Genomic DNA, 83,625 nt, shown 5'->3' with positions numbered 1-83,625 from the left:
TGGTGTAAAATTCTAAATAATATGCATGGCAATTCTCATCCTTTTTGGGTGGGAAATCGAAAAAACAGTTTAAGAAATTGTTATGAAAAACACGTACATCGACCTGCTACAAGGTGCAGGAGATAACTACAACACTTACATCGATCTGTCGCAAGGGTGCAGGAGATCAATAAGACATTAAAAAAGCAACTTATATGCTTTTTGTTTTTATGAGCTTTTACTCCTCAAAAGCTGCTTTTTAAAACAAAAAAAACAACCTTGGACAGGGTTGTTTTTTAATAATTCGTATACTGGTTTAGCTTAAAGAATCAGTCTGCAAGCTTTACTTTTCTTTAATAGCTTTATCTATATTACCAGCCAGGTACATGTGGTCACTGGCAGAATTTTTTCGCAATACATTTGTCATTAAACACACCATATATTTTGTACCATCGGTGTGCTCTATAATCGCCACAGAGTTCATGTAATTAGATACATTTCCTTTATACTTGCCGCACTCTTCCCCTTTAGAGCGGTCACACTTATACAAGCTTCCGGATTTAAAATAAACTGCTGCTTCCCTTAATTGTGGTGCTTGTGCATACCGTATCCGCCTGTCGGTCATGTACATTAACCTCTTGATCTCTAAGCTAGAATTTTCGTCTATAATCTTTCCTTGCTCTAGTTGTAGCATCCATTTCATCACTCCCAAAGGAGATCCTATGCTCCCACCCTTATCCCCTACATACTGGTTGGCCCCTTTGGTAAAAAAACTACCCAAACGCCATTCATCAGCAGTTATTCCTAAATCCCTAAGCGGCAGGTTAACTACATCATTGCCCAAATCGGTTAGCTCTTTTTTTGGGGTTTCTTTAAAATACGCATCTGCTTCCTCTTGTGTTAATAAAGGGTATTTGTCTTTAAAAGCAGCCATTAGCATGGCTTCTCTCCATACTACACTTGCTGCTCCGTTATTGCTTACCGATAATGTATGGTCTATCCACTCGTATAGTGTAAAAACATCACTGGCTACAACTTGTCGTTTTTGGAGCTTATTGGTTTCGATATTAAAAACAGGAACGGTATGCTCGTCTGTCAATGCCCAATTGCCCGCTTTTACAGATTTGTTTTTTAACAGTTCTACCCGTTTGTCCCAGGAATCGGGATATATTTTTTGTAATTGCGCAAATAATGCGGTAGCCACGGCTAGTTTGCCCACACTGCCCGGTTGGTATCCCTTGGTTTCGTTTTGTTGTGCGTATCGCAAAGAATCTGCACAAGTAATATCCAAAATGGTTACCGAATAGCTTTTATCTAACCTGGGAAACAGGGCATTTATTTTTTTCTGAAGCCCTGGGTCTTCTACCAAAATGTTTTTGGTACTATCTTGTTTTCGTAAAAGCAGATGTAATGTAATATCGTTTATAGATTTAAAAGCTCCCGGGGGGAGTCCTGCATCGGGAAGATCCCCGGCAACAGAAAGTTGTAATCTTTTTAACCTTTTGATACCAGTAGACGCATATCCATCTATAGGATAATGATTGGGTATGGTAAATGCTGTACAAATAAAAACGATAGTTATTAATACGATTAATTTAGTTTTCATTTTTTATAGTGGTGTTGAAAGTAATATTTCTTTTTTAGTGTTAATTTTTGGGGTTATAGATTCCAGATATTCAGATCCCAATGCTTTTTTGTTTTCTACAAAAGGACGAATCTGAAAAAGCCACAGCTTGTTTTCTTTAAAACCTAGCTCTACATCATACGCTCCTTTGTAATTGGATGCTGTTTTTTTGGCCAGGGTTTTTCGTATATCGGATGCCAGACTTTTAATTTGATCTATATTATTTGCATTAAGTATAGCTCTTTCAAAAGTTGCTACTTTTTTTCCTGTGCCTCCTGTAGCCGGCAATGTATTGTGATATGCCTCGCGCGCAGGAGAAATTAGCTCATAATCCCCATTTTCTTTAATCACATAAGATTCTGCTGCCTGACCATCTACCGCTCCGCCTGCTCCCCTGCTAAATGCAATGGTTAAGTCCTGTTCATTGCCCGAGGATATACCTTTGGTAATAAGTACCCCGGAGTACTCTACATCTACCGTTGGTATAACCAATATAGACGGAAAAACATTTTCGGGGTTCAGCAAATATTTTTGCCTCCACTTAAAACTGCGTTCTATATATGGGGATGCCCACACATCTTTGATTCCTTGAATAATTTTATCTTTTTCTAAGGTGTTAAAAATAGTAAGGTTTAATCCTGCCCCTGTAAAGTCTTTAAGGTCCTCCATATTAGTATCGCTTCGCAAAAAAACAGGAACACTACCAATAGGTTTGCCAAAAACAGAGGTAAACGAGTGTGTTATTTCTGTTACAAATCCTGGTTTTAACGGCATTGTTTTAATGGCAGCCCTTAGGGTTTCTAATTGCCCTAACTGAAACTTTTCAATTTCATGTTCTGCTATGCCCTGCCCTCTTTTTTTATCTGCTTCTATAAACATGTTTGTTAAAAACTGCCAGTATGAGATGGTTTGACCTGGCATGGTTTGGCTCATGTGTTCTCTAAATATCCCAAAAGGGATCACAAAACCTTCTACCACATTATCGGGGAACATTTCTTTTAGTTGCCCTAAGTTTGCTGCTTTTGGCCCGCAAAGTTTCCCCGAGTCTTTTGCATTTACATCTCTTAGGTTTACAATGTTTTTTTGATCTAACCGAATATCTTGCACCGGTACTTCTATTTTATCTTCTTTACGAACTTTTTTTGCAAAAAGGGCTTTTTCTTCTGCACTCATCGCAAGTTCTTCTTTTATGAACACTGTTCCTTTGTTAGATACTGCATAAAATACCTTTTTACCCTGGTATGCTTTTAGCTCTTCTAGGTTTTCATTGGATAATGCCGCGTTTGGAATCCCCAGGTTACGGGCCAACAACTGTACGTGCGATACCAGGTTACCTTCTGCCACTGTGGCAATACCTGCTACGGGTTTTAAGTCTGAAGGAGCCCGCTCGAAAACATAAATTTTATCTGCGGTTACCTCTATTTCTTCAGGAGGACCACTGTGAACTACCAGTTCCCCAAAAGCATACCCCGGGTTTAACCCCCGTATGGTACTCTGGTTGGTAACCGATAATACTTTATTGTTCAAAGAGGATTCTTTAGCAATAAAACTTCCCAGTTCCCCCACAGATTTTCCTAATTGCAAAGCTATCGAGGATCGAATCCTGTCGTCTATAAAACTATATGCTTTAGGCTCAAAACCTGTATAAATTTGTACAACATCATGATATTCAGATTTTACCATTGCAGAGCTCCACTCTACTACGCTCCTAGCGCTTTCCAACTTTTTTGTTAATTCGCTTATAGATAATTGATCTTGTTTTTCTAATGCAAGCAATGGTTCTATTTTTTGCCATTCCCATAGCTCTATACTACCGTTTCCTGCACTAGCCATAGCCAGTGCATTTATTTTATCTAACTGCTCCCCTACTGTATAGGGTGTCCATAATGCTGCTTGTTTATAAATAAAGTTTTCCAGTTCATTTGCTATATCTAACAATAATAACCTTTGAAAAGCTTTTTTTTCGTTAACTATTTCTTGTCTAATAGCAATTAACATCTTTGCACTTTCTGCGGTAAGCGTTGCAGGTATATCTTTATCTGCGTTATTCTTTACAAAAGTTGTAAGCTTATTGGTTAAGGAAGCGTTTGCAGACAAGGCGTTTATCTTTTTGTTAAGGCTTTTTAAATGGATTGGTTTGTGAAATTTTTGCAGGGTAAGTATCAACTCATCGATCTTTATGGATATATCCTTGTTGATTTTTGTACTGTTTTCTTTTTTAAACTGTATTGTTTTTTCGATATCGGTAATTTCCGGATTGCTATGTATTTTTACGCGCAAATCCATAAATTTTGGATATAGGTCTGAAATCACTTTGGATTGCACACGCATTAATTGCGAAACATTATCATCGCCTTTGTGCGGGATATCTTTTAACGATTGTAATACCAGATAATATTTTTTTTCTAAAACATTATCCTTAGCCAGCAGCCATTTATAAAATTTAATGCCCCAAGCTTCTTCATCTTCAATTTGTATGGCCCCCCTGTAAAACTGTCCTTTTTGATTTATCCAACCATCGTCTATACGGGCCAAATATTTGCCCAACTGGTATTGCTTTAAACGCGAATGGTTTTTAGGTTCATCCCAAAAATCATTCTTATCGGTATACGATAAAATTTGCCCAAGAAAAATATGGTTGCTTTTTGCCAAAGCTTCTACCTCCTCTTTATATGTAGCATGTTGCACTCCTCCTATAGAATCGGGACAAGGATCTTTTGGTTGCCTAACAGTACCATTATCACAAAACCACCGAATACTTTTATAGGGCCCTCTGGCATCATTTTTATATTTTTCGATCTGATCCTTTATTGTCTCATTACTTAATACTGGTTGAGAATATCCACAAAACTGTACCAATAAGCATATTACCACAAAAAGAGATACTTTTTTTTTCATTTCCTTACTTTTAAAATCAATATTTATGACACCCTATCTTTTTTAAAGTCACAAAAAATTCTTGATAGCTATTTGAGGGCTAAAAGAAGTAATCCAAAATCCTTTGTGCAAAAAAAATATCTCAAAAAAGTTTATATCCTTTTTTTAATAAAAATGTGACTTATATACTTTTATGTGTCCAAGTAATAAATTCAAAAAATTAATGAACACACATTTTAAGGTTGAACCTTTATCTTTTAAAACCATAAATGAACTACCCAATAGCTGGACAACCAAAGATTACTCAAACCTATTAGAGGTTTTGGATTATGGGGACACTGCCAACATAATGAAAGAAGAGCTAAAAGATCTATGCCTGATATCACTATCTGACAATCTTCCGGAAGATGCTGCTCAAATAATTTTGAAATATATTTTTAAGGATAAATTAAATCGGGGGCAATTAGATAATTTATCTCATGAAATGCAAGAAGAAAAAATGTGGGAAGAGTATGCAGACTTGTCTATGCACGAAAACTTTTTTAATGCAACGCAAATACTTTATGAAGCATTTAATGGAAAATTTCCCCATCCTGAGGCTGTAAATTTTAAAGTTAGAATAACTTCTGACACCTTTGGTCTTGAATTATTCAAACATAACCCGGAAGCTTTATTAATAAAAATATTAACAAAAGGAATGCCCGATAACACTTTAATAAAACGGTTGTTTAAAGACCAATTGATAAAAGGTAGTTTTAAGGAAGCAAAAGATATTTTATGGCAACTAAAAATGGAAGAAGTAAAAGAAAAATCCCTTGTTTTTGACATAATTACTTCTTTATACTGGTTTAAAGATTTTAAATATTCAAGTCCTTTTGAAGCAATTATTAATAACGAAATTTTAATTGTACAAAAATAAAAGAACAGAATAATACTATTAAATTTAGTATAAAAAACAATTCATGTTTTTTTGGTTCACAAAAAGTTGTAAGAAATGAAAAAAAAGAATAAAAAAAGAAAATCATATAAAAATTACTCTGATGTTGTACCAATAGCAGAAGTAAAAAAGCGTTTCAAACATATAACCCCAAGATCTTCTCCTAATAACCAAACCAACATAAGTATTCAAAATAAAAATGAAATGTTTTATGGATTTAAAGAATTTATAGAAGATCATAAATTAATTATATCGTTTGTAGGACTAACTTTAATTCTTGTATTTTTGGCACTATTATCAAAATAAAAAACAAACAGAAACAAAAGACTGTTTAAATAATATGCTACATCAAGCCTTGTCGTCCTTTTGTTAAGGTGTCTGAAAAGACTTGGTATTAAAAAAGAAATAGAATTACAGAACTTATTTGGAGTTATATTATCTATTTTTAATAACTATAGCATAACAGTATTCTATTTTGCGTAAATCACAAAAAACAAACCGCCGAAAAAAACATTTAATTAATATAATGGATATACAGAACATAGAGAACATCGAACTCAAATACCTTGCCTTAAGCGATTATCAAGAGTTAAAAGAAGCTATGATACAGGCGTATCTAACTATGCCCAATGCATACTGGAAAGAACACCAGATAGAATCTTTAATAAATAAATTTCCTGAAGGTCAAATTGTAATCAAGGTCAATAACCAAATAGCCGGATGTGCCTTATCTCTTATTCTGAATTATGATCAATTTGATAATAGCCATACTTATAAAGATATTACAGGAGATTATACATTTAGAACACACACAAATACCGGTGACATATTATATGGTATTGATATTTTTATTAAACCAGAGTTTAGAGGGTTACGTTTGGGAAGGCGGTTATATGATTATAGAAAAGAACTTTGTGAAAAACTAAATTTAAGGGGTATTGCTTTTGGTGGCAGAATCCCGGGGTATCATAAGTTTTCTGACACCTTAAGCCCAAAAGAATATATAGAAAAAGTAAAACGAAAAGAGATTAATGACCCTGTTTTAAATTTTCAAATATCCAATGATTTTCATCCGGCAAAGATATTAAAAGGATATCTGGAAGGAGATGATGACTCCAATGATTTTGCTGTACTTTTAGAATGGGATAACATATATTATGAAAAACCAACCAAAAAAGTAGTCACCCAAAAAAAAATTATCCGTTTAGGGTTGATACAATGGCAAATGCGGTCTTATAAAAATCTGGACGAGCTACTACAACAGGCAGAATATTTTATTGATGCAGTTGCCGGGTACAGATCTGATTTTGCATTGTTTCCCGAGTTTTTCAATGCGCCGTTAATGGCAGAAAACAATCACCTGTCTGAGGCTGACGCTATACGTGAGTTGGCAAAACATACCGAAGCCATTATAAAAAAATTCTCTGAGTTCTCCATTTCATATAACATCAATATTATTTCTGGTAGTATGCCCGAAATCAGAAACGATCGATTATATAATGTAGGATATCTCTGTAAACGGGATGGTACTGTAGAGAGATACGAAAAGTTACATGTTACCCCTGATGAGGCCAAGGTATGGGGAATGCAAGGTGGTAATGAATTAAAAGCTTTTGATACAGATTGCGGAAAAATAGGAATTTTAATATGCTATGATTCTGAATTTCCTGAATTAAGTCGTTTACTGGCCGATGAGGGAATGGATATTTTATTTATACCTTTTTTAACAGATACACAAAACGGGTACTCCAGGGTACGAAACTGCGCGCAGGCAAGAGCCATAGAAAACGAATGCTATGTAGCTATTGCTGGTAGCGTAGGTAACTTGCCAAATGTACATAATATGGATATCCAGTTTGCACAATCTATGGTGTTTACTCCTTGTGATTTTTCTTTTCCTACCAATGGGATTAAAGCTGAAGCGACCCCAAATACCGAAATGATTTTGATTGCAGATGTTGATATTGACCTTTTAAGAGAGCTAAATCAATTTGGGGCTGTTAGAAACCTAAAAGATCGAAGAAAAGATCTTTTTGATCTGAAAAAGAAGATTAAGTAAAGACCTGCAAGCTATTTCTTAGAGGGGGTACAACAAAAAAATGCTTACTATAAAAAAAATGCTTATTAAAAAATGAGGCTTTTAAACTCGGAAGAAGATCCGGAATACATTAATTTGCAAACAGAACTGGTTTGGCTTCAACAACATATCAAAGAGACCAATCAAAGAGTTATATTGCTTTTTGAAGGCAGGGACACAGCAGGAAAAGGAGGTGCTATTATGCGATTTATACGTTTTTTAAACCCTCGTATATTTAAAGTAGTTGCGTTATCAAAGCCTACAGAGCGAGAATCCGGGCAATGGTATTTTCAACGATATATAGAACACCTTCCCGGGCCTGGAGAAATTGTTTTTTTTGACCGTAGCTGGTATAACAGAGCTGTTGTAGAACCAGTAATGGAGTTTTGTACGCAAGAACAACATGATCTTTTTAACAAACAAGTGGTTCAATTAGAAAATATGCTTATCGAGGATGGTATACATCTTTTTAAATTTTGGTTCTCTATTGATGCCGAAGAGCAGAAAAAAAGATTAGAAGAACGTGTTCACAATCCATTAAAACAATGGAAATTAAGTGGCGTAGATGTACAAGCACAATCAAAATGGTCAATTTTTACAGCATATAAAGAAAAAATGTTCAAAAATACCTCTACTATAAATTCTCCTTGGATAGTGATAAATGGAAATGACAGAGATAAAGCCAGAAAAGAAGCCATGAGGTATTTACTGCACCATTTAGAATATAACAAAAAAGGAAATACTTTGGAACGCTTGGTTCCGGATAGCTTAATTATTAAAACCGTATAAACAAAATGATTTGGGCAGGATTAATAGTACTTGTTATTATCTTATTAATGATAGATCTTTTATTGCTTCATAAAAAAGGAAAGCCTATTACCCATAAAAAAGTAGCGATAGAAACTTTGTTGTGGGTTATGATTGCCGGGGCGTTTTCTTTTGTTATCTACCGGGTTTATGATTTGCAACTTATAGATAATAGCAATCAATTGTCGCCATCTGAAGCTGTTGTAAAATACATTACCGGTTATTTGATAGAACTATCCCTTAGTGTAGACAATTTATTTGTTATCGCCATGATATTTTCATCCTTTAAAATCCCTGTGAAACATCAACACAAAGTTTTATTCTGGGGTATTCTTGGCGCTATTGTTTTTAGGGCATTAATGATCTGGGCCGGGGTGATTTTGATTCATAAATTAAGCTGGATTACCTATGTGTTTGGTGTTTTTTTATTGTTTACTGCTTTTAAAATGCTGGTAAAAGAAGAGGATCAAACAAAACCTTCAGGATTCAAAAACTATCTGTACAAACATCTTAAAGTAAGTAACACCCTTAATGGAGAAAAATTTTGGGTAGTCGAAAATGGTGTAAAAATGGTTACCCCGTTAATGGTGGCCCTTATAATGATAGAACTAACTGATTTGCTTTTTGCAGTAGATAGTATCCCTGCTATACTTGCTGTTACCACAGATCCTTTTTTAGTATTTAGTTCTAACATATTTGCTGTTTTGGGATTACGATCCATGTATTTTTTTCTTGCCAATATGCTCGAAAAATTTCATTATCTCAAATACAGCGTTTTTGCCATATTGGTTTTTGTTTCCCTTAAACTTATCACACTTCATTTTTATAAGTTTCCAGAATGGTTTTCCTTAACTTTTATTGCAGTATCCCTGTTACTGGGCATACTGGTATCTTTGTCTTCTAAACCAAAAAAAAATATTGATTTTTGAGTGACCTAAATAATTTTTTTGGGTCATAATATACGTCAAATGATATTTGACAAACTAAAAACATTAACTACTTAAATTAAAAAAAATGAAAAATATAAAAAACATTTCGGCACTAATAATAGCTCTTCTATTTGTGTCTTACACTGGTATCTCACAGGAAGAAAGTGAAGAGGTATCTTTGGAAACACAAACGATAAAAGGAATATTTGATGGTTATGAGGACGGATCTTATAGCTTTAAGTACAAAAATGAAGACGGAGATAATGATGTGATCTTTTTTGACAAAATCAAACCTGAGTTATTAAAAGTATATGACCTGAATAGTGGAAAATTAAAAGGAAAAACTTTTGAAATTACTTTTGAGACTATAGAAGAGGAAGAAATAGGTGATGATGGGGATTCTGAATACAATAGAACCAAAATAATTACTTTACTAAAACAAATTCAAATCAAATAAACCTTCATAATTTACAATAAAATGAAACTAAACAGAATTTTAATTCTTTTATCTCTTCTTACTTTGTGTTTTTTTTCTTGTAAAGACACTAAAAAAACAGAAAATACCAATACCGAAGAAGTTATACCAAAAGATAATGAAAATGAGGATATCGATAAAGGGGCTATAAAAGAACCTGAAAAAGAAGATTCCTTACTTAAAGAGGATGTAGAAAAAACAGAATCCACTTCGGATAGTCTTAAATAGTGTAATGGCATAATACAAAAAGATATTTGATAGTCATATTGAGCTTGTCGAAACACAAGGCAACAACCTTAGATCAAGCTCACAAGGTATGCTTACAAAACATATATTGTGGGGGGATCAAATAACAAGGGGTTAAAAACGTTGGTTTTACAGGTATTCGACAAGCTCATATTGATAATTTATACTAGTTTTAAAATGGTATCAAAGCCATTTTTTTCTTTTAAAAAAATACAATAAACCAAGAAATACAAAGATCATTACCCCCCAAAGTATATAATACCCGTATTTTAGTTTCAATTCTGGTATATTTTCAAAATTCATCCCATAAATACCTGCAAGAAAAGTTAATGGAATAAATATCGATGACATAATAGTAAGAACCTTCATTACTTCGTTCATTTTATTACTAATGGTGGTCATATACATATCCATTAATCCCCATGTCATATCCCTGTATATTTCGATATTTTCAGATACCTGTATAATGTGATCGTACAAATCCCTGAGGTAAAATTGTGTTTTTTCTGTAATCAGGTAATGCTCGCTTTTCTCGATCCTGTTTACAACTTCCCGTAATGGAAAAACAGCTCTTCTTATCTTTAAAACTTCCCTTTTAAGACTTTGTATATCATACGTAATATCATCATTAGGTTTTTCTTCAAACAAATCGTCTTCTAATTCTTCTATTTTATCTCCCATCGCCTCTATAAGGTTAAAATAGTTATCCACCACAGAGTCCATCAGGGCGTATAATAAATAATCTGATCCCATAGACCGAACTCTTCCTTTTCCCAATCGTATACGGTTTCTGATAGAATCAAAAACATCTCCATCTGCTTCTTGAAAAGATATTACATAAGTATTGCCCATTACAAAACTTATATGCTCCATGCATAATTTTTCATCTTTGTCAAAATAAAGCATTTTTAAAACCACAAAAAGGTATTTCTCGTACTCTTCAATTTTTGGTCTTTGGTCTGTATTGGCAATATCTTCTAATATTAAAGGGTGCAGATCATAATGCTCTCCTATTTTTTCAATGGCTTCTGTATGATTAAGCCCATTAATATTAATCCATGTAACAGGTTCTGAATCTGAATACTTAAATGCTTCCTCTATACTATTTAGTTCTTTTTCTTCAAAAAAATCATTATCATAATCAAATACTTCAATATACAAATCCCCAGAAGTTTTATTTCCTGTATATACAACCGTTCCTGGTGCTAAACCAAATTGTTTTTCTGCTGGCGAAGAAGCAGTCTTTTTCATTTTTTGTTTTTCTAAACACACAATGTAGTATAATTAAAATATCTTTACAAAAAACTGTCTTGAAAAAGCAATAATCATGGATAAAATTATCGCAATTTTTGATACTCCTGTTTTTATAAATATAACTTCTGTTTTTTTATTGTTCATTGTTATATACATCACTACCAAAGTTTTGCACAAAGTATTCTTCAAACTGGTTAATGATAATGCCTCCAAGTACAAGCTTAAAAAGATTATTACTTTTTTTGGGTATCTCGTTTTTGTTTTTGGTATTTTATTGATCTTTAACACCAAACTTTCGGGTATTGGTACGGCATTAGGAGTTGCCGGAGCAGGTATTGCCTTTGCATTACAAGAAGTAATAGTAAGTGTAGCCGGATATATTGCTGTTTTTTCTGGTAATTTCTACCATGTAGGAGATAGGGTAAAATTAGGCGGTATTAAAGGAGATGTTATTGATATAGGCATTTTACGAACCACACTAATGGAAATTGGGGATTGGGTAGATGGTGATCTTTATAATGGTAAAATGGTAAGGGTGGCCAATAGTTTTATTTTTAAAGAACCTGTTTATAATTATTCTGGTGATTTTCCATTTTTGTGGGATGAAATATATGTTCCTGTCAAAACTAACGGGGATTATATTTATGCAAAAAAAACTTTTACCCGGATTTTAAATGATGAAGTTGGTGATTTTGCTAATTCTTCTCAAATATCCTGGGATAAAATGATAGGGAAATATAATATTGAAAACGCGAGGGTACAACCAATGATAACAATGGTTTTTGATCAAAACTGGATTACCTTTACATTACGCTATGTTGTAGATTTTAAATCCAGAAGAAGTACAAAATCTGTCCTTTATGATAAAATACTTACTGCTATCAAAAACTCTAATGGAAAAATCGAAGTAGCCTCGTCTGCTTTTGAAATTACGGCTTTTCCTAAAGAACGATTTTAAATATTTAATACCATACCAAAAAAATGCCCAAGACAATACTTATCCGGGCTTTATTTATTTTATAGCTTGTTTATCTTTATTAACGCATTTTTAATTTGATATAAATAAAAAACATCATTTCAATTTTATAACAAATTCAAGTATCATACAAAACATAGTTCTGATAAAACAACACAAATATACACCTCGGGCTTACCTTGTTTACAAACGCAACTCTGCCTATTTGGGACTTTTAGCCTTTGGGGTGTCCATAAAAATGAATTATATTTACGGTTCAAGTCACATACAGCAAATATCAGGCATCTGGCGGTTTGCACAAAAATTGAAAATAAGTACATTTAATAAAAACATAGCGGCCTGTCAGGTCGGGGTTTCAAAAATGGCAAACACCCCATATCCAATACATTGTACATAAGCTAAAAACACCAATGAGTAGTATACCTATATTAAATATACATAAATAATTTTATCAACTTAACTGTCGAAGAAGAAACCATTTTACTTTCTAAAATAGTTTGTAGAAATTATCTAAAAGACCAATACATAGTACAACAAGGAGATATCTGCAAAAATACTAATTTCATTATTTCGGGATGTACAAAAACATTCTATATAGACAAAGAAGGTCAGGAACATATAGTAATGTTCTCTATTGAGGACTGGTGGACATCTGATTTAGGAAGTTTTATAACTCAAACTCCCGCAGATTTTAATGTTCAATGTATAGAAAATACCCAACTTATTCAATTTACCAACGATAATCTTGAAGAACTATATAATCAAATCCCAAAACTCGAACGTCTTTTCAGAAAGATTGTAGAGCGAGCATTTATAGCTTCGCAAAAACGTATTATTAGAAATTTCAGTCTGTCTGCAAAAGAACGTTATCTTATTTTTAAAGATAGTTATCCAAATATTGAGCAACGGGTTCCTCAATATATGATAGCTTCATATCTTGGTATTACTAAAGAGTTTTTAAGTAAAATTAAAAGCCAGGTCATACAAAATCAATAAATCTTAAACTAAATTAACATCATTTCATAATCTACTTTATTTTATGAAATTTTAATGTTTTGGAGATTTGTACTGTAATATTTAAAACTAAAAAAGAGGAATATATTATTAAAAAAAATCAATACGATTAATGACATGATCCTTTAGGGAAAAGCCTTGGAAGCTTTTGACCAATTTTATCACGACGCAAGGTGTTGTATCTATTAAGTCCGGATATCTTTTAATTTTAAAAATGAAAAATTGACCGGAAATAGCTTTATTATAGATATGGCAACTATTACCAATACGGATCCTGAAGGGGAATACAAAGGAAAACTTGAAGGTCATCTAAAATCTGATGATTTTTTTTGGCTAAAAAATTTCCGATAGCAAAATTGAACTTTATTAAAGTTAAATCTGTTGGAAAAAACGCTTATGAAGTAATACCATTTTAACTTTGAAATAGCACTAATAAATTATTTCTTTTTCATCTATTCTTCGTTAAAAAATATAACCGTAACTACAGCTATGCTTGATGCCAGATCAAGTCTGGCACAAGTTTTTTGATGGATTGAAAGATAAAGCGATTTATGACGAATTTGATCTGGTTGTCGATTTAGAGTTCTAATATCCTTATATAAGGGGTTGATACCAGAGGCTTGCCTCAAAAACAAAATATATTTTTCAAAAACATACCCCGTGAGCTTGCTCCGGGGTTATTGATTTACTTGATCGCTTAAACAAAAACCAATAAAGGTTTTTTTTGACAACATTTTTTGTCCTGTAAATTTTAAAGATTAAAAAATAACCCTATTTTTATCCTGTTGCGCAACAAGAACATTAGATAATACCATTTTAACTTTGAAACAGCACTAATAAATTATTTATTTTTCATCTGTTCTTCGTTAAAAAATATAACTGTAACTACAGCTATGCTTGATGCCAGATCAAGTCTGGCACAAGTTTTTTGCCTTGAATACTTAAAAAATAAATTCAATTTCTATACGCACTATTTCAAAGTTAAAATGGTATACGATTATATTTGGCGATAAGGAACACCTACGATTTAATCAATAACGGTAAGGCTTATCTTGCATTTGGTGTTCTAACAATTAAAAAAATAAAAAAATGTCAATTACCACAGAATCCGAACTAATCGGAATGAAAAAAGTTAGCGAAGTTGTTGGAACTACACTCAAACTAATGAGAGAATATGCTAAAGTTGGTATGTCTACTAAAGAATTAGATGAGTATGGAGGAAACATTCTAAAAAGTTATGGGGCAAAATCGGCGCCATACAAAACTTATGGTTTTCCTGGGTATTCTTGTATAAGCATAAATGAAGAAGCTGCCCACGGAATACCATCTGAGAAAAAAATACTAAAAGAAGGGGATTTAATTAATATTGATGTATCAGCAGAACTAAATGGCTTTTGGTCTGACAACGGAGGTTCTTTTGTGCTTGGAAAAGATATTAATAACCATCAACCTCTTGTGGATGCTTCCAAAAATATTTTGCATAAAGCTATTAGCAATATAAAAGGTGGCGTAAAAATAGCTGATATTGGGTATTTGATAGAAACTGAAGCAAAAAAGTATGGGTATAAAGTAATTAAAAACCTGGCTGGACACGGAGTTGGAAAGAGCTTGCATGAAGAGCCAGAAAATATTTTGAATTACAGAGTAAAAAACAATCGAGAAAGGTTTAAAAAAAATACGACCGTAGCAATTGAAACTTTTATTTCAACAAATTCGACTATAGCTATTGATTTAAGTGATGGTTGGACTTTGATCGGTAATAAAGGAGGATATGTAACCCAACATGAACATACAATACTTATAACAGATAACTATCCAATTATTTTAACAAAGTCTAATGGCATTTGGGATTAAAAAAACTACTACAAAATAGCAAGTAGGCTAATAATGGATTTTCTCAAAAAGTCAAATAATATCATTTTAACTTTAAAAAGCGAAACTATTGCCATCGACAGCCCCCTTGTTCGGAAGCGGAACAATAAAAGCTATATTTGATTTTAAATTTGAAAATACTTTGAAGCCTGATAACGATTTTTTCTTGGGAAAGGAAAAATCTACAATAAAACAATCACAAAACAATAGTAAGAACATACAATAACTATCCCTCTACCCTAATCCATGATTTGTTATAAAAACAATTTATTTTTAACCTCTCTACACAAGATTTCTTTATTTGTTAAGATACCAAATCAATATTTTAGTTTTTTTTGAAGTAAAAAAAGAAATTCCATCATCATTATCATAATTTTAAATTAAGTCTATATCTCTATTAGCCAATCTAAAAGGTTTGCGCCTTTTTGTTTATGAATTTCAGGCACTTCTTTATTAATATCCTTTTATCACTTTGTATGTTCTATAATTCAAAATACCTATTAATGAACTAAATAAGTCAGGTTTTCATAAATAAAAACTTGATTTATATTACATTTGTTGTTATTAAAGTTTTGGAAAACAAAAAATAACACGCATTGTCATATCATAACTATTAAACTATTAAAGAATATTATGAATAAAAAAATTGTTGATCGGAATATCAAAACTCAATTTCTTCATAATAAAATTATATAAATCGCGTAACGATTAAATATAAAACGATAAAAATTTACTTTTTATAAAGGTATTTTAACCTCTATTCCATTTTTAATTACTCGTTTTTGATGGAATTTTATTTAATTTATCTGTATATACCCCTAAAAGAAATGAAAAAGAGAATATTTATTTTAATAATTATATTATATAATTGCTCAGATGTATTAGGACAAACAAATGATTTACTGTTAAAGGACAGCGTTTATAAATTATTGGATTCTGTTAATATTTTTAATGGATTGGGAAGATTTAAAGAATCTATTGAATATACAAATAGCGCATTAGAATTATCAAAAACTTTAGGAGATACAGAACTAACCATTAAATCTCAAAGAAAATTAGCAGAAATATACTCCAGAATGGGAGATCCTCAAAAAGGAATCTCTACAATTAAAAAGCTAATAGCCGAAATAGAAAATAGTAATTATAAAAAAGAGTTGGCAGACTTATATTGTTTATTAGCATTGTCCTATAAAGAATTAAAAGAATACGATAATGTAGAATATTACCTGAACATTAGTCTTGAAAAATCTAAAAAAATAAATTATAAAAATGGGCAATGGGTTGTGCTCACCAATTTGGGTATCCTTAATTATAGTAGAAAAAAATACCAGGAAGCAAATGCTTATTTCGAAAACCTAAGCTTGTTACCAGAGGCAGAAAATAAACAAAGTATGTCTTTTCCTTACTTTTTTGCACTTACAAAAATAGAATTAGGAGATTACACCAATGCAAAAATTTACCTAGATAAAGCCTATAAAATTAGCGAAGGCAATATTAATAATTTAAAAGTTATGTGTCTGGCTTATATAAAATTATATAAAAAGCAAAATAATTTGAACGAAGCTATGCTATGGCATGAAAAATATATAGAATATGAAACTAATTATCATGAGATATTAAATAAAAACAAAGAAGAAACCCTTCAACTTAAATATGATCTAGAGATCAAGGATAAGCAAATACAAATAGCAAATAAAGAAAAAGAAATTAGGGAAGGAAAAATAAAAACTTCCAGAATAATAATTTATTTTATTACCTTTTTATTAATTGGATTTTTGTTTACTATTTTTTTTATGCACAAGAGCAAACAAAAAGAAAAATCTCTTAACAATAATCTTAAAGAAAAAAATAAAGAACTTTTGATAGCTAAAGAAAAAGTAGAATTTTTATCTAATATAAAATCTAACTTTTTTTCAATGATAAGTCATGAGTTAAGAACTCCTTTATATACAATTACCGGTATTACAGAACTGTTACTTAGTGATACTACAAATAAAAATAAAAACCAAAAAGGATATTTAGAATCCTTAAAATTTGCCGGAAACCATTTAATATCCCTTATCAATAACATTCTTCAAAATAACAAGATTGAAAAAAAAGAGCTAAAAATACATTGTCAATTCTTCAACTTAAAAGAAATAATCAACAATACCTTAAGTGCTTTTGAATATTATGCAGATAAATCTAATAATAAACTTCATCTTGATTTTGATGATAATATTCCCCCTGTTTTGTATGGAGATGTTATAAAATTATCGCAAGTACTTAATAATCTATTAAGTAATGCTATGAAATTTACTTGTAATGGTAATATATGGATAACCGTAAAGAAAGAAGCTAATAGTAGCAACAGATATTTTTTTAGTGTAAAAGATGATGGAGTAGGAATAAATATTGATAAACAAAAAATCATTCTTGATGATCTAAGTCAGGAATCATTGGATTTTGACGATAAATATGAAGGTTCTGGCTTGGGACTACAAATTTCTAAAAAATTATTAAAAATTTTAGGATCAGAAATTAAGGTTACCAGCCAGTTAAACAAGGGGTCTGAATTTTATTTTACCCTTGATTTTACAGAACATTTTTCTTTCAAAAAAGGCAATAACGATACTGAAAAAGCATCCGAAAATGATTTATTGAATATAGAAGTAGCAGTGATCGATGATAATAAAGTAAATCTTGTTCTAACAAAAAAAATACTGGAAAATAAAGGTATTAAGGTTTCTGTTTTTGAAAATCCCATAAAAGCAATTGATGAGATTAAGAAAAAATCTTTCGGGTTGGTTTTAATGGATATTCACATGCCTCCTATAGATGGGTATGAAGCGACTCAAATAATTAGGGAATTTAATACAGATATTCCAATTATTGCTCTTACTGCATCATCTCTTCAGGATAATAAAGAAAGAGCTATTAATGCCGGAATGAATGATTTTATTAACAAACCTTATGTACAAAAAGAGTTTTTTGAAGTTATTTTGAAATATGTAAAAAATTAATCATTTCATCGGCTAGCCCATCTATTTAATTTTAGTTTTTAAAATATTTTTTACTTTTATTTGTAGTTCGGGTATAACTTCTTTTTTAAACCATTCATTCTTTGCCTGCCAAATATTATTTCTTGGTGAAGGGTGTGGCAAAACAAAAAATTCTGGCAGATATTCTTTATAGCTTTTTACTGTATCGGTTAGTGTTTTTTCTAATCTATTCCCTAAATAATACTCTTGTGCATATTTACCTATTAAAAGGATAAGTTGTACGTTTTCAATTTTAGTTAATAGTTTGTTATGCCATAAAGGAGCACATTCTTTTGTTGGTGGGAGATCTCCTGATTTTCCTTTTCCCGGATAACAAAACCCCATAGGAACAAGGGCTATTTGTTTTGAGTTGTAAAACATTTCTGTATTTACCCCCATCCAGGATCTTAAATTTTCTCCGCTTTTATCATCCCATGGTATACCTGTTCTATGAACTATACTCCCGGGAGCTTGCCCTATAATTACTATTTTACTGGACACCTTTGCAGCAACAATTGGTCTTGGTCCTAGTTCTAATTTTGCGGTACACACATCACATTTGGAAATCGATAATAATAATTCTTGCATGACAAAATGATTTATAATGTTGTTTGAAACAATAAAGGGAACACCTCAACAAATCCGGTCAAGGTGTTCTGCATTAAAAAACCTAGTCAACATACATAAAACCTGTTTTTTATTTTATACCAGACTAAACAGCTTCCGTTTTTTAATTATATGTACTGCTAAGCTTTTTCCAATTATTATCTGCTTTAGAAACCAGTTTTTTATGATCCTTTTCTGCCAACCACAACTGTTGTGCATCTAGTTCTATATTATACAAAAACAGAAAATATTTTCCATCTTTTACAACAAACTTATTAGGGTCTGGTCTAAATTTTGCCCCGGCATATACTCCAAATGCACAGTAACCTCCATATTGTGGTAAATACATATTTGGATTTTTATCAAACTTTGCTTTTTGCTCTTCAGAAGTAAAATAATATACTATTTTATTATATTCTGACTTGTACTCTTTATTTCCCCGTTGTGCAATACCCAAATCCAGGTAAGATACCGGGCTATACCCTTCTAGAGCAATATTACTATTATCTATGTTATTACTTTTTTTGTCTTGCGCGGTTATTGCAAAAGATGTCATTACTAAGCTTACCAAAACTATTCTAATTATTAATGTTTTCATTTTTCTAAAATTTTTAAAATTATTATTCATGTAATAAACCCTACCAAAAAACCATATATACACATTTGGTTCGTTTGGCAATTTGTAGTTCATTTATACCAATTACACTTTGAATTATTAATCTTTTATGCGTTAAAATATTCCTCATGTATCACTTTACCATCTTCATTCCATACCCTCCTGATTATTTCATGCCAGTACACAAAACTATTATCTGTCATCTCAAAATCAAAAGTAAACTCAGAAGCTGAGACATTACCATCTACAATAGTATGATGAAGAGTAATACCATTTACTGTTTTGATAGAGCTGGCAAAGCCTTTCATTTTTTCTACCATTTGTGTTTTGTTTTGGGTAGTAACATTGTTATAATCAGAAGTTTTTGCTTCTTCAGCAAAAAATTGTTTTACAGCATCTACTATTGCTCCTTGAGCCACAATACTGTCCATTTCTGTTACTATTTTTTTTATATCCATTGTTTTTATTTTAAATGATTAAACAAATATTGTTTTGTAATTACATTACAAATTTCTGGATATATCAAGGAAAAGGGGCTACAAAAAAAACGCTAGTTCTTGTACTTTTTATTTTTGAAATGTGAAGGGGTTTCTCCTGTATAATGTTTAAAAAAAATAGAAAAATGGTTAGGTTCCTCAAAACCCAGTTCTTGTGAAATGTCTTTAATACTATTATTTTGAGACAAAAGTGATTTTGAAGTATCAATCATTTTGTATCGGATAAGCTGCCCTAAAGAAACCTGCATCTTATCTTTAACTTTTCTGGAAAGAGCTTTAGGCGAAAGATTCATTTTTGAAGCATAAAATTCTAATGTTCTTTCTTTGGTGTGATACTTTTGAAGTAATTCCATAATATCCTGAGAAAATAAATCTCGGTTTTTGTAATCAAAACCCTCTCTAAATTCAATTGGATTTTTACCTTCATTATCTTTAAAAACTCTGGCAAAATATGCCGGGTCTTTATAGCCCAAATCATAGGCTATTTCTTTGATGCTTTTGTCTGTAAAAGCTATCTCTTTTTTGCTTTCCAATAACTTTTTACCAGACATTAGAGTTTTAAGAGAAATTCCTATTTTATTTTTGATTAATGACAGAACATCATATTCTTTTCTGTCTATCATAGCCGTAAGTTCTTTATTGGTAATATTACCCGAATACTTTTCATCAATTATATCTTTGGCATCAAAAATAACCTGATATTCTTCCTTGTTTGCATGAAATGGGTTTTGACAATACCATTGCCGGACCGAAATATCTATTATATGCCCTATCTCTGTTTGGTTCACAATTTTTTGAAAATCATTAGATGGGTCAAAATCAATGTACCCTATAGATATAAGGTGCTTAAATAATACTCTAAACTCTTTATTTTTGAATACAATTTCATCGGGAAATTCAATTTTTTGTATTAAAAAATCACCTGAAAGGAATTTAATATATTGTCCTTTTTCGAGGTAAATAGCTTTGTCTATACAATTATAATAATTCTTAAAATCTACCTGAATACCTCCTGTACCAGAGGTTATTAAAAAAAGAGTATATTGGTTAATAAAATATACTTTATTTATTTCTGGAGTAAATTGTATCAGCACAACGTTAAGATTGAATTAGTATAGTCGCAAATATCATTGCCTAATAACAATCTTCACTTCATTTTTTTCAAAAAAAAATCACTTAAAATAAATCCATTTTATTTAAGTACAATATTATTTATTTTTTTGATAATGTACTTTATATCTCCAATAAGATACCGCTCCCAAAACTGCCCAAAACAGTACAAAATAATATGCTTCTACAGGAGTAACCGCTCTATCGCCACTAGCATAAGAGTGTAACCCTTTTAGGTAAAAATTTACTCCAAAATAAGTCATCATAATAGATAAAACCGCAAAAACAGACATTAGATTAAAAAACCATCTGCCTCTCAATCCGGGAACCAATCTCATGTGGATTACAAATGCATATATCATAATACTGATTAATGCCCAGGTTTCTTTGGGATCCCATCCCCAATAACGCCCCCAACTTTCATTAGCCCACATACCTCCTAAAAAGTTACCTATGGCAAGCATTACTAATCCAATAGTAAGAGCCATTTCATTAATAACAGTAATTTCTTTAATATTAAGATCCATTCGTTTCTTATTGGATTCTGTAGTCAAGATCATTAATAATAAGGCTAAAATGCCTAATATAGCACCTACAAAAAATGGGCCGTAGCTACCCACTATAATAGATACATGTATTAGTACCCAATAAGAATCTAACACTGGTTGTAAGTTTGCAATAGCAGGATCTGTCCAGTTTTGATGTGCAAAAAACAGAATGATTGCTGCAACAAACGTGGTTGCTGCAATTGTTAAGTTGCTTTTTTTACCAAAGGCTAACCCTATAGCCAAAGTCATCCATGCTACATAAATCATAGACTCGTAGGCATCACTCCAGGGTGCATGCCCAGAAACATACCAACGAACAATCAATCCGGCAGTATGCAGTATAAATAGTAAGATTATCAATCCAATAGCACTGTTAACAATTACTTTTATTATTTTAGAATCTTTAAATATTCTAATAATCACAAAAATCATCATCATCAACCCTATCAAACCATAGTATCGGTATAGGGTTCTAAATATATCATATTTATTTAATGCTATTTCTGCTTTTATTTTTTGGTCTGATGGTAATACTTCACTTCCAAATTTTTTCTGAAAGCTTTTTATACTTTCTACATATTGGTTTGGTTTGCTATAATCCCCTGTTTTTCGAGCCTCTTGTAAAGATTGGCGATAAATAGGTATAATCTGTCGGCTATACACAGAATCCATACCCGTAAACTTAAATTCGTTAAGTTCTGGCATAGAAACCCATTTGTTACTTTCGTCTCCCGGAACTGGAAAAACCCGTAAAATACCTCCTCCCAGAGCTTGGTTAAGAAGGTAAAATTTTTCGTGTGTTTTCAGAAAATCCTTTTCGAAACTACTTGGCGTATTGGTACTACTGGCTCTTTCTAAATAAGGAGCCAATTTATAGGATCCATCGGGTTCTACCAGATCGATTAACGATACTCTTCTTTCTGTTTTAGGAACTCCTAGTATTTTACGAATACTATCATTTTCACGCTGAATCTCGATTATTGGAACACTATACCATATAAACGGATTTTCGACCATAGAAACAAATACCTGATCTGCATTCAAACCTTCGTAAGTATCTTTTTTGCTAAGTTTACGCAACAATTCAGAAGAAAAAGTATTTACTGGTTTCATTCTTCCTCTTTCGTCCTGAATCACAATACTACCAAAATTAGCTGCATGTTCTTTAGGAACAACATTAGCCAGAATAATAGAATCCAGTTTTGCTTTACTTGGCAATGCAGACACATGGTTAGTATGATCTGGTTGATTTTGTGCAAAAGAAAACCCTGATAACAGCAATACCAATATCATGGTTAATGCCTTCTTTTTTTGCTTTATTTTACTTAGCATAGATTCTAAATCTTTAAAACGAGACCCTTTGGTAAAAAGAATAAGTATTAATCCCAGATATAGTAACATATATCCTGCATAGGTAATCCAAGTACCCCAACGATCATGATTTACAGATAAAACTGTCCCTTTTTCATCGGGATCAAAAGAAGCCTGAAAAAATCGATATCCTTTATGATCCAAAACATGATTCATATAAATATCATAAGGCCTGGAAGTATTATTTTCTATAATATCTACCTTACTTTTAAATGATTTATATACATTTTTGGTACCAGGGTATTTTTCTGCAATAAAATCATTTAATTTTAATGCAAAAGGCAATTCCATTTGTTTAGAGCCATAATTAAAGTACATATCCAATCCTGCCAATGAGATTTTGATCATGTCATTACTATATCCTTTCCCTCCCAACAATTTAACCTCTTTGGTTTCTCCATTACTAGAAACATTAAAAATCAAAGCATCTTGCTGTCCTTTATCTTTAATCTCTATAGGAGTAATATCATATTTACCTTTAACTACAGGATCCGGAATCACAAATTGCATTCCTGCTGTTTGGTATAAAGATCTAAGCATTAAAGGTTGTAAACTATCTTTAAAAACTAATCCTTGTAACTGATCTGCCATTCTTAAAAAAGATCCTTCAAAAGGAGATTCTATAAAATATTCCTCATTTTTATATGTGATGTTTATTGCTCCTTTTGTTGGATTATTAAAAGCTATTAAGACATTATGTATATTAGACACCTCTCCTTCTTTAAGAAAATGGTCGTGTCGATCTCCATCGCCTGCTTCTACTACCTTAAGATAATTTTCTCCATCCTCTGCTTCTACCAATCCCATTTCTGCTCCCTGAATATAGTTTTTGTATTCAATAACCACAGGTTGCTTATTATAGTCGGTATCTATGGTAAAACTATTATTTGTAGCTTCGGCTAACTCTAAAGGTTCAGAAATTATTCTGCGACGTGGTTCTCCATCTATTTCTCCGTCTAAAAAAATAGTTAAGTATGTTTTTTCTGAAAGAAAATTAGCGGTAGTTTCTCCCTCTCGAATTGGCATGACTCCTTCATAACTAATATAACGAGTTACAAAAGCCCCAATAATTATTAAAATAAAGGATAAGTGTATTAGTAAAGTAGCCCATTTCTCTTTTTTGTATAACCTGTATCGCACTATATTGCCACAAAAATTAATCGCAAAAAACACCATTATAGCTTCAAACCACCATGTGTTATATACCCAAATTCTTGCTGCTGTTGTGCCATGTGCATCTTCCAAAAATGTGCCCACTCCCATAGAGAATGCAAAAACAATAAATAAAACTGCCATTAATCGTGTGGAGAACAAAATACTCGCTAGCTTATCCTGCATAGTAACTTTTTTTTTTTGCTCGGCAAATTTACTGTTTTTAACAGGATAATATACCATGATCTCTTTTTGATTTACAGGTTTAACAGAAGTTTGTATGTAAAATTAAGTATGATATAGGTTGTTTTCTTTCTCTGTGAACAAAATGTAGAAAATTTCCCGATGATTTTCTTCTCTTTGTGCAAAATGTAGAAAGTTGATGGTAATTTTCTTTTTCTTCTTTCTAAAAATTTATAAAAGCAAATGGTTAAGCTCTAAATAGGAACCTCTAAACCTTCAAGGTATATATCAAAAACCCAGATAGACTATAAATGAAAAATGTATATTTTTAAATTATATAAGGTAACTTCCTTATTTTTGCAAAATGATTAGAGTTGTGATTCTTGGCGCAGGAAATGTGGCTAAACATTTATATAATGCTTTTATTTATCAAAAGCAGGTAGAGGTTATACAATGTTATAACCGTAAAAATTTACAACTGCACCCGGATCAAAAAAGAGAAACTATCATAAAGGATCTTTCATTATTAAAAGAAGCTGATATTTATATTTTGGCAGTTAGCGATGATGCTATCGAGAGAGTTTCTGGCGTACTCCCATTTAAAAACAAATTAGTAGTGCACACCTCTGGTAGTGCTCCTGTACATATAATTAACGATAGAAATAAAAGAGGAGTCTTTTATCCTCTACAAACATTTAGCAAAGATAAAATTGTAGATTTTACAACTATTCCTATTTGTATTGAGGCAGAAAACAAAACGGATTTAGAAATATTACGTAAACTAGCTGTTTCTCTTTCAAAAAAAGTATATGAAATATCTTCTGAGCAGCGAAGTATACTGCATGTTTCTGCAGTTTTTGTAAATAATTTCACTAATTATTTATTTTCGGTAGGAAATGATATCTGTAATGAACATAAAGTTCCGTTTGAAATTCTACATCCTTTAATACAAGAAACAGCTCAAAAAGTAATTGAAATGGATCCTCATAAAGCACAAACCGGACCCGCAATACGAAAAGATGTTAACACAATAGAAAGACACCTAAAAATACTAACCAATACTACACAACAAAATATATATACAACCTTAACAAAGGCTATACAATCTAAATATGGAAAAGAGTTATAAAGAATACTTACAACACATTACTACTTTTATTTTTGATGTAGATGGTGTGCTTACAGACGGTACTGTTATTATTAATACCGATGGCGAATTGTTAAGAACCATGAATATTAAAGACGGGTATGCACTTAAGGCTGCGGTAGAGCAAGGATATAATGTGTGTATCATTTCCGGAGGTAAAAACGAAGGGGTTCGCCAAAGATTAAAAGGATTAGGTATAAAAAACATTTATCTGGGTGCACATCAAAAAGTAGAACAATTAAAAGAGTATTTAGATACACATACTATTAAGCTGGAAAATGTATTGTATATGGGCGATGATATACCAGATCTGCCTGTTATGAAAATGGTAGGATTACCTACTTGTCCGCAAGATGCAGTAGCAGAAGTTAGAGAGATTTCTAAATATATATCCTTTAAAAAAGGAGGTAAAGGATCGGTACGGGATGTTATTGAACAAGTACTTAAAGTACAAGGAAAGTGGATATTGGATTCTGACGCCAAAGCTTAATCTATTCAAATCAAAAAAATGAAATTAGTATTTGCTACCAATAATCTAAATAAAATAAAGGAAGTTCAAGCTATTTTACCTTCCAATATTCAAATAGTAAGTCTTCAAGAAATTGGGTGTAATGAAGATATTCCTGAAACCTCTGCTACGATAGAGGGTAATGCTATACAAAAAGCAACGTATATAAAAGAAAACTATGGCTACGATTGTTTTGCAGATGATACTGGTCTGGAAGTCGAAATATTAGATGGAGAACCAGGGGTTTATTCTGCAAGATATGCGGGAGAAACAAAAGATGCTAATGCAAATATGGACAAGCTTTTAAAAAAGTTAGAAGCTAAAACTAATCGAAACGCCAGATTTAAAACTGTAATAGCTTTAATTATAAATGATGAATTATATACCTTTACTGGCATTTGTTCTGGTAGTATTACCAAAAATAAAAAGGGAAAAGATGGATTTGGATATGATCCTATATTTATGCCAAATGGGTATACAAAAACATTTGCAGAATTACCTCTTGCCGAAAAAAACAAGATTGGTCATCGGGGCAAGGCAATACAACAATTAATCGATTATTTTAAATAATCACTCTGCACCAGGAAAAGCTAACATCTCTCCCATCCCAACAGTAAATAACCAATTACCATAAATTGCATGCTCAACAGACACTAAAGTGGTGGATTTTGTTTTTTGATAGGTATACGCAAACAGCACTCCGCCAATAAAAGTTACTATTTGTACCAAAAAACTCCTTAAAAAAAGGTGAGCTAAAGAAAAAAGAATTGCATTTATAAAAATAAACAGCCATTTATTATTTACCCATTCTCTATAACGTTCAAAAAAAAATGTTCTATAAATAATTTCTTGCGGCCATACCGATAAAAATGTATACACAAAAAGAATGACAATCCATAATCCCGGTTTTTTAATTACAATAGAAAATAACGTATCGGAAGCAATCCAAAAAACGTATACCCCTGTTACTAATGCTATAATAGCAAACTTAATAATTGTTTCTTTCCAAAAAGGTTTCCAATAGTCTTTATCCGGAAAATTTAATTTTAAGAGATCTCTTCTTTTAAGAAAAAACAAAATATAAATAAACCCCAAAATAGTAGGTATGATCTTAAAAAGAAAGTGAGAATCTATTAAAAAACTTATTGGAAGTAATATAAAAAGAAAAAAAAGCTCCAATCCTTTATATAATCTATTTTGCATCGTATTAGTTTTTGACTAATTTCTGCATAAAAAATTAAACACTATCTATTTTAACAAAAAAAGCCTCTTGGGGTGCGAGGCTTAGGGGTTGAAATTAAATTGGGGTAAAAAAAGCTAATTTTAGTTCAATGGGTAATCAATATTGTGATATATTATAATATGTTTTTTTGTATACTTCAAATGTACAACTACGTATTCATAACCTTACTGTACACTATACTAAATAATATATTTTTATCGATAAAACACATATAAATACGACAAAAGCATTAATTAATTAAAATAATTCAATTTTAACTCACAAAAAAAGCCTCTTGGGAGTGAGGCTTTTAAGTTAAAACAATTTTAAAAATCATTTTTTTTGTCCAAAAAAAAGTTACAAAATAAATTAACAATCTCAGAACAAACTCACGAAGTATACTTCTGGAAATATATTCTGTTTTTGAAGCAAATCTCGCAAAAATCAAACCCTCAATGAGGGATAAAACCAAAATTCCAACTTTCTTTTACTTTTTCTTTTCCACAACAAATATAAAATACCTCATAAATTTTATGTTAATATAAATATCTATTAAAAAAATATATTCGACAAAAAACTCAAAAAATCGATAAAAAAACATATATCCTATAAAAATGGTTTTCATGACTTTGTTATCTTCTTTATATCCTAAAGAAATTAACTAAACTCAATAAAGACGTTGCATAGCTTTTATTAATATCGTAACATTACATTTATAAAATTTTGCATTTAATTACCTATGAAAAGTCAAAACATCACGCCTGCACAACCTGAAAACGAAAATATTATTGAAAATAAAGAATTAAACATTTGGGAAGCATTATTACCTGTAATAATCTTGGTTGGAATGTTATTTTATAATGTTAAATATGCTTTTGGTGATGATGCTTTAAGCGGCAGTAACCAGTTTATTTTATTGTTAGGTGCTGCAGTGGCTGCAATAGTTGGTTTCTTTAATAAAGTATCGTATAAACAAATGATGGAAGAAGTTGCCCGAAATGTAAAATCTACAACGGGAGCTTTATTAATCTTATTAATGGTTGGATCTCTTGCCGGAACCTGGTTAATTAGTGGTATTATTCCCACAATGATTTATTATGGTTTACAAATTCTTAATCCTACTATCTTTTTAGCTGCTTGCGTAGTTATTTGTGCAATCATATCTATCGCAACTGGTAGTTCATGGACCACTTCTGCAACAGTTGGTATTGCACTTATAGGGATTGGAGATACTTTAGGAATTTCTTTAGGAATGACGGCAGGAGCTGTTATTTCAGGTGCTTATTTTGGAGATAAAATGTCTCCGCTATCTGATACTACAAATCTTGCTCCGGCAATGGCAGGTGGAGAATTGTTTTCGCATATAAAATATATGACCTATACTACAGTACCAACCATTATTGTTACTTTGCTCTTTTTTACAATTATAGGCTTTACTATAGATACTACTGGAGCCCCGCAGATAAGCGAGCAATTAAATGCTATTGATAGTGCGTTTAATATTTCTCCCTGGCTTTTTATTGTTCCTGTTTTGGTAATTGGGCTTATTATAAAAAAAACACCTCCATTAATCGCACTACTGGCAGGAACACTTCTTGGTGGTATTGCTGCTATCATAGCACAACCCGAGGTTGTTATAAAAATTGCAGAAAGCACAGAATTAACTTTCAATTCGGCATACATTGGTGTTATGAAAGCAATGACGGTAAATACTGCTGTAGAAACCACAAATGCACAACTCAATGAATTATTTTCTTCGGGTGGCATGTCTGGTATGTTGGGTACTATCTGGCTTATTGTATGTGCAATGGTTTTTGGAGGTGTTATGGATGCAATAGGAGCACTTGCCAGAATTAGTAAAGCCTTATTAAGCTTATTCGACTCTGTTTTTGGGCTTTTTGCCAGTACTGTGGTTAGTTGTCTGGCTTTGAATGTAACTGCATCTGATCAATATCTTGCAATTGTTGTTCCTGGCAGAATGTATGCAAAAGCGTTTAGAGACAAAGGATTGGCTCCAGAAAACCTTAGCCGTACTCTTGAGGATTCAGGAACGGTTACTTCTGTTTTAGTCCCATGGAATACTTGTGGCGCATACCAAAGTGGTGTACTTGGAGTGCCTGTAGCTGATTATGCAGTATATGCTGTATTTAATTGGTTAAGTCCTTTTGTTACCTTGATTTTTGCTGCATTTAAAATAAAAATAAAACAATTAGCCCAAAACTAATTGTTACCAAAAAATTATAAAAAGTAAAAGCATATAAACTAACCTTTATATGCTTTTACTTTTTCATGTATAGTAGCAAAAACTTGTATAAACACGTAAACCCAGAACTAATTAAATTCGGATTATACATCAAAACAAATAAACATATAGAATTCTGTTCGTTATCCAATAAAAAAGATATCAAGCCCTTATTATTTACGGATTATTTTATGAATTTTTGAACCTTAACATAAACTTAATAATTATGAAAACAGTTCAAAAAACAATTCGTTTTAAGATGATTCCAATACTAGTTGGAACCGTATTTTTTTTTCATTCTTGCTCTACAGAAGAATTTTCTGATGAAGTATCTGTAGATACCTCATCCGTAGATATAGGTCCGGATCAAGCAGTCCCCAACAGTTATATTGTTCTTTTTAAAGAGGATGGTAAATTAAAAAGCAATAAACAAAAAGTAAGTCAAAAAGCATCTGGTATCTTATCCCAGTACAAAATTGCTTCTAACAAAATGAAATTCGTTTATGAAACTGCAATTCAAGGATTTAGCATAAATGATATTACAGAAAAAGAAGCCGAATTATTAAAGAGCGATCCAAATGTTCTTGCAGTAGAGCCTAACTACATCGAGAAATTAGATGTTACTGTAGAACAAGGAGATATGCCACCGGCAAACTCTAACAAAGCAACAACAGAAGGCTATTTTGAAAGTACCGGAGATTATGTAGACTGGGGAGTTGTAAGAGTTGGAGGATATACTTATTCTACGGATAAAAGAGCCTGGATTTTGGATAGTGGTGTATATGCACATCCAGATCTTAACATTGATTATGATAATAGTACCACTTTTGTAGATAAAAACTGGGGAGATAGAAATGGGCATGGTACACATGTTGCAGGGATAATAGGTGCCATGCATAATGGAGATGGTATTGTTGGAGTTGCTCCCGGAGCTAAAATTGTTGCCGTAAAAGTTTTAAATGATGAAGGAGTAGGATCGCAAGCAGAAATTATTGCAGGAATAAACTATGTTGCTAAAAATGCCAAATATGGTGATGTATGGAACTATAGTATAGGTTCTAAAAAAAGAAAAATAAATGTAGCTTATGAGACTGCTATTCAAAACCTTGCCAAAGTAACATTTGGTGCTATGGCGGCTGGTAATCAAAATGATGATGTACAATACTACTCTCCACAAAGAGAATTTATAACAAGTGCATGGGTAGTTGGTAACATGACTTCTTCTGATGCTGCCGCATCAGATTCAAATTATGGAGATAATGTACATGCATGGGCTCCGGGAACAGGAATTTGGTCTTGTGGTATAGGAGGAACAGAATTTGCAAAGAAATCTGGTACTTCTATGGCTTCGCCTTATGTTGCAGGTGTACTACTTGTTAGAGGTGATGGAAAAATAATTACCGACGGTACTGTTTCTAAAGGAGGATATAGCGCTTCTATAGCAGTTGTAAAAAAGTAAAACACCCTAAATTATTTATTACATAAAAGAAATTTCTGTAAATAACACTACTTATAAAGACTTTTCGAAAAAAATAGTGTTAAGAAATAATTTTAACCATCAAAATAAATAATCATAAAAGTACAAATTTGGTTATTTGTGTAACTACTAAAGGCTGCTTGATATTGAATCAAGCAGCCTTTTTTATCTATCTCCCAATTAATTATCAGATACAATCTCCAAAAAAAATATCAAAAAGGTTGTATTTTGTATTTATAGATTATACCATTTTAAGGCGAACTGCGATCTTATGTATACCGAAATGTAAATATTAATTATTATAGAATATTGTTCTATATTTTTAAAGCAAAATAATATTTTAATCCTTGGCAAAGATGTTATTTTCTAGGCTATACTTAATGAACAAGGTATGCTTTAATAAGTATACCTAGCACTAATCCAAAGGTGCGATTATCTCGAATTTATTGAGCTATTTTACTGTTTTTATAAAAAAAACAGACTTCTGATTCTATAATTTGTCTTTACTTTATTAATTTAAAAACTCTACGTTTTTTATGAACCAATACATTATCTAAATAAAAAATAAGAGATAATTTAGCTTTTCTGTAATTACAAAAGGCTGTTTGAAATTGTATCAAACAGCCTTTTTTGATTACTCTAATCAAATAGGTAATCCTTAACTAAACAAACTAATTTTTTACAGTAGAGTTAACCACCAAACTAGAAACCATTTTTACTTTATTGGCTACAGTTGCATAATTTGGAGAAAACTGAACAACTTGATCTGCTATTTCTTTAAATTGCTCTTCGGTACCATTTCCTTCTACAGTAAAGCAATACTCTACCGTATCATATCCTACAGGAGAGGTTTCATTTATACCCAGAAACCCTTGTAAATCTAATGTTGATTTTATTTCTAAAGAAACCCCTTCTAGCTCTATTCCTTTTATAGATGCCATAGCAACAAAAGTAACCATCATACATCCAGAAAGACCTCCTAACAGATAACATTGCGGAGTTGGAGCTGAATGTTCTCCTAATAACTGATTTGGCTCATCGATTATAAATGAAAAATCATGAGGGATTTTTTCATCTCCTAATTGCAAAGCTTTAGTATCTACCCCTACTTTTGTACCCCCTAACCAAGTTGCCTTAATACCGCCAGAATACATTCCGTTTTTTGAATCCTGCTCTACCGTGTTTTTATAAGCTCCCAGAGCTTCTAAATTAATTCCGTTAATCATAATGATAAATTTTAAGTTGTTATTATTTTAATTTAAGTATCCGTTTTCTATTAATTGTTTTTGTACATCTATATAAGTATTTGCATACAGCTCGTCTACTTCTTCCATAGATAAGAAAGTCTTAGAAAACCCTTCTTTTTCCGGATCTATCATAAGCTTAACAGCTTGTAAAAAATGTTTTATCAGTTCTTTTGGATTTTCATTACCTACCGATATTCTCATTGTTGTTTTATGAATACCTGCATCTAATAAAGCCTCTTTGTTCAATTCTGAATGAGATGTAAATGCAGGACAAAGAAGAGTTGTGTTAATTTGACCTAAACTTACCTGAAGACCAAATGCAGGAGCTAAACTGTCAAAGAATTTTTTAAAGGATTGATCTGATAATTTTGCATTTTCAAAATCAATAGTAAACAATGGTGCTGCTAATTGGTATTTGCTTATTTTTTTCATAATGGCATTGTTATGATTATTTTCTAATCCGCTACAATGCACGGTAATATCCGGGTTAGAATCAAAAAACTTAGCTAGCACTAATGTATTTACACATTTTTGCATCATTCTTAAGCTTAATGTTTTCATACCAGACAATACTTCAAAAGCTGTATCAGAATCTAAAAAGGCACCTTTTATATAGTATACGTTCCAGAACAAAGTTTCATCCCACTTTATTCCGTTTGATTCTTCTCCTTTAGGTAAAAACATTAAATCATTTTTACCAATAATACCTCCCGCAATTGCATTACCAGATCCTGTTATATCTTTGGTATAACTATGGAATAAATAATCTGGTCTGCATTGTTCGTCTTCTTGCTGTAATGGTTTTATTAAAAATGGCGTTGCTACCGTGCCATCCAGCATAACAGTTGCCCCATTTTGCTTAGAAAATTTACAAATAGCAGGTACATCCAGCATATACCCGTGTGGATTACATGGGGATTCAATATAGACGTGTAATTTTTTACCAGAAGAAAGTAACTCTTTATATTCTTGTTTAGCATTTTCCATAACTGGTTGAAATTCTTCTAAAGAATATCCATCAAACCAAACTACATGGATTGCAAATTTGTTTTTTTTAGCAAAAAAGTCTTCAATTAATTGATATGCTCCTCCATATATATTACGAGAAACTATTAAAATGTCTCCATGATTTAGCGTATTACTTAACAATGCATCAATAGCTGCCATACCACTATTAAAATTCCAGGCTGTATATTGATCTGCATATTTTCCTGCTTCTATATGCACTATATGGGTTGCCAAAGCCATAGAAGTAGGATTCAATAATCTTGAGTATATATGATGTATAGATTCTTTACCATTAAAAGCATCATCTACCCATTCTGTACAAGAATAATCATAAGTTGAAGTACGAGTAATTACCGGGGTTGCTGAAAATAAAGCGGCTATATTATTAAATAAAGGATGTGGACCTTTAGCCTGTAAAGACTCATCTGACTGCCCTAAAGATTGGTATGTTTTACTTAATGGGTTTTGTAGTGTTTCCAGCACTTTTGCTATTTGAAAAGACAAAAAGCGTTTTGCATTAAAATAAGCTACTTTTTCTCCTTCATCAAGCTTACTAATAGTCTCGGTAGTAATATTCCATAATTTTGTAATATCATCTTGTGCGTTATAAATATCTTTGGTTGCATTTTTTAATGCTTTACCATAGTCACTATTTTTATCTATGCAAAAGTGTTCTAATTGCTCGTTAGCTAATTGTTCTACTGTAGTACATGTAGATGTTTTTCTTTTTGGGGATAGTACTTTGGCTACATCCATGTTTACATTGTCTTTTGTCGCTTTATCTTTTACGATGATCTCTGCGTTTTCTATAGTATTCATATTTATATTTATTAAAGGTTAAAACATGCAATTTTAGTTGTGGTCATTTCTCGTATAGCAGATTTCACTCCTTCTCTGCCTATTCCGCTTTGTTTAATTCCTCCAAAGGGCATCATATCGATTCGGTAATCTGAGGAGTCGTTGACCATTACACCCCCACATTGCAGCTCGTTAATTGCTTTAAAAGCGACTTCTATTGAATTTGTAAAAATCCCGGCATGTAATCCATAAACAGAATCATTACTTGCACTTATTGCCTGATCTAAAGAAGATATTTTAGACAAAGTAGCAACAGGTCCAAATATTTCTTGTTTTCCGTTTAGAGAATGATTAAAGTATCCTTCAAGAATTGTTGGCTGATAGGTATTCCCTATACGTTTACCACCACATAAGATTTTGTATCCTGCTTGCTTTAATTCTTTGACCGAGTTATCTATAGTATTAATAGCCCCATTGGTTATTATGGGCCCCATCTCTGTTTCCGGGTCTTCCGGGTCTCCAATTTTTATAGCATTTGCATACGCTATAATTTTTTCTTTAAAAGATTCGTATATGGATTCGTGGATATACATACGTTTCACTCCTACACAGTTTTGACCGGCAGCCCATGTCATGCCACCAATACAATTTTTAGAAACAGCATCCACATCTACATCCTCCATAACAATTACCGGGGAACTGGACCCTAGCTCCATCGCTACTTTTTTTATTCCGGCAGCTTTTATTATTGCCTCACCAGATTTTGTGCCCCCCGTAAAACTTATCATATTAACTCGTGGGTCTGTAATCAAAATATCCCCATAGTTGTTAGCAGATCCTGTTATTATATTAAGAATATGGAAGGGCAAACCTGCTTCCAAAAACAATTCCCCCAATTTTATTGCAGAAACAGGTGTATAATCTGATGGTTTAAGTATAATTGCATTTCCTGAAGCTATTGCCGGACCTAGTTTATGTGCTACCAAATTAAGAGGATCATTAAACGGAGTTATTGCTGTAATGATACCTACAGGATCATGTACATAGTATCCAACTCGTGATGCACCTCCTGCAAAAGCATCAAAAGGAACTGTTTCTCCTGTAAGTCTCTTTGCTTCTTCACTACATAGAGTTAATGTGTTTATACATCTTTCTACTTCTTTATCTGCTTCTGTTTTGGTTTTAACTCCTTCGCTTACAATCACTTTAGAAAATTCTTCTTTTCTCTCTTTTAACAAAAAAACTACTTTAGCAATAATTTCACTTCTTTGGTATGCAGATAAGCTTTTAGAAATTATTTTTCCTTTTTCGGCAGACTTTAAAGCCTCATCCACATTACTTCTGTCTGCACAAGAAATTTTATATATTTCTTTTCCTGAATAGGGATTTAATACCGGCATTTGTATTTCACTTTCTACCCACTTTTCTCCTATCAGCATTTTTAAAGTGTCTATCTTATCTAATGTTTCTATCATCCTTTAATTTTTTTAATTACAGAAAGCATATCAGAGAACACAGAATAACCCGTCTCTAGTTTTCCTGCACCCGGACCTGTAATCATGATTTTTCCCAGATATGTGGTAGAGATTTCTATTGCATTGGTAACTCCATCTACATTAGATAATGCATCTTCTTGCCCTAAAGCTTCTGGCTGTACTTTTGCTTCTATTGTATTTCCTGATTTTTTTAAACTACCAATAAGGCGAATATTTTTCCCTTCTTTTTTAGCCGTATCTAATTCTTTCATAGAAATAGTGTCTATTCCTATTGTAGGAATAGTATTGAAACCGAGATCTACTCCAAAAATTTTATGAGAGAGTATAGCTACTTTTCCTCTGGCATCATAACCTTTTACATCATTAGTAGGATCTGCTTCTGCATATCCTTTTTGCTGTGCTACACTTAGTGCATTTTCAAAAGATTCTCCTTTAGCCATTTTAGACAGAATATAATTACTGGTACCATTAAGAATCCCTCTAATTTCCAGAATATCATCTCCTGCCAAACATTCTTCTATCAACGAAAAAGTTGGGGTACCACTCAATACCGTTCCTTCATATCGCAACGAAACATTGTTTTGTATAGCTAACTTATTTAATTCGGTGTAATGTAATGCAACTGGTCCTTTGTTTGTAGTAACTACATGTTTCCCGTTTGATAATGCATTTTTAATAAAAGTATAAGCAGGATCACCAGTTTTATAGTCGCTATAGCTTGCTTCAATAATAAGATCTATATCTTCTATTTTAGATAATGAATCTTCATCTTTTAAGGAATTATCATTAATATTTTCTTCTTTATCTAATTTTTGCAAGAGTATATTAATATCTATTCCTTTAGGATTATACATATTTCCTTTCTTGATATCTTTTATAGCGACTACTTTGATATCTGTTTCAAATTCTTGAGAAACCCAGTTTGTTTTTTCCTGTAGGATTTCCAAAAAACCTCTGCTAACGGTTCCTAATCCTATTATACCTATATTCATTTTAGAATTACATTTTATAAGTTCATGAACAAAATTCCTTATATTTGTAAAAAAATTGAATTATATTCATATTTAATTTTGTTAAATACGAAGTATATTCTAAAAAAATAAGTTTTATGAAGCTAGACCAGAAGGATATTCAGATTTTGAAATTATTACAAAATAATGCTCGGTTATCCAATAAAGAGCTAGCTGCAGAACTGGATATAGCTCCATCTACCTGCCATGAAAGGTTAAAAAGATTAACCAGAGAAGGTTTTTTTAAATCATTTAATGCGGATCTTAACTTAAAGAAATTAGGTATTAATGTACAAGTAATAGTATCTGTTCGTTTAAACAAACATGAAAGAGAAGTTATAAATTCTTTTATAAAAAGAACAAGAACTTTGAAAGGGGTCATAAAATTTTATCACATGGCTGGAGACACTGATTTTATGATTCATATAGGGGTAAAAGATTCTGAAGACCTTAGATCTTTTATATTAGATAAGCTGGCAAATTTTAGCTATATAGATCATATAGAAACCGCTATGATTTTTTATGATGAATGTGTTTGTAATCTTTCGGTATTTGAATCTGAGGCTTTAGAATAAAATGGCTCTAGTTGATAGTTATGATAATATACATTTAATTGATTTTAAGATGTTTATATTACCCTAAATCCTTTCCTTCCGGGAAGGGTTGGGGATGGGATATGCTGAGTTTTGATAAAATTATCAATGCTATTATAAACTAAAACCAATAAAATTTATTTGAAATTTACTTATCGATTATGGAAACTGGTTTTTTATTATTATCAATGGCAACAAATTTGAAATGCCCAGAGACTGCTATTTCCCGATCATAGCTATACATATCTTCTTTATAAATATCTACTTTTACCAAACAACTGGTTTTACCTACCTCGACTACTTTTGCCACTAACTCTATTATAGTACCCTGCGGAATTGGTTTTTCAAAATCAATTTTATCTGTAGATATCGTAACTACTTTTTTTCTACTAAATCGTGTTGCGCATATAAAAGAAACCTCGTCCATAAGCTGTAAAGCGGTGCCTCCAAACAATGTATCATAATGATTGGTTGTATTTGGAAAAACTGCTTTAAATATTCTTGTTTCGGATTTTTCAATTAATTCTTTTATAGTATTCATACAATAACGGTATAGTTTTTTTTTATCTTGTTACCCGGCAAAGGTAAATGTTATCCCATTATATTTGTATTTCAATAAAAAAAACTTTAGATGGATATTTTAGAAAGTTTACGTTGGCGTTATGCAACCAAAAAATTTGACAATAAAAGGATTCTTTCCCAAGAAAAAATAAATACCATTACAGAGGCATTTAACCTAACTGCTACTTCTTATGGGCTACAGCCATTAAAATTGGTGGTTATAAAAGATAAAGCTTTACAAAAAGAACTTACAGCGCATTCCTGGAACCAGCAACAGGTTGCCAATGCTTCTCATTTATTAGTTTTTTGTATAGAAAAAAATGTTGGTGAGCAGTACATAAACGAGTATTTTAATAATGTGAAGACAACCCGAAATACGCCTGACGAAATATTGGATCCTTTTAAACAGCAATTAGTCTCTTCTTTTAAAAATAAATCGCCCGAAGAAATTTATAATTGGGCTACAAAACAAGCGTATTTAGCTATGGGAAACATTCTTACTATATGTGCTATTGAAGAAATAGACTCTTGCCCAATGGAAGGTTTTATACCAGAAAAGTATGATGAAATACTATGTCTTAATGATTATGGACTAGCATCTGTATTGGTATTACCTGTTGGTTACAGGGCTAAAGATGATATGTTTTCTGAATTTAAAAAAGTAAGACGTTCTATTGATGACACGATTATTACTATATAAACTTTTTTGTTTATTATAATTGTTTGTGCTTAAAAAATTCTAAAACATAGATCTCTATATCAAAAGTCTTTTCGGTATTTTTGCTAAAAATAATTTTCAATTTAACACACTATAGATATGCCAGGATTTGAGTTATTTGGTGCAGAAGAAAAAAAAGAAGTCCAAGATGTCTTGGATAATGGAGTCCTAATGCGATATGGGTTTGACCCCATGAGAAATGGTCATCACAAAGCACTAGAATTAGAAAGAGATCTTGCCAACAGAATGCAAACCAAATATGCTCAAGTAGTATCTAGTGGGACCGCTGCTTTAACCGTTGCTTTGGCTTGTGCCGAAATTGGAGCCGGAGACGAAGTTATTATGCCTACATTTACATTTGTTGCCAGTTTTGAAGCTATCCTGTCTGTTGGAGCTATCCCTGTTTTATGTGATATTGATGACACCCTTACTCTGGATCCGGAAGCTGTAAAAAAAGCTATAACAAAAAATACCAAAGCTATTATGCCTGTACACATGTGTGGATCCATGGCAGACCTTAAAGCTTTAAAATCTATTTGTGATGCACACAACCTTATTTTATTAGAAGATGCTTGCCAGGCTATAGGTGCCATGTATGATGGTAAACCTTTAGGTAGCTATGGGGATCTGGGTTGTTTTTCTTTTGATTATGTTAAAACAGTTACCTGTGGTGAAGGAGGAGGAGTAATAACTAATTCTGAAAAATATGCAGAGCGGGCACACCAATATCAAGATCATGGTCACGACCATACAGGTAATGATCGTGGTGCAGAAAGACACCCTTTTTTGGGATATAACTACAGAATATCCGAATTAAATGCTGCGGTGGGGATTGCTCAATTAAGAAAATTAGATACCATTATTGCTATTCAAGAAAAAAACTACACTTTTCTTAGAAATGCGCTACAGTCAATTCCCGAAGTTACTTTTAGAAGAGTACCAGAAACAGGCGTAGAAAGCTATGCTTTTTTAAACATATTTTTGCCAGATGAAAACCTAGCCAGAAAAACGCATAAGGCTCTGGGAGAACATGGAGTAGATGCTTGTTTTTATTGGTTTGATAATAATTGGCATTACTATAAAAAATGGGAACACCTTTTGGAGCAAAAATCTTTAGGAAAACTGTCTGAGGAAATACAAGTGGGATTACAAAAAAACAAAACCTCTTTTGATGCCAGTGATGTATGGATGGGGCGTACTATATCCTGCCTGATTAAAGTAAGTTGGACTGAAGAGCAATTAAAAGAAAGAGCTACAAAAATGGTAAATGCTATAAAAAGTATAGTATAACAATACAATAGAGAGAATATGTAGAATATTAATATTCTACATATTCTACTATCTCTAATCCATATCCTATCATACCTACACGTTTTTGCTGTACGCTATTAGATACAAGTCGTAATTTATGAATATTTATATCATGTAATATCTGAGCACCAATACCAAAATCTTTAGTATCCATAACTATATTTGGAGCTTTCATTACTTCTTTTCCATTTTGGATTTCTTTTAAAGCACTTAAACGCCCTAAAAGATTAAGAGACTGGCTTTCCTGATTAATAAAAATTATAGCACCTTTTCCTTCTGTATTAATGCGTTTAAACATTGCATCTAAACGTTTATCTGCGTTATTTGTCAGAGTTCCCAGAATATCATTATTAAACAGTGTAGAGTTTATTCTGGTTAGTACAGGTTCATTTTCTTTCCAGGTACCTTGTGTTAAAGCTATATGAATTTGATTATTGGTTGTTTGCTTATATGCTCTAAGCCTATAATTCCCAAAACGGGTAACAATGTTAAAATCTTCCTTTTTTTCGATTAGAGAGTCATGTTGCATACGATATGCTACCAAATCTTCTATAGATATTAATTTAAGGTCAAATTTCTTTGCTACCTCTACCAACTGTGGTAAACGTGCCATGGTACCATCCTCATTTAATATTTCTACCAAAATCCCTGCTGGTTTTAACCCTGCTAATCTTGCCAGATCTACAGCTGCTTCTGTATGTCCTGTACGTCTTAAGACCCCTCCATTTTTTGCTTTAAGCGGAAAAATGTGCCCTGGTCTTCCCAAATCATGAGGCTTTGTACTATCTTGAACCAATGCATTAATAGTCTTAGATCTATCATGAACAGAAATCCCTGTAGTACATCCATGACCTATTAAATCTACAGATACGGTAAATTGAGTTTCATGTAAAACTGTATTGTTTTGAACCATCATATCAAGTTCCAGTTCTTCGCAACGATCACTGGTAAGCGGAGCACATATTAAACCACGACCATGTGTTGCCATAAAATTGATCATTTCTGGAGTAACTTTTTCTGCAGCTGCAATAAAATCCCCTTCATTTTCGCGATCTTCATCATCTACTACAATAATTACCTTTCCTTGCCGAATATCTTCAATAGCTTCCTGAATGGTATTCAACTTAATTTTATTTTTAGTTTCGGTAATCTGCGACATACGTTTTGTTCTTGAAATTATTACTGGCAAAGATATTTAAAAAGAAATCTATTTTTTAGGTTTGGAAGATCGTTTTGCAAAGATTTTCTTTATTGGTTGTATAATAGCATCCAGATTAAAAATCCCCTGATCTGTAGTTGCCCTGTGGGTTAAGAATATACTTAAAGGAAATATTACAAATGTAGAAAGCCAAGAACCTACAAATGGAGGTACCCCTCCTTCTTCTGCGCTATTTTTGGCAAAAATCCCTATAAAATGATAGGTTAAAAATAGTACTACTCCAATAACAATTGGCAATCCTAATCCTCCTTTTCGAATTATAGCTCCTAATGGAGCACCTACAAAAAACAGTAATATACAAGAAATCCCCAAGGCGTATTTATCATGCAATGACATTTCGTATTTATTGAGTGCTCTTTTTTTGAAATCCTGATCGCTTTTTGTATTATCTAATCTTCTTAAAACACCATCTGTATTAGACGATGCTATCTCATAAATTTGTATTTTTTTGGGTATATCAAAATAATTTTCCAACACCAATGTATCGTTGGCTGTTTTTTGAACAGTGTCTACTTTAATATTTCTATTTATCCCTTCAAATCCAATCCTTCTGTCTATTTCAAATCTCATATTTTTGAGATCTGTATTGACTTGTTCTGACAGAGAGTCTATTTCATTTTTTAATTCATTAACATTAAGCATGTTATATCCTTTGCTATATTGTTGTTCATCCATATCCACATTATCCAGGGATGACAAATCTATGTTAAGAACATATTGTTTAAATTGTGCTTTTGCAAAAGGTAGTTTTTTTCTTTTTTGAGGAGAGTTTTGATGGATTTCGTCATAATAATTACCATCATTGAGTATTAGTGTAACCAAATTAGAATTAATATTTCCTCTTAGCTCCCCATCCATAGCTTTTATAACCGTAAAATTACCTGGTCTTACTCCTTTTTTGTGAATAATAATGTCTCGAAGAAACTCATCATTATCCCCATATTTTTCTGCTACTTTTATATTTATATCCCCAAGATCATTAAATTGATTTGGCGTAATTACCATTGCAGGTTTTACTTTTACTATATTTCTTCGAAGGTTAATAAATCTTTTTTCTGAGGATGGAATTACTGTATTTGAAAACAAAAATGCACCAATACCAAGAAAAAACATAAAAACAGATAATGTTCTCATGGCTCTTTGCAAGGATATCCCCGAAGATTTCATTGCTGCAAATTCGTAGTTCTCTGCAAAGTTTCCAAAAATCATGATCGATGTCAATAAAATAGTAAGGGGCAGGATCATTGGTATCAATCTGGGGGTTGCAAATGTCAAAAATTTTATTATTACAGAAAAATCGAGGTCTTTTCCTGCAAGTTCTGATATAAACAACCAAATTGTCTGTAATAACAGAATAAACATTATTATAATAAAGAGTGGAAAAAATGTCTTTATAAAAGTGGTTAAAATATATCTATCAAGGATTTTCACAAGTTTTGTATTTTCTAATAATCAAAAGTAAAAGTATAAATAAATTTAAAAACTAAAGAACATGTGCAAAAAAACACCTGTTCTTTAGTTTTTAAATCTCATATTTTTTTTACTTCTAGTCTAATCGGTTTATATAGTAACTGCTATACTTTGATTCGTCAAATACAAACAATGTTTTAGAAATGGGTTGATCTGTTTTAAAACTATTTACAGTAATGGTAACATTGGTACCATTGTTTTGTTTTTGAATCATTTTGTATATATGCTTTGTTTGCTTATCAATACCAAGCAATATTTCTTCTAAATCACTTTTTGAATCTATTGGTATTAATTTTATATATTGAATTTTTCTTCCTTGTACGTTCTGCTCTATATCCATTTTATACGTATATCCATCTTCATAAAAAGTTAACATTTTTGAAGGGGTTACACTTGCTCCATCTTCTTCATTTAAAGTAGAAATATTTATTTCTTCATCTTCGGGAATAATAACATGCAGTTTTTTGCCATCATACATCTGTTCTGTCCCCATTAAATTAAGAAGATATTTATTGCCTTGTAAAGTTACTTCTCCTCTGGTTTCCTGATCTACGTTTTCTACTGGATTATTAAGTGAATATTTGAAGTTTATTACAATATTATTGTAGCTTTTGACTTTTTTAGAAACTTCATCCAACAAACCTTTGGCACTCTGTGCCTGTATTGCAGTTATACCTAATACAAACAGTAAAAGCGTTATTTTTTTTATCATTTTTACAGTACTTCTTTAACTTATTAAATTTATATATAGCTATAACTCATTATCCAAAAACTGTTTAAGCGATGTTAAATCAGTTATCAAAACCTGCCTAGCTTTACTACCTTCAAAAGGCCCTACAATTCCTGCTGCTTCTAATTGGTCTATTAATCTACCAGCTCGATTATACCCTAATTTTAATTTTCTTTGCAATAAGGATGCCGATCCTTGTTGTGCTGTCACAATTACTTCTGCTGCTTCAGCAAAAAGTTTATCTCTATCTCCTTTTTCTATATCAAGACTTGTGCCACTTTCTTCTCCTTCGTATTCTGGTAAAAGATGAGCGTCCGGATATCCTTTTTGGCTACCTATATATTCTGTTATTCGTTCTACTTCGGGAGTGTCTACAAACGCGCATTGTATTCTTACTATATCATTTCCCTGGGTAAACAACATATCTCCCCTACCAATTAGCTGGTCTGCTCCACCGGTATCCAAAATAGTACGCGAATCTATCTTTGAAGTTACCCTGAATGCAATTCTGGCAGGAAAATTAGCTTTAATCATACCTGTTATTACATTAACCGACGGTCGTTGTGTGGCTATAATTAAATGTATCCCAATAGCCCTTGCCAATTGTGCCAGTCTTGCTATTGGGGTTTCAACCTCTTTGCCTGCAGTCATTATCAAATCTGCAAACTCGTCTACTACAAGTACAATATAGGGTAAAAACCTATGCCCGTTTTCTGGATTTAATTTTCTTGCCTTAAATTTTTCATTATACTCTTTTATATTTCTAACCATTGCTAGTTTTAACAGATCATAACGAGTATCCATTTCTATACACAACGAATTTAGTGTATTAATCACTTTATTATTATCCGTTATTATGGCCTCTTCAGTATCCGGTAATTTTGCCAAATAGTGACGTTCTATTTTATTGAATAAAGTAAGTTCTACTTTTTTGGGATCTACCAGAACAAACTTAACCTCTGCCGGATGTTTTTTGTATAGTAAGGAAGTGAGTATTGCGTTAAGTCCTACAGATTTACCCTGACCTGTAGCTCCTGCCATAAGAAGGTGAGGCATTTTGGCTAAATCTACTACAAAAGTTTCGTTAGAAATAGTTTTACCCAAAGATAATGGCAATGCCATTTCTGCATTTTGAAACCTTGAAGATGCAATTACAGATCTCATTGACACAATGGTTGCATTTTTATTGGGGACTTCTATACCAATGGTTCCTTTGCCCGGGATTGGTGCTATGATCCTGATTCCCAAAGCCGATAGTGATAATGCTATATCGTCTTCCAGATTTTTTATTTTAGAAATCCGAATCCCCGCTTCGGGCACAATTTCATACAGTGTTACGGTGGGTCCTACAGTTGCCTTTATTTGGGCTATTTCGATCTTATAGTTCTTAAGGGTTTCAACGATACGGTTTTTATTTTCTTCTAACTCTCCCTGATCTATTGTTATCCCTCCTTTATTTGCTGAATAATCTTTTAAAAGGCTTATCGCAGGGAATTTATAATTTCCTAATTCTAATTTAGGATCAAATTCACCAAAATCTTTTACCAATTTTGCACTTAAATTTTCTACCTCTTCTTCCTCGATAGTGGCCTTCACTTCCATTTCAATATCTTCAGGATTCACTTCAGATTTTATAATGATTTTTTCAGGGATTTCATTATTTCTGTCTCTATTATCCGGATTGCTATATATATCGTTAATAGTTGGATTTAAAGTAATTTCTCCTGTATTAGCGTCTTGTTTAAGAGGTTGTTTTGGCTTTTCTTCTTTTATACCATAGTTTGGATCTACACCTGCTTTTGTACCTGATTTTGAATTGTTCTGATCCAAAACCGAATTTGTTGGATCATTATCTGGCTGCGAGGTCGTTTGGTAATCTTTTACGATATCTTTTTGTGTTGCTTTTAAAGAGTCATATAATTTTTCGGGAGTATATCTTAGTCTTACCACAATATACACTATTGCAAAAAATGCCAGTACCAAAACCGTACCTATAAAACCGATATAATCTCTTAAAAAATCATTGATTTCGTACCCTATGATACCTGCTAATAGTCCTCCGTCTTTTTCTACAAAGCCCAATACTACAGATATCCACAGCATTACCAAAATCCCCCAAAACCAAAAACCAAATAATCGTTTTCTACTAAGATCAAAAAACAAATATATTCCTGTTAAAGAAGTTAATACAGGAATAACTAATGCCGAAACACCAAACCCTTTGAATATAAAGAAATGACTTACTCCTGCTCCAAATTTACTTAACCAGTTTTTTGGCGAAGAAGTTCTATTATAAAATTGAGACACTTCGCTTTGATCTATTTTCCAGTTAAAGAAAAAAGATATAAAAGCAAAAAACAATCCTATTCCTAAAAAGAACAAAAAACTACCAAGAACAACTTTTTGTTGCCTTGATAGTCTAAATTTTTCTTTTAATGGTGTTTCAGCTTTTGTTGTTGTTTTCTTTTTTGTGTTTACCTTTTTCTTGGTCATTTTTTGGGTATCTTATCGCAAAAATACGAATATCTATATTGGAACGTAAAAATGCCTAAAAAATTTTCTAAATGAAATATGGTATATAAATTAACAAACCTATAGCTACGGCTGTAATAGCTGCAATAAAAACAGCTCCTGCGGCTATATCTTTTATAAGACCTATTTTATTATGAAAATCAGGATGAATAAAATCGGCTATTGCTTCAATTGCGGTATTGACTCCTTCTATACTCATTACCAAACCTATAGCAAATAACTGTAAAATCCACTCTGTAGAAGTAATATTAAAATAAAAGCCAAGAGCAGTAACAAGTATGGCTATTCCAAATTGTACTTGTATGCTGGGTTCTGTTTTTAACAATAACAAAGCACCTTTAAGTGCATACCCGCCACCTTTTAATCTGCCGACAATAAATTCTGAAACTTTACTCATTCGGTTTTAAGACAATATATCTAATGCTGCAGAATAATTTGGTTCTTGTACTATTTCTGGCACTTGTTCTGTATAAAGTACTTTTCCGTTTTCATCAAGAACGATAACTGCTCTGGAGTGTAATCCTTGTAGTGGTCCATCTATAATTTCTAATCCATAGTTTTTACCAAACTCTCCTGTTTTAAAATCAGAATGATTTATTACATTCTCTAATCCTTCTGCACCGCAAAAACGATCCTGTGCAAATGGTAAATCCTTCGAAATACACAAAACTTTAGTATTAGACAAGTTACTAGCTTCTTTATTAAATGCTCTTACAGAAGCTGCACAAATACCTGTATCTACAGATGGAAAAACATTTAAAACAACTCTTGTTCCTTTATAATCTGATAGTTTAGATGTAGATAAATCTGTGTTAACCAATTCAAAATCTGGTGCATTTTGCCCTACTTCTGGTAAAGTACCATTGGTATGAATAGGATTTCCTTTAATTGTTATTGAAGCCATAATAAATGATTGTTTTTTTTTGTGAATTAAAATTAGTGAGTTTTTATTATATTATTGTCTTATTTTATAAAACATTAAGGTTAAAAAACTTTAAACGTTCTAAAAATAAATTAATTATCGATAGAGCCCAAAACTCTTTTCATAAAGCTATTTAACGCTTCTTTTTTTGGCACCCCTTCCTTTATCAACTTATCCACTTCTAGCGCACCATACATATTAGATATTAATTCTCCTATAACATCTAATTCTTCATCTTTTAAAGATGGGATCTCTGTCAAAGCTTCTAACGTTTCAATAGTTTCTACTACAAAGTCTTCATCATTTTCTTCGATAAAATTTGTAAGATGTTTAATTACCGGTAACTTCATCTACTAGTTCTTTAAGAATATCAAATTTATTGGTTTGAATCTGGTTTACAAAAGCTCCATTTTTGAATGTCGCAAATGTGGGTAAGTTATCTACTGTTGCCATTTTTCTGGACTCTGGATATTTTTCGGCATCTACAACAACAAAAGTAGCATTATTGTTTTCTCCAGCAAGTTTTTTAAATTTTGGCTTCATTATTCTACAATTACCACACCATGTAGCAGAATATTGTACTATTACCGTATCATTTTTATTCACGACCTCAAAAAGGTTGTCTGCCGATAATTCTTGTAACATATTAAGTATAAATTAAGAAAGGTTAAACAAAATTTCTTCGAAGAAATTCTTCGAAGAAATTTTATCATACTTATTAATTAGTTTGCTGCCAGATATGAAGCTACTCCATCTCTGTTTGCATTCATTGCTTCTTTTCCTTGCTCCCAGTTAGCAGGGCAAACTTCTCCATTTTTTTGAACATGTGTATAAGCATCAATCAATCTCAAAAATTCTGCTACATTTCGACCTACAGGCATATGATTGATTCCTTCATGAAAAACTGTTCCTTCTTCGTCTATCAAATAAGTAGCTCTATAAGTTACATTATCACCTTCAACAGTTACAACACCAGTTTCTTCGTTATACACTTCATTGGTGATATCCAGAATACCTAAAGTACTAGAAAGATTTCGATTAGAATCTGCAAGAATTGGATATGTTACCCCTTCTATTCCTCCGTTATCTTTAGATGTATTTAACCAGGCAAAATGAACTTCTGGTGTATCGCAAGAAGCCCCTATAACGATTGTGTTCCTTTTTTCGAACTCGCTCAATGCTTTTTGAAAAGCATGTAATTCTGTTGGGCAAACAAATGTAAAATCTTTTGGGTACCAAAATAATAATACTTTTTTGTTTTTGCTTTTAGCTTCTTCTAGTATATTAAGCTTAAAAGTATCTCCCATATCGTTCATTGCATCAACGTCTAAGTTTGGAAATTTTTTACCTACAAATGCCATGTTTTTGTTTTTAAATTGATTATTGATTATTTTTACGCTACAAATATACATCTACTTAAAGAACATTTATAGCTACACAATTTTAATTATTTATATCTGAATAGTTTTTTCTAATTATTAAACATTTCTTGTAATCCTGCTTTTATTCCTACAAAAAAAAATAAAAACCTACAAAAACTACGGATAAATTGCACTTTTCTTACGGTGAATTGCACTATCTTCAATCTATTTTTGTATTTTCGCCCTATAAATAACTAAGAATTATTGATCGTTGAAAAACTTTATTCAACATATAATCATCTTATTTTTAATAGGTTTTACTCTAACTGTACAATCTCAGACTTCTTTAATTTCTGATAGCATTCAAGGTTATATTGAAAGGGCTGAAAAATTACAGGAAGAATATAAGTATGAGCAATCTTTAGAAATAGCAAAAGCCGCACTTCAAAATGCGCAATATAACAATGACGACAAAAGTCTTGGATATATTTACAATATTATTGCTAAGAATTATGAAATTAGCGAAGATGACAATAAAGCCCGCAATAATTATAGAAGAGCATTAGTTTATGCACAAAGTTCTAAAAGCAAAATATTAGAAACTGACCTTTATAATAATCTTGCCAGAGTATATACCAAAAACAATTTAACCCGAAAAAAAGGGGTTGATTATTACAAAAAATCGTATGAATTTGCTTTAAAACTTGAAGACACATCCAGGATGATACGCCCATTGTTAAATCTTGGGGAGTATTATATTTCCAGAAATGACTTTGATAGCTCGTACGAGTATCTGGCTCCGGCAAGAAAACTTATTGGCAACCAAGACAATAATCTTGTTAAAACAAAATTGAATGGTCTTTTAGGCAAATATTACCTAAGTGTCCGAAAATTTGAAAAAGCCGAAGAGTATACTAATGAAGCAATATCTTATGCAATTGGGGAAACCAAAAACAAAAAGAACAATGACGAGGTAATTTCTACCTATTATGAAGAATTAGCATCTGCCTACGAAACAAAAGCAGAACTTTATAGTAAACAAGATGATTATAAAAAAGCATTTGGTTTTCAAAAAAAACAATTTCAGAATATTCTAAAATCGAAAGATTATAAAAAACTAAAAGAATTAAGAAGAGAAAACATTAAGTATGAAGTGGATATTTTGGAAAAAAGAGCCAAAAAAGCCGAATCAGAAAAAAAAGAAAGTGAATCTGAATTATTAAAGTGGCGAATTAGCATAATTCTTGGTATTATTTTAATTCTTATCTCTTTGGCCTTTCTTATAAGTTCTTACAAAAACAATTTGCAAAAAAAACGGCTCAATAACGACCTAATAGATAAGAACAAAGAATTAATAAGTGCCAAAGAAACGGCAGAACAAGTTTCAACTTTAAAATCTCAATTTATATCTACTGTAAGTCACGAACTTAGAACTCCTTTATACGGAGTAATAGGGTTAACCTCTTTATTAATGGAAAACCCCGACAAAAAGAAAACCAATGAATATCTGGAGTCTTTAAAATTTTCTGGTGATTATTTGTTAGCTTTAATAAACGATGTTTTACAATTAAGCAAGATAGAAACTAACGAAGTGAAATTAGAAAAAGTTTCTTTTGATATTAACACATTAATAGAAGGAATAGTTAACTCATTGCACACCAAACAAAAAAGCAATAATAACAATGTGCATATTGATATTGACAAAAGGATAAACACTACTTTGCTTGGGGATTCTGTAAGGCTTTCGCAAATACTAATAAATTTAATTGGTAATGCCCTTAAGTTTACAAAAAATGGAAATATTTGGATTACCGTAAAATGTTTAGATATTAAAGAGGAAAGTTATTTATTACGTTTTACAATAAAAGATGATGGTATAGGAATACCACAAAATAAACAACAAACAATCTTTGACAACTTTGCGCAAGTTAAAAACGAAAACCAAGAATATGAAGGCACTGGTCTTGGGCTTGCCATAGTAAAAAAACTCATCCATCTTCATGACAGCGAAATCCACATTGTAAGCAAAGAACAGAAAGGTTCTGAGTTTTACTTTGATCTTTTTTATGAAAAAGCTATCAAAGAACAGGGAATCTCTTTAAAAACAGGAGAAAACATGAGCATAGGAACAAGCAATTTTAATGTGCTTATTGTTGATGATAACAAAATAAATCAAATTGTTACCCAAAATATCTTAAAGAAAAAAGGATATACTTGCAGTATTGCAAACAATGGCATGGATGCCATCAAAATGATAAAAAATGAAAAATTTGATTTAGCATTAATGGATATTAATATGCCAGAAATGAATGGGCTGGAAGCTACAAAAGTTATACGAACATTTAATACCAGTATCCCTGTTATAGCTTTGACTGCTGTTGAAGAAGGTGAAATACGAAATCAGGCCTTAGCTGTTGGCATGAACGATGTTATAATCAAACCTTATGATACCCAACAATTTTTTCAAACAATCATGAAGAATATTTCTAAGGTAAAAATGACTTAAAAAGAGTGCCTTAAAAAAACCAATACCAAACACTCCTGATATTAATTTGTTAAATCTTATCTGATATCTCTTGAATATGTTAATTTAGATGCAAAACTTTAAAATTAGCACCAAATATGAGCACAAAAGATATAGGGTTTAATACTATTTGCACTCACACAGGAGAGATTAAAGACGAGCAATTTAAAGGCGCTATATCACCTATATACCTATCAACTTCGTATGCATTTGAAGGTGTAGAAACAAAAAGATACCCAAGATACTTTAACACTCCCAATCAAGAAGCTTTATGTAAAAAAATAGCAATGCTGGAAAAAGGAGAATCTTCTTTGATTTTTGGTAGTGGTATGGCAGCAATAAGCACTACTTTATTTGCTTTTTTACAAAAAGGAGATCATATAGTTTTACAACGCACTCTGTATGGTGGTACCGCTAATTTGGTAAATGAAGAGTTCACAAAACATGGTATAGAATTTTCCTATGTAAACTCTCAAACAATAGACGGTTTTGAAGAAAAAATACAATCTAACACCAAGGTTATTTATATAGAAACCCCTTCTAACCCATTACTTACTATTACAGATATTAAAGCAATAGGAGAATTAGCAAAGCAAAAAGGGATTACAACCATAATAGACAATACTTTTGCTTCTCCTGTAAATCAAAACCCTATTGCATTAGGGATAGATATCGTACTGCATTCTGCCACAAAATACCTTGGCGGACACAGTGATATTTTAGCAGGAGCCGTTATTTCTAATGAAAAAAATATAAATCAAATTTTTCAAGTAGCTAAAAATTTTGGAGGCAGTTTAAGTGATTTTACAGTATGGATGCTAGAAAGAAGTATAAAAACTTTAGGTATTCGAGTAAAACAGCAAAATAAGAATGCTATCAAGCTTGCAAAATGGCTAGAGAAACATGAAGACATTGCAGCAGTTTATTACCCAGGTTTAAAATCTCATCCTGATTATGGGATTGCAAAAAAACAAATGAAAGGTTTTGGAGGTATTTTATCTTTTGAATTAAAAAAAGAATTAAATGCCAGTAATTTTCAAAAAGAATTAAAACTAATCAAAAGTTCTATGAGTCTTGCCGGAGTAGAAAGCACAATCCTATCCCCCACCCTTACCTCGCATGCGCTGTTAACAAAAGAAGAACGTAATTTGCAAGGAATAAAAGACGGATTGCTTCGACTTAGTGTGGGTATTGAAGAAAAAGAAGATTTAATACAAGATATCCAACAGGCAATAGAAAAAACAAAAAACCAGAAATAAAATAAGCTATAAATATTTTGGCTTATAGTATAAATTAAAAAGCAATAATATATAAATGAAATTAGACATTTTAGCTATAGGTGCTCACCCCGATGATGTAGAATTAGGCTGTTCGGGAACTATAGCCAAAGAAATAGAAAATGGTAAAAAAGCAGGTATATTAGACTTAACCAGAGGAGAATTAGGTACACGAGGCACCCCAGAGATCAGAGATCAGGAAGCAAAAGATGCATCTAAAATCCTGGGGGTTTCTATTCGTGAAAACCTAAGTTTTAAAGACGGTTTTTTTACTAACGACAAAAAACATCAATTAGAAATTATAAAAATATTAAGAAAATACAAACCCGAAATAGTTCTGTGCAACGCTATTACCGATAGACATATCGATCATGGCAAAGGAAGCAAACTGGCTAGTGATTCTTGTTTTTTATCTGGTTTACAAAAAATTGAAACCTATATAGATGGTATAGCCCAAAACCCCTGGAGACCAAAAAATGTATACCATTATATTCAATGGAAAAATATCGAACCAGATTTTGTAGTAGATATAAGTAATCATATCGATAAAAAAATAGATAGTGTAAAAGCATATACCTCTCAGTTTTATAATGCCGAAAGCAAAGAACCTGTTACCCCAATATCCAGTAAAAACTTTTTAGACAGTATTAAGTACAGGGCTGCGGATCTTGGAAGAATAATTGGTGTGCAGTATGCTGAAGGCTATACTGTAGAGCGCTATGTAGCAGTGGATTCCATTTTTAATTTAATTTAATTTAAAAAAAGTTTTGTTTGTATTAAGAAAAGTTTTATTTTTGCAGCCGAAATTACATGGTGGTTGTAGCTCAGTTGGTTAGAGCATTGGTTTGTGGTACCAAGGGTCGCGGGTTCGAATCCCGTCTTCCACCCCAAAATTAAAGGATTACAAGATAACTTGTAATCCTTTTTTATATTTAACAGATATCTGTATACCTTCTTAAATCTCCTCAGGTTACTATATTTTCAAGCAAATATTTTGTTTAACTTAAAGAGTGAGTTTTTTTTACTCTATACTTATAAGTAAAAACATATCAATCAATAGCAATGCTATCCCAAAATTTGCTTTCTTTTTTATCTGAGCCAAAACAATTCGATCCCCTTTTATAGTGATTTCATTTAAGATTGGTATAATTACGAAATTTATCATAAAAAAAGCCCTTAAAGGGCTCTTGAATCTTTAAATACGAAAAAAGGGGTTATTCTCCTTCTTTTATACCATCAACCTTAATTCTTTCTATCCTATTAGCTACTTCCCAAGCTGTATAAAAAACTAACTTTGCCCTCTTTGCCATTAAGTCATAAACAATCTTATCTGGTGTATCTGTAGGTTTATGATAATCCTCATGTACCCCGTTAAAATAAAATATTATAGGAATATTATGTTTTGCAAAATTGTAATGATCGCTTCTAAAATAAAATCTATTAGGATCATTTTTTTCATTATAGGTGTAATCTAAATCTAATTTAGTATATTTTTTATTGGCAGCTTCACTAATATCATGTAATTCTGAACTCAACCTGTCACTCCCTATTAAGTATATGTAGTTTCTTTTGGTTTCCTCATCATGTTTTTCGTCAACTCTTCCTATCATATCAATATTAAGGTCTGTTACCGTATTTTCTAAAGGAAAAACAGGATTCTCTGTATAAAACTTAGACCCATACAGACCTTTTTCTTCACCTGTAACATGTAAAAATAAAATAGATCGTTTAGGACCAACACCATCTTTTTTAGCTTGTTTAAAAGCACTTGCAATCTCCAAAAGGCTTACAGTCCCCGAACCATCATCATCTGCCCCATTATATATATTTCCTTTTTCGTCTACTCCTACATGATCATAATGTGCAGAAAGCACAACTATTTCATTTGGTTTTTCGGTTCCTTCGATAAATGCTAAAACATTTTCTGAAGATTTAATACCTCCTCTAAAATAGCTTTCCGGAATTTCTTGATAGTAATCATCCCCTCCAAAAGGAGATGGTATTCCCATTTTTTTATATTGGGTCTTTAAATATTCTGCGGCTTTTTTTTGTCCGGCTTCTCCTGTATCGCGCCCTTCAAAATCATCTCCTGCAAATACGTACAAATAATCTTTTAATTCTTTTGCCGTAATACTTTCTGCATACGTAACTGCAACTGACCCTGTATTTATATCGGATGTTGAATCTGTTTTTGATGGATTTGTTGTAGGGTTTTGAGAAGTTCCACAACAACACATTATAAATGAAGTAACTAAAACTAAAATATTTTTCATGTAATTCTTTAATTAATAGCGCACAATATAATCATTTCATCGCATATTTTTTAAAGCTCTTTTCTTCTTTCAAAAAAATACTTAAAATATTTTATGTTTTTTCTTTTTAGATTTAAAAAAGGTATTATATTTGCACCCGCATTCAAGGAATACTTGATGAGATCAAACACTGGAGAAATGGCAGAGTGGTCGAATGCGGCAGTCTTGAAAACTGTTGAGGGTCACACCTCCGGGGGTTCGAATCCCTCTTTCTCCGCTGAAATTTATTCAATTTCCACCAAAGTCCTGTAAACATAATGTTTACAGGACTTTTTAGTTTCTACAAAACATCAAAAAGTGTATTAAAAACCATTCTGTTGGAGACCTATTAGGTGACCTTTTTTAAACCTTAATTAGAATCAAGACCAAACGTTGTGTTTATGCAAATATTCTGGTTAATCAAAACAAGAAGAGTTTTTCGTTTTTAACTCCTCTGGGATATCTATTTTCTCTTCAAAATATAAATGAAGTATTTTATCTTTGGTAGTGTTAGCCGCCAAATCAAAATGGGCAACCAGTAATTCAGGTAATACAAACTTAAGTAAATCTTCGTTCAAATTTTATATTTAAAATCTTATTATAGACTTTGTTAAAACAATTTTTTCTTTTTTATTATTAACTATGAATTAGCGATTAAATTCATTTAGTTTTTTCATTTATTACCTGATTACTAACAATTATTACTTAGCACTCATAGATTCTATTCAGTTCTATAATCTTTGTAAGAATGGAAAAGATTTGGTTTATCAAAAAATGGCTTAATTATATTATCAATATAACAACCTCGTTTTTTATCTTCATAGGATTCTTAATCATTTCCGATTATAAATACCTCCTAGTTTTTGTTGGGGTTAGTATCTTTACCGTAAATAAAATATATCCTTTGTATTGTAAAAATTATATAAAGCATAGTAGTGACTATATATGTATAAAATTAAATCAACCAAAAATTTATAAGATCCATTTTAAAGATATTGAGTTTGTCCATTTTAAACACTTATATTTTACAATTACAAAATTTAATGGAGATAGATTTATTTTTAATATACAAATGTTCTCTAAGCGAGATATTTCTATACTAAAAAATATTTTAATTAAGTAGTATCTGTTATTCGAAGCCTAAAAAGTTTAGAAGTAATGACGCGAGATATATAAAATCAGGGGCTATTGTATAAAACAAATTAAAATAATAGACTAATACAATTTTTTCATAACTTTTCTTTAAACCAGCAATAAGTTGTCAAATTCAATTTCTGAATATAACTTTTTAAGTTCCGAATAAGTGGCTACTTTCTTTTCATTAAAGTTTATTATATTCGATTTTCCAATCTTTTCAATATTCTTAGCAAAGACATTTAAATGATTATCAAAATTATACAAGTATAATCTTAAATAAGAAATTTCATTATTATTAATTCCCGTTACACTTTTGAGTTTAGACATCATAGCTAAATGTAATTATAAAGTTAAAATTCGATTTAAAAGCAACTTCATTATGAATCAATTACCAATGCGGTAATAAATGGTCTATCCATAAAATAAGCGGGAATAATTTTATTTGTTTTTATCGAATTTTAATATTAGAAATACACCTTTCTAAAAGCTAATATGGATTATTTGTTTTTCTTAAAATATGCTGTTTAATCTACATGCACATATTAATAGTTTAACGAAATATTAACACGTAGGTGGTATTTTAGTCGATTCATTTTTTAATACTTTTGACCTTTATTTTATACCCCAAAACATTTATATTTCCTTAGGGCATGCTTTCATCCCAAAAGGATATACCTTAACATGAAAGAATTATTTTTATTTTTAGCCTACTTCGGTCTTATATTAAGTATTTTATATTCTCTAATAACATTATTATTAAATAAATTTAAGTCGATTTCTAAAATCTTAATGTTATTTTGTGTACTTGCTTGTACTATACCTCTTTTTTTTTGGACATTTTTTCAAGGGTCTTTACCTTTAAAAAATCAAGCACATCTTTGGGTAATTAGTTTTCCTTTCTTTTTTTTTGCCGGATCACTTCTATATTTATATGTAAAATCAGTTTTAAGAAATACAAAAGTGTTTAATAAATGGGAATTAATGCATCTAATACCTGTATTAATTCATTTTATTGAACTTACGCCATTTTATTTACTTCCATCTAAAGCTAAAAAAGAATCCCTCTCTTTGTACATATTACATCCAGAAAAAACATCGGAAATGTCTATCTTTTTGTTTTCTATGAATACTCATCTTTATTTTAAAGGTGTATTTTGGATGTTTTATTTATTTATAACATTTCGCTTATTATTTACATTCAAAAAAGAAAACGCATCGTGGATTACAAAAAATACCCATATTTGGTTTTGGGTTATTAGACTTACCGTTATAAACGCATCAAGCCTGCTTTTATATATTATTGGTTTTATTTTTATTGATAGTTTTATTTTAACGAAAGCCTTAGCTTTACCAAATTTATTTCTTGTTTTAGCCTCAGTAATTGTTCTTATGTTCAGCCCTAAAGTATTATATGGATATAAGTCTCATATTCCTTCTAAAAAGATCTCAAAACTTAAAAGTTTTGAGCTTACATCAGTAAAAATTGAAGAGTATAAGAAAAAAATTGAACTGTTGATTAATGATAAAAATGTTTACCTTATAAAAAATTATTCTATAAAAGACATGTCTAACGACCTAGATATACCTGTCCATCATTTGTCTATTGTAATAAATAATGAATTATCCACAAACTATGCTAGCTATATTAATAAATGCCGTATAAACTATATCATAGAACACAGATACGATAAGGAATGGATTAATTTCTCGTATGAGGGCATGGCGAAAGAAGCTGGTTTTAATTCTAGAAATTCGTTTTATAAAGCATTTAAAAAAGCAACAGGATTAACTCCCTCAAAATATTTTGAAAATGAAAAAAAGTATAAAATATAGAAACGCTTATTCTTATCATTAAAGGATTATAAAAAATGTTTTACTTTTTTATAATTTCTGGTCTCGTCCTAAGGACGAACACGACTTGCTACTTTTTAGAGGGGTAACTGTAATAATATTGATATAATTGTTTTTTTTATCCCAAATTGCGCATTAGAAAAAAATGGTTAGATTTAAGAGTTAAACCTCTAACGCTGAGCATTAAAAAAATCTAGTTATGAAATTTGATTTATCCTTTACCAATCAACAAATTACACCTTGGGGTGATATAGTTTTTTTTAAGTAAATGATGGATAAAATGGAATTTAGAACTCATTTAGAGACTTGTGCAAACTTGCCCACGCAAAATTCTAATCGTGGTTATAAAGTTTCTACCATTTTAGAGTCTTTCCTTACCAGTATTTGGTTCGGTGCTAATCGGTTTTACATACTGAGATCACTCGATCGGATAATGCTTTGGGAAATATTTTTGATTAGAAACAAACCCCGGATCAAGACGCTTATAAAAGATATTTTAAGAAGTTTACCCCGTCCATCAACCAAAATGTATCTAAGTACTTTTTCACTTGTTTTTTTCAAAATATCAATATAGAGCATTTTACCCTTGATATTGATTCTACTATAATGACACGTTATGGCTCTCAACTGGAGGCAAAGAAGGGTTGTATCAAATATACTTTGAATTTTCTCAATAAATTTATATCTTTTGGCTATGGCAAAAAGAATTGATATTCAGATAAAAGAGAGCGAATTAGGTTTACTCAAATTACAAAACAAACAATCTACTATTCTGAAAAAGAGCAGGGTAAAAGCATTATTGCTGATTAAACAAGGTAAAGTGATGTATACCCGCGATCTTTCCCAAAAGCTTAAATATGAACGTAAAACAATCTACAACTGGCTCAAAACATATAAAATCAAAGGTTTAGAAGGTCTAGTTACGGTAAATAGTGGAGGGAACAATACTCGATTAATAAATGAAATTACTAAATCTGCCTTATCTAAAAAATTAGCAGATCCCAATATTACTATCACTAGTTATGTAGAATTATTAGAATGGGTTCAATCCAATTACCAGCCCAAGATCACTTATGCTACTTTATATAAACATTGTAGGGTACATCATCGAAGTAAATTAAAGATCACATCATAAAAAAGATGATAAGGCAGTAGAAGCCTTTAAAAAAACTACCTGATCTGTTTCATAAAATTAGAATAAATAAAAATAAATTTACTAGTGTAAATATCTATTTTCAGGATGAAAGTAGATTTGGCTTGATGACCAAACAAAAAAAAGTCCTTGTCAGTAAAGGGGTTAAGCCTGTATTAAAGTACCAACATTCTTATCGCTACCTATGGCTTTGGAGATGTTTTTCCCCCATAACAGGAGCTACTTTCTATTAGGAAACCCCTGTTGTTTCCAATGATATCTTTGAAGAGTTTTTACGAGCCTTTAGCAGCCAGAATCCTAAAGAGCTTAAACTACTTATTATTGATAATGCAGGATTTCATGCCTGCAAAAATATTGAAATCCCTGAAAATATTGTTTTGATAAGAATACCACCATATACCCCTGAGCTTAATCCAGCAGAGAAAGTATGGCAATGGATGAAAAACAGAGTGGCAATGAAATTTTTCCCTTCAATAGAAAGATTACAACAGAAAATCACACTAATGGTAAACCAACTAACCCCTAAACTAATTAAATCAATCACAGGATATGAATTATATACAAATTTATTTTATGAAAATTTTTAAAGCCTAAATGGTATTATAACCCAAAGAAAAGAGGCAGGGTATCTCGCCATCCACTAATTGCTTTTGTAGGAGAGCTACGTATGGTGGCTAACTTTTGATTGTGTAGTGGTAATTCAAACAGCGCCAATAACTTTATGAGCTTTTTAGCGGACACGCTTTATATCTTTGGTCATAAAAAGGTAGGATTGGTTCGTTTAGATTCGGGATTTTGCCAAAAGAATGTCTTTGACTATTTGGAACAACAACTCAACTACATTGTAGCTGCTAGATTTTTGCATCCTATTCAACGTTTGATAGATAAACAACAATCTTGGATAGTTATAGATGATGGTATCGAAATATGTAGCAAAACCTATCAGGCTGAATCTGGGGATAAAGCTAGACGGATTGTTATTGTTAGGCAAAAGATAAAGAAAAGACCTAACGCATCGGGTAAGACTTTAAACCTCTTCCCAGAGGATGAACTCCATAGAAACTATCGCTATTCCGCCTAAATAATCAATCAAACCTACAGTGCAACAGATGTTTGGCGAAACTATCGTGGCAGGGCAAATTGTGAAAATAGAATCAAAGAACTCAAACAAGATTTTGAAGCAGATAACTTCTGTTTAAAATATTTTTGGGCTACAGAAGCAACCTTGATTTTTGTGATGATAGCTTACAATCTGATGAGTCTCTTTAGACTTTTTATATTACAGGAAAAAACACAGAAAACCCTATCCACATTGAGATATAAAGTCTTTGCTGTTGGGGCATACTTTCAAAAATCCAAAGACACCATAAAACTTAAAGTAGCACTGCATAAAAAACGAAGAAAATGGTTTTTAGGAATTTGGGATTATGATAACTCTTTCTTCCTTCTAAGTGTTTTTTATATAGAAAAGCATCTAACACTTTAACAAAAATTAGCTCTTTAATCTAATAAACTTATGAAAATCCTCTTGTCTTCTTTTAGCTATAGGAATTGTAACTCTATTGACTAGTTCACAATAAGCTCCTTCTTTTTTAATAATGCTTTCTAAATACATTATATTTATAATATATCTATGGTGTATTCTATAAAAGAAGTTTTTGTTTAAAAGCTTTTCATACTTACCTAAATTCTTACTTGACACAATTTTTTTATCTTTGGCCAGGAAAAAAGTAGTATATTTTCCGTCGGCCATACAAAAAAGAATATCTTTCATTTCAATAAAGTTAACTTTATCCACAGAAGGTATTGCTAAAAAATCAAAACTATTTTCACTATCTTCATTATTATTGGTCTTATTTATAAAGTTTATTACTTTGTTGATTGACAAAATCACATTTTCATCTCTATATGGTTTTAGAATAAAGTCAATCGCATTCTTTTGAAAAGCATTAATAGCAAAATCTCTTTCTGAAGAAGTAATTATTACCGAAACCCCATCTAACGTAAATAAATCTAAAAAATCAAAAACTATTAAGTCTCCAAACATAACATCAAAGATCACAATATTAGGTTTATTGTTTAACACCTCCAAAACACCTTCACCTATAGATAAAGAATAACTGATTTTCTTAATATTTTTAAAATGTTTTAATATAAGTTTTTTTAAAGTTAAAATACTTGTTAGACTATCGTCTATTATTGTAATACTATAATTCTCCATTTTTTTTGAGTCGAGGTCTTTTTAAATTATCATTAATACTTTAAGTGCATAAAAAAGTAATTATGTAGTTAATTAACTACATGTTTTATTATTCAATAATTAAGCTTTTAAACTTATCTCTTTACACAAATCGTAGAATAAAACCTCATTTTATTCTTTAACAAAAATATAAGACACATCTGCTTTTCTCTGAGTATATGAGAAGATAACAGTCTTTATTTACAAAAGAGGACAAGTTTAACCTTAATTTTAAGGTTCTAAGATGATAAATTAATAACCACCCGTTGTGCATTTAGGTTATGTTAATTTTTAGGCTATTGATATTTCAAACTTATTGATATACTAAATAATTGTCATTGCTGTTATTTTTGACAATATTCGGTTTTTTAACCCATCGAAATATTTTGCATATTTCCTTCTGATCATAAATTGATCGCAGAGTTGAAAAAACAATGTTTCAATACATTTTCTTGATTTTCTGAATATATAAGGTTGTTCTTTAATTAATTTGACTTTTCTTATAGAAGCTTCAAGTCTAATGTTACAACTCTCAAATAGATTTAGATAAGTATCCCTCTGTCTCCTAGTAATAAACAATCCCTTAATTGATATTGTATGTCCTTTAAATAGTTGATGTCGTGTATAAAATCCGGACTAATGTCCAAGCTTTCTACTCTCTGCAAGGAACAAACAGCATGAAGTTTACAGCTTTAATAATGAATCGATTAACTGGTACAATATCCTTTTTCAAGTAAGCTATAATCTTGTTCTTTACATATTTTACTTCTAGCGCTTCTGGATAATTTACAGACTTCTTAAAGGCATGCTGTCAATAATATAGCCCATGTTGAGTATCATTCAATCTGCCTGCTATTTTTTTGCAAAGCGATTCTCGAAAACAAAACAATTTTCGTTTTCTTCTATGGTAGACACTTCGTTCTATTCTATTAGCTAAAGCTGAAGGTAAAATTCGAAAAAGTTGGCATACTATCGATACTCATCTATTCTGATGTTAAGTCTATAGCTATAAGTTTTTTATTTCTAAGTTTTGGTTTACGTATTTGATGTAAATAATTCATTTCTGAATCTAAACAAAGTAAAATCTTGAGTGTTTTTTCGTAATTTACTAGAAAGTTGCACTTAAAAATTATAGTTCGGCAACTACAGTTTACTGATTTTTAACAGTTTGTGCAACGGATTTGTATTAAAAACATTTATTGAAAGGGGATTCTTGTTCATAAAAAAGGTAACCTTTGATACTATTGCTTTTCTATAGTTTCGAAAAACAAAACGGCACTGTTTTTTTTAAATATTAACAACTTCTATAGAGGTCTCCAGACATATTCTGGAAACCTCATTTAGGTTATAAATTAGGATTACCAATTATTTCATTGAAATAATTATAAATTCACTTCTTCTATTGGCTTGATGTTCTTTCTCACTACATTTCATCCCATCATAACAATGATTAACCAATTGCGTTTCTCCAAATCCTTTTCCTATTAGCCTTCTAGATTCGATACCATTTTTTATTAACCACTCCATAGTAGCCTTAGCTCTTCTATTAGATAGTTTAAAATTATATAGCGAGGTTTGTCGGCTATCTGTATGTGAACGGATCTCGATTTTCATTTTAGGATATTGTTGCAAAACGGCTAGTACTTTAGCTAACTCAATGGCTGTATCTTTTCGAATATATGATTTATCCAAATCAAAATAGATCATAGGGATATCCAGTACTTTAACTAAATCTGTTCCTACTTCTATTGGTATAATTCGTTTTTCTAACTCTATTGGGAAATAGGTATCTCCATTTATTTGCTGTAATGAGACTTTATATTCTTTAGTTTCATAATCTCGATGTTCTGCTCTTATATGATACGTTTTTCCAATTTCAACTATAAAATCATATTCAGCTTTATCATCTGTAGTACTCTCTTTTAAAAGATTAAATTTTTCATCATATAAGCTTATTTTAGTCCCTACTAATGAACCTCTTGTCTTCTTATCTATAACAATACCCTTTAAAATTTGCTCAAACATTATCCTTTTGGTTTCGATAAACCTATAAATATCATCATACCCTTTTCCTCCCTCTCTATTTGAAGAAAAAAAACCTTTTCGATTTTTATCAATAACGAATGCAAAATCATCATTTGCCCCATTAACAGGGCTTCCAATATTTAATACTTCATAAGAATTTTTGTTCTGTATTATATTAGTTACATATATATCTAATCCACCAAGTCCGGGTCTACCGTCACTTGCATAATACAATTCATTATCTGTACTTACAAACGGAAAGGTTTCTCTTCCTTCTGTATTTATTTTTTCACCTAAATTCTCAGGATTTGAATAACTCCCATCTTCATTAATAGAAACTTTAAATAAATCTGATTGCCCTATTGTTCCCGGCATATCTGAAGCAAAATATAAGGTTTTTTCATCTATACTAAGAGCAGGATGTGCTATACTATACTGGTCACTATTAAATGGTAATTCGGTGATATTCTTCCATTTCCCATCTTTGAATGTTGCCTTAAATATTTTTAATAAAGTTATTCCTTGTCTGTCTCTCCTCCTTTTACCCTTTAAAAAGTTAGATCTAGTAAAGTACATTGTTAAGCCATCTTTAGTAAAAACAGGTGTAGATTCATTAAACTTTGAGTTTACTTTTCTTTCGAATAGCTTTGGTTCCATTAAAGTGCTATCAGACTTTATATCGGATATATATATATCGGAAAAAGGCTGATTCGTCCATTTAAAAACTTCTTTTGGATTTCTGTCTGTATTTCGATTAGAAGTAAAAACCAGTTTATTTCCAAAAAATGAAGTTCCATAATCTGAAAATTCTGAATTTAGCTCTGTTGTTCTTACATTAAAACGTCCTGAGTTCGCTCTAATTTCTTCTAGATAGTTTCTGTTTTTATTATACAATTTTGCTCTTAGCTCGTTTTCTGATTTCTTATTAAATTGCTCTAATAATTCATCTGACTTAGCATAATCACCGATTGATTTAAGTGTTTGTGAGTATCTATAAAGATACTCAGAGCTTTGATTCTCATTCATTAAAAAAAGCTCCTTATACCACTTAGAGGCTTTATCAAACTTTGCATTAAAGTAATAAGCATTACCCAATCTTTGGAACATTTCTTCATCTTTATAATAGTCCATTACAGACTCATAAGTTGTAATAGCATCTATATAAGCATAACTCTCATATTGTTTATTTGCAATACTTATTTTTTTCTTTTGGGCATATCCTAAATGCGTTACCATCGATAAAACAATAGCGTGAATAAGTGTTTTTATTTTCATATTGGGTATAAAAAAATTAGAAAAATCTTTGAGATATTATTTTATAACAACATTTATTGGGCAATTCAAATCGTAAAAATATTTCGTGAGATCCTGAATTAAAATTATACAAACGTGCTGCCTCTAAATCATATCCATAGCCTATAAACCAAGAATCATTGATTTTGAAACCAGCCAATGCACTCATAGCGGCATTCCATCTATATGAAACTCCAGCCACAAACTTATCATTTATCAAAAAATTTGCTGATAAATCTACTTGTAGAGGAGCCCCATAGACCATCTTGGTTAATATGGAAGGCTTAAACTTTATCTCCCTATTTATATCTAGTACATGACCCGCCATTAAATAGTAATGTATTCTTGTTTTTGATACATGACTACTAGACGCAATTGCTGCTTCCCGATTAAAATATTTGGTTTCCAGTAAATTTAAAGCTGATAAACCAACGTATGTTTTATCTGAGTATAAGTATAAACCAGCTCCTATATCAGGAGAAAATTCATCATTAATATTCGTATCAAACTGATAATCGTTGTTATCATCCGGATTTAATACAGTAAAATCAATATTTAACAAATTTGCAGTAGCTTTTAAACCAAAAGAGAGTTTATAGGTTTCAGACGTATTAATGTTGTATGAAAAATCGAATGCTAAACTACTGTCATTCGAAGGGCCTATCTTATCGTTCATAATAGTAAACCCTAATCCTACATTATCTTTAAATATTGGTGTGCTCATTGACACTATATTAGTTGTTGGTGCACCTTGAAGCCCTACCCATTGAGCACGATGTAAAGTGAAAATACTAAACGTTCCTCTTGAGCCTGCATAAGCCGGATTTATATTTATAGTATTGTATATATATTGCGTAAACTGAGCATCTTGTTGGGCAATAATGCTTAACGATGCTAGCAAAAAAAATAAGGTTGCTTTTAATTTCATGCGCTTGATTTTAGTTGTTTTAAATCTTTTTTCTTCTAATCATTACTTCCTAAATATAAATAACCTGATTTTTGATGTGTTTTAAAATTATAGTCCTCGTATCTTAAAACATAAAAGTAAGTGCCGCTTGGTAACCCTTCATAAGATTTTATTGTGAAACGACCCTCAGACATTCCTTTAAAAGTATTATCTAAATTATTATATTGGTTTTTCTCATAAACCAAAACTCCCCAACGATTATATATCCTGACACTATTATTAGGATGGCATTCCAATCCTTCTATCTTTAAGAAATCGTTTTTACCATCATTGTTGGGTGAAATAGCATTATATACTGTTATCTTGCATCCAGATCCTGGATCCAACTCAAATCTTACTCCCGATGTGTCCTGAACATTTCCATTTAAACTTTCCCCAAATACAGTGGCTTCATTTAAAATAAATCGCGCATCTATATCTGTTTGCTTAATGGTATAAGTGCCAGTAAAATAAGTTGAGTTAGACTCTCCTGCTGCCAAAGACAACACGCCTTTTCCTCTTTCAATCTTAAGTCCTGGTAATAAGTCACTAAGGGTTATATTGGCTAATACAATGCGTCCTGTATTCGTTATAGTAAATTTATAAGTAATAGTCTCATCGACCTGTGCATAAGAATCTCCATTTTCGTCATTAAACTGAGCTGTTTTTATTAAATCGATATCTGGGCACAGTATATCTGGTACAACTAGTAATGTAAACGAAGAGACACAACCCGTTAATGTATTGGTAGTGGTTAAACTATAATCTCCCGCAGATAAATTATCAAATGTAGCAGATTCTTGGGCTATTGGTGCTACTACAGGATTGATACCTGTTAAAGTATAAATCACATTAGGGGCTGGTAATGGCTCAATAACCTCAATGGTACCTGTTTGAGCCGGGCAGGCAGGAACCTTTGTTACACTTGCCAATGGTGCTACTGGATTAGAAGGAACATCATTAATCGTTATTGTTGTAGATAAAGATTCGCAACCTGTTACTGTATTAACTGCCGTTAATATATAAACTTCTGGTAAAAGATTACTAAATGTAGAACCCGATTGTCTTACTTCACTTCCAAAATTAGAATCTGTTAGTACAAATTCTATATTGGAATCTGGTGCTGGAGAAGTAATTTCTATAATGCCCATTGGAACTGGACAGGAAGGTTGTGTTACATTTACTATGGGAGTTGCAGGAGGTGGTGGAATAGTATTAATCGTTATACTTATAGATGAAGTACATCTTGTATCTTCATTAAGAACATTTAGTGTGTAATTTCCTGGTTCTAAACCAACAAATCTTGTATTATTAGATGGTAAGATTATAATTTCTCCTGTAGTTTCTATCCTTAATGTATATAATGAATTTGATGGAATTGGAAGATTGACCTCGATGGTTCCTTTTTCAATAATACAAGTAGGATGTGTTATACTTACTTCTGGAGTTGCTGGTAGTAATGGAATATCATTAACCGTCAGATTTATAGATCCAGATTCACAACCTGTTACAATATCTGTGGTCGTTAAACTATAATTGCCTGGTGCTACATTAACAAACGTTGGCGTGTCCTGCGTTACCGAGGGTACAACCAGGTTATTACCTGTTAAGGTATATTCTACATTTGCTCCTGGTGTTGGAGCACTAACCACAATTATTCCTGTTTGTACCAGACAAGTAGGTTGAGCCGTTACACTTGCTACAGGTGGATTTGGTAGAGGTGGAATAGCATTAACCGTTAAACTTATAGCTTCAGATTCACAACCTGTTACAATATCAGTGGTCGTTAAACTATAATTGCCTGGTGCTACATTAACAAACGTTGGCGTATCCTGCGTTACCGAGGGTACAACCGGGTTATTACCTGTTAAGGTATATTCAACATTTGCTCCAGGTGTTGGAACGCTAACCACAATTGTTCCTGTTGATACCAGACAAGTAGGTTGAATCGTTACATTTGCTATGGGTCTTGATGGAATAATTTTATCTTTAACTTCAATACTCGCAGATGCAGATGTACAAAGTGTTGTTTTATTGGTTGCTATCAATTTATATACTCCTGGTAATAAGTTAAAAAATATAGGCGTATTTTGTGTTACAGGGGCTACGACAGGGTTTTCACCGGTTAAGGTATATTCTATATCATTTCCCGGTACTGGAGTTTTAACCTCGATAGTTCCAGTTAAGATAATACAGGTAACATGTATTGTTTCGGCAACAGGAAGAGGTGGAGCCGATGGATTATCATTAACCGTTAAAACTATAGGATCTGATTCACATTTTGTTATTTCGTTAGTAGTGGTAATAGAATAATTACCAGGAGACAAATTGGTAAACACAGGAGAACTTTGACTAATTGTCAATGAATTAGAATCTGTTAAGGTGTATTTTACATCTGGTGCTGGTGCTGGAGAAGTAACTACTATAGTACCTTCTGAAACAGGGCAAGTAGGATGAACTGTTACGCTTGCTATAGGTGGATTTGGTCGAGGTGGAATAGCATTAACCGTTAAACTTATAGCTTCAGATTCACAACCTGTTACAATATCAGTGGTCGTTAAACTATAATTGCCTGGTGCTACATTAACAAACGTTGGCGTATCCTGCGTTACCGAGGGTACAACCGGGTTATTACCTGTTAAGGTATATTCAACATTTGCTCCAGGTGTTGGAACGCTAACCACAATTGTTCCTGTTGGTACCAGACAAGTAGGTTGAACCGTTACACTTGCAATAGGAGGTGGTGGGTTTTGCTTAGTTAATATATCTATACTTCTAGTAGTTGTACAACCATCTGTATTAGTTGCTATAACATAGTAACCCATTCCTGCCGAAAGGTTTGACCAAATCAACTCTAAGCCAGTTCCCTCTCGAACGCCTTGAACCTTTGTATTGGAAGCATTGTACAACTGATAATCTACCCCGATTTCTGAAGTGTTTATCGTAATAATCCCTGAATTGAGTGATTGCAAAGAACAAATTGCATTCCCTGTTAATAAAAAGTCTTCTGGGGATGACAACTTAGCCAAAATACTAAACTCAACAGACGCATCGGATGTAAAATATCCATTAAATCTTTTTATGGTATAACGCACATCTGGCAACATTCCTATAACCCTTCCTGATATTTCATCTATGTATACATCTGCTGAAACGTCCCCTTGTCCTGATACGCTTACATAGTATATACTCGTTATATCAAAATCTTCAATTGTTGCTGTACCATCGTTAAAACAATCTGGAGGATTAATTTTAATTTTGGGTGTTAGATCTATTTTATTTCCAATACCATCGTTAGAGCTTGTAGGGTCGGATTTAAACATCAATTCAATGATAGATGGGGTGTGGGCAACCCAGTAGATGTCTCTACCTTCTTCATACGCGTTAGTAGTCTTATCAAAAATCTTATCAATATTTTTTATTCTATAAATATTACCTGTTTTATTATTTGAAAAAAAGAAGTCTACATCGCCATTCTCTTTTTTATTAAGCCAAGTGGCTCCAAAATCCGTTAATGCTTCTGTTTGTTGGTCACTTCCTGCTCTCTTTATCTTTATAACTTTGATGTCTCTTTTGCCTGTTTCAGTATCTATAACCAATAAGTGATAATAATCATTGCGTATTGTTCTGCCATTAAAAAGTCTATTACGTGGATGACGTGTCATCCCATAAATTCTACCGTTGTGCTCACCGTAATCTGCTGCTGAGGAACTAGTGCCAATTGCATCAAAAGATATTTGATTATGCATTAATGGTAAGTCGCTAAATGTTCCACTTTTGCTAGGCACAATTTCTTTACCATCTGCATCAATAAGACTAGCTATTACGATCTTATTACCAGCATCCCTAAAACCTAATTTATCATCACCAACAGGAAATAAATTATTAAAAAGCCCAACCACACCGCTTACTTCATTAAATCTAATCCTTCCTTGATATTCAAATCTCTCTTCATTTCCACCTGTAGTTTTTATATAATCGTAAACATTAAGAGACATATGTTTAGCTTTGACTTCAGAGTCAGCATTTGGATCTAGAAAACTTTTAGCCATAACAGCAACATACAAACGTCCTGTACTCTCTACAAAGGCTGCACATTGTGCCCCGGAATAGTCAATAACCCCTCCCAAAGCCTGAACCTCGACAAATTTGTTTTTTTTATCAAATCTATATACTTTTATTACAGGTTCCCCAAAAACGTCTAGAGATCCTCTTGTATGATAAAAGGTTTCCAGATCCTTCTTTTGGCTTTGAGACCAACCCTTAAAGCTTGATAAACAAATCAAAACTATTGGGAAAAAAAGCATGAAATTTATTACTGTCTTTCTCATATCACAATTTTTAGATTAATTAATTTTTTGTTGTTAACACCCTGTTTTTTGTTAAAGGTATTTTGTCTTACTTAGATTATTAAGTCACAAGTAATAATTGGCGATAACAGAGAACAAATGGAAATAATTTTAAGAATACTGATAAAGCTAATTTGTTATAATTAACTGAGTATTTTTTTAGAGTGATAATCTACATACAAGTAAAAAAAGAAGGATTACTTTAATTCAATGTGTTTTTTTTCAGTTATTTATACCCTTAATTAGGGTCTGCTGAAAAACTAAGATGTAAAATGTATCTATAGTTTTTACTCAAAAGCATCTAGTTTTAGTGTTTTTTATTCCTAAAGATGATATTTAGAGCCATTTATTACACTTTTTTAGTCATTTTCTTTTTTGTTAAAAATAAAGATGCAAGTAAAATTAAGACATTGTACTGAAAAACCTTGCACCTTATAGATTGAGTACGACTCAAAACATCAATAAAATCAGGTGATAACATGTTTATCAGCAAGCCCTAATTAATTTTTCTAATCATTACTTCCCATATAGATAACCCGATTTTGATGCATCTTAAAATCATAATCTTCATACCTTAAAACATAAAAGCATGCACCACTTTGGTTATCGTTCAGAAGATTTTATTATGACATGACCCTCTGATATTCTTTTAAAAGAATTATCAAGATGAGACCTTTGAATAATAGTTTTTGAAAATCAAGTTTCGGCCAATCTTTAATCTTTTTGTTGATTTTATTTTTTTGGGTAGCTATTATTGGTAAAACATGTTTTTTTGAGAGATATAAAACCTTGTTTTGATGACTTTTTAGTCATTTTTTTGCGATTTGACATACTAATCCCAGGAAACGTTTTTAATTTATTGGGAAATGGCTTCCAATACATGTAGGGAATGTACTTTGTTTTTTCCTTTTAGTCTCTTGGTTGTCACGCTGCCAAACCATCGTTTCAAAATACCAAAAGCACGCTCCTCTACCCAACGTGTTTTACTGATGTGATCGCTTCATTATACTTGGTCTGCCAACTTGTGAGTGGTTTATTTCGATAACCTTTGTGCTTAATTCTATTATTATACTTATGCCCTTCAACATCACCATTATTGGCATTAGTCTCGATACCTATCGTTTGATAAGCAGAATCAAATGTGTTACAATCTTGAGCTTTAACTTCAAGTATTAAAAACATTAAGCTAATCAATAATACTTTAAAATACGGCGAAATATCTTTTATATTTATATTTTTAAATATTTGATTATTAAGTCATCGTGAGTTGATTTTTGTAATTACACTTTGTATATGTTTAGTATTTGTAAATGGTTTATAAAATGAGTTCTCTTTTATATTTTGAATTTATAATATACATCTTACCACCACAGTAACAGTCGGATTCAAATTCTGAATAAGTGAGTATAATATGAGAATAAAAGCTCTTATTTACAAAAGAGAGCTGCATAATAATATTTTTGTTTCGGTGGCTTTATAATTCTCAAACCTATATTAGTAAAATCTTCTTCAATAATTTTTCTATGTGCTTCACTTTTCAACTAAGCATTTACTACAGATTGAGCAAAACCATAGCTAGATACTACACTTTCAGAGGCATGACATACGTTCCACCTCTTCTTTTTAAACCCTTACTACAAATAAAAAAAAGTTGTGATTGAGTTGACTACTTTCAATCATCTGTAAAATCTGACCTATAGGATATACCGCTGCATATAATGTATCTTTAACAAGTGGTTTTTCATTTAATACCATTTTAACTTTGAAATAGTGCGTATAGAAATTGAATTTATTTTTTAAGTATTCAAGGCAAAAAGCTTGTGCCAGACTTGATCTGATATCAAGCATAGCTGTAGTTACGGTTATATTTTTTAACGAAGAACAGATGAATAAGAAATAATTTACTAGTGCTATTTCAAAGTTAAAATGTTATAAATCAAGTCCATGATCATTAATATAAAAAAGAATATCATTAACCATCATAGTTCAATCATTCTTTTTTAATAGAGATAAATCAATTGAATCATTTTCATTGGTCGATTTATCAACACTGCATGTTAGTGCTAACAAAGAGATAGAAACTGAACAAATTGTTTTAGATATTGAATAACTAATACACACAGACTAGTTTTTAAGATTAAGAGCCTTAAAAATGATTATACTTTCTAATTCTCAAGTAATTATGTAGAAGGTTCTAGATTATTTTGTGGTATTGAATCAAACTTCTTTATAACCATTAACCTTCTTGTAACAGACAACCTATTTTAAAGTTTCTTTGAATTTTGAAGTGATTACGACCTTGATTAAAAAAATAAAAACATCTTCTATTTTTCGTCAAATTTACTCTCATTTGTTATTAAAATAGACAATTCGGAATTACTAAATTTTGAAACGCTCATTAGAGCCTATAAACTCTAATAAAATAGAATTTACAGATAGTTCCTCTTTCTCCATCTAAACATTTAATTCATTGAAAATTAACTTATTATATATTATTTTTGATAATAATATACAATTAAGTGTACAAATTTGTTAAAATATTTGGGATCAAGACCAAACGTTGTGTTTATGCAAATATTCTGGTTAATCAAAACAAGAAGAGTTTTTCGTTTTTAACTCCTCTGGGATATCTATTTTCTCTTCAAAATATAAATGAAGTATTTTATCTTTGGTAGTGTTAGCCGCCAAATCAAAATGGGCAACCAGTAATTCAGGTAATACAAACTTAAGTAAATCAATATATGGATTCTAATCTGTGTATTCTTTTCACAAAAATCCTATTCTATTTTTAATTTACCTACAACTTTTGGGATCAATCCCAAATTGTTTAAATTTTAGAAAGGATGTTTGCTAATTCTTCTATTTCTAAATGGTTCATAGGTTGGAGAGGGCTTCTTAAATAACCACTATCTTCATTCAAAATGGTTAATCCTGCTTTAATAGATCTGGGCAGCCCTTTGTTCACTATAAACTGTAACAGGCCTAATTGCTTATAGAACTTTTCTTGAGCTTCTCCTAAATTATTATCTTGAATTGCATTGTATAGTTCAATATTTAATTTAGGAATAAGATTTGGAGCTGCGGTACACCAACCTGTTGCTCCTGCTGCAAAAGCTGCTAAAGCAAGCGGGTTAGATCCATTAAAAAAAGCTACTTCTTCACCCAGTTCTTTTCTTAAAAAATGCATTCGTTGTACATCGCCAGAACTTTCCTTAATCATTGTTACGTTTGGTATTTCAAGTAACCTTTTAAGTAGTTTTGGTGACATATCAACTCCTCCGGTTGCAGGATTATTATAAGCCATTATTGGAATTGAAATAGTATTCGCAACTTTATCATAGTGCTGTACAATTTCATCATCTGTGAGTTTCCAATAGCTCATAGGAATAATCATAACAGCTTTTGCTCCTGCTTTTTCTGCAAATTTTGCATGATAGATAGTGCGTTCAGTAGTTAAGTTAGATACCCCAACCAATACAGGAAGCCTACCATCAACTTGCTGTATAGTTGCTTCTGTTATAGATTCTTTTTCCTCATCGGTAAGGTATGGCAAAACACCCGTACTGCCAAGTGGAGCAATTCCGTGTGAGCCATTTTTTACTAATCTTTCTACTAGCTTTTTAAATAGTTTTATATCCACCTTTTCGTTTTTATCAAAAGGAGTGATTGGATAAGCAATAATGCCTTTTAAGGGTACATCTGTCATCTGCATATTTTTAAATAGTTTAAAATTTTCAGTTTTATAAGTCTCTGCCTTCTTCTTCTCTAAGAGCAACCCCTAAGTTTTGAAGTTGTGGGGCGTTTTCACAAGCAAGGTATTTAGCACTATTCTTATTACTAATATTGCCATGTCTATGCCATGCCCAAGATGGAATATAAACAGCATCACCTGCTTTCCATTCTATTTTTTCATCTTCAATCTCTGTCCATCCTTCTCCCTCAAGTACATAAAGTACGGTTTCGTATGTGTGCCTGTGCCTATTGGTAATTTGATCGGGCAACAGACCACCAATAGTCATACTTACATTTTTAGAAGGAAGGTCTACAAAGAAAACAGGGTGTTTTCTTTCTGTTGAAAATTGATCGTGTACACCTGCTTGTTCTACGTTTTTGTGAATAAGTTTAGAAGGTTTCACATACTTTGGACGAGCATAAGTTTCGTGAAAATCTTTTGAACTAAATTGTTTTTCTTTAAGTTCCATAAAATTAAATTTTTATATCTTTTGCAATATTGCTCTGCAAAAGTGTTAAATTTTTGGACTACCTTTATGGTACAGAATTTAAAAAAAACAATAGTCCAGATGATTTGCCCTTGGAAATTGAATATTGAAATTAATACGAGTGATAGTAAACCCGTTTATTTGCAAATTGTAGAAACAATTATTGAAGCTATCAAAACAAAACAATTAAATCAAGGGCTTTCGTTACCAAGTAGCAGAGTATTATCCAACCAGTTAAAAGTGAATCGAAACACAGTTGTTAAAGCTTTAGATCTTTTGGTTGCTGAAGAATGGTTAGTAGCGAAGGAGCGTAAAGGTTATTTTGTTTCAAATCAACTTCTAAAACAATACTCAACAGATTCTAAAGAATCAAGAAAAATAGCCGTAGAGCCAGGGCCATCCAAAATGTTAATGTCTTTTGATGATGGTTTACCTGACACTAAAATTGCTCCTGTAAATGAGTTAGCAAAGGTTTACAGACAAATACTTGGACGAAAGGCTCGATGGCAAACTTTAGGAATTTCTGATCCAAGAGGGAATAATGATTTACGTAAATCAATCGCTCAAATGTTAAACCTCAATCGAGGTCTGCATTTTTCATCTGAACAGGTTTTCATTGCAAGAGGTAGTCAAATGGCGGCTTATCTAATCTCGCATTGTATATTACAGAAAGGGGATTTAGTTGCAGTTGAAAACCCGGGGTACAAACCAATTTGGGAAAGTATCAGAACAGCGGGAGCTAAGATTTTACCAGTTCCTGTAGATGAAGGAGGAATTAAAGTGGACGTATTAGAGCAATTACTAAAATCACATAAAATAAAGGCAATTTATGTAACACCGCATCATCAATTTCCTACAACGGTTTCTCTTAGTTTGCCAAGACGGTTAAAATTAATTGAACTTTCTAATAGATATAATTTTACTATTATAGAGGATGATTACGACCACGAATTTCATTTTGGTATTAGACCCTTACTGCCTGTTGGAAGCCTGCAACATATAAAAAACTATGTATATCTTGGAACGTTCAGTAAAATAGTTGCACCCGCACTACGAATTGGTTTTCTTGCCACAGATATAAGTTTAATTAATAAAGTGGCAGAATTACGTGAAATTATCGATGGTCAAGGTGATGTAATTATGGAGCAAGCAGTTTATCAACTTATTAAAGAGGGGGATATAAAACGGCATATAAAAAGAACGATAGTTATTTATAAAGCTAAAAGAGATTATTTTGAAAAACTTTTAATTAAATATTTAGCCCAAAAAGTAACCTTTGTAAAACCCGAAGGAGGTTTAGCTTTTTGGCTTATACCTAAAGTAGAAATTGACATTTTTGAAATTGCAAATAAATTAGAAATGCAGGGTATAGGGATTATTACACCAGATAAGTTTAGCTTTTCTGCACCCATTAATGGATTTCGTATAGGATATGCTTCACTGTCAGAGGAGCAGCTGAAAGAAGGTGTTATAGCGCTTACAAAGCTATTGTAATGGCCTTTTACATTGTTATTTTAGTTTCAAATTTAATATAGAATTAGTTAAGTTTTTGGTGAAATAAATTTCAAGATAAGAAGAGTTTTAACAATAAACAGAAGTTTGATAATAATGATTTATCCTTACTATAATAAGAGCTAACTTCCTTTTTAAAATGAAAGAGGGGTGTCTAAAAAATAATTTTTGACAAAATTTAGTTGAAATATTAATACTAATTTCTAAAAAACTCTGTGCTTCTTTCTATTAAACCTTTTTTTAGAGCTTTTTTTTAAAAAAATTCACAATAAAAAGAAAGAGATTTTAGCTTTTCAGGCACCCTCTTCATTTTGTTAAATCAAATAAGCAAAACTAAAAACAAAATAAATTATTTTCATGAAAGTTAAATGAGCTATATTTTATTTTTAAACTTATTAATTGCTCTTATACAGGCATTCCTCCTTAATATACAATCAAGATTACCTTTTGGCTGATTTTTTTCAGATTTTTCATAAAATTCAATAGCCTTTGAATAGTATTCGTAAGCAATATATTCAGACCTGGGGGTATCCCTTTTTAAAGAAGCTTTTCCTGAACATTCTTCGACTAAAGCTTTATAAAACCACTTTTCATATTTACTTTGCATTGATTTACACAATTTTTTGGCTTCAATAATTGATGTCATGCAAACATGAGCATCAAACTGATCTGTAATTGATAGAAGAAGAATGACTAGTGTTTCTTGATGATTTGGTTCTATTCTTAAAATATCTCTACAAATACTTTCTGCTTGCCAAGGCTCATTTAATAAGCGATAATGCTTTGCTTTAGCAATTGCTTCTGGAATAGATTCTTTTGGAATATGTTTAAATTGCAACATAATAATTAGTTTTATACCTTAATTATATCTGAGGCACTATGACCTTGTTATTTTAAAAACTGCTGTTTTCACCCTTTTAGTTTCAATAAAATCTATTTGTTCTTCTAATATCAAAGCTTTAGCCGCAGGATTTTCAAAAACCTCATCTATAGTATATATTGCTCCAGCAGGGATACCGTTTTCAATAAACTGACTCATAAACTCCGCTCTTGTCTTTAATAAAAACATTGGTTTTAAATCTTTGAAAAGGTTTTTTCTGTTGGCTACTCTGTAACTATTATTTTGATACTTGGTTTCTTTTAATAAGATTTCGGCATCTAGTAATTTTAATAAAAGGCTGAAATGTTTGTCATTCCCAATGGCAAGTACAATATATTTTTCATCTTTGGTTAAAAAGACTTCACCGTAAGGCGCAATATTTGGATGTAAAGACCCTATAGGTTGCGCTATATGTCCATTCATTAACCAATTTGATGCTTGATTTTTTAAGGATGATACAGCACTATCATAAAGCGAAACTTCAACAAATGCGCCTTTGCTATGTTTCTCTTTTTCAAGTAATGCGATTAACAGTCCTTCTTTTAATTGATGCGCTGCCAAAACGTCTATCAAGGCTACAGGCATTTTTATGGGCCCACTGTCTAAAGTCCCATTCATAGACATGAACCCTGTTTCTGCTTGCAAAACAACATCATAAGCTGTTCTATAGCTATCATTTCCATACCCAGTTATACTTCCATAAATAAGGGTTGTATTCGTCTTTTTTAACGTCTTATAGTCTAAACCAAACTTAATGTCATCTCCTTTTTTGAAGTTGGCTATAACGATGTCAGCCGTTGCAATATGATGCAGTACTTCTTTTAATTCTTCAGATTTTGTAAAATCGACAAAGTGATATTCTTTATTATAATTTATAGAAGAAAAATAAGCTGAAACATAAGTGTTCGAATCTTCACTTGGTAATTTCCAACTTCTAGTAACATCGCCATTCGTTTTTTTATTTTCAATTTTAATGACTTTTGCTCCTAATTCAGCAAAAAACATACCTACGTCCGGACCGGCAAGCACACTTGCCAGTTCAACAACTTTAAGATGTGATAATATGTTACTGATGTTAGTCATTTGCTAGCGAAAAATTAGATTCAACATGAACCTTTTTAGCATCAACCCAAACTTGTTTCACCTTTGTATTTAATACTTCTGAAGCTTTTATTTCCAGAGGATTATTAGACAATACAACAAGATCGGCTTTTTGTCCAATGGCAATACTTCCGTAAAAGGTTTCCATATCACTTGCTTTTGCACTGCCTTGAGTATAACAATATATGGCTTTGGCTACTGTTATTCTTTCTTTTGGCGAAAGTATTATTCCTGCATTGTTCTTTCTTTCTACAGCATCTATGATACAACTTAAAGGACTTGTGTTTTTAACCACCGGGGCATCTGTAGAAAAGGACAAATTGATACCAGCATCAAGAATAGATTGATATGGATAACAATTTTCTATTTGCTCATCATCTAGATAATTTATAAAATTCTCTCCCAATTCTTTCAGGAAAACAGGTTGAGATACAATATGTATCCCTATTTTTTTAACTCTTTCTAAATGCTCTTTAGTCACAATACCAAAGTGTTCAATACGGTGCCCTATTCTAAATTTTGGGTCGTATATTTTTTCATATACATCCAATACTAAATCTATGGCTCTGTCTCCAATAGCATGGGTTGCGATTTGAAAACCAGCATCCTGAGCTTCTTTTGCTAATTTATAAAAGGTTTCAAAATCTAAACGCAGAATACCCGATGTTAAATCGTTTTTATATGTTTTATGCAGTGCCGCCGTTTTTCCACTCAAGCCTCCATCTGAAAAAAACTTTACAGTATCTACCCTTAAAAACTCTGATATATATTTTTGAGGCATTGGATAAGGTTTGTCTCCTCCATCTGGCAACAATATAGGAATAGCACAAACCCTTATGGGAAGCTTCTTTTTTCTATCTAAATCGAGATAGACTTCTAATAGTTCTGGGTGTACTGCAGGGTCTGTAGCACAGGTAATGCCTTGTTTTAATAATTCGTTACAGGCATCCAAAATCATTTCTTCATAATCTTGCGAACTAATTTTTGGGAAGTGTTTCGTTACAAGCCCCATAGCTGTTTCATATAATATTCCTGTTGGATTTCCATTAGTATCTTTATCTATAATACCTCCATAAACATTATTGGTCGTATTGGTAATTGCACAAGTATCTATTGCTGTTGTATTTACTACAGCAATATGGGCACAGGTACGTTGTAAAAACACAGGTCTATCTGAAATTATGCTATCTAAATCACTGGCTTTTGGTAGTTGTTTGTCTTCAAAAAGAGCTTCATTAAATCCTCTAGCCTTTATCCAAGGTAAAGAAGGGTTTTTTGCTGCAAACATTTTTAGTTTTAACAGGAGTTCTTTCTTGCTTTTAACTCCTCTAACATCTAAATTTTTATTTAATAAATCGCCAACTTTCCAGATATGGATGTGTGCATCAAAAAACCCAGGAATTACTGTTTGATCTTCTAAATTAATGCATTCAGTAGTTTTATCTATATACTTTTTAAGTTCATCATAAGTTCCTATATCTATAATATTTCCTTTAGAAACAGCAATAGCATTTACCTTTTTTAAAGATTTTTCATATCTAATTGCAGTGCCATTATAAAGGCATTTACCAATTTTTTCATTGCATAATTTATCTGGTGTTAAAAAAATTCCGTTATAAAATAAAATATCTGCCATCACTCAAAAAGAATTTAAAAAAATTTGATCTTTAGTCTTTTCTTAAAAAATTAATCTAGCTATTGCTTTTTATAGCCTCTTCTAAAACCGTTAACCCTTCATCTAATTGTTCGTTGGTAATAGTTAAAGGAGGTAACAAACGAATACAGTTTGAATATAAACCAGCTCTAATTAGAATAATTCCATTAACTGTAGCATCTTTAATAATTTTTATAGTAGTATCCGGATCTGGTTCTTTCGTCTTTCTATTTTTTACAAACTCTATTAAACGCATAGCGCCAACACCTCTTACATCTCCAACAATATCAAATTGTAGTTTCCAATACTCTAGTCTTTTCCGAATAATTTCTCCAATCTCTTCAGAGCGTTTCATAAAAGGTTCGCTGCTTATCGTTTTTACAGCTTCAATTGCTGCGGCACATGCTACAGGGCTACCACTATAAGTTCCACCCATGGCTCCTAAATGCGGGGTGTCCATAATTTCAGCTTTTCCTGTAACAGCTCCTATTGGCATGCCTGCGCCCAATGATTTTGCCATAGTGATAATATCTGGTACTACAGAAGTATGATCTAATGCAAATAATTTTCCGGTTCTACCAAAACCTGATTGAATTTCATCAGCAATCATAACGATGCCATGTTGATTACAAAGAGATCTTATTTTTTCTAAAAAAGGTGCTGGAATTGGGACAAAACCACCTTCACCTTGTATAGGTTCTATTAAAATAGCCGCTACAGCTGAAGGGTCAACTTGAGCAATGAACGCATTGTCTAGTTGTTTAATGCAAAAATCCAAATATTGTTCGTCTGTCATGCCATCTGGTGTTCTATACATGTTGGGTATTGGAAGTCTGTAAACATCAGAAACAAACGAACCATACCCTTTTTTAAACAGACTGTATTTACTTGTAAGGGTCATTGTTAAGAGCGTACGACCATGATAAGCGCCTTCAAAAACTATTACAGCGGGTCTTTTTGTATAATATTTAGCTATATTAACTGCATATTCTACGGATTCTGCTCCGGAACTGGTTAAAAGTGTTTTCTTTTGATGCTTGCCAGGAGTGAGTTCATTTAGCATTTCGCATAACTCAACAGCAGGGGTAATGGTAGTTACCAACGCACAGGTATGTATATACTTTTCGGCTTGTTTTTTTATGGCATTTACCACATTATCTGTCGTATGTCCCACATTAATCATCCCTATCCCGCCTGCAAAGTCTAGATAGCAATTACCATCAACATCCCAAACCAATGCATCTTTAGCTCTGTCAACTACTATTTCAGTTGATTTATATAATCCTGAAGGCATTGAGGCTTCTCTTCTTTCTAAATATTTTTTTGCTTTTGGTCCTGGAACCTCTCCGCTTAAATGTATACTTTTCATTTGTTTATATTATTATTTTATATTTTCTTTTTTGAGTCTATTACCATTAGTACTCCTGCGTTGCCGCAAGTAGGGTCTTTTAGATAGTTTTTGATTAGTTTAATCATTTCAAAACCAAATTTTCGTTGAACAGAAACTGTCGGGTCTAAAATCTCTTCTTTTTTTACTTTTTCATAGTAATCATCTATAGTTAAACTATCTTTATATAAATGATATCCGTTTAGCATTCCAACCGTAATTTGTCCTTTTAAATTAAGATTTCGCACTAATTCTTGACGTACTCTATAAATGGCTCTTGCTAATCCATTGCCTCTATAATCTGAATCTATACCAACATCTAATCCATATAAATAATCCCCATTTGGGTCGTGATTTTCTAAATTTCCAGTTCCAAAAAAATCTAAAAATGTATGATCTTCATCACTATAATGATATAGCATTGTAGAAGTCATTCCAATCACTTTGTCTCCTTCTAAAATAACAAATTGACCCTCAGGGAATTTTTTTATATGGTTGTGGTACATATCTTCCTTAAAGAGTTCTTCTTTAGATAAATTTGGGAACACTTTTTTCTGAAGCATTTCTAAGCCTTTTGCATGCTGCTCTTGAGTATTTTGTATAACATACCCAGATGTAAGTATTTTACGGTACATATAATCTATTTTATAGAATGAAACCAAAAATTAAAAAACAAATAATGGCCAATATACTAGCTATAATGGCATATGGTAATTGAGTAAGTGCATGCTGAATGTTATCACACTCAGTTCCAGTTGCTGTTAAAATAGTCGCATCTGAATAAAAACAAGCATGTGCTCCTAAAATTCCAGAACTTACTACAGCTCCAAGTACCAAATAAATATTAGCCCCCATTACTTGTGCCAAAGGAACCACTAAGGGTATTGCAATTGCATATATGCCCCAAGAAGAACCTGTTGCAAAAGCTATTAATCCTAAAGAAACAAATACGATAGTTGCTAAATATTCTTTTGAGACGGAATTGCTTAAACTTTCAATAACGTATTGTGTCATCCCCATTTCATCTCCAACATTTTTAAGCACATAAGACATCACTAGTATAACTAAAGGAAAAATCATACTTTTCATACCTTCTACCACCCCATCAAAAAGTTTATCATAAGGAAGTACTTTTTTATATAAATAATATACAACTGTAAAAATAACAGCAATGGTAACTCCTTTTAAGGCATCTATGTTAGTTGCAATGGTTGCTGCTATGAGTACAAAAAGAGGAATAAAAAAATAGGTTGGTTTCGCTTTTTTAATATCCGCATCAATAGTCGCAGATTGAGATAATGACCCTGAACCCAGAGGAGCTAAAACTCCGGTTTCTTTAGCTCTTTTCTCTGCCAATTTCATTTTTCCTAAATCGGGAATCCAGCCCATGATTACAGCTAATACAATAAATACTGCAAACCACGAATAAAAATTGTACGGAATTGTCTGTACAAATCCCCAAAATCCTTGTCCTTTTTCTACTACCTGTTCGTCTTCAATGAGCTTTCCTATATAGATAGACCAAGTAGAAATTGGTATTAAAACACATACAGGAGCAGATGTAGAATTAACGATATAAGCCAATTTTTCACGAGGCACATTAAAACTATCTGTTACCTTTCTCATAGTAGAACCTACAACAAGAGCATTTAAAAAATCATCTACAAAAATGATGATTCCCATAAGCCAAGTAATTAATAAAGCTGATTTTCTATTCTTAATATATCGAAGCATGTAATTGCCAAAGGCATGAGCGCCACCAGATTGAATCATAAGATGAATGATAGCCCCATATAAGCAACATACCAGAATAACCCATACTAAACTTTCATCTTGTATGGTTCTTACCAAAGAATTTAATGTATTTCCAAAAAAGTTTTTGTAATCCATCATTAAATAGCCAACAACTGAGCCTATCATTAAAGGTTCGATAGAGCGTTTGGATATGATTGCTGTAACCACCACTACTAGTGGAGGTAGTAGAGACCAAATTCCAAAATCATGTATCACTTCATTCATAGGCTTCCTATTGATATTAATTTTTTCTCCATGTATTCATAAATTCCGTCAGGTCCCAATTCACTACCACTACCGCTTTGTTTCCACCCCCCAAAAGGGGCTTCTGTACCGTGTGGTGTCCATTCATTTACGGCTACCATTCCAAATTCAAGTGCTTCTGTTATTTGTGTTATTCTTTGAATATGATTTGTAAATAGATATGCAGCAAGCCCATACTCTGTAGCATTTGCTAACTCTATTACCTCTTCAACCGTGTTAAAAGATATCATTGGTACAACAGGCCCAAAAATTTCTTGGGTAAACGTTGCGTGTTTGTCTGTCACATGCTTTAAGATAGTCGGTGGATAAAAATATCCTTTCCCAGAAGTTTTTTCCCCTCCCATAACAATTTCTACTCCGTTCTGTACATCTTTATCAACCAAATCTGCAATATAGTTTTGCTGCTTTTTATTTATTAAAGGTCCTATATTGGTTGTTTTTTCAAGCCCATTACCCACTTGAAGCTTTGCTGTTTGATTAGTAAAAGCAGTAATAAACCTATCATAAATAGTGTTTTGTATTAGAAACCGTTGAGGAGAAACGCAAACCTGTCCGCAATTTCTAAATTTTGCTTTAGCTGCATCAATTGCTATTTTTTCTACATCTACATCATCAAAAACAATGAGTGGTGCGTTACCTCCTAATTCTAAGGATAATTTTGTGTTGGTTATAGAAGCCTTATCCATAAGTAGTTTTCCTACTCTTGTACTACCAACAAAATGTATTTTTTTGATGCGTTTATCTTGCAACATGGTATCACCAATAGATGAAGCGTCGCCATTTACTAGATTTACTACGCCTTTTGAAATACCAGCTTTTTCAATAAGCCGGGTAAGTAATACCGCAGATATTGGTGTAAATTCTGAAGGTTTTGCTACAATAGTGCATCCTGCAGCCAAAGCGGCAGCCCAAGGTCTTGCCAAATTCCATACAGGGAAGTTCCATGCCGTGATCATACCAACAACACCCATAGGTTGCCAGATTACAGACATGCGTTTGTCGTTCTTAGAAGCTGGTAATACCATCCCATAAGTACGTTTTGCTTCTTCTGCAAACCATTCAAATATATCTGCCGAAACCAACCATTCTCCATTAGCTTCTACAAAAGGTTTCCCACTTTCCTGAGTTGTAATAGAGGCAAAATCAGCAGCATATTCACGCATTAATTGTGCAATTGCTTTAAGATATTTTGCGCGTTCAAATGCATTGGTCTGCTTCCATTTAGACAAGGCATTAGTAGCAGCTTCAATAGCTTCATTTGCATCCTTTGCTTTACCATAGGCGGTATTGAAAACAATTTCTTCAGTAGCAGGATTTATAACATCATGAGTATCCCCATCGTGTGCATTTTTCCAAACACCATTTATATACAATTGATATGACATGTTTTTAGTTTTTTGAAAGTTCATCAATGGTTTGTTCTAAGATATCTAAGCCTTTAATCAAGTCACTTTCGTCAATTACCAACGGGCTTAATATACGTATACAGTTTCCGTAACTACCTGCGCTTATTAGGATAAGACCTTTTTCTTCGCATCTATTTACAATTTTATTTACAATATTTGCATTGGGTTTCCAAGGTTCTTTATCATCAACAAATTCCATAGCAAGCATTGCACCTAAACCACGTATGTTTCCAATTACAGGAAATTTTTCTTTCATTTTCTCAAACCTATTGCGCACTATGGTTCCTACTTTATTCCCTAATTCATTAATATCAACTTCTTCCATATATGAAATGGTTGCCAGAGCTGCTGCAACACAAACCGGATTTCCCGGATAAGTACCACCTATGGTTCCTGGTTGCGCCGCATCCATGATTTCTGCTCGTCCAATAACACATCCAATAGGCATCCCTGAACCCATAGATTTTGCCCATGTAGAAATATCTGGTACAATATCATAATGCTGATAAGCTCCCCATTTACCTGTGCGACCAAAACCACTTTGCACTTCGTCAATAATGATGAGTATTCCATGTTCGTG

Annotated in this window: 66 protein-coding genes, 2 tRNA genes and 2 pseudogenes (1 of these 70 cut by a window edge); 30 read left to right on the top strand and 40 right to left on the bottom strand. The window is 31.9% G+C overall.

The features are described 5' to 3' along the window. Positions 1-322 precede the first annotated feature (322 nt). Positions 323-1,585, bottom strand: coding sequence for a serine hydrolase (locus ACZIYX_RS03240; protein WP_462680755.1), 1,263 nt, complete (start codon positions 1,583-1,585; stop codon positions 323-325). 3 nt (positions 1,586-1,588) lie between these two features. After that, a complete protein-coding gene (locus ACZIYX_RS03235) occupies positions 1,589-4,501 on the bottom strand; it encodes a PEP/pyruvate-binding domain-containing protein (protein WP_462680754.1) in 2,913 nt (970 codons plus the stop codon). Positions 4,502-4,703: 202 nt separating this feature from the next. On the opposite strand from ACZIYX_RS03235, the gene ACZIYX_RS03230 reads away from it, so the two are divergent. The 7 genes from ACZIYX_RS03230 (at position 4,704) to ACZIYX_RS03200 (ending at position 9,933) form a co-directional block, all read left to right on the top strand. Further along, entirely contained in the window at positions 4,704-5,399 is a 696-nt protein-coding gene (locus ACZIYX_RS03230; RefSeq protein WP_462680753.1) for a hypothetical protein, read from the top strand. 75 nt (positions 5,400-5,474) lie between these two features. Then, the gene (locus ACZIYX_RS03225) at positions 5,475-5,723 is read left to right on the top strand and encodes a hypothetical protein (protein WP_462680752.1); all 249 of its coding nucleotides are present in this window, start codon (positions 5,475-5,477) and stop codon (positions 5,721-5,723) included. A 220-nt stretch (positions 5,724-5,943) separates the two neighbouring features. Beyond that, positions 5,944-7,476 carry a GNAT family N-acetyltransferase gene (locus ACZIYX_RS03220; RefSeq protein WP_462680751.1) on the top strand — a complete coding sequence of 511 codons (1,533 nt, stop codon included), beginning with the start codon at positions 5,944-5,946 and terminating at the stop codon, positions 7,474-7,476. Positions 7,477-7,548: 72 nt separating this feature from the next. Beyond that, entirely contained in the window at positions 7,549-8,283 is a 735-nt protein-coding gene (ppk2, locus tag ACZIYX_RS03215) for a polyphosphate kinase 2 (protein WP_462680750.1), read from the top strand. 5 nt (positions 8,284-8,288) lie between these two features. After that, positions 8,289-9,230 (top strand): TerC/Alx family metal homeostasis membrane protein, encoded by a 942-nt coding sequence (locus ACZIYX_RS03210; RefSeq protein WP_462680749.1) that lies wholly within the window; start codon positions 8,289-8,291, stop codon positions 9,228-9,230. An 85-nt stretch (positions 9,231-9,315) separates the two neighbouring features. Then, a complete protein-coding gene (locus ACZIYX_RS03205; RefSeq protein ID WP_462680748.1) occupies positions 9,316-9,687 on the top strand; it encodes a hypothetical protein in 372 nt (123 codons plus the stop codon). Between the two features lie 21 nt (positions 9,688-9,708). Then, positions 9,709-9,933 carry a hypothetical protein gene (locus ACZIYX_RS03200; RefSeq protein WP_462680747.1) on the top strand — a complete coding sequence of 75 codons (225 nt, stop codon included), beginning with the start codon at positions 9,709-9,711 and terminating at the stop codon, positions 9,931-9,933. A gap of 201 nt (positions 9,934-10,134) precedes the next feature. Here the strand turns inward: ACZIYX_RS03200 and corA are convergent, their stop codons facing one another. Then, positions 10,135-11,202, bottom strand: a complete 1,068-nt coding sequence (corA, locus tag ACZIYX_RS03195; protein WP_462680746.1) for a magnesium/cobalt transporter CorA — start codon at positions 11,200-11,202, stop codon at positions 10,135-10,137. Positions 11,203-11,278: 76 nt separating this feature from the next. Between corA and ACZIYX_RS03190 the strand changes: the two genes are divergently transcribed. From ACZIYX_RS03190 to ACZIYX_RS03175, 4 genes are all read left to right on the top strand, one after another. Continuing rightward, positions 11,279-12,163, top strand: coding sequence for a mechanosensitive ion channel domain-containing protein (locus ACZIYX_RS03190; RefSeq protein WP_462680745.1), 885 nt, complete (start codon positions 11,279-11,281; stop codon positions 12,161-12,163). Between the two features lie 450 nt (positions 12,164-12,613). After that, a complete protein-coding gene (locus tag ACZIYX_RS03185; protein WP_462680760.1) occupies positions 12,614-13,177 on the top strand; it encodes a Crp/Fnr family transcriptional regulator in 564 nt (187 codons plus the stop codon). Positions 13,178-14,284: 1,107 nt separating this feature from the next. After that, on the top strand, positions 14,285-15,049 hold the full coding sequence (map, locus tag ACZIYX_RS03180; protein ID WP_462680744.1) for a type I methionyl aminopeptidase: 765 nt from the start codon (positions 14,285-14,287) through the stop codon (positions 15,047-15,049). Between the two features lie 845 nt (positions 15,050-15,894). After that, positions 15,895-18,069: a tetratricopeptide repeat-containing hybrid sensor histidine kinase/response regulator gene (locus ACZIYX_RS03175; protein ID WP_462680743.1), complete on the top strand. Its 2,175-nt coding sequence runs from the start codon at positions 15,895-15,897 to the stop codon at positions 18,067-18,069. Between the two features lie 21 nt (positions 18,070-18,090). On the opposite strand, the gene ACZIYX_RS03170 is transcribed toward ACZIYX_RS03175, so the two are convergent. The 5 genes from ACZIYX_RS03170 to ACZIYX_RS03150 form a co-directional block, all read right to left on the bottom strand. Beyond that, entirely contained in the window at positions 18,091-18,675 is a 585-nt protein-coding gene (locus tag ACZIYX_RS03170; protein WP_462680742.1) for a uracil-DNA glycosylase family protein, read from the bottom strand. A gap of 142 nt (positions 18,676-18,817) precedes the next feature. Next, on the bottom strand, positions 18,818-19,291 hold the full coding sequence (locus ACZIYX_RS03165) for a YHS domain-containing (seleno)protein (RefSeq protein WP_462680741.1): 474 nt from the start codon (positions 19,289-19,291) through the stop codon (positions 18,818-18,820). 125 nt (positions 19,292-19,416) lie between these two features. Next, positions 19,417-19,767: a hypothetical protein gene (locus ACZIYX_RS03160; RefSeq protein ID WP_462680740.1), complete on the bottom strand. Its 351-nt coding sequence runs from the start codon at positions 19,765-19,767 to the stop codon at positions 19,417-19,419. A 92-nt stretch (positions 19,768-19,859) separates the two neighbouring features. Then, the gene (locus tag ACZIYX_RS03155; RefSeq protein WP_462680739.1) at positions 19,860-20,900 is read right to left on the bottom strand and encodes a helix-turn-helix domain-containing protein; all 1,041 of its coding nucleotides are present in this window, start codon (positions 20,898-20,900) and stop codon (positions 19,860-19,862) included. Between the two features lie 114 nt (positions 20,901-21,014). Then, complete coding sequence (locus ACZIYX_RS03150; RefSeq protein ID WP_462680738.1) at positions 21,015-24,173, bottom strand: cytochrome c biogenesis protein; 3,159 nt, start codon at positions 24,171-24,173, stop codon at positions 21,015-21,017. Between the two features lie 361 nt (positions 24,174-24,534). Between ACZIYX_RS03150 and ACZIYX_RS03145 the strand changes: the two genes are divergently transcribed. Genes ACZIYX_RS03145 through ACZIYX_RS03135 form a run of 3 tightly spaced genes read left to right on the top strand, consistent with a single transcriptional unit; the run spans position 24,535 to position 26,395 of the window. Further along, positions 24,535-25,299: a Rossmann-like and DUF2520 domain-containing protein gene (locus tag ACZIYX_RS03145; RefSeq protein WP_462680737.1), complete on the top strand. Its 765-nt coding sequence runs from the start codon at positions 24,535-24,537 to the stop codon at positions 25,297-25,299. After that, a complete protein-coding gene (locus tag ACZIYX_RS03140) occupies positions 25,283-25,807 on the top strand; it encodes a KdsC family phosphatase (RefSeq protein WP_462680736.1) in 525 nt (174 codons plus the stop codon). The genes ACZIYX_RS03145 and ACZIYX_RS03140 overlap by 17 nt, the downstream gene beginning before the upstream one ends. Positions 25,808-25,825: 18 nt before the next feature. Beyond that, positions 25,826-26,395, top strand: coding sequence for a non-canonical purine NTP diphosphatase (locus ACZIYX_RS03135; protein ID WP_462680735.1), 570 nt, complete (start codon positions 25,826-25,828; stop codon positions 26,393-26,395). Here ACZIYX_RS03135 and ACZIYX_RS03130 read toward each other — a convergent pair whose 3' ends face one another. Further along, the gene (locus ACZIYX_RS03130; protein WP_462680734.1) at positions 26,396-27,028 is read right to left on the bottom strand and encodes a CPBP family intramembrane glutamic endopeptidase; all 633 of its coding nucleotides are present in this window, start codon (positions 27,026-27,028) and stop codon (positions 26,396-26,398) included. It lies immediately after the preceding gene. Positions 27,029-27,786: 758 nt separating this feature from the next. Between ACZIYX_RS03130 and nhaC the strand changes: the two genes are divergently transcribed. Further along, positions 27,787-29,271 (top strand): Na+/H+ antiporter NhaC, encoded by a 1,485-nt coding sequence (gene nhaC / locus ACZIYX_RS03125; protein WP_462680733.1) that lies wholly within the window; start codon positions 27,787-27,789, stop codon positions 29,269-29,271. Between the two features lie 244 nt (positions 29,272-29,515). Beyond that, positions 29,516-30,748: a S8 family serine peptidase gene (locus ACZIYX_RS03120; protein WP_462680732.1), complete on the top strand. Its 1,233-nt coding sequence runs from the start codon at positions 29,516-29,518 to the stop codon at positions 30,746-30,748. Between the two features lie 689 nt (positions 30,749-31,437). Here ACZIYX_RS03120 and ACZIYX_RS03115 read toward each other — a convergent pair. Genes ACZIYX_RS03115 through ACZIYX_RS03100 form a run of 4 tightly spaced genes read right to left on the bottom strand, consistent with a single transcriptional unit; the run spans position 31,438 to position 36,307 of the window. Next, entirely contained in the window at positions 31,438-31,992 is a 555-nt protein-coding gene (locus ACZIYX_RS03115; RefSeq protein WP_462680731.1) for an OsmC family protein, read from the bottom strand. 27 nt (positions 31,993-32,019) lie between these two features. Further along, positions 32,020-33,840 carry a trans-sulfuration enzyme family protein gene (locus tag ACZIYX_RS03110; RefSeq protein WP_462680730.1) on the bottom strand — a complete coding sequence of 607 codons (1,821 nt, stop codon included), beginning with the start codon at positions 33,838-33,840 and terminating at the stop codon, positions 32,020-32,022. An 11-nt stretch (positions 33,841-33,851) separates the two neighbouring features. Further along, entirely contained in the window at positions 33,852-35,294 is a 1,443-nt protein-coding gene (locus tag ACZIYX_RS03105) for an aldehyde dehydrogenase family protein (RefSeq protein WP_462680729.1), read from the bottom strand. Further along, positions 35,291-36,307 carry a homoserine dehydrogenase gene (locus ACZIYX_RS03100; protein WP_462680728.1) on the bottom strand — a complete coding sequence of 339 codons (1,017 nt, stop codon included), beginning with the start codon at positions 36,305-36,307 and terminating at the stop codon, positions 35,291-35,293. The genes ACZIYX_RS03105 and ACZIYX_RS03100 overlap by 4 nt, the downstream gene beginning before the upstream one ends. 116 nt (positions 36,308-36,423) lie before the next feature. Between ACZIYX_RS03100 and ACZIYX_RS03095 the strand changes: the two genes are divergently transcribed. Next, the gene (locus ACZIYX_RS03095; RefSeq protein WP_462680727.1) at positions 36,424-36,900 is read left to right on the top strand and encodes an Lrp/AsnC family transcriptional regulator; all 477 of its coding nucleotides are present in this window, start codon (positions 36,424-36,426) and stop codon (positions 36,898-36,900) included. 166 nt (positions 36,901-37,066) lie between these two features. Here ACZIYX_RS03095 and ACZIYX_RS03090 read toward each other — a convergent pair whose 3' ends face one another. After that, entirely contained in the window at positions 37,067-37,459 is a 393-nt protein-coding gene (locus tag ACZIYX_RS03090) for an acyl-CoA thioesterase (RefSeq protein ID WP_462680726.1), read from the bottom strand. 90 nt (positions 37,460-37,549) lie between these two features. Here ACZIYX_RS03090 and ACZIYX_RS03085 point away from each other — a divergent pair, with 90 nt between their 5' ends. Beyond that, on the top strand, positions 37,550-38,179 hold the full coding sequence (locus ACZIYX_RS03085) for an NAD(P)H-dependent oxidoreductase (RefSeq protein ID WP_462680725.1): 630 nt from the start codon (positions 37,550-37,552) through the stop codon (positions 38,177-38,179). A 117-nt stretch (positions 38,180-38,296) separates the two neighbouring features. Further along, on the top strand, positions 38,297-39,487 hold the full coding sequence (locus ACZIYX_RS03080; protein ID WP_462680724.1) for a DegT/DnrJ/EryC1/StrS family aminotransferase: 1,191 nt from the start codon (positions 38,297-38,299) through the stop codon (positions 39,485-39,487). A 28-nt stretch (positions 39,488-39,515) separates the two neighbouring features. On the opposite strand, the gene ribB is transcribed toward ACZIYX_RS03080, so the two are convergent. From ribB to ACZIYX_RS03035, 9 genes are all read right to left on the bottom strand, one after another. Continuing rightward, positions 39,516-40,667: a 3,4-dihydroxy-2-butanone-4-phosphate synthase gene (ribB, locus tag ACZIYX_RS03075; RefSeq protein ID WP_462680723.1), complete on the bottom strand. Its 1,152-nt coding sequence runs from the start codon at positions 40,665-40,667 to the stop codon at positions 39,516-39,518. 48 nt (positions 40,668-40,715) lie between these two features. Further along, positions 40,716-42,158, bottom strand: a complete 1,443-nt coding sequence (locus ACZIYX_RS03070; RefSeq protein ID WP_462680722.1) for an LptF/LptG family permease — start codon at positions 42,156-42,158, stop codon at positions 40,716-40,718. Between the two features lie 115 nt (positions 42,159-42,273). Next, complete coding sequence (gene lolA1, locus ACZIYX_RS03065; protein WP_462680759.1) at positions 42,274-42,906, bottom strand: outer membrane lipoprotein periplasmic chaperone LolA1; 633 nt, start codon at positions 42,904-42,906, stop codon at positions 42,274-42,276. Between the two features lie 42 nt (positions 42,907-42,948). Then, on the bottom strand, positions 42,949-45,420 hold the full coding sequence (locus tag ACZIYX_RS03060) for an FtsK/SpoIIIE family DNA translocase (RefSeq protein ID WP_462680721.1): 2,472 nt from the start codon (positions 45,418-45,420) through the stop codon (positions 42,949-42,951). Positions 45,421-45,487: 67 nt separating this feature from the next. Then, positions 45,488-45,856, bottom strand: coding sequence for a diacylglycerol kinase family protein (locus ACZIYX_RS03055; RefSeq protein WP_462680720.1), 369 nt, complete (start codon positions 45,854-45,856; stop codon positions 45,488-45,490). Positions 45,857-45,862: 6 nt separating this feature from the next. Continuing rightward, entirely contained in the window at positions 45,863-46,363 is a 501-nt protein-coding gene (tpx, locus tag ACZIYX_RS03050) for a thiol peroxidase (protein ID WP_462680719.1), read from the bottom strand. 110 nt (positions 46,364-46,473) lie between these two features. Beyond that, complete coding sequence (locus tag ACZIYX_RS03045) at positions 46,474-46,731, bottom strand: DUF6952 family protein (RefSeq protein WP_462680718.1); 258 nt, start codon at positions 46,729-46,731, stop codon at positions 46,474-46,476. Further along, complete coding sequence (locus tag ACZIYX_RS03040) at positions 46,712-47,026, bottom strand: thioredoxin family protein (RefSeq protein WP_462680717.1); 315 nt, start codon at positions 47,024-47,026, stop codon at positions 46,712-46,714. Before ACZIYX_RS03040 ends, ACZIYX_RS03045 begins: the two co-directional genes overlap by 20 nt. A 77-nt stretch (positions 47,027-47,103) precedes the next feature. Then, entirely contained in the window at positions 47,104-47,742 is a 639-nt protein-coding gene (locus tag ACZIYX_RS03035; RefSeq protein ID WP_462680716.1) for a peroxiredoxin, read from the bottom strand. A gap of 271 nt (positions 47,743-48,013) precedes the next feature. Between ACZIYX_RS03035 and ACZIYX_RS03030 the strand changes: the two genes are divergently transcribed. The 4 genes from ACZIYX_RS03030 to ACZIYX_RS03015 all read left to right on the top strand — a co-directional run bounded on the left by ACZIYX_RS03030 (position 48,014) and on the right by ACZIYX_RS03015 (position 52,433). After that, complete coding sequence (locus tag ACZIYX_RS03030; protein WP_462680715.1) at positions 48,014-50,248, top strand: tetratricopeptide repeat-containing hybrid sensor histidine kinase/response regulator; 2,235 nt, start codon at positions 48,014-48,016, stop codon at positions 50,246-50,248. A 116-nt stretch (positions 50,249-50,364) separates the two neighbouring features. Further along, a complete protein-coding gene (locus tag ACZIYX_RS03025; protein ID WP_462680714.1) occupies positions 50,365-51,525 on the top strand; it encodes a trans-sulfuration enzyme family protein in 1,161 nt (386 codons plus the stop codon). Positions 51,526-51,580: 55 nt separating this feature from the next. Next, the gene (gene bshB1, locus ACZIYX_RS03020) at positions 51,581-52,297 is read left to right on the top strand and encodes a bacillithiol biosynthesis deacetylase BshB1 (protein WP_462680713.1); all 717 of its coding nucleotides are present in this window, start codon (positions 51,581-51,583) and stop codon (positions 52,295-52,297) included. Between the two features lie 59 nt (positions 52,298-52,356). Continuing rightward, positions 52,357-52,433, top strand: a tRNA-His gene (locus ACZIYX_RS03015). 324 nt (positions 52,434-52,757) lie between these two features. Here ACZIYX_RS03015 and ACZIYX_RS03010 read toward each other — a convergent pair. Beyond that, positions 52,758-53,816 carry a M28 family metallopeptidase gene (locus ACZIYX_RS03010; RefSeq protein WP_462680712.1) on the bottom strand — a complete coding sequence of 353 codons (1,059 nt, stop codon included), beginning with the start codon at positions 53,814-53,816 and terminating at the stop codon, positions 52,758-52,760. A 171-nt stretch (positions 53,817-53,987) separates the two neighbouring features. Between ACZIYX_RS03010 and ACZIYX_RS03005 the strand changes: the two genes are divergently transcribed. Next, positions 53,988-54,072 (top strand) — tRNA-Ser (locus ACZIYX_RS03005). Positions 54,073-54,250: 178 nt separating this feature from the next. On the opposite strand, the gene ACZIYX_RS03000 is transcribed toward ACZIYX_RS03005, so the two are convergent. Beyond that, positions 54,251-54,412 carry a hypothetical protein gene (locus ACZIYX_RS03000; protein ID WP_462680711.1) on the bottom strand — a complete coding sequence of 54 codons (162 nt, stop codon included), beginning with the start codon at positions 54,410-54,412 and terminating at the stop codon, positions 54,251-54,253. Positions 54,413-55,652: 1,240 nt separating this feature from the next. Here ACZIYX_RS03000 and ACZIYX_RS02995 point away from each other — a divergent pair. The 5 genes and pseudogenes from ACZIYX_RS02995 (at position 55,653) to ACZIYX_RS02975 (ending at position 59,461) form a co-directional block, all read left to right on the top strand. Beyond that, the gene (locus ACZIYX_RS02995) at positions 55,653-56,804 is read left to right on the top strand and encodes a helix-turn-helix domain-containing protein (RefSeq protein ID WP_462680710.1); all 1,152 of its coding nucleotides are present in this window, start codon (positions 55,653-55,655) and stop codon (positions 56,802-56,804) included. A 712-nt stretch (positions 56,805-57,516) separates the two neighbouring features. Continuing rightward, complete coding sequence (locus tag ACZIYX_RS02990) at positions 57,517-57,957, top strand: helix-turn-helix domain-containing protein (protein WP_462680709.1); 441 nt, start codon at positions 57,517-57,519, stop codon at positions 57,955-57,957. 269 nt (positions 57,958-58,226) lie between these two features. Next, positions 58,227-58,562, top strand: a pseudogene (locus ACZIYX_RS02985) (transposase); the annotation flags it as partial. A gap of 134 nt (positions 58,563-58,696) precedes the next feature. Next, a complete protein-coding gene (locus tag ACZIYX_RS02980; protein ID WP_462680708.1) occupies positions 58,697-59,056 on the top strand; it encodes a hypothetical protein in 360 nt (119 codons plus the stop codon). Continuing rightward, the gene (locus ACZIYX_RS02975; RefSeq protein ID WP_462680758.1) at positions 59,057-59,461 is read left to right on the top strand and encodes a transposase; all 405 of its coding nucleotides are present in this window, start codon (positions 59,057-59,059) and stop codon (positions 59,459-59,461) included. 6 nt (positions 59,462-59,467) lie between these two features. On the opposite strand, the gene ACZIYX_RS02970 is transcribed toward ACZIYX_RS02975, so the two are convergent. The 7 genes and pseudogenes from ACZIYX_RS02970 to ACZIYX_RS02940 all read right to left on the bottom strand — a co-directional run bounded on the left by ACZIYX_RS02970 (position 59,468) and on the right by ACZIYX_RS02940 (position 73,029). Continuing rightward, positions 59,468-60,196 (bottom strand): LytR/AlgR family response regulator transcription factor, encoded by a 729-nt coding sequence (locus ACZIYX_RS02970; RefSeq protein ID WP_462680707.1) that lies wholly within the window; start codon positions 60,194-60,196, stop codon positions 59,468-59,470. A 342-nt stretch (positions 60,197-60,538) separates the two neighbouring features. Continuing rightward, positions 60,539-61,344 (bottom strand): annotated as a pseudogene (locus ACZIYX_RS02965) (transposase). Between the two features lie 235 nt (positions 61,345-61,579). Continuing rightward, positions 61,580-63,514: an OmpA family protein gene (locus ACZIYX_RS02960; protein WP_462680706.1), complete on the bottom strand. Its 1,935-nt coding sequence runs from the start codon at positions 63,512-63,514 to the stop codon at positions 61,580-61,582. Between the two features lie 16 nt (positions 63,515-63,530). Then, entirely contained in the window at positions 63,531-64,460 is a 930-nt protein-coding gene (locus ACZIYX_RS02955) for a PorP/SprF family type IX secretion system membrane protein (RefSeq protein ID WP_462680705.1), read from the bottom strand. Between the two features lie 35 nt (positions 64,461-64,495). Continuing rightward, positions 64,496-68,809, bottom strand: a complete 4,314-nt coding sequence (locus ACZIYX_RS02950) for a T9SS type B sorting domain-containing protein (RefSeq protein WP_462680704.1) — start codon at positions 68,807-68,809, stop codon at positions 64,496-64,498. A gap of 2,845 nt (positions 68,810-71,654) precedes the next feature. Beyond that, positions 71,655-72,533, bottom strand: a complete 879-nt coding sequence (locus tag ACZIYX_RS02945) for a dihydrodipicolinate synthase family protein (protein ID WP_462680703.1) — start codon at positions 72,531-72,533, stop codon at positions 71,655-71,657. Positions 72,534-72,567: 34 nt separating this feature from the next. Continuing rightward, positions 72,568-73,029 (bottom strand): cupin domain-containing protein, encoded by a 462-nt coding sequence (locus ACZIYX_RS02940; RefSeq protein WP_462680702.1) that lies wholly within the window; start codon positions 73,027-73,029, stop codon positions 72,568-72,570. 159 nt (positions 73,030-73,188) lie between these two features. On the opposite strand from ACZIYX_RS02940, the gene pdxR reads away from it, so the two are divergent. Continuing rightward, complete coding sequence (gene pdxR / locus ACZIYX_RS02935; RefSeq protein WP_462680701.1) at positions 73,189-74,541, top strand: MocR-like pyridoxine biosynthesis transcription factor PdxR; 1,353 nt, start codon at positions 73,189-73,191, stop codon at positions 74,539-74,541. Between the two features lie 391 nt (positions 74,542-74,932). On the opposite strand, the gene ACZIYX_RS02930 is transcribed toward pdxR, so the two are convergent. The 8 genes in view from ACZIYX_RS02930 to ACZIYX_RS02895 are tightly spaced (at most 55 nt apart) and all read right to left on the bottom strand, a layout consistent with a single transcriptional unit that may run on beyond the window. After that, the gene (locus tag ACZIYX_RS02930; protein ID WP_462680700.1) at positions 74,933-75,400 is read right to left on the bottom strand and encodes a hypothetical protein; all 468 of its coding nucleotides are present in this window, start codon (positions 75,398-75,400) and stop codon (positions 74,933-74,935) included. A 36-nt stretch (positions 75,401-75,436) separates the two neighbouring features. Next, entirely contained in the window at positions 75,437-76,522 is a 1,086-nt protein-coding gene (locus tag ACZIYX_RS02925) for a CaiB/BaiF CoA transferase family protein (protein ID WP_462680699.1), read from the bottom strand. After that, on the bottom strand, positions 76,515-78,176 hold the full coding sequence (locus ACZIYX_RS02920) for an amidohydrolase (RefSeq protein ID WP_462680698.1): 1,662 nt from the start codon (positions 78,174-78,176) through the stop codon (positions 76,515-76,517). Before ACZIYX_RS02920 ends, ACZIYX_RS02925 begins: the two co-directional genes overlap by 8 nt. Positions 78,177-78,231: 55 nt before the next feature. After that, positions 78,232-79,563 (bottom strand): aspartate aminotransferase family protein, encoded by a 1,332-nt coding sequence (locus ACZIYX_RS02915; protein WP_462680697.1) that lies wholly within the window; start codon positions 79,561-79,563, stop codon positions 78,232-78,234. 17 nt (positions 79,564-79,580) lie between these two features. Then, positions 79,581-80,216, bottom strand: a complete 636-nt coding sequence (locus tag ACZIYX_RS02910; RefSeq protein ID WP_462680696.1) for a GNAT family N-acetyltransferase — start codon at positions 80,214-80,216, stop codon at positions 79,581-79,583. A gap of 10 nt (positions 80,217-80,226) precedes the next feature. After that, a complete protein-coding gene (locus ACZIYX_RS02905) occupies positions 80,227-81,600 on the bottom strand; it encodes a Na+/H+ antiporter NhaC family protein (RefSeq protein ID WP_462680695.1) in 1,374 nt (457 codons plus the stop codon). After that, positions 81,597-83,024, bottom strand: coding sequence for an NAD-dependent succinate-semialdehyde dehydrogenase (locus ACZIYX_RS02900; RefSeq protein WP_462680694.1), 1,428 nt, complete (start codon positions 83,022-83,024; stop codon positions 81,597-81,599). Before ACZIYX_RS02900 ends, ACZIYX_RS02905 begins: the two co-directional genes overlap by 4 nt. 4 nt (positions 83,025-83,028) lie before the next feature. Continuing rightward, on the bottom strand, positions 83,029-83,625 hold the end of the coding sequence (locus ACZIYX_RS02895) for an aspartate aminotransferase family protein (RefSeq protein WP_462680693.1). It continues 732 nt past the right edge of the window; only the last 597 of its 1,329 coding nucleotides appear in the window; the start codon falls outside the window, past its right edge — the gene reads right to left on this strand; it ends in the stop codon at positions 83,029-83,031.

It is taken from the genome of Aquimarina sp., from assembly GCF_977115655.1.
The sequence above is the reverse complement of the archived record's forward strand: the minus strand, read 5'-3'. Positions and strand labels throughout refer to the sequence as shown.

Bases quoted from the DNA above. Each gene is read 5' to 3' on its own strand.
- ACZIYX_RS02960 (WP_462680706.1), bottom strand. From the start codon at position 63,514: ATGAAAATAAAAACACTTATTCACGCTATTGTTTTATCGATGGTAACG.
- ACZIYX_RS02900 (WP_462680694.1), bottom strand. From the start codon at position 83,024: ATGTCATATCAATTGTATATAAATGGTGTTTGGAAAAATGCACACGAT.
- ACZIYX_RS03080 (WP_462680724.1), top strand. From the start codon at position 38,297: ATGCCAGGATTTGAGTTATTTGGTGCAGAAGAAAAAAAAGAAGTCCAA.
- ACZIYX_RS03055 (WP_462680720.1), bottom strand. From the start codon at position 45,856: ATGAGTAAAGTTTCAGAATTTATTGTCGGCAGATTAAAAGGTGGCGGG.
- ACZIYX_RS03135 (WP_462680735.1), top strand. From the start codon at position 25,826: ATGAAATTAGTATTTGCTACCAATAATCTAAATAAAATAAAGGAAGTT.
- ACZIYX_RS03225 (WP_462680752.1), top strand. From the start codon at position 5,475: ATGAAAAAAAAGAATAAAAAAAGAAAATCATATAAAAATTACTCTGAT.
- ACZIYX_RS03095 (WP_462680727.1), top strand. From the start codon at position 36,424: ATGAAGCTAGACCAGAAGGATATTCAGATTTTGAAATTATTACAAAAT.
- ACZIYX_RS02950 (WP_462680704.1), bottom strand. From the start codon at position 68,809: ATGAGAAAGACAGTAATAAATTTCATGCTTTTTTTCCCAATAGTTTTG.
- ACZIYX_RS03175 (WP_462680743.1), top strand. From the start codon at position 15,895: ATGAAAAAGAGAATATTTATTTTAATAATTATATTATATAATTGCTCA.
- ACZIYX_RS03220 (WP_462680751.1), top strand. From the start codon at position 5,944: ATGGATATACAGAACATAGAGAACATCGAACTCAAATACCTTGCCTTA.
- bshB1 (WP_462680713.1), top strand. From the start codon at position 51,581: ATGAAATTAGACATTTTAGCTATAGGTGCTCACCCCGATGATGTAGAA.
- ACZIYX_RS03205 (WP_462680748.1), top strand. From the start codon at position 9,316: ATGAAAAATATAAAAAACATTTCGGCACTAATAATAGCTCTTCTATTT.
- ACZIYX_RS02905 (WP_462680695.1), bottom strand. From the start codon at position 81,600: ATGAATGAAGTGATACATGATTTTGGAATTTGGTCTCTACTACCTCCA.
- ACZIYX_RS03085 (WP_462680725.1), top strand. From the start codon at position 37,550: ATGGATATTTTAGAAAGTTTACGTTGGCGTTATGCAACCAAAAAATTT.
- ACZIYX_RS02955 (WP_462680705.1), bottom strand. From the start codon at position 64,460: ATGAAATTAAAAGCAACCTTATTTTTTTTGCTAGCATCGTTAAGCATT.
- ACZIYX_RS03160 (WP_462680740.1), bottom strand. From the start codon at position 19,767: ATGGATATAAAAAAAATAGTAACAGAAATGGACAGTATTGTGGCTCAA.
- ACZIYX_RS03010 (WP_462680712.1), bottom strand. From the start codon at position 53,816: ATGAAAAATATTTTAGTTTTAGTTACTTCATTTATAATGTGTTGTTGT.
- ribB (WP_462680723.1), bottom strand. From the start codon at position 40,667: ATGTCGCAGATTACCGAAACTAAAAATAAAATTAAGTTGAATACCATT.
- ACZIYX_RS03105 (WP_462680729.1), bottom strand. From the start codon at position 35,294: ATGATAGAAACATTAGATAAGATAGACACTTTAAAAATGCTGATAGGA.
- ACZIYX_RS03120 (WP_462680732.1), top strand. From the start codon at position 29,516: ATGAAAACAGTTCAAAAAACAATTCGTTTTAAGATGATTCCAATACTA.
- ACZIYX_RS03240 (WP_462680755.1), bottom strand. From the start codon at position 1,585: ATGAAAACTAAATTAATCGTATTAATAACTATCGTTTTTATTTGTACA.
- ACZIYX_RS03060 (WP_462680721.1), bottom strand. From the start codon at position 45,420: ATGACCAAGAAAAAGGTAAACACAAAAAAGAAAACAACAACAAAAGCT.
- ACZIYX_RS02970 (WP_462680707.1), bottom strand. From the start codon at position 60,196: ATGGAGAATTATAGTATTACAATAATAGACGATAGTCTAACAAGTATT.
- ACZIYX_RS03110 (WP_462680730.1), bottom strand. From the start codon at position 33,840: ATGAATACTATAGAAAACGCAGAGATCATCGTAAAAGATAAAGCGACA.
- ACZIYX_RS02910 (WP_462680696.1), bottom strand. From the start codon at position 80,216: ATGTACCGTAAAATACTTACATCTGGGTATGTTATACAAAATACTCAA.
- ACZIYX_RS02980 (WP_462680708.1), top strand. From the start codon at position 58,697: ATGAGCTTTTTAGCGGACACGCTTTATATCTTTGGTCATAAAAAGGTA.
- ACZIYX_RS02925 (WP_462680699.1), bottom strand. From the start codon at position 76,522: ATGACTAACATCAGTAACATATTATCACATCTTAAAGTTGTTGAACTG.
- ACZIYX_RS03115 (WP_462680731.1), bottom strand. From the start codon at position 31,992: ATGATTAACGGAATTAATTTAGAAGCTCTGGGAGCTTATAAAAACACG.
- nhaC (WP_462680733.1), top strand. From the start codon at position 27,787: ATGAAAAGTCAAAACATCACGCCTGCACAACCTGAAAACGAAAATATT.
- ACZIYX_RS03025 (WP_462680714.1), top strand. From the start codon at position 50,365: ATGAGCACAAAAGATATAGGGTTTAATACTATTTGCACTCACACAGGA.
- ppk2 (WP_462680750.1), top strand. From the start codon at position 7,549: ATGAGGCTTTTAAACTCGGAAGAAGATCCGGAATACATTAATTTGCAA.
- ACZIYX_RS03230 (WP_462680753.1), top strand. From the start codon at position 4,704: ATGAACACACATTTTAAGGTTGAACCTTTATCTTTTAAAACCATAAAT.
- ACZIYX_RS03140 (WP_462680736.1), top strand. From the start codon at position 25,283: ATGGAAAAGAGTTATAAAGAATACTTACAACACATTACTACTTTTATT.
- tpx (WP_462680719.1), bottom strand. From the start codon at position 46,363: ATGGCTTCAATAACAATTAAAGGAAATCCTATTCATACCAATGGTACT.
- ACZIYX_RS03100 (WP_462680728.1), bottom strand. From the start codon at position 36,307: ATGAATATAGGTATAATAGGATTAGGAACCGTTAGCAGAGGTTTTTTG.
- ACZIYX_RS02995 (WP_462680710.1), top strand. From the start codon at position 55,653: ATGAAAGAATTATTTTTATTTTTAGCCTACTTCGGTCTTATATTAAGT.
- ACZIYX_RS03235 (WP_462680754.1), bottom strand. From the start codon at position 4,501: ATGAAAAAAAAAGTATCTCTTTTTGTGGTAATATGCTTATTGGTACAG.
- ACZIYX_RS02930 (WP_462680700.1), bottom strand. From the start codon at position 75,400: ATGTTGCAATTTAAACATATTCCAAAAGAATCTATTCCAGAAGCAATT.
- ACZIYX_RS03170 (WP_462680742.1), bottom strand. From the start codon at position 18,675: ATGCAAGAATTATTATTATCGATTTCCAAATGTGATGTGTGTACCGCA.
- ACZIYX_RS03190 (WP_462680745.1), top strand. From the start codon at position 11,279: ATGGATAAAATTATCGCAATTTTTGATACTCCTGTTTTTATAAATATA.
- ACZIYX_RS03210 (WP_462680749.1), top strand. From the start codon at position 8,289: ATGATTTGGGCAGGATTAATAGTACTTGTTATTATCTTATTAATGATA.
- ACZIYX_RS02915 (WP_462680697.1), bottom strand. From the start codon at position 79,563: ATGAAAAGTATACATTTAAGCGGAGAGGTTCCAGGACCAAAAGCAAAA.
- corA (WP_462680746.1), bottom strand. From the start codon at position 11,202: ATGAAAAAGACTGCTTCTTCGCCAGCAGAAAAACAATTTGGTTTAGCA.
- ACZIYX_RS03035 (WP_462680716.1), bottom strand. From the start codon at position 47,742: ATGGCATTTGTAGGTAAAAAATTTCCAAACTTAGACGTTGATGCAATG.
- ACZIYX_RS03200 (WP_462680747.1), top strand. From the start codon at position 9,709: ATGAAACTAAACAGAATTTTAATTCTTTTATCTCTTCTTACTTTGTGT.
- ACZIYX_RS03040 (WP_462680717.1), bottom strand. From the start codon at position 47,026: ATGTTACAAGAATTATCGGCAGACAACCTTTTTGAGGTCGTGAATAAA.
- ACZIYX_RS03130 (WP_462680734.1), bottom strand. From the start codon at position 27,028: ATGCAAAATAGATTATATAAAGGATTGGAGCTTTTTTTTCTTTTTATA.
- ACZIYX_RS02945 (WP_462680703.1), bottom strand. From the start codon at position 72,533: ATGACAGATGTACCCTTAAAAGGCATTATTGCTTATCCAATCACTCCT.
- ACZIYX_RS03090 (WP_462680726.1), bottom strand. From the start codon at position 37,459: ATGAATACTATAAAAGAATTAATTGAAAAATCCGAAACAAGAATATTT.
- map (WP_462680744.1), top strand. From the start codon at position 14,285: ATGTCAATTACCACAGAATCCGAACTAATCGGAATGAAAAAAGTTAGC.
- ACZIYX_RS02940 (WP_462680702.1), bottom strand. From the start codon at position 73,029: ATGGAACTTAAAGAAAAACAATTTAGTTCAAAAGATTTTCACGAAACT.
- ACZIYX_RS03045 (WP_462680718.1), bottom strand. From the start codon at position 46,731: ATGAAGTTACCGGTAATTAAACATCTTACAAATTTTATCGAAGAAAAT.
- ACZIYX_RS03150 (WP_462680738.1), bottom strand. From the start codon at position 24,173: ATGCAGGATAAGCTAGCGAGTATTTTGTTCTCCACACGATTAATGGCA.
- ACZIYX_RS03145 (WP_462680737.1), top strand. From the start codon at position 24,535: ATGATTAGAGTTGTGATTCTTGGCGCAGGAAATGTGGCTAAACATTTA.
- ACZIYX_RS02990 (WP_462680709.1), top strand. From the start codon at position 57,517: ATGGCAAAAAGAATTGATATTCAGATAAAAGAGAGCGAATTAGGTTTA.
- ACZIYX_RS02920 (WP_462680698.1), bottom strand. From the start codon at position 78,176: ATGGCAGATATTTTATTTTATAACGGAATTTTTTTAACACCAGATAAA.
- ACZIYX_RS03165 (WP_462680741.1), bottom strand. From the start codon at position 19,291: ATGAAAACATTAATAATTAGAATAGTTTTGGTAAGCTTAGTAATGACA.